The sequence below is a fragment of the Mesorhizobium sp. CNPSo 4670 genome (assembly GCF_057784235.1).
On sequence record NZ_JBWJFQ010000003.1, the window covers coordinates 1 to 107,573 of the forward strand.

The following is a 107,573-nucleotide window of genomic DNA, read 5'->3' on the forward strand; positions in this document are numbered from 1 at the left end:
GAGGGGGGTGGGCGGGAATGAGACGTTGGCTAAGGCTCCGCGTCGAACACCGGCGTGAAAGCGCGGATGGTGCAGGGTGTCGGGTTGACGTGGCGGATCCTCATCCTTCCCTGCCCTTCCCAGCTGTCGTCGATCGGCACCTCGACATTGCCGGTGAACAGCGTTGCCCCGCCATCCGGCGCGACGATCGAGGGCATGCGCACCGGCTCCCAGCGGCCGCGCATGAGGGACTGCACTTCGAGCCCCGTGGTGTCGGTCTCGAGCAGCGACAGGATCACTTTCGCCACCTTCTTGCGGCGGCCGATGATCGAGCCGTCGCGGCCCCCGACATCGAGCTCCAGCGTGTCGGCGCCCGCCGCATAGGCGAGGCCGAGCTGCCATTTGGCGGATGCGGCCGACCCCGGCGGCAAGGTCACGGTGCCACCGCTGCTGACGGTCAGGCCGCGATAGACCTTTGCGCCGGCCAGCACGTCGACGGACTGGCCCGCCAGGTGCAGCGCGCCGCCCACCGTGGTCACTGCCGCCCCGGAGTAGGTGAGGCCGCAATCGACCTCGAAGGCGTCTGCTGTCGCGCCATATTCGAAGGGCGCGGTCTTGATCTCGATGAAGCGCCTGGTGGCGCCGCCAATGGTGCGCTTGACGACCAGCCAGAGATCGTCGTTGCCGTTCTGGCCGGGCGTCACCACAGCACTTTCGACAACCGCCCGGCCCAATCCGCCGAAATCGCCGCCCAGGCGATGCCTGTGCATGCCCCTGACATCCTGCGATGGCTGATGGGTGTAACCGCCAAGCTCGCCATTGCCGAGCGGGAACCACAGCAGGGGATCGGGGTCGGTCTGGAAGGCCAGTTCGACCACGCCAAGCTTCGGGATATGCTCGGAGATCTGGCCGACATCATCGGAGGTGAAACGGCTCTGCGCGGTCTGCGTCAGCTCGGCGATCGATTTGCGCGAGCGAGTGACATAAAGGAACGACTGGCCGGCATCGACCGGGCGGATGCGGGCGCAGCCGAAGGTGCGCGAACGCCGGTTCTTGAACGAGGTCGGCGTCAGCGCCTCGTCGATGCCCGAGCCCGACAGGGCACGCACGCCGCCCGACGTACCGATCAGCAGCGCGCCGTCGGACTCGGCGATCCAGACGATGTCGTTGGCCTGGCCGCCGCCGGCCTGCACGAACTCCAGCGCGTCGTCGTCCTTCTCGCCGAGCGCGAAATTGTCGAAATCGCCGGTGGCCGAGGCATAGACCGAGAATTTCCGGCTGAAGGCCAGGCGCTCCTCGTAGAGCGAGCCCGACTGGACGTATTTGCCGGGAACGAAGGTGCCGAGCCGCCAGCGGGTGATCGGGCCGAGGTCCGGCAGAGCAAACCCATAGAGCTGGATAGTGACCACTGTGGGGCTGGTGCGGGCGATGATCTTGGCCCAGCGCCAGCGCCCGTCCGAGCCGAACAGGCGGACAGCGCGGCCGACATCGCTGGTCTGGAACCCGGCGCCGCCATTGATGCCGACGGCCGAGGAAGCCGTCAGGTTGAACGGCGTCTGGCTGGCGGCGGCGCGATTGAAGGTCAGTTCGGCGAAGTCGACATCGGTGGCGCCGTCGATCGCCTTCCAGGTGAAGCGATGGTATTCAAATCCGGTCTTGTTGACGAACTCGTAGAAGCGGGTTTCACCGGCGTTCCAGGCAATCTCGCTGGTCCGGGTGTCGAGCGCCACCCATGTCGTGCCGTTGTTCGACCCTTCGAGCACCCAGTTCGTCGGCGTCCTGTCCTGGGTGCCGCCCGAGCGCGCGGTCAGCGTGTAGTTTTCGACGATGACCTGCGCGCCGCCGGCCGTGCGGTAGGTGACGGAACCGGTATCGCCGACAGTGCCGACGTGGCTGACGCTGTCCTTGTCGAACACTTTCCACGCGTCCACGGACCCGCCGAAGCCGGACACCGTGCCGCTTGGCGCGGTGTTGGATGTCATCGGCGGCGTCAGCGAACCGTAGTCGGACGGGACCAGCGTCGTCGCCGTGGCATTGATCGGGTCATAGGGACCGTCGAGAAACTGGTAGTCGCTCAGGGCCCATGCGGTGTGCGCGGTGCGCGTCAGCACCTTGGTCGGGTAGGTCTCATGGGTGATCCACATCTGGTCCGCGGATTGCACGAACTGGAGGTTGAACAGGTCGGCCTCGAGATACGGCGTCACCACCTCGACCGTGCCGACGCGGGCGCCGTAGGCATAGACGCGGATGTAGAGGTCGCCGAATTCGAGCGCGTAGGCCTGGTTGGCCGAGAAGATGAAGGGGATCAGCCGCGTCTTCTTCGTCGAAATCTTCACCTCGCCGGCAAAGTAGGTGCCGCCGCGCTTGCGGATGCCGCCATGCGGCAGCGTGACGAAGTTCTCGCATTTGGCCAATGCCGCCCGATAGAAATCGAGCGAGGCGCGTGCGTGAAGGCGCGGCGAAATCTCGCCACGGGTGAAGACGTCCTGGACCGGATAGAGCGCCGTCATCAGCGCGAGATCCTGCTGTCGCCGGGCGCAACCCTGTTGTCGCCGCGTTGGTTTGCCCACGACGCTGTGTATGACCGGCCGCCGCGCTGGATGGCGCTGGCGTTGAGTGCGGCGTCAAGCGCCCGGTCGTAGGCCAAGCGGGCAATGTCGATCATGCCCGACTTGTGGGTCAGCGGATGCGCGACCTTGATGGCGAGTGCGGCCACCAGCACTTCGGTGAACAGCGCGTCCCAGTCGTTCGGATCGGTGAGGTTGGCGACATAGCGGATCAGCAGCGGCCCCGGCTGGTCGCTGTAGATCAGGTCGGCCTCCTGCCGCCACGACACCGGCGTGCCATCCGGTTCGCCATTGCGGGTCGGCGGCAGCGGCCGCAGGCAGTCGGCCGGCAACTCGTAGGCGAAGTTCAAGCTGAACGCGTCGCCGCCGATGTCCGAGCCCGCGATCGCGGCGCGCAGGATCGCGAACACCCAGGCATATTTGGTCAGCTCCGCCTCCCGCGTCAGGTCGAAATGCAGGTTGATGAGGCGTGCCGCCTTGACGTCCTGGTCGAGACTGTCGATCGGCGCCTCGTCGAGCACGGCAAGCGCCATGTTGGCGATGTCGAGCGGGTTGATGGCCATGGGTCAGGCCTCCGTGAGCGGGTTGATGGGGATATCTTCGAGCACGAAAAAAGCCGCTGTGAAGCGGCTTGGGGATTGGATGAGAGATCGCGCTCTACGGCGCCCCCCTCTGGCCTGCCGGCCATCTCCCCCACGGATGGGAGATCGGATGTCACGCCGGCCTTCGCCAATCTCAAACGTTGAAGAAGAGGCCCGGAAACTGCCAATCTCCCCACTTGAGGGGGAGATGGCCGGCAGGCCAGAGGGGGGCGCGACGGGAACGCAGCTTTGGAAAGGAGCGGGCGCAACGCCCCCGCCCCTCGCCCGATCAGGCCTCTGTGGTCTTCAGCGCGATAAACGTCATCGCCTTGACGCTCGACGCGGTGCGGTCCCAGTTGGCCGCCAGCGCGAGTTCCGCATCGGTGGCGAATTCGCCGGCCGAGGAGGCGTCGAGGAAGCGGGTGCCGGGAACATGCGGCACGAAATGCCTTCGGCCGACCATTTCGGTGACGCCGCCGCCATGGCCCTGGCGCGGCTTGCGGTCGAACTCCAGCGGCCCGCCTTCGGTGTTCACCGGCAGCTCGTTCCACAGGATCGCCTTGTCCTTGAACATGAACGCGGTGTAGACGCCCGCCGTCACCGGAATGTCATCGTCGACGACGGCGCGCAGCCCCATGTAATAGGGGATCAGCGGCCCGCCCTGCTGCGACGACGGCACATAGTCGATGAGGTCGGCGAGCTTCAGCGCCTTCATCTGCTTGGAGTGCATCCAGATCGTCTTGAACTTGTCGGCGCGGTCGCCCATCAGATAGGCGGCCTCGATGATGTCGGTGTCGACAATGGAGGCGCCGGTGGTGCGCACCAGATCGCTGCCGTCATTGGCGATGTTGTCGGCGACGACGCCTTTCAGGATGCCGAGCAAGGTCAGCTTGTTGGCGCGCTGCCAGTACTCGGTCTGCCGCTTGACGATCAGCTTCTGCGGATCGTCACCGGCCAGGATCGAGGTCAGGTCCGGAACGCCCCACGCCTGGGCACGGATATTGCGGGCGGCGACCTCGCGACGCGAGCCGATCTTCTTCATCTCGATCGAATCGGCCGGATCGTCGTTGACCGGCTCGGACGGGTCGTTGCCGAGATCTTTCCAGCCGGGCATGTCGACCGAGCGGCCACCCATCGACAGTTTCGAGGCGATGGCCGGGTCGGAAAACAGGATTCCGGCCTGGTAGATTTCGAGCGACTGGACATGTTCCTCGAACGCATATTGCGCATAGACGGACGGCACAATCGCGTCCGCGATACGGGTGTAGGCATCTGCCATTTTTCTCTTCCTTTTTCGTTGGTTAGCGGTGATCTCTCAAAGTCAGCGAGGATTATTCGGCATCCACCGATCCGGGTCCTCACCGGCTTCGCGGGCCAGCCTCCGGGCACGGGCGGGGTCGCTTTTGACGAGGGCTGAAATCGCCGAGATGTTGCGTTCGCCGGCGGCGTTGCGCTTGAACGGATTGCCTCCGCTGAAAGCAGCACCGCCGTCGATCGTGTCTTCCGTGAACATCGCCTCGCCGATGGCGTGGAACGCCTTGGCGATCTGCGGATCGGTCAAGGCCCCGTCAGGCAGAAGGATGCCCTTCGCCTTGTAGGCGTCGACCAGGCCGAGCTTCTTCATCGCACGGTTGGCGACCTCGATCTTCCGGCGAAAGCCGTCGCTGTCGGTCGGCCCCCAATCCCTGACAAGGTCGTCATGAGTGGCCTCGACCGAGCGGGCGAGCGCGATCTCCTGTGCTTTTGCCTGCTCGGCCATGTAGCCGACGAACTTGTCGTGATAGGCCTGCGCGGTGTTCGGCGAGGCCTCGGCTTCGACCGCCCAGGCCTTGGAGGCCTGGGCGAGTTCGTCCGAATAGGCGAAGTTTTCCGGCAACCCTTCCGGGCGCCGGTACTCGACCTTTTCGGACGAGGTGACCGGACGCATCGCCTCGGGCAGCCGGGCATGGAACTTCTCCCAGTCTTCCCGTGGTGCGTCCGGGGCGGGAACGCGCAGGCTCTCACCCTGCTGCCGTTCCAGCTCCGCATAGGATGTGAAAACCCGATCGAGGCTTTCAAGCTTGGTCCAGCCCTTGGTTTCAGCGAGCTTGCGGTTGCCTTCGGAAAGACCGTCAAACCAACTTTGGGCGACAGGCGCGGCGGACCCGTTGTCCGCACCAGCCGGTGACTGTGCCGGGTTGCCCGCCGGCTGCGCACGCGCCGCCACGGACCCGGCGTCTGCCAGATCTGTCATCTGAGATTTCCTTCTTTTCTCCTTCTCCCCCTGTGGGAGAAGATGGATCGGCGCGCAGCGCCGGGACGGTTGAGGGTGCTGGACGGAGTGGTGGACGTCGGCTGCCTGACGCCGCGCATCTGGTTTGGACGAAGGCGTTGCCAAGCTGGAACACCCCTCATCCGACCGAGCTTCGCTCGGCCACCTTCTCCCACAGGGGGAGAAGGGAAGACCTAGACGTTGTCGCCCCAGTTCTCCCACAGCACCGTAATCGTGCCGGTCACCGCGATCGTCCCGTCGGCGTCGATATCGGTGCCCGTGGCGAAGGCCAGGTTGAGATAGAGATCGACTGGCGTGACGGTGCCATCCAGCGTCGCTGCGGCGGCAATGTCGGCGGTCGAGGCGGTGGAGGGTGCCGCACCGGCGCCGTCGAGCGTGCGGGCGGTGGAGGCGAGCACATTGACCATGGTCGAGGCCAGCGTCGCGCTCGATGCCGGCGCCGAGCCGAGCGACCAGGTGAGGGCCGCATTGTCGTTGATGGTCGCCGCGCGGGCCGTCAGCACGGCGAACTGCAATCTTGCCGTGCCGCCCTTGATGCGCACCTTGCCGTCGGTGAAATCAAAAATCTTCTGGCTGGCATAGGCTAGCGCGTCGGTGACCGGCACCGGCATGGCACTGAACGAAAAGACGGTGCGGAAGGCGCCGCCCTGCCCTGTGGTGACGGCCTTCAGGCCGGCTTTCGGCGGGGCAAGGCCGGCCTCGCGGGCGGCGGCGCGAACAAGTGTGCGGGGAAGACCTCGGGTCATTGGTATGTCTCCATTGTTTGAGTGAGGAGTGGTGCGCGCAGCGCATGGAAGCCAATTGCTTGGCTTTCCAAACGACGAACGGTGAAAGTCCGGTCTGCCTTCGGGCGGATTGAAAGGTCCCGTGGACCTTTCAAAGGACTTGAACGCCCGAAGGGCTGGGAGCGATAGCGAAGGGCTCGGCGCAGCCAGGCCGAACCGGCAAAGGCTGAATCATTCTGACAAGGATCGGCGCTACCGCCTTGTTCGCATGAGGTGTTTTTCGGGCCCCGGTCCATCAACGCCCGAGAAACCCTGTCTTATATCGTGAGGCCTGGTGCCCCCGTTCCGCCGCAATGCGGCGGCACGTGGCGAGCCATAGGGATTTCAGGCATTCAAGGGAGACTTCTTATGAACTTTCACAAAGCCATTGCCGCCGTGCTGATGACCGCAGCACTTGCCGGCTGCGCACAGACCGAAGGCCAGCAGAGAGCCGGAACCGGCGCGCTGATCGGCGGCGCCGGCGGCGCCCTCGTCGGCCAGGCCATTGGCGGCAACACCAAGAGCACGGTCATCGGCGCGGCCAGCGGCGCCCTGCTCGGCGCGGTCGTCGGCTCAGCCACCACCCCGCAGCCGCAGCGCCGCGGCGAACAGATGTGCCGCTACCAGGACCGCGACGGCCGCATCTACACCGCGCCCTGCGACGACCGGTATTATAACGGCGACTATTGAGGCACCGGCGCGCTGGTCTTCCCTTCTCCCCTTGAGGGAGAAGGTGGCCGCGCAGCGGTCGAATGAGGGGTGTACCAGAAAACACCAACGTTTCACTCCGTCCAGCACCCCTCATCCGTCTCGGCGCTGCGCGCCGATCCACTTTCTCCCACAAGGAGAGAAGGGAATTACCTCTCCTCCGCCCGCGCCGCTTTCTCCAGCGCCAGCAGCTGCGCCTCGTCCAGCGTCAGAAATCCCATGATGTGCTGCACCACCTCGGCCCGTGCATTGCTGAGCGCGCTGTGCAGTTCGAAGCCGTTGGGCGTGCGGGTCCGCGCCATCCACTCGCCATAGGAAGGGCGCCTGTAGTAGCCGACCGTCGCCGCGAGGTCGGCCAGCACCATCTCGCCGTCCGCGCCGGAAAACACCCTGAGATACGCCCTGGTCAGCGCCTCGCGTGCCTTGGTTGGGCCGCCGACCTGCGCGGAATGGGCGAAGCGTTTGTGTCTCATGCGCCGCCACCCGCCGCGTCCGGACCAGTCGCCGCTCCCGATGTTCCCTGCACACCTTTGCCAGCCGGCCCGGCCTGACCCTGCAGCATGCCTTGCAACCCGTCGAGCAAACCGCTGTCGCGTGCCTGGACGGCCGCCGGCACGGCATCCTTGGCCGCCTTGCCGGCGGCGGCGATCGCCGCCATGCCGGCCTGGGCCTGGCTTGCCTTGGCGCGGGCGTCGCGCAGGCTGTCGACCTCTTGCCTGCGGCGGAAAATACGCTGCGGGCTGCGGCCGGCGCCCTGCACGATCTTGATCGCCTCGTCGCTGTCGATGTTGTCCATCACGCCGGGATCGAACTGTGCCATCTGCATGGCCGTCGTCACCACCTGGATGGTGTCGCGCGCCTCGGCCGAGCGGCGCAGCACGTCGAGCGGGCCGGTGAAGGTCGGCCGCACCGCCTTGCCGGCGAGGCTCGCCGGCGGCAGGAAGCGGCTGTCCTCGTCATAGAGCCCCTTGTCCTCCAAAATGCCGAGCTCGCGGTCGAGATTGGTGGCAAAGCCGGCCTGGATGATCGAGCCGGAGGGGCCGAGCAGCGCGCCTTTTTCTTCCTGGCGGATCAGCGCTTCGGTGGCGGTCATCTGCGGGTTCTGCACCAGCGTCTGGAACAGATTGACGAACATCATGTCGCGGATCTCGTCGGCGCGGCTCTGCGCGTAGTTGAAGGCATAGGTCGGGTTCTGCCCGGTCGAGATCGGCGCGATCAGCGGCCTGCCATTGTCGTCGATCAGGCCGGGATAATTCTCGCCGGGATTGAGCACCGGCACATAGTCGAGCCTGGCTTTCGAGGCGGTGGCCGGATCGGTGATCTGCTGCAGCGCGCGCAAGCCCGACCGGCGCACGGCGTTTTCCTCGCGCACGGTCGTCAGCGCCTCGATGGTCGGCGAGACGCCGTACGGGTCGCCCTCATAGCGGCGCCAGTTGAAGGTCGACACCGGAAAGGTGCGGAAGCCGCTTTCCCTGACGATCTCCTCCTCGTCCTCGATGACATGGTAGGAGGCAAAGGCGGTGTCGAGATACTGGGTGTGGCCGCCCAGCCGATACATCTTGCGCTCGTCGCGCGGCTGGATGCACTGGACCAGCGAAATCTTCGTCTCGCATTTGGCAGGATCGTCGACCAGCACCTTGATGCGCGCCGGCAGCTTTTCATAGCCGAGCAGTTGTGCGGCCTGCCGCGCCGTGCGCTCGTAGCGGCGGTGAAAGATGTCGACCTGGCCCCAGCGGTTGCGGCTGAGATACCCCTCGACCACCGGAATCGAGGCATAGCGGATCAGCGTCGAGCCGAACCCTTCCTCGGCATAGAGATAGGCCGGGCCATAGCGCACGACATTGCGCAGGCAGGCCTGTGTCGCCGGCACGAAGTTCGAATTGGCGGAGTAGCGCAGCGAAAACAGGAAATCGCGCAGGGATTCCGCCCACTCCTTTTCCTCGTCGGTCTCCTCGTCGTTCATTTCGGCGGTCGACAGGCCGTGCCATTTTTCCGACTGCGGAATGATCAGGCTTTCCAGCCCGGCAGCGAGCCGGTTGGCGGCCGAGTTGATGGTGTTGGCGTAGACCCGCGCGCCCCGCCGCTCCTGCCGCTCGGCCTGCGAGTCCGCCCCACCCCTACGGCCGCCGCCCCATATGTCGGGCGCGTCGGGATCGCAGAACTCCGCCACCTGCTCCCACACCGCCTCATACTGGCTGCGCTCGCTCTCGAGCTCGGACTGGCGGGACAGGATATCGCGGGCACGGGAATCGGTCATGGGATGTCTCACTTGTTTGGCGCTGCGGGGCTGCCGATTGATTGGAAATGCAGAGGGGGTGTGAAGGATCGCCAGCCTCTCAATCGCCCCTGTCATCTTTTGCCCACCTGGCGGTGCTACGAGCTTGTCGCGGCGGGTTTTGGAGGAGGTCGATGTGACGACGACAAGCCTTGCCGGCACCCTGAAGAACCGCGGCAAACAGGTGGCGAAACGGCTGCTTGGTTATGATTCCCGCAACTGGCTGCGCATCCGCCAGATCGAAGCGTTCACCGTCTTCCTCGAAGCCGGAAACCGCAAAGCCGCCGACGTGATCGAGATCTCGCCCGGCTGGAACCGCACCTGGCGGGCGATGTGCCCCAACTACCGCTGCGTCGATTTCCCCGCCTTCGACATCTGCAAGGATCGCACCGACGAGCAATATTCGATCGTCATCGCCGACCAGGTGCTGGAACATGTGCAGCGGCCGCAGGCGGCGGTGCAGAACATCCACGCCATGACGCGGTCCGGCGGCTGGGCGATGGTGGCGACACCCTTCCTGTTCCGGGTCCATGCCAGGCCGCACGACTACAACCGTTGGACCCCCGCCGGCCTGAAGCAATTGATGGTCGAGGGCGGCTTTTCCGAAGCCAACGTCAAGGTCCACGGCTGGGGCAACAAGGCCTGCGCCAGGGCCCACATCGGCGGCCCCGTCCGCGCCTACGGCCTGTGGCGCGATCTCAGCAACGACGAGGAATACCCGCTGATGGTGTGGGCCTTCGCGAAGAAGGGGTGAGAGGTGCGCGCCTTCCCTTCTCCCCTTGTGGGAGAAGGTGGATCGGCGCGACAGCGCCGAGACGGATGAGGGGTGCTGGAAGAAATGAGGTGTGAAAAATAAAATGATTTGAACCGCTTACTTCTTCAAGGAAGCGATCCTTCCAACACCCCTCATCCGACCGAGCTTCGCTCGGCCACCTTCTCCCACAAGGGGAGAAGGGAAGGACCCTTACCGCCGCTTCACCAGCCGTGCATGCCTTCGCCAATACCACCACGCCAGCACGCGCTTGCGAAAACTGCGCTTCATCGCGGTCATGGTCTAAAGCCCCAGCAACACGCGGCGCTGGCCGGTGAGGCTTGCCGGCGCGAGGTCGGTCTTGATGGTGCTCAGCGTTCCCTGGCGCTGCTCGAGCTCAGCCCGAAGCGCCGCCTCGCGCGCCTGCACGTCCTTGTCCTCGGCCGTCGGTGTCGGCAGCGGCTTCAGTTCCGGTGGTTTTTGAAACAGGCACATGGTTCCAGCCTTCCCTTGTCCAGTCATAGAGGAAAAAATCTTCGCCGTTCCTGCCGTAACCCGGCAGCAGGCAGCGTTGCGTGGCGCCGAGCCGGCCAAGCCAGCGCAGCGCCAGTTCATTGGCAGCCAGCGCCCGCGCCTCGACCCGCCAGGCGCCCCGCGCAGCCACCTGAGGCCCGAGCACGCTGTGAAAGAACACGGTGATCCCAGGCACGCAGCGCCTCATGCGGCGCGTGCCCCAGCTCCAGGCGATCCACAGCCCGCCGCGCTGTTCGGCAGCACCAAAGCCGGCCTCCGGATTGCCGTCGAGCTCGGCGACATAGGCAAACCCCTGCAGCGCCGTTAGCGCCAATAACGCCGGCGACCACTGGTCGAGCTGGCAGTCGATCTCGGCGCGGTCTTCGGGCCGCAGGTTGGCGGCGATGTAGGAGAGATCGCGCAGCGTGGCGGGGATGATGCGGAGGGTCATGAACTGGCCAGAACGATGGGGTGCGCATCCCGCTTTCGGGCGGAGTCTCGAAGGCCCGCGCACTTGACCGGCCCCGTCGCCAGTGACCTACTTCGGACATCGAACACGCAGGCTACCGACGACTGGAGGAGACGGGCGAATGGACATTCGAGCGACACTGACGGAGTTATGCGAGGCCTTCAACGCGCACGATCTCGATCGCATCATGGCGTTCTTTGCTGACGATTGCGTCCTGGAGATGCCGAGGGGGAGCAAGCCCTGGGGAACGCGTTGCGAGGGCAAACGCAACGTACGAGACGCGCTGGCGACACGCTTCGAAGGCTTGCCCGATGTCCACTACGGCAACGGCCAACATTTTGCCGATGCGGCCGCCGATACCGGCATCTCGAAATGGACCCTCACCGGCACCACCCGCGAGGGTATGAGAAAGGAAGTCCAGGGTTGCGACTTCTACACGTTTCGCGACGGCAAGGTGACCCGCAAGGATTCTTACTGGAAGATCGTGGAGTAACCCACGGGATCAATTCGAGACATCGCAGCTTTTCGAAGCGGCGGGAATGATACGGACGGCATAGCGGCCGAAGCCTCACCACTTCGTCATCCCAGGGCGAAGCAGGAGCGAAGCGACGTCGCGGAGACCCTGGGATCCATGCCGTGACCTCGGCCAACGCATGCAGCGGCGCAGAATTTCTGTGCCGTCGCGACGCTTGGAAGTCGCGGCATGGATCCTCGGGTCAAGCCCGAGGATGACGAAGCACGTGGCACTTCGCCCTCACCGAAAAGCCCCCAGCGGATCACTCTGCCCCGCCGGTCGTCTCGCCGCCCTGAATTCCGCCGGATCGACCACAGCCTCCCGCAGCATCATCACGCCATAACGGGTCGCCGCCATCAGATCGTCGCGCAGTTTTACAACCTGGCCGTCCCTGCGATGATAAAGCCGAAATTCCTCGAACCACGGCGCAAGCGTCGAAAACACCTTGAAGCGGCCGGATTGCATGCGGTCGAGCATCTCCATCAGCCCGGCCTCGACCGAGACGGAACCGTCGGGGAATTGCGCGTGGCGGGTCAGCATGTTCAGCCCGTGTGCTGAATACTGCCGGGCAAGCGCCACGCCCGCCCCTTCCAGCGTCTCGCGGCGGCCGTCGCGCGGCCATGCCCAGGGCAGCCATTCGCCCCATGGTTTCAGGGTCAGCGTCTGCATCGCCGGCGTCTGCTGCGAAGCGCGGCACGCCTTGGCGACATAGACGACGTCGGCCTCCGTATCCCAGGCAAGCTCGACCGCGGCCGACGGATGGTCCCAGCCGAAATCGAGCGCCCCGATGCGCGGCCAGTAGCGCGGCAACCGGAACGGCGCGCAGGCGATCAGTTCCTCGGCCACCGGAAAGATGCGGCCGGAGCCCAGCACCGGAATGCCCCGCGCGCGGGCCTCGCGCTCATGCGCCGGATAGGCGGCAACGATCGCAGCGCGCTCCTGGGGGGTGTAGTGCTCGGCATCGTCGATGGTCATGAAGGTGACGTGGCGGGTCATGGGTTTGCCTTTGAATCACCCTGCGAGGGGCCGACTGTATCGTGTTGTTAAGGCGTCGTTTTTCGGACTAGGCGCAACGATTCTTACCTTCTCCCCTTGTGGGAGAAGGTGGATCGACGCGCAGCGCCGAGACGGTTGAGGGGTGCTGGACGGAGCACCGTCATTACCAAGCTGGACACCCCCCATCCGACCGAGTTTCGCTCGGCCACCTTCTCCCACAGGGGGAGAAGGGAAGGCCAGGCATCACCCCTTCCCCATCCCCTCCACCTCTTCCGCCGACAAGAACAACAGCACCACATCCGACATGCCGAGCAGCGGCGTGAAGGTGACGATGGTGATGCCGCCGGTGGCGTTGGTGCGGGTCAGGCCTTCGGAATAGATGTCGAGCGGCGGTTCCTCGTCGAACCAGACGCCGTGCAGCGTCTCGCCCTGCCATTTCTCGCGGCCCTTCTCGAAGCTCTTGAACGACAGCACCGATTCATCGGCCTGCACGTCGCCGCCGCCGCCCCAGCGCACCACGACGCTGTCGAGCGCGCCCGGCGCGCCGCGCCCCATGATGGTCTGTACAAGTGCGTCGGCCGGGATCATGCCGGTGCCCCAGGCCGCCTGCTGCTGCGGCGGGCCGACCAGCACGCGCTGCGGGTTGTCGCGCGTGCCCTCGCCGGTCACGCCAGCCGCCCACAGCCGGACCGCGCCGTCAAAGACCTTGCCTTGCCACCACGAGGGGTAGCGGCCGGTCAGGTGCATCGCCCATTCGGCACCGCCGGCCCTGGTCTTGCCGAGCTGGTTGCCGGCCATGAACAGCCGTTCGCGGTTCTGCGCACCCGCGGCATGGAACTCCGCTTGCCGGGTATAGGGCCGGTAGGCGGCAAGCTGGTTAGTGCGGCGTCTGCGGTCCAGTTCCGACAGCAGCGCCAGATATTCCGTCTTCGCCGCCGAGCTCCTCGAGGAACGGCTTGAGGGCGGCTTCGAGGCCGCGGATACGGCTGCGGATCTCGTCATCGCTTAAGCCGTCCAGTTGGTTGATCGAAACATGTAAATCCTTGGGCAGCACCGAAAGCACGATCTTCAGATACTGGTCGGGCTTGTCGGCACGCACCTCGGCGATGACGCCGGCGCCATGGGTGCGGAAATCGGCGCGCACCGCGGCCAGGAAATCATCGCCCAGCGTCTTTTTCGCGCGCTTCGGCCGGCGTTTTGCGGCGGGCTTGGTGGCGGGCGTCGCGGTCCGGCTTTTCCGCGATGGGCGAGCCGGCCTAGCCGGCGGCTTGTCAGCCATGCTCGCCCCCTGCGGTCTCTGCAGTGGTCGTCCTGGATTTCGCCACCTTGGATTTTGATCGGGCGGATTTTTTCGTCGTGGATTTCGCCACTTTGGATTTCGACCGCGAGATGCGCTTGTGCGGCCTGCTGGCCGCGCGCACCGGTTTTGCCGGGCAGGCCTCCGCCTCTGTTGCGCTGGGCGGTATTGCCGCTTCCGAGCCCGCCGCGCCGGAACCCGCCGCGCCGGATCGGGCGGCAAGGCGCAGCCGCTTCCTCAGCCGTGCCGTCGCTGTCGCCCGGTCGCTGCTACCCAACGATCCCAAGCCAAACCCGAAGCCGCCGGCCGCATCGACCGGACCGCCGCGCACCATGCCGATCAGCACGCCGGGCGCGACCTGCTCGATACGGCCGAGACGGGCTTGCGGCGCCGGCCCCTCGAACTCCCCGATGGCGCTGACGACCTCGCGGCCGTCATCGTCGGTGATGATGGTGGCATAGCGGACCATGGGAGTTCTCGTGGGTTGCGGATGGGACGTCAGGGCAAAGGATGGCGTCCCCTTCACGCCCCCCTTTGTCCTGCCAACACGTCTGATCGAGCGCTTAAACAAAAAACCCGCCTCGGCGGCGGGTCGTTGGCGCAAATCAGCACCATGGACAAATATGTAGCATAGCTGCCCTCACCTCGTCAACGATTTTCTGAGAAAAAATTCCTATTCCGTTTTGCGACGCCACGCCGAGCAAGGTCCCGCGCAACGCCGAAGGGCCAGCCGGAAAACAAAAAACCCGCCTGCGCGGCGGGTCTGGAGGTCGTCGGCGCAAATCAGCACCATACCCAAATCAATAGCACGAATGCCTCACCGGACAAGCCGATCGGCATGCGAGTGGGCGGCAAGGGCCGGACTTTCGTGCCGGCTTTTCATAAGCCGACATCTGTGAGACCGTTAGCTAAAGCTCATGGAATGATTCGCGTCGTACGGCCTTGTGGGAGAGGGCGATGGACAGACCAACCATGGCATCCGTCTTCAGGGTGCGGCATGCGCCGGCCACGGTCTCGGGTGTGCGAAGCACCGGTCAGGGACAGGCGGATCCGATCATCCGCGTGCGCTCGCTCGGCGAGGCGATCCGCTTCGTCGCCCACGCCTACCCCCAATACGACATCAGCGCCGTCGCCATCGCCGCGGCAGATCCCTCGATCCCCCGCCTCGGGGGTCTGGAAGTGAAAGCGCTGTGGCGCGAATATGGCGAGCGCCTGACGCAGGAATAGGCATTTCCAGGCAGCCAGCTCTGTGATCTTTTGCGACCTCGACTACGCCCTGCCCTCACCGCCGGAGCGGAAACGCCGCTGGCGCGTTTTCGATCATAGCCACGGGAGCAATCGCCATGAACGTCGCCAATCTGCAACTCGAAGGCCTGCTGATGGCCGTCGCGTCGATCAACCACCTTCTGGTTCAAAAGGGGGTGCTGACGGCGGAGGAAATAGACCTGGCCTTGCGCAAGGCCGAGGCCGGCGAAATCAGCCAGGAGCGGTCCGAAGGCATGTCCGCGTCAAGCCGCGACGCCGTCAGCTTTCCGATACGGCTGCTGGAACTCGCCAACCAGTGCCAGCCGGAGGCGGACATGCCCTCCTTTTCGAAGCTCGCCCGCATGGTCGGCCAGATCAAGGAGCCCTACAACGACCAGATGTGACCCCTCCCGGTTGGCGAGGAGATTGGCGCGTCGCATGACGTAGATCATGTTAAGCGGCCCCCGATCCCGAGCGAGGTCGAACTTCCGGGCAAGCCAAACCTTTGGCCCAATATTATCCGTCGGCGCGATTGATCTAACGTCTTGCCGATGTCACTGAGTTTTGCTTGGTTGCAGCCTGTAAAATTTGGGGGGACATATGAGATTTGAATCGCGCCTTGGCGCCTCGCTTCTTGGCGCCGTCATGCTGGCCGGCTGCACAACACTCAGCGAGGGCGAGTTCAACAACGCCCAGGCCGTCCTCGGCGGCAGCCCGGCGATCAAGGCCAAAGTCATCAGGGAGTGCATTTCGGACCAGGCTAAACTGCCGCTGGCCGAGAGAAAGACCGTCGCCGAAGTCGTCAACGTCAGCCTGGAGCGCCAGCCGGCAACGACCTGCAATCGCCTTTGGAATGCCGTCGCCAGAGGACGCATAACCTATGCTGACTACCGCAATCTCTCGTCGCCATCGGCCGACAGCAGCAAGGTGATCAAGATCCTGCAAGGCCGCTAGCCGGCCTTCGCCGGCCAGGCTGCACCAATGGATGTCGCGCGCTTTAGCAACCTGGCTCGGGCCGCGCGATGCCTTGCCTACGCTCGGCCCGGCCATCCCGAATTGCGCTCAGCGGAGTTCTTGGGCGAGTCCGATGAGAAGCCCTTCAGGCCCGCGGATGTAGCAGAGCCGATACACGTCTTGATACTCGACCACTTCGCCTACGAGCTGCGCGCCGCGATTGCGGAGCCTTTCAAGCGTCTCGTCGATGTCGTCCACGGTGAACATGACGCGGAGGTAGCCCAGAGCGTTGACCGGGGCGTTGCGGTGATCCGCGACGACTGGCGGCGCGAGGAAGCGGGATAGCTCGAGCCGGCCATGGCCGTCCGGTGTGCGCATCATGGCAATCTCGACGCGCTGATCGCCCAGTCCAGTGACCCGTCCGGCCCATTCTCCTTCGATCGTGGCCCGCCCTTCGAGCTCGAGGCCGAGCTCGCGAAAGAAATCAATCGTCTGACCGAGGTCATCGACGACGATTCCTACGTTGTCCATCCGTTTGAGCGCCATGTGTTCCATCTCCAAGGTTTCGTCCAGGCCGTAAACTCAAAAGACTGCAGGGCTAGCGACTGGCGCCTACGCCCGGCCCGGCCATCCCGGATTCAGCGAGAGCACCCTGCCCGGGCCATGCACCGCCGCGAACAGCAGTCCCGCCATGAACGAAAAGTGGTCGATGAAGAAGCCGAACTCGGCCTGGTTGCCGGCCCAGTGGCTGGGTCCGTGGAAGGAAAAGCCGAGGAACAGCACATAGGCGGCGGCGACCAGGGCCGCCGGCGTGAAGAAGGCGCCGGTTAGGAAGCACACCACCAGCGCGGCTTCCAGCAGCGCCGCGCACCAGGCCAGGAACAGCGGAAACGGAAAGCCGGCGGCGGCGATGTAGCCGGCCGTGTCGCCTATGCCCATGAACTTGAAGGTCACGGCCATCAGGAAGACGCCGGCGAAGATCAGGCGGGCGATGAGAAGTGCCGCGGTCTGCCACGGTGCCTGAATGGTTTGCGACTGGGTGGATTGCGACTGAGTGGTTCGCGACTGAATGATTTGCGACGACATTGTCTTTTCTCCAGGATTGCAATGGGCTCCGGCCCAAGGACGCGCGACCGGCGCCAAATCCGACACGTCACGCAGATTTTTCTCGGGAATCCCTGATACAGGCGCCCTGCCCCGGGGCCAAGACGCCTCTAACCCGTTGAATCGACTGGTGCAGCGAAACCGATTTCACTTTACCGGCTGATGCTATAATGGCGCCCCACTCAAACGGGGAACAGGACATGGCCATGGCATTGACCATCGCTGCGCCGCAGCACCCCGGTGACGAGCGCCGCCTATGAGCAGGAATGCAGGGAGATGCTTGTCCCGCATCTCGAGGCGCTGCTCGACAAGATCGAGGCCGCAGGCTGGGACCGCCGACAGGCCGCGTCGGCGCTCATGTATCTCGCCGCCAAGCGCCTGACGCCCGCCTGATGCCACGGTAGCCAGGCCGGGGGGCACGGCGATATTGTCGTAGCCGTGGAACTCGCGACGGCCGATCCGTGTTATGTCCTGTTGATCGTGGAATCGGGCGCCGACGGCTGCGCGTTTCCACGGCAACAGAAAGCGAGGCCTGAAATGGCTGACGACAAGTCGAAGACAAAGCAGGACCGCAAGCTGGTTTCGAGCGAGGAGCCTTACGAGGTCGCTGCCTTTGCCCGGAAATACGGCATTCCGCCAAGCGAGGCGCAAACCATCATCAAGCGCTATGGGCCGTCGCGCAAGAAGCTCGATGCCCACATGGCGGCTCGCGGCTAGGTCCGATGGGATCGGGATGGGGCTTTGTCCTGGACGAACATTCCGGGACGAGCTTCTGTCCCGCCCGGCCCGCAGCAGACTGACAAGATGGAGGGTCGCATCATGTCCGACACCATACGCAGGACCGGCAGCTGCCTGTGCGGCGGCGTGCAGTTCGAGGTCCACGGCGCGCCGCAGAGAATCGGTCTGTGCCACTGCAAGGACTGCCGCAAGGCCAGCGGCTCGGTCTATTCGGCCTATGCCATCTGGCCGCGCGAGGCCTTCGAGACGACAGGCATCGTCAGCACCTATGGCACGCGCAGCTTTTGCCCGACCTGCGGCGGTCGTGTCGCCTGGGTCGGCGACGACGAGGTTGAGGTGATGATCGGCAGCCTCGATGTCGCGCCGACCGATGATCTCGTACCCGAATACGAATTGTGGACCACCAGGCGCGAGACCTGGCTGCATGCCTTGCCCGACACCGAGCAGTTCGAGCATGACCGGCCAACGGCGAACGCCGCCGAATTGCCGGCGCCGAGGCCCTTGTCGGACGCCGTCGCAGGCGACTGAAATTTGATCTCGAAGGCAGGGAACCCTGCCCTGTTGCCGACGTTATCCGGCGCCTCGTTTTGTGCATGTCGTCCCGAATCCGCCGCGCACTTTCGGGCGGCATGCACCAGTCAAGGAGACGACCGTTGAACGACAAGTTGTTTCCCCATCCGATCAGACTGAAATTTACGCCCGGGCGCGAGCGCGTGGTGCGCAGCGCTTGGGAAAGCCTGGAATGTCTCGGCGACTGGCCGGCGGGCCAGGGCCGGCGCTATCGGGCGGCGTGGCGCAGCTGCCGCGATGCACTGGATGGCTGGACGCCGCCGGAAAAAGCGATGCGGGCGATGATCGACGCCGCACGCGAAGCAAAACTCCTCCATTAGCGGGAAAACAGGATATGGCCGAGCCGATGCTGTCGACACCGATGCGGATCAGGCCGCATGGCTCGGACACGATCCGCGACATCACCACGCTGAAGGATGCCAGCGAAATCCTGATCGACTGGCCGCAGACCGAGCGCGGCCCGTTCTATCAGGCCGCGCGCGAGCAGGTCGAGGCGGCGCTGGAAAACAAGGCGGGTGCCGCCCAGGCGCAGGAAGCTTTCGTTGCCCTGTGCAACCATGCCGGCGTGCTGGTTCGCTGATCCTTTCGGCTGCCGTGCCTACTGCGCCGGCGGCTGAGCCGGCACTTCGCCCGGCTTGATGATCGGTGTCTTGCCTTCATCAGGGGCCGGCGTGGCCATCCCCTGATCGCCGGTGGCAGGCGGTTTCAGCACCCCGCCGCAGTCGTTGAGCGTGTCCGTCAGATTGTCGCTGCCGGGCTGCTGTTTTGCGCCTTGTTCGGTCCGGACCCGGCATTTGTCGGTCTGCGACCCAGGTTCCTGCTGCTGGCCCGTTTGCGCCGCTGCCGACAGCGCCAGCATCAGGCTGAATGGCACGATGGCGAGGATTCTCATCTCGGCCTCCTTCTTCCCGGCCGCTCGCGGCGACCCTTCCCTTCACGGGGACAACGCCTGTCGATGGAAAAGGTTGGCCCCGGCGAAACCGGCTGAGTTCAAGCCGATGCAGCCCAAAGGTTAGGTGAACCGACCGGGCCGGACCCTCACAGGTCGAAGGACGACTCCGCGGCAGCCATTTCGGCGCCGAGTTGCGGAACGACGATCGATTCCACCGGCGCCGTCAGCGACCAGCTGACACGGCCCGGGTTGCGCTCCAGGACGGCCGAGCCGTTCAGCGATTGCGGCGCGACCCGCTGCAGGACGACCGTGCCAAAGCCCTTGCGCGTGGCTTCGTCCCGCCGGTCGCCTTCAGGCACCGGCATCGTCTCGTCCCAGACGAGATGGATTTCCCGCTTGCCCGAAACACCGGCGGCGATCTGCCAGGTGATCTCGAGCCTCCCGGCATCGACCGCCAGCGCGCCATATTTGGAAGAGTTGGTGCCAAGCTCGTGAAACGCCATGCCGAGATTTTGCACGGCGTTCGGCTGCAAGGTCAGCAGCGGTCCTGACAGCGATACCTGTGCCTCGTGGCCGAACGGCTTGAGCTGCTCCTGGATGAGGTCGAAGAGGCTGGCGCCCGCCCATTCGGAGTTGACCAGCAGGTCGTGCGACCGCGACAGCGCCATGATGCGGGAGCGGATGAGCTCTTCGAACTCGCGAGGATCGGTCGAGCGCTTGCTTGTCTCCCTGACCATCGAGAGGATCACCGCGAACTGGTTCTTGACGCGATGGTTCACCTCCCGCAACAACAGCCTGATCCGGCGCTCGCTCTCCTTGGTCGCGGTGATGTCGCGGGCGATCTTCGAGGCGCCGATGATCTCGCCCGTTGCGTTTCTGATCGGCGAGACGGTCAGCGATACGGCAATGAACCCGCCATCCTTGCGTCGCCGGATCGTCTCGTAGCTGGCCACGAGTTGGCCATTGCGAACCCGGCTGATGATGTCGACCTCTTCATCCCTGAGGTGATCGGGGATGAGCATCAGCACCGATTGGCCGACAGCCTCCTCAACGGTGTAACCGAACATGCGCTGCGCCGCCCCGTTCCAGCTGGTGATGATGCTGTTCAGATCCTTGCTGATGATGGCGTCGAAGGATGAATCGACGATCGCCGCCAGCCGCGCGTCGGCGGGAGGGTCGATCGGACCATCGATGCTTGCCAATTCTGTCATTGCCCACCTTCCCCCGTCACGTCGCCTCACGGCGTGACAGCATTCCACCCCATGCCCAGCAATGCTTGGTGGCGCGTTTGGTTGCAATCGACGGACGACATTCATTGGCCGGCGGCGACAGCCACCGAAGGGCCCGCAGCCAAGCTTCGCAATCAGTTCTGTTCGGGGGCGACGTCGTCCGGGGCGTCAAGCGGGGGATCGGCCGCAGCATCCCGTTGCGGACAATCCTCATAGCGGTGGTCGCGGCCGCCGCAGAAGGAACAACACATGGCTTCGCGATCCTCGTCTCCGGGTGGCCATTGCGGGGTCTCGTAGGGCTTCCTGCCGTCCATCCCCAGCAATGCGCGACGCGGCATTTGGTTGCGCCGCAAAAAACGGCCAACTGGCTGTTGCGGAACCGCTGGAAGGGATGCGAGTTTCGGGTGACACGTTTGCTTGGTACGTGAAACGCTGAGGTACGCCATGCTCATCCGCCGAATTGCTTTGACGACAGCAGCGATCCTGCTTGCCGCAACCAGCCTCGCCGAGGCCCGGCCCGACACCCGCACGATGGGTTGCCAGGAGCTTCAGCAGCTGATCCAGAGCCACCACGCCGTAGTGCTGACCACCGGCCCCAACACCTATGACCGCTATGTCAGGCAATTCGGCATTGAATGCGACTGGCCGGAGGTGCCGACGTCGGCCTATGTCCCGACCCGTGACGGCAGCTGCCCGGTTCACCGCTGCGACCAGGCGATCGGCGATCTCCCGGATTGACGGCGACGGCTTGCCGCCAATTGCCGATCGCCAGTTACGCGATTACAAGAGGATCGCGCTGTCGTGGAACCGCTGGCCGGGATGCGAGTTTCGCGTAACAGGTTTGCTTGGTACGTGAACCGCTGAGGTAACCGCCATGCCCATCCACCGAACTGCCTTGACGACAGCAGCGATGCTGCTTGCCGCGACCGGCCTCACCGAGGCCCGGCCCGACACCCGCACGATGAGCTGCCAACAGCTCCAACAACTGATCCAGAGCCGCCGCGCCGTGGTGCTGACCACCGGCCCCAACACCTATGACCGCTATGTCCGGCAATTCGGCAACGAATGCGACTGGCCCGACGTGCCGATGTCGGCCTATGTCCCGACCCGTGACGGCCGCTGCCCGGTCAATAAGTGCGACGAGCCGGTTGGCCGTGTCCCTTGACGGTGACAGCTTGCCGACAATTGCCGATCGCCAGTTACCCGATCACAAGAGGATCGCGTTGATCCCGGCGCGCGAACCGGCTAGGGGTGTCGGCGCAGGTTGCATTTTCCCGCTTCGTCTAATGGTAGGACAGCGCCCTTTGAAGGCGTGAATCGTGGTTCGAGCCCATGAGCGGGAACCAAGAACCCCGGATGCGTCATATATCCGTCGAATAGAGCTGCACGACAAGGCCGCCGCTTCGCGCGTCCTGACGCCCCTCGCTGGCCTCCCATACGCTGAAATCGTCAAGCGCTACTCCCTTCGGGGAGCCGGCTTGAATTTGCGCTTAACTGGCGCGATGCTGCCGTTGGGGAATACTTAGGGGCGAGCAATGACTGGCCAAAAACGCGAATATTGATCGTGGCTGTGACAGGCTCTGTTGCGGCATCAGCCCGTGCAGAGTCCCAGCAGGAATGCGAGGAAAGTGTCGGGGGAAATCATGCAGGACGCGACCGAACCAGTCGAGCCTCGGACCATAAGAGGGTCACGCGCCAAGAGCCTTTTCTATCTCCTCGGAGGCATGGCCTTCGTTTGGATGGGAGCTCATATGGTCCGCGACTTCGCCGCTCAATCTGGCCTGGTCGCGGTGAAGTACGAAGTTGTGGGATGGGTTGCCATAGTCTTCTTCGGACTGGCTGCGCTGGGCGGCGCATTATCGTTCATCCGCCCGCGTGCTTTGATCCTGGACGGGAGTGGCTTTGCGATCGGCGGCGGCTTTGTTCGATCTCCGTTGAAAATCGCATGGCGCGACATTCAAGGCTTTCACGTCCGGAAGCAGAATCGCTACAAGTCGATCGGCTTTCGCTTCGAACTTGGCGCCAAGACGCCGTTGAACCGGAGGCCTGGGATGGAGCTTGGCTTGTCCGGTTCGGGATGGCCGCTATCGACTGAGAAGATGGTCGAAGTCCTTAACACCTATCGGCAGCAGGCACTGAGTAACGAGGCCGAGCCGGTGAGCGCGGCGGCCGGGGCTCACTCTGCCATCTTTTCAACGGCCGGAAATTTGCCTTCAGATCGGCCAGCGGAAATGCCTCTCGGGAGGGCCCCCGGACACGTCATTATTTCCTTCAAGCAAGCGATCATCCTGGGGGCGCTTGTCGCATTTGCTGTAGGGTGTCTGCAGTATGCGCTTGCCCCGTGGCCGAACCCGATCGGCACGCTCGCCCTCGACGCACAAATAGGGGCCATAGTGTCGGCAATCGGGTACCGGCTTGCGTTCGGTTGGCGAGTACGCTAGCGCCGCGATTGCGGCTAGGTGACCAGGGCACCCACCAGCGCGTGCCCTCCGTCCGTTCGCCTACGCCGGGCGAAGGAAAATGCACAAGACGCTGAAGATGACGCCAGCAATGGCCGCTGGCGTTTCCGCTACGCTCTGGTCAATGGACGATCTTTGCGAGAAGATGAATGCAGTTGCGCCGAAGCCGGGGCTGCGCGGCCCCTACAAACGAAAGCCGTCGCCTGATGCCGATAAAAGATAGCACCGGGAAGGCCGCGTGAAACGCGCGTTTCTATTTGGGCTCGCGGCCCAGCTAATCTTCATTAGCGCGATCTTTCTACTTTTTGGTGATCTAATGCTGCCAATGACGCGGTCTCCGGTCATTGGCATTGTCGCATTGGGTTTGGGCGTCGCGAGCGCATTTTTCGCTTGGAGGGCGACCCTTCATTCGTCCTGGCTGGTCAAAATCGGGATGTGGATTGCCGGCTTCCTTGCTATCTACGTGGTAATCCCCCTCATCGAAGTCGTCGGCGTGCTGATCATTCCGCTCATTTCAGACTGAGACACTCCTTCCATTAGCGGTAGCTTGTATTTCGCCTGAACTGGAGTCATCATGCAGGGTGGTTTCAAGGGGTGAAATGTCATGGAATTCGCCAGTTGCTATGACCAGAGCGGGATCGTTCTTGCGTTCCTAAACATCACTGCGGTGTTCACAATTCTGGCCGCCTTTGCCGGTGCACGGTTGATTGCAATGTCAGGCGGGACGCCTCCCGAACAGATTCAGACCGCGTAAAAATCGCAAGCTCTCAAGGTCCACCATCATCAGGCGCCAATCGACTGACCGTTGGCGAAAGCACCTCACGAAGTGACGGCATGAAGCGCTGGCAGTGGGCTGGCGAAAGGCGAGGCGATGAAGCGCGTTTGCCTGGCAGCGCTATTGGTAACGGCCGCTCTGTCTGCACACGCCGATACCGAGCGCTGGAGCATGATACCGACGTGCGATTCGGCCGTCAGGATGATGTCGGCACTCAGGACCGCTTCGGCAGTCAGGACAGTCAGGTCTGTTCGCCTATTTGACGGCTATCGGCTCCTGCATGCCGAAGAAGATTTCGCCGCCCGCGAAGCAAGGATTGAGTACGCGACGCGGGACGACCACGGCACATTTGTCCATCATTCGGCCGAGTGCCTTTTTTGGCATCGCCGCATGAGTGGGATGAGCATCGACGGAGATGTCGAGGGACACATCATCGTGGACTGAGCCGTTCACGGCGGGTTGGATTTGTCGGGGTGGCTCGCGTCCAGGTTTCCTTGCAGGCTCCATCTTGCAGGCTCCAAGGAGGCACCGAGCCAGGCAGGCGCCATCAAAAACAACGAGAGGCAGGCGCGACGGCGGTCTGTATCATTTTAATACAATCCCCAATTTGTAGACTCGCGCGCCGCACAGGCAGTTAGTTAGTGCTGCCGCGGGCCAAGGGGAAAACCGCCCGCGGCACGGGAGGAAGCAATGTCTGTGCAAAAGGACGACTATCGAACGAACAGAGCCGACTATGCGATTGCCGCGAAGCATGGCCCGGAAGGCGATCGCGATGAGCTGCTGGCAAGAAAAAAGACAACCTTGTGGCTGAGAGACCGGCGATCCGCCAGATTGGCCGCAAACCCATCCGAAAGCACGCCAGGGCCGAAGGCCAGACCGCGCGGCTAATGCATGTCGCCTAAAAGTGGCCCCGGTTTTGGGAGAACGGCATGTATAAAACAAGGACCTGAAGCGCTTCGCCCGAATCCGTTCAAACGCGACGCGCCTTTGGTGGCGATCTCGGCATCGATCTACGCTCGCGCCGCCGCTGACTGGTTATGTCAGGCATTTGACGCTGCATTTACCATCTCAGGTCCACGGACCATGGTCCAGCTTGCGACTGCGCGACAACAGGCGCACTCTTCGAAATGAACCCGACGACAAGGGCCTGTGATCGCAACTCTTTCGCGGCCAGGCCCTTTGTCTTATTAAGACCAATGCATTGCCTGACAACGATGTCGTGGGAGCACCGATTTGTTCGTTGATTACTATGAACTTCTGGAAATCAGTCCGAACGCCAACTCGGAAACGATAGAACGGATATTTCGTTATTTTGCCATGCGCTACCATCCCGACAACCGGGATACCGGCGACGAATCCCGCTTCAGTGAAATCATAGATGCCCACAATACGCTCAAAGATCCGGTCAAGCGCGCGCAGTATGACGTCGAGTATAAAGAGCATTTGAACATTCGCCACGGGTTGAGCGAGGAAGCCAGCAACACCAAAGGCATAGAACGGGATGCCGTCATTCAGGCCAAAGTGCTTTCGTTGCTCTATGTCAAGCGCCGACAAGACGTCAACAATCCCGGCATTGGCGATACAGAACTCGAACGCATGGCCGACTGCCCGCGTGAACATCTGGAGTTTCATCTTTGGTACCTAAAAGCCAAAGGCTGGATAGGAAGGATAGAGAACGGGACGTTCGCGATCACCGTGGAAGGCATCGACCGCACCCATACCGAACATCGTCGTGATCCCACCACCAGACTGCTGGATCATACAAGCTGAAGCGGCAGTTCGCCGTACCACGCCGCCGAAGCGCCTCGCATGCCTGGCACTTCTCCGCTCGCGAGTGTGCGCAACGCAAGTCGGTTTTTTAGCGACAGCGAAACCAAGGTCGCACTTCCGCGTTGAAGCTCATCCAATATGGGAGCTCGGCGAATGGATCCGGCAACCGCGGCAGTGATGCTTTTGCTTTCGTGCAGCCCGGGGGGAGAAGCTTCCGTGTGCAAACCCATCGATACGGCGCCGACGATGTACGCATCGCTCGATCAGTGCCGGGCTTCACTGGTGCAGCGGCTGGCAAGCGCTCCCAACGGCGAAATCGTCGGAAGGTGCAAGTCGATCGACCCTAACGTCACCGCATCGCTACCGGCGCAATACACGACCGTCGTGGTCAAGCGAGGAATTGGGCAAGGCACGGTGACGAGCTATCTCGTGCCACGCGAGACGAAATGAAAGCGGCAGGGCCGGAAGCCCGTGGCCAGCGGCCGCGCTTAAGGCAATCTTTCAAAGGCAAAACTTGGCAAGCGGCATCATCGATGACGAGGCAACTCGCCGGGGCAGCCCCAACGCCCTCCCCAGCGAGCCAGTTGCTCCGCGTAGAACGAGAAATGGAGCAACTGCTGCCTTATACGAATCCAGGCGCCATGAAGTTTCACCTCCAGCCATCCTGAAACCATTTTGTAGAGCCTGCGTTGACGACCGGGGCGCCCGTCAGACACAGGAGATATCCCATGACCGTCAACTGCCGCATCTCGATCGACAACCGGCCGGAAGCCACCGATGCGGTTTTCCAGGCGGTTCCCCGGATCGGCGAAAGCGTGTCGCTGTCGATCAACGGAAATGCGCAGGACCTGCGGGTATCGCGTGTGGTGCATGTGACGAATGGCACGCTGAAAGGTGCGGCGATCGTCGTCGAAGTGACAACCAACATCCTGTAGGGTTGCGAGCAGTCTAGCCGGCCGCCCGTTGCAGGTTTAGACGGCTGATCAACGCGGTTATGACCTACTCCTTGCCGCCCTCGGCGATCCCGTTACCGTCGGCTGGCAGGATTCCGTAGTCTTGCGACTTCACCCCCTGCTCCGCAGTCAGGAACCCGTCCGAGGCCAGACCGCGCCGCAGCAGTTCCCTGACCGCGGCCGAGCGGCTCGGCATACGCTTGTCATATCGCCAGTTTTCCAGCGCGGCCAGTTCATCGGTCGTCAGCATGATCTGCAGTCGTTCGGGGCGTTCCAGTTCAGCCATGGCGCTTCCTCGCTCAGGACCAAGAATACGTCGAGTTAGTATTTACCTCACTCGGCTTATAATTAGGATAGCCAGCATAATGCGTCAAGACCCTGCGATGGGTGAACGGCGCATCCCACACATGATGAGCATCGAACGCTGGCCGCGCATTTGTGTAACTATGCTAACTAGCTGATTTAATTGAATATTTTGTAGATTTCACTTGCCATGAGTTTACGTCCGGCGCATAGTGCAACCTGAATAGAAAACCGGTCCCTTTGGGAGGTTTCGATGCGGTATGATTACTCGGCGCGCCTGCGCGATGACGTCAATTCAGCGGTCCAGACGGCTGTCAAAAGAGCTGGCATTGTCAACATCACGGCGCTCTCTGAACAGATCAGGGTCAGGAATCTGGCGGAAAACGTCGCCCTCGAGGATATTCAACATCTCGTCTTGCAGGCGGCACAGCTCATTGGCGCGGCTATCGAATTCGATGGATTGAGCAATGGCTTGGCTCTGCTTGGAGCAGGCGAAGATGAAGAACACACGATCGTCCCACTCGGCCTGCCTCACTCGACTGCGCTCCAATAGGCAGCCAAAACGGCGGGCTGCCTGTAAGCGCTGCGCCATTCGACCAGACGCAGGACGCTGCCGCCCTGCTCCATGCCTTGCGGCGCTGTGCACCTGAGGCGGCTTTCAGTCGAAACGGCTGCGACGTTAACCACGTTGCCATCAGCATGGACCCAAAGCAGGTGTTGAACGTTTCCCATTATGGAAAATCACCAACACCGATTTTACTGTCACATCGAGACAGACGGAACCTGGGCGGTTTGGGATCGCGCTACCAATGCGCCGGCGAGCTTGGGAGGGCGGGACCTGATTGGTTGCACATCCCAGCGGGCCAATGCCGCGGAAGGCGTGCTGACGCGGATCTATGACAACGGACTGGATGCGGTTGCCGCTCGCATATCAGGCATAACGCATTCTCGTCTGGGATAGCGCGTCTCGACCCGACCAGCCCCAGCCACCACTGGCCGCACGGCCAGGGATCCTGGTTCAATAAATCTGCACGCCGAGCCGCTCGTTGCGTCTCCATCGCACCACGGCGCGATAGCTGGCGTCATCCGCAGGCACGTGAAGGATGAAACGGTCGGGGATTGTTAGGCCTGGGTCCACCCGCAACTCCGCGCCGTGAACGTGCTGATTTCTGACCGAGCAACTGATCTTGGCATCGTCCGTGATGATGATCGCATCCTTCAGAACAATCCCCCGTGCATGAGAGCGTCGTTCTACTGGCGGATCCGTGGGGCTCATCGTTCATTCCTCCTGGAACCCTGCAAGGCGGCGTGCCGCAGATCTTCGTTGTCAAGCAATGGGGGATTCATGCCGGCCCAATTGTTCGGGCCGCTTCTTCTTCGAGTTTCACAAGCTTTGCACGGATCTCTTCCGGTTCGGCATGCTCCAACCCGACAACGTCGTTTCGGGTTTCGTCAAGGGCAATGATGATCTCATTGAGTTTGGCGTGGATGGCGGCGGTGTCGCGATAGCCCTGTATGAGGACGACACCGGTGATTACGATGGCCGCGACCGAGAGGGCATAGGTAACTGCATTTGTCAGGCCGAAAGGCACAAGCGCAGTGCAAAGCACCATTGCTATGAGCATCACATAGAAGCCCGGGGGCCGTGAAAGAAAGTCGGCCGCGACGAAAAGCAAGCGATTCATGCTAACCATCGCCTTTCCCGAGTTCCCAAACCTCGAGATCGCGGCGGCTGCCTGCCATATTGTCCATCATAGCCTGGCCAAGGCGAAGACAGCGATCAGCGCGGTCACCGCCACGCAGACAGGCACTGCCAGGAGCATGCCCGCCTCCAGAAACCGGGTCTCTTTGTCTGTGAACATTAGTGATTCCTCATATGACTGCAACGGAGAAATGCACGGAGCCCGCTTCCCGAAATAGATCGCGAAGCGGGCTCGCCGGCTGCGGCAGATCTACTCGATGATCTGCACGACCTTGCGTGTATCAGGATCCACGAGAACGGCGTGGTCGCCGACGACCGTGTACTTGTATTTGACGTCGGGCACCTCGATGGCGTGAAGCTCCACCGTGTCGGGAAGGGCCGTGCCGACGTTGAGTTCGACACCCAGCAGGCTGACGGATGCGAGCTTCTGCTTGTGAATGTATTCGCGGACCACCGTCTGCTGTTCCGGCTTGAGGATTACGACGCTTTCCGCGAAGGCAGCACCAATTCCAGCGACGAGCGCGAGGCCTGCGACTGCACTGACAAGATATTTCTTCATGACAAAATCTTTCCTTCTTGCGCCAATTTGGCAGCCAGGTTTGACTGCCAATCACGAGTCAGCAACGAGCCCCACAGCATTGCGTTCCGCCGCTCAGGCTAAGGTCCGGGGGTGGTACGACTGAAGTCTTAGCGGGCAACCTATGCCTGGCCGATACGTTAGAACCGCGCGAGAACTGGGGCCCCGAGCACGAGCCCTTTTCCTCGGCATCAACCGAGAGTCCACCATTCCCCCACACAGCGGGGTACCACCTCTAGCGTCCCCGCAGCGGCGGCGTGGCGTTTCCCATAGCGAGGCGAACAGTGACCTGTATCCAGAGACCGAGCATACATGATGACGACACCCGACCCGCAAATGACAACCATGCTCGTGTCCCGGAGGTGCTTTCCGTGCTTGATCTCGTCCACTCTCCCGACGACCACGAGATTGCTGATATTGTCAGGCGCACAGAACGCCTTGCGATGGCGTTGGTCATCGGAATGGCGATTTGCTTGATCTCCGCACCGGCAGTCTATCTTACCCTGGCCTACTACTCTCACTGACACGCAAGGGCTGAGACTTGAGGGTTTGCTCGCCGCACAGGTGCGGCGAGCAAACCCTATCAGCGCAGGAAGGGACGTGGCTGCGCCGATCGGAAAAGTTCGAGGTCGATCCTTGGAGGTCGGTCAGCCGAAGGTAATTCCAATCACCATAAAAGTGATGGCAACCGCGAAGATCGGTGCGAGCAACCAGCGTGCCTGGCCAACACTCCTATCCATAGCTTCCTCCAGCAAATCTGCAGCGGACAACGACCGTGAGAGCTGACTGTTCCCGGCGGCGCCACCGGCAAGACCATTGCGGTTTGTGATCGGACTTAGGTCGCATGCGCCGCTCGACCCAAGCCCAGCCCGGGAACATCCGCGGGTGGAACAAGTCGCGCCATCGGAAATTATCCCGTCGCCCAACAGGAGGAGGACGTTGTGAAAGGTCTGCGCAGTCTCCTTGCCGAACTGTCTTTGAGCTGGCTCAGGCGCCGCAAGGCGCAAGCGCCGCAAACCGCCGACCATAAGACCGCGACCCCCAAGACCTTGAACACGGTCAAAGCCGCGCCCCGCAAAGCTGAACACAAGACAAGGCAGCGTCCGGCCCACAAGCCCAAGCCACTGTCTTCCCGCGACGTAGCCTCGAACATGTGAAGACAGCGCGGCCGAAAGGCTGTGGGAAATGAGCGAGCGGCCGCTATAGTCTGGTGATCCCCCGACCGGAGAACGCCAGTCATGACCCTGAAAACCCACAAGCTCGGCAGCCAAGGGCTGCAGGTCTCGGCCATCGGCCTTGGCTGCATGGGCATGAGCCAGTCCTACGGTCCGGCCGACGAGGCCGAATCCATCGCCACCCTGCACCGCGCCATCGAACTCGGCTGCACCTTCCTCGACACCGCCGAGGTCTATGGCCCTCATACCAACGAGGCCCTGCTCGGCCGGGCGCTGAAGGGCAAGCGCGACCAGGTGACCATCGCCACCAAATTCGGCTTCCGCATCGAAAACGGCAAGCAGCTCGACGGAACCGACAGCCGGCCCGAGCATATCCGCGCGGCTGTGGAAGGCTCGCTCGGCCGGCTCGCCACCGACCATATCGACCTGCTCTACCAGCACCGCGTCGACCCGGCGGTGCCGATCGAGGATGTCGCCGGCGCGGTCGGCGAATTGGTCGCCCAAGGCAAGGTGCGGTTCTTCGGCCTGTCCGAGGCGGGTGCGGCCAACATCCGCCGCGCGCATGCCGTCTATCCGGTGTCGGCGGTGCAGAGCGAGTATTCGCTGTGGGAGCGCAATCTGGAGCCGCAGATCATCCCGCTGCTCGGCGAACTCGGCATCGGCCTGGTGCCGTTCTCGCCGCTCGGCCGCGGTTTCCTCACCGGCGAGGTTAGCCGTGCGGAAAACTATCCCGAGGGCGATTACCGCCGCAACGACCCGCGCTACCAGGGCGAGAACTACGACGCCAATGTCGAGGCAGCGGCCAAGGTGCGCGACATCGCGGCGGCCAAAGGCGTCAAGCCCGGCCAGGTCGCGCTGGCCTGGCTGCTGCACAAGGGCACCGGTTTTGGCATCGACATCGTGCCGATCCCCGGCACCAAGCGGAGGAAATACCTGGAGGAGAATATCGCCGCCGTCGCAATCAACCTCGATGCCGCCGAGATGGCCGCCCTCGACGAAGCGCTGGCGCCGGGCAAAATCTCCGGCCCGCGCTACGGCCAGCGCGGGTTGGCGATGGTCGATCGTTAGAGCCGATCGGGAGCATGATCCGGAAAGGTCAGGCTCAAAACAAAGGGATAGCCCGTCCCGATTCCATCGGGATGGGACAGTGAAGCTCTTATCAGAGCCGTTGGGTCAGCGGGCCGGGTCTCGAGGCCGCCCCGTCTCACCTCATTCGGCGGCGAGTAGCAGGATCTCCGGCGACGGCAGTGCCGTCGCCTCCCCGGCCTGTCGCGTCGCCTCCGTCGCGGCCGGCGCCTTGATGCGGAACCAGGCGACGTAGAGCGCCGGCAGGAACAGCAGCGTGATCAGCGTGCCGGCGATGATGCCGCCCATCATCGAGTAGGCCATCGGCCCCCAGAACACCTCGCGGGCGATGGGAACCAGGCCGAGGCTCGCGGCGGCTGCCGTCAGCATGATCGGCGACCCCGCTATCATTTTTTCGCGGCCTTGCGTTGCTCCGACTGCGATGAACCAAGCGCGCGTAGCACCGCCTCAACAGTCTGGCCTGTCAATTCGGGCCGGGCGCCTCGTTCAAGTATGCCGCGCGTCACCTGCAGCCATATGCCGATCACGATGTCGACTGCCAACTCTGCGTCCCGAACGCTGAGGTGGCCCTGAACAATCGCCTCGGCAATATCCGCCTTGAGGTTATTCCGGATCCCTCGCGCAAATTCCGTCGGTGAGTGAGAACTCTGAACGACCAGCCGGGCCCAGTTGGCGTCCGAGATCGCTTTTTCCAAGAATTGCGTGAAGGCGAAGGACAGGCGTTCTATCGGATCCTGTAGTTCCAGGCGCACAGGCGTCAGCATGGCGTCAAAGCTCTCCCCGAGTTTCTCCCCCACGGCTGAGGCCAATTCATCGATGCTTTGGAAGTGATAGTAGAACGTGCCCTTCGCGACACCTGCTGCCTCTACCACGGCATCCACCGTGAGGGCCTCGCGAAGCCGCTCCGCCAGCAGCATCGCCCCTGCTTCCACGATCAGCGTGCGTGTCCTTTCCCGCTTCTCGCGTCCGATCTCCGCCCTGCGCGCCAAATCAACCTTTGCCATCCGTCATGCCTTTTTGCAAAATCTCATATTGACCATATAGTCGATTTGACCTAAAGATGCAAATCGAAATTGAGCCGGCGATTTTCGACCGGCCCCACTCGGGTTCTCTGCAGCCCTATCGCTTTCAGATGAGAAGGAACAGCATCCCCATGAATGTACTGTCCCGAAAAAACTTTAGAACAACAAAACGGCCTCTCCCGTTCGAATGCGTTGCGCTGGTGTTGCAGGGTGGCGGCGCGCTCGGAGCCTATCAAGCCGGAGTCTATGAGGCTCTCGCCGAGGCCGATATCCATCCAGACTGGGTCGCCGGGGTCTCAATCGGCGCCATCAACTCGGCCATAATAGCCGGGAATGAACCCGCCGAACGGGTTTCGAAGCTGCAGGCCTTCTGGCGCGAGATCACGGCGAACCCACTTCTCGACTGGGCTGCCGCCGCGCCCACACTCGCTCCGATAGGGAACCTGCCCCGCTCGCTCTTCAATCAGTTCAGTGCGGCCTGCGCACTAGTCGCCGGTGCCCCTGGCTTTTTCAGCCTGCGGCAGCCCTTTCCCTGGTTGCAAGCGGACGGCTCCCTCGAAGGAACGAGCTTCTACGAAACCAAGCATCTGAAGAGCACGCTTGAGCGGCTCGTCGACTTCGACCGGATCAATGCCGGCCGCATGCGCTTCAGCGTCGGCGCCGTAAACGTGCGCTCCGGAAATTTCGTCTATTTCGACAATGATCAGCATACAATCCGCCCCGAACACGTGATGGCCAGCGGATCGCTTCCGCCTGGCTTCCCCGCCGTCGAGATCGACGGCGAATTCTACTGGGACGGCGGCCTGATCTCGAACACGCCGCTGCAATGGGTGGTCGAACATGGGGCACGGCAGGACACCCTCGCCTTCCAGGTGGATCTCTGGAGCGCGCGCGGCGAGTTTCCTCGCAATCTGTCCGAGGTCGCGACGCGGCAGAAGGAAATACAGTATTCGAGCCGGACACGCGCGCATACCGATCAGTTCAAGCAATATCAGCGTGCCCGACACACCCTCGCGAGCCTTCTTTCAAAACTGCCGCCCGAGTTGCTCGACAGCGAGGAAGCAACCGCGCTGAGCTCGATCGCGGACCACAAGGTCTACAAACTCGTTCACCTGATATATCGCTCAAAACAGCATGAGGGGCACTCGAAGGATTATGAGTTTTCGAGGCTGTCCATGGAGGAGCATTGGCGCACCGGCTACTTCGACGCCGTGCGCACGTTACGCCATCCCGAGGCATTGCAACGGCCCGACAATCTGGAAGGGGTGAGCACCTACGATCTTGCCGAGGACGGGCGGGAATAGGCGCCTGCAATGGGAGATGCCTGACGTGCTCAGTCCAATCGCAAGCCTGTGCGACTCCTCCGCAACGCAAGCTGTCCACTTCAACAATTAAAGGAATTCTTCAGCCATGCATCAAGACACCGTCCGGGCAACGGCCTTCGCCATGCCCCTGACCAGCCCGGCGTATCCGGTCGGTCCGTATCGCTTCCGAAACCGCGAATATCTGATCATCACGTATCGGACCGATCCGAAAAAGCTGCGCGGTCTTGTTCCGGAGCCACTCGAACTATCCGAACCCCTCGTGAAATTCGAGTTCATTCGCATGCCGGACTCGACGGGCTTCGGCGACTACACGGAAAGCGGACAGGTCATACCTGTCACGTTCCGCGGCCGCAAAGGCAGCTACACTCACTGCATGTTTCTTAACGATCACCCACCGATTGCCGGTGGGCGCGAGCTGTGGGGATTTCCCAAGAAGCTTGCGAGTCCGACACTGCGCACTGAGACTGACACCTTGGTGGGTACGCTTGATTACGGCCCGGTCCGCGTTGCTACGGCCACCATGGGTTACAAACACGGAGGTGCCGACCTCTCGGCAGTGAAGAGTTCCCTCGCGGAGCCGAACTTCCTCCTCAAGATCATTCCCCATGTCGACGGCACGCCGCGCATCTGCGAACTCGTGGAGTATCACCTGGAGGACGTCGATCTGAGAGGCGCCTGGACCGGCCCGGCATCCCTGAACCTCTGGTCGCATGCGCTGGCTCCGGTCGCCGATCTGCCGGTGCTGGAGGTGGTTTCGTCGATGCACATCGTCGCCGATCTCACACTGGCACTCGGCAAAGTCGTTCATGACTACCTCGCGAAATCCGAGCCTCGCAATCTGAAAGGAAGAATCCATGCGTTCGCAGAATGAAGGTCTATCTAACAATTGGGCAGGGGACGCCGGCGGTCGGCTCATGGACAAGGTCGTGGCAATCACCGGAGCTGCGAGCGGCATTGGCAAGGAGATTGCCCTTACCTTCGCCCGGGAGGGGGCAAAGGTGGTCATCGCGGATCTTGACCTGAAGGCGGCCCAGGAGACGGCCCTTGAGATCGATCCGGCCGCCCAGCGGGCGCTCGGGGTTGGCATGGACGTTAGCAACGAGGAGCAGGTCGAGAGCGGAATGGCGCGGGCTATCGAAACCTTTGGTCGCCTCGACGTCCTTGTCAGCAACGCCGGCGTCCAGATCGTCGCGCCGCTCGTCGAGTTCGATTTCGAGAAATGGAGGAAATTGCTTTCCATCCACCTGGATGGAGCCTTCCTAACCACCCGTGCCGCCTTGCGGCAGATGTACCGCCAGAACAGCGGCAGCATCATCTACATGGGATCCGTCCACTCCAAGGAGGCGTCTCCTTTCAAGGCTCCATATGTCACCGCCAAGCACGGCCTGATCGGCCTGGCCAAGGAAGGGGCCGCCCATGGCGTCCGCGCCAACGTGATCTGCCCTGGATTCGTCCGCACGCCGCTGGTGGAAAAACAGATCCCGGAGCAGGCGCGCGAGCTCGGAATCTCCGCAGCGGACGTGGTCAAGACCGTGATGCTGAGGGAAACGGTCGATGGTGAGTTCACGACCGTGCAGGACGTGGCGGAAGCAGCGCTGTTCCTGGCGGCGTTCCCGTCGAACGCACTGACCGGCCAGTCGATCGTGGTGAGTCACGGGTGGTTCATGCAGTAGGCGCATTGGAGAGGCGTGTCCCCTCTCCCTGCCTACAGATCGATCTTTGCAATCCCCCTATCTTTTTTGCATTGCACAATTGCGCAAATCTCATATTGACTATATCGTCGATTTGACTTATAAGTCTAAAATCAAATTGAGCAATGGCGAACTCGCCGCGCTCGCAAAACCGCCGATCCCTTCAACCCACCGTTCCAACGGAGGCTCTCATGCGCCTGCCATCAGGTCTGTTCCTTTCTGCCTGTATCGCGTGCCTTTGTCTTTCCGGCTGTTCTGAAGAAGAAACTGCCGCACCATCTGCGCCACGGCCGACACGAGTCGCCGTGGTGACGCCTCACAAGCTCGCCCTGGTGGCGCAGGGCGCCGGCCGCATCAGATCGCGTTATGTGAGCGCGGTCGGCTTCGAGGTCGGCGGTCGAATGCTCTCGCGCGAGGTCGACATGGGCGCTGTGGTCAAGAAAGGCCAGAAGCTCGCGGAGATCAGTGCCGTCGACTACCAGAACAAGGTGGCTGCGGCCGAGGCCGACGTCGATGCAGCAAAGGCAGCGCTCGCCCAGGCATCCGCCCAGGAGGAACGCTTCAGAATCCTGCTCGGCAAGGGCTTCGCCACACATTCCCAGTACGATGACGCGCTCAAGTCGCTGCAGAGCGCACGAGCGGAGGTCCAGGCGACCGAAGCCAATCTGCGTATCGCGCGGAACCAACTAAGCTACACCCAGCTCCTTGCGCCCGATGACGGCGTGGTGACGGCGACCGGAGCCGACCCGGGTCAGGTCGTGGCTGCGGGCCAGATGGTCGTCGAGATTTCCGGCAATGACGCACGCGAGGCGGTGTTCGCGGTGGCCACCGATGATGTCACGCGGGCAAAGCTCGGCATGGCAGTGAACGTATCGCTGCAGGGCCGTCTCGACATCGCCGTCACCGGCACGATCCGCGAGATTTCGCCAGAGGCCGACAGTGCGACAGGCACCTATCAGGTGAAGGTGGCGCTGGCTTCGCCGCCGGCGGAGATGCGCCTCGGGGCCGTCGTTGTCGGTCGCGTCGAAAGCGAAGGAGGTCAGGAGGTTACGACATTGCCGCCGAGCGCGCTGTTGCAGTCCGGAGGCCAGCCGCAAGTCTGGGTGGTCGGCCAAGACGACAAGGTGCAGCGCCGCGAGGTCAAGCTTGTCGAATTCGATGCTGACTCGATCGTGGTGAGCCACGGACTGTCCGCTGGGGAGAAGGTGGTGACCGCCGGCGTCAATTCGCTCGCCGACGGTGACCTTGTGAAGCCAGAGACGGAGGTCAAGTGATGACACGCTTCAATCTCTCCGAATGGGCCGTCCACAACCGCGCCCTCGTCGTCTTCCTTATGCTCATCTGCGTCATTGGCGGAGTGAGCGCCTATGAGCGGCTCGGCCGCCAGGAAGATCCGGATTTCACCGTTCAGACCATGGTGGTCCAGGCAAACTGGCCGGGGGCCACCACTGCTGACACGCTCAAGCAAGTGACGGACAGGATCGAAAAGAAGCTCGAGGAGACCCCGAACCTCGATTACATCAAGAGTTACACAAAGCCCGGTCAAGCGACGATCTTCGTCTACCTCAAGGAATCGACGCCCAAACGCGACCTTAGCGACATCTGGTACCAGGTCCGCAAGAAGGTCAGCGACATAAGGGCGACGCTGCCGCAAGGCGTGGTCGGGCCCTTCTTCAACGACGAATTCGGCGACGTCTTCGGCACCATTTACGGCATCACCTATGACGGCTTCACCGCACGCGAAGCGCGCGACTTCGCTGAGACCGCGCGGGGCGAGTTCCTGCGTGCGCCCGACGTCGGCAAGGTCGACATCTATGGCGACCAGGATGAGAAGGTCTATCTGAACTTCTCGCCGCAAAAGCTCGCGAACCTCAAGCTCAGTCTGGACGACGTGCTGGCGGCGATCGCCCGGCAGAATGCTGTGGCGCCTTCGGGCATCATCAACACGCCTCAGGAGAACATGCTCGTCGACGTCACAGGTTCCCTGCTGTCGCCGGATGGCATTGCCAACCTCAACCTCTGGATAGACGGGCGCTTCTACAAACTGACCGACATCGCCCAGGTCCAGCGCGGCTACAGCGACCCGCCCAGCAAGATGTTCCGCGTCAACGGCAAGCCGGCGATCGGCATCGGCGTCAACATGCGGGAGGGCGGCAACAATCTCGACTTCGGCAAGGGCCTGCACGAGGCGGCCGAACGCTTGAAACAGCGCTTTCCCGTCGGCATTGAGCTCAACCTAGTGTCGGACCAGCCCGAGGTCGTGCACGAAGCGATCGGCGGATTCACCGAAGCACTTTTAGAGGCGATCGTCATCGTGCTGGTCGTCAGCTTCCTCAGTCTCGGCTTCAGGGCCGGGCTTGTGGTCGCTCTCTCCATCCCCCTGGTGCTTGCCATCGTTTTTGTGGCCATGAATGCGCTGGGCATCAGCCTGCAGCGCATCTCCCTCGGCGCCCTGATCATCGCGCTCGGGCTTCTCGTCGATGATGCCATGATCACCATCGAGATGATGATCTCAAAGATCGAAGAAGGTATGGAGAAGATCAAGGCGGCAACCTTCGCTTACACCTCCACCGCCTTCCCGATGCTGACTGGAACGTTGATCACGATCCTCGGCTTCCTGCCGATAGGCTTCGCCGACAGCAACACAGGACAATACTGCTTCTCGCTGTTTGTCGTGATCGCGGTGGCGCTTGTTGCCTCATGGTTCGTGGCAGTCGTCTTCGCGCCGGTGATCGGTCTCTCTCTTCTGCCGTCGCACACGAAGAAGGTGCACGGGACCGCCGAGCCGGGCCGCTTCATGCGCGCTTTCGAACGCCTGCTTGGCTTCGCCATGCGGCACCGCTGGCCTACCATCTCCGCGGCGCTCATCCTCTTCGGCGTCTCCCTTTATGGCATGGGCTTCGTGCAGCAGCAGTTCTTCCCGACGTCCAACCGGCCCGAGCTCCTCGTGACGATGACCCTGCCGAAGAATGCCTCGATCGCTGCGACCGAAGCGCAGACGGAGAGACTGGAGAAGGCGCTTGCCGGCGACCCCGACATCGCCCGCTTCTCCTCCTATGTCGGAGGCGGCGCCATCCGCTTCTACCTGCCTCTCGACGTGCAGCTCGACAACGACTTCATGGCCGAGAGCGTGGTTGTCACCAAGGACCTCGAGGCGCGTGACCGGGTCCAGGCCAGGCTGGCGACCCTGTTCGCTAGCAGCTTTCCGGACGTGACTGTTCGTATCTCGCGCCTTGAGCTTGGACCGCCCGTCGGTTGGCCTGTGCAATATCGTGTGAGCGCCCCGACCACTGAGGAGGCGAGGCAGTATGCCGAGCAGGTCGCGCAAACTCTGCGAGCATCGGGCCTCGTGCGTAATGTCAACTACGACTGGGCAGAGAAGAACAAGGCGCTGCGCATCGTTGTCGACCAGGACCGGGTTCGGCAGGCAGGCCTGAGCTCCGAGCAGCTTGCCCAGGCGCTCAACCGTGTGATCAGCGGTTCGGCCGTTACACAGATCCGCGACTCGATATACCTCGTCGACGTCGTGGCGCGGGCCGAGAGCGACGAGCGGTCGAGCGTCGAAGCCTTGCGCAATCTACAGATCACGACGCCCACTGGTGCCTCAGTTCCGCTGCGCGAGCTGGCACAGTTCCAGTTTGATCTCGATGACGGCTATGTCTGGCGCCGCGGCCGCTTGCCCACCATCACCGTGCAGGCGGAGCCGCTGCCGGGGCTGCAACCAGCATCCGTTCACGGGCGGATCGCTGGTGCAATCGAGGGGCTGCGCAAGTCGATGCCGGCTGGCACGTTGCTTGAGACGGGCGGCACGGTCGAAAAGAGTGCGCAGAGCAACGCCGCTCTGCTGGCCCAGTTTCCGCTCATGATCACCCTGATGCTCACCGTGCTTATGGTTCAGCTCGGAAGCTTCCGCCAGCTGGCGATGGTGATCAGCGTGGCCCCGCTCGGCCTCATCGGCGTCGCCGCCGCGTTGCTCACCACAAATACACCAATGGGATTCATCGCGACTCTCGGCATCATTGCGCTAGCCGGTATGATCATCCGCAACTCGGTGATCCTGGTCCACCAAATCGAGCACGAGCGGGCACAGGGTATCGAACCCTGGAAGGCGGTGATCGACGCGACCACCCACAGGTTCCGGCCGATCATGCTGACGGCGGCCGCAGCGATCCTCGGCATGATCCCGATCATGCACGACGTGTTCTGGGGACCGATGGCTTTCGCCATCGTCGGAGGGCTCGCCGTCGCGACCGTGCTGACGCTGGTCTTCCTCCCGGCGCTCTATGTCGCTGTAAACGGCATACGGGAAAAGGACGAAACGACAGCAGTGCCTGACGTTCCGGCAATCCCCATTCTCGCGCTCCAGCACTAAGAAGGCGATAGCCATGCCGGAGACATTATCTCTCGTTGACCGCTTTCTTCGATCTTGTGCCGCGATGTTCGCCGGACCAGGGGACATCTCCCACGACTATGTCGGCAAAGTGCTGCTCACGGCGTTGCAGGAGGCGCAATCCGCGGCGCGCTCATACGACACCATCACAGTGGTTCGGGCCGGAAGCGTGACATCGTCAGCGATACGCCTGAACATTTCAAGATCGGAGGGAGTTTCGGATTGGCGAGGATCCACTTCATCAAGCCGGCGTCGACCGGAAACTTCAAGAGCAACTCCATGACTTTGGATCCCGCGACCATCTCGGCCCTATCGGCATTGGCCGGCTCGGCCATCGGTGCCTTGTCATCCGTCGCCACGACCTGGCTCACCCAGTATCAAAAGGATCATATGCAGCGGCTCGAACAGAAAGGCTCGCATCGCGAGCGGCTGTTCGGCGAGTTGATCGACCAGGCATCCAAAACCTATGCAGATGGCATCGTCCAGGAGCGCCTGGATGACCCAGCCAAGCTTGTTCCCATGTATGCCACCATCAACAAGCTACGCCTCTTTGCCGCGCCCAACACGATCGGTGCCGCCGAGGCGGTACTCGAACGCATCATAGAGACGTACGAGTCGCCTTCGACTGCTCCGGAGGCGCGGAACACGCATGTCGCCGCCCATGACATCCTGCGCTCATTCGCGGAGTCCTGCCGGGTAGAGTTGGCTCACCTAAGATGACATCCAAAGGAACTTTCCATGCCAGTTACCTATGAGGGTCCGCACATGCGGCACGTTGGATTGGCAGCCATCCCATGCATTCTGTTGCGGGTGAGCGAGGTAATGCGCAACCTCAGGCCACTGGAAGCTCTCCTTAGATTCACCCTCCTTGGCCTGTGCGCAACCCAGCTCGCAGGCTGCATTGCAGCCTATCCACGCGATGGCGTGCCGACAAAACACATGGCCACAGCCGAAGTGAATGGCTTCCCCGGCGACATACGTGCCTGGGGCGATTCCTATGCAAGTGTCCCGGCCGATCGTCTCGTCCTATTTCGCAACGAGCGGCTAGAGGCAGCAAAGACCGACACATCCATAAATCCGCGAGAGCTCAATGTGCTGACGCTTTCCGGCGGGGGCAGCAGCGGCGCCTTCGGAGCAGGAATTCTCACCGGATGGACCAAGGCCGGGACCAGGCCCAAGTTCGACATTGTCACCGGCATTAGTACTGGATCTTTGATCGCGCCATTTGCGTTCCTTGGGCCTGCATACGACGATCAACTCAAGCAAAGCTTCGCCACAGTCAAGGATGCCAACATCTATACCAAGCATAGCATCCTCGGCGTGCTGTCGAGCGCCTCCTTCACAAGCAATGCCCCGCTTGCCAAGATGCTCGACGAATACATAACCCAGGATATGCTCGATCAGATCGCCCAGGAATCAGCGAAGGGACGGCGACTCTTCATCGGAACAACCAACCTCGATGCGGACCGAGCGGTAATCTGGGACATGGGTGCTATTGCTGCGAGCAATCGGCCGGACCGGTTGAAGCTCTTCAAGCAAGTCATCCTGGCTTCCACATCCATTCCCGGCATTTTTCCACCGGTCGAACTGGAAGTGACCGCGGCCGGCAAGACCTATCACGAAATGCATGTCGACGGTGGCACCAGCAACGAGGTCTTTCTCATGCCCGCTGGGCTGAGCCTGCGCGAGCTCGACCAGACGTTCCACGCCCGGGTCAAGGCGCGGCTTTATATCATCCGCAACGGCCGGACGACGCCGGAACCCAGCATCGTCAAGGCCACACTGCCCGACATTGCCGAAAAAGCGGTCTCTTCCCTCATCAAGACGCAAGGGATTGGCGATCTCTACCGGCTCTACGCTGTCGCCAAGCGAGACGGCATCAACTACAACTACATAGATATCCCGACCGACTTCACGGTCGAAGCAAAAAGCCCGTTCGACAGCAAGTTCATGCGTGCACTGTACGGAAAAGGCTACGAAATGGCCCGCGACGGCGTACCGTGGAAAACGGTGCCACCCGGATTCTCGAAATGAGCAGGTTCGGGCCGGTAGACGATGTCGAATTTGGCCGGCCTGACCCAACCGAGGGCCGGAAATAGCCGAAGCCGAGGCGCGCCTGTCCGCGCTCTATGTGCAGCCTGTCCTGCACAACCCGCTCGGCATCACCATGCCCGCCGCCCGGCGCGAAGAACTGGCCCGGCCGAGCGCTGATTCCTTTTCGACCTCATCATTTCAAAACGAATGCACGACCCAACGACGCAGGCTATATTGCCCCTCGGGCCGACGTCATCGAAGGGAGGGCATGACATGCAGGCAATGCCGATAGCGCATCAAGCCGCGCAACCCGTGGTCGGGCCCATATCCTCCTTGACCGGCTATCCGACCGCCGTCCTGTGCTGGCTGCTTTCGGCTGGGGTCTATATCGCGGCCAAATGGGTGGCGCCCGAAATGCCGCCCTGGGGCCTCTGCTTCTGGCGGCTGACGCTCGCTTGCGCAATCCTGCTACCGATTGTGCACCATCATCACGACGCGATGATCGGGCTTTTGCGAACTCGCGCCGTGGAGGTCGTCGCCGTGGGGGCGATCGGCCTCACGCTTTGCCAGGGTATGATCTACCATGGCCTCAACGACACCGACGCCACCACGGCCGGCATCATCATGGCGCTGTCACCTGTCATGACGATGGTGCTCGCCCGTTTCGTGCTTGGCGAGCCGCTCGGCCTGTGGAAGTCGCTTGGCGCGCTGGTTGCGCTCGCCGGGATGATTTTCATCGTTGCCCACGGGAACCTGACGGCGCTGCTGCAACTCAAGTTCAACGCCGGCGAACTGTGGATCGTCGGCAGCGCGTTCTGCTGGGGCCTGTACACCGTGCTTTTGCGCCGTGCCAAATTTGGCATCGAACTCCTGCCGATGGTCGTGCTGCTGCTCGGCGCCGGCGCGCTGGTCGCATTGCCTTTCCATTTGTGGGAATTGTTCAACGACGAACGCTCCGCCTTGGACGTCCACAGCATCCTCGCGCTCGCCTATCTGGCAGGTCCCGGCGGCGCCTTGATGTACTATCTCTACAACAAAAGCGTGGAAACGCTCGGCGCGAGCCGGGCGAGCATGTTGCTCTATCTGCAGACGGTGTTCGTCGCCATACTCGCCTATCTGCTACTCGGCGAGGACTTGCACGATTACGATCTGGTCGGTGCGGCCCTCATCGTCGCCGGCATCGTACTCGCCACCGTGGTCAAACCCAGGCCGGCTCAACCACGCGTGGCGTAGAAATCTTGCGAGTGACGGCGAGGAAGCGCGGCAATCAGGTGCTCCCTCGAACCCGTGCGGTAGGTTTCTTCCCGGCTTAAGGCTGCAATAGCTCCTTCATAGTAACCGGCGGAAGTCTGAGCCATTCCAATCATCCAGAAATACCAACCGGGAGCGCGAAGATCTAAGCGCCGCGCCTCTGCGCACGCTTTCGATCGGCTTTAGCCCGGTGCGGCGCAGCCACAGGGTGGACATTTCAGCCCACATGGAAAATGATCATGTTGCCATGCACAACACTGCAGTGCTCTGATCTCGACGAAAAGCCTGAGCGTAGAAGCGGATCAACCGACCTCCGGGTCCAGCGAGCGAGGACGCAAATGGACACCCCTGAGGATCGCGACGCGGGCGGGCGAACCCGTCGACCGGCCGGCTGGCTTGCCCGCGCCGCCGTGTCGGCGGCATTCCTGCTCGGCATGGCTTTCAGCAGCACCGCGTTTGCGCAGGACCAGCAGCTACCCGTGGTGACGGCGGCCAAGCCGGTGGTCCGTGAAATCGTCGAAGACGACGAGTTCGTCGGGCGCTTCGAAGCCGTCGACGAGGTCGCCATCCGTTCGCGCGTCAGCGGCTATCTGGACAAGGTCAGCTTCCAGGACGGCGCACTGGTCAACAAGGGCGACCTGCTCTTCACCATCGACCAGCGTCCGTACCAGGCGGCCTATGATGCCGCCAAATCACAAGTGGACGTCGCCAAGAGTCTGCTCGAATTCTCCAAGATGCAGCTGGATCGCGCCGACGAACTCGCCAAGACCGGCAATATCTCAACCGCGACGGTCGACGACCGCCGGCGGGAATACCTTTCGGCGCAGGCGCAGATGCAGGGCGCGACGGCGGCGCTGACGACGGCAAGCCTGAACATGGAATTCACCGAGATCAAGGCGCCCTTGTCCGGCCGCATCGACCGCCGGCTGGTGTCGGTCGGCAACCTCGTGCAGCCGGATTCCACCTTGCTGACGACCATCGTCACGCGCGATCCGATCGACTTCTATTTCGACGTCGATGAGCGCCTGTATTTCAGCTACGCCCGCGACGCGAAGGAGCGCGGCGGCAGCATGCAGGAAGGCGCCGGCGGGCTCGAGGTGGTGGTTCGCGTCGCCGACCGCGCGGAGGCGGTTTTCAAAGGCAAGCTCGATTTTGCCGAGAACCGGATCGACAACGCGACCGGCACCATGCGGGTGCGTGCAACGTTTCCCAACGCCGACGGCATTCTCCAGCCAGGCATGTTCGGGCGCATCAACGTGCCGGGGTCGCTGCCGCATAGCGGCGTGCTGGTGCCCGACGAGGCGATCGGCGCCGACCAGGATCGCCGCATCGTGTTCCTGGTGGATGAGGCCGGGATGGTGACGGCGAAGCCCGTGCGCACCGGCCCGCTTCTCGACGGCTACCGGGTGATCCGCCAGGGCCTGACCGGCGACGAGACGATCATCGTCAACGGGCTGATGCACGCCAGGCCCGGCACCAAGGTGAAGGTCGAGATGGTGACCTTGCCGCCCAAGGCCGAGACCGCCGGGTTGCAGCAATGAGGTTCGCACATTTCTTCGTCGACCGTCCGATCTTCGCATCGGTCGTTTCGATCGTCCTGCTGATCCTTGGCGGGATTGCTTATACCCAGCTGCCGGTCGCCCAATATCCCGAGATCGCGCCGCCGACCATCGTCGTTCGCGCCCAGTATCCGGGCGCCGACGCCGAGACGGTCGCAGCGACGGTAGCAACGCCGATCGAGCAGGAGATCAACGGCGTCGAGGGCATGCTCTACATGTCGTCCTATTCGTCGGGCGACGGGGCAATGGGGCTGACCATCACCTTCAAGCTGGGCACCGATCTCGACCAGGCGCAGGTGCTGGTGCAGAACCGCGTGTCGGTCGCCGAGCCGCGCCTGCCCGAAGAAGTCCGCCGCCTCGGCATCACCACCACCAAGAGCTCGCCCGACCTGATGATGGTCGTGCACATGCTGTCGCCCGACAATACCTACGACCAGCTCTACGTCTCGAACTACGCCCGCTCGCAGGTGCGCGACATACTGCTCAGACTCGACGGCGTCGGCGACCTCACCATCTTCGGCGAACGCGAATATTCGCTGCGCATCTGGCTCGATCCGGAAAAACTGTCCGCCCTGGGGATGACCTCGGGCGATGTGGTGCAGGCGCTGCGCGACCAGAACGTCCAGGTGTCGGGCGGCTCGATCGGCGCGCCGCCGACCAACACCGGCACGGCGTTCCAGTACACGGTCACCACGCAAGGCCGCTTCAACGACGCACGCGACTTCCGATACGTGATCGTCAAGTCGGCCGACGACGGCCGCCTGATCTCGCTGCAGGACGTGGCGCGCATCGAGCTCGGCGCCAAGGACTACGTCACCAACTCCTATCTCAACGGCAAACCGGCGGTGGCGCTCGCCATCTTCCAGCGGCCGGGCACCAATGCGCTCGCCGCAGCCGCGGAGATCCAGGACAAGATGAAGGAGCTTTCCCGCGACTTCCCGAAGGGGTTGAGCTACGACATCGTCTACAATCCGACCGAGTTCGTCGCCGAGTCGATCCGGGAGGTCTACAAGACGATCCTCGAAGCCATGCTGCTGGTCATCATCGTCATCATCGTCTTCCTGCAATCGTGGCGCATGGCGATCGTGCCGATCGTGGCGATCCCCGTGTCGCTGATCGGCACGCTGGCGGTGCTTTACGCCGCCGGCTTCTCGCTCAACATGCTGACGCTGTTCGGCCTCGTTCTGGCGATCGGCATCGTCGTCGACGATGCGATCGTCGTGGTCGAGAACGTCGAGCGCAATATCGCCAGAGGGCTGGCGCCCAATCCGGCGTCGCACCTGACCATGGACGAAGTCGGAACGGCGGTCATCGCGATCTCGCTGGTGCTGATAGCCGTGTTCGTGCCGACAGCCTTCATACCCGGCATTTCTGGGCAGTTCTACCTGCAGTTTGCGATCACCATCGCGGTGTCGACGGCGATCTCGGCATTCAATTCGCTGACGCTTTCGCCAGCGCTGGCCGCACTGCTGTTCAAGCCGCACCAGGCTGCGGCGGCGCCGCCGCGCTTTTTCCTGGCGCGGTTCGCACGGGCGCTCGCCGACGGCTTCAATCGCGGCTTCGACAGGGTCGCCCATTGGTATTCGAGCATCATCCGCGTGCTGGTCGGCTCGTGGATAACGATCGCCGCCATGCTGGCCGTTTTCGCGGCCCTCATCTGCGCCACGGTCTACATGGTGCAGGCGGTGCCGCGCGGTTTCATTCCGTCGCTCGACCAGGGCTATGCGATCGTCGTCGTCCAGTTGCCGGACGGCGCCTCGCTGTCGAGGACCGATGCGGTCATCCAGCAGGCGTCGCAGATCATCCAGAAAACGCCAGGCGTCGACTACGCAGTCGCCTTCGCCGGCTTCTCCGGCGCGACCTTCACCAACGCCAGCAACGCGGGCGTGATCTTCGCCAGGTTCAAGCCGTTTGACGAGCGACTGAAAGCCGGCCAGTCGGCGACCAAGGTCATCGGCAATCTGTTCGGCAGCCTGCAAAGCATCAAGGAAGCCTTCATTATCGCACTGCCGCCGCCGCCGATCCGCGGTGTCGGCAATGCCGGCGGCTTCAAGCTGCTGATCCAGGAGCGCAACAGCGCCGACATGCGGCAGGTCCTGGCGCTCGCCAACGACATCGCCGGCAAGGCCAACAAGACGCCGGGGCTGACGGGCGTGTTCACGACGTTCTCCGCGTCGAGCCCGCAATTCTTCCTGGCGATCGATCGCGACAAGGCGCGCATCCTGAACGTGCCGATCCCCAACATCTTCGAGACGCTGTCGATCAATTTGGGCACCGCCTACGTCAACGACTTCAACGCTTTCGGGCGCGTGTACCAGGTGCGGGCGCAGGCCGACCAGGCGTTCCGCCTCGATCGCGCCGACATCTTGAAACTGAAGGTGCGCTCGGCGACCGGCGCGCTGGTTCCGCTCGGCACGTTGATCGAGATCCGCGACGTCACCGGCCCCGCGCTGGTCCAGCGCTACAACATGTACGTCTCGGTGCCGCTGCAGGGCAACGCCGCGCCCGGCGTTTCCACGGGCGACGCGCTGGCATTGATGGAAGGGATCACGGCAAAGACGCTGCCGGCCGGTACCTCCTACGAATGGACCGAGCTTGCCTATCAGGAGCGCAACACCGGCAATGCCGCTGTCTATATCTTCGGACTGTCGGTGCTGTTCGTGTTCCTGGCGCTGGCGGCGCAATATGAAAGCTGGGTGCTGCCGTTCGCCATTGTGCTGGTGGTGCCGCTCGGCGTGCTCGCGGCGTTGCTCGGCGTGTCTTTCCGAGGGCTGGACAACAACATCCTCGTGCAGATCGGCCTCATCGTGCTGATCGGGCTTGCCGCCAAGAACGCGATCCTGATCGTCGAATTCGCGCGGCAGGCGCAGGAACGCGGCTTGTCGGCCGCCGAGGCTGCCGTCGAAGCCTGCCGGCTCAGGCTGCGGCCGATCCTGATGACCGCCTTCTCGTTCATCCTCGGCGTCGTGCCGCTGATGATCGCAACGGGCCCGGGCGCGGAAATGCGCCAGTCGCTCGGCACCGCGGTGTTCTCCGGCATGCTCGGCGTCACCTTCGTCGGCCTGTTCCTGACGCCGGTGTTCTACGTCACGCTCAGGTCGCTGTTTTCACGGCGCAAGCCCCGTGCCGAGGCCGCGCCTTCGGGGCCGGCAGAGGCGCCATCGGAGACGGCCGCCAAGTAGGTTACGAATTCGCCGCGCCTGGCGCGGCTTTATCGGCGCGGCGCGGCAACGATCCCGGTAGCGACGCGCAGTATTGACCTTAACCTGGGAGGAGTAGGGAGATCTTCACGCGCGGCGCGAAAAAACAACGCAAATACAACTGATTGGTTACGACGTAGGTATTCTCGCAGATATGGTACTGGTCGTCCGGGGATTCCTGAACGCGGTCCCGTGGGATGATGAAGTTATGCGGCAAGTAAATGTATCCGCCGTCGACCCTCATCCGCACCGAAGAACGAGGTATGGCGCGGCAATCAGAACCACCGCAACACTTGAATTTCGTCTGCGGATCGAACTTGTTTTCGTACCAATCATGGGCGCTGGCGACTGTTGCGGCGGCGATACACACCGCCGTGACGATGAACCTTCGCATGGCCTTCCTCAACTATCTGGCAGGCGCTGCTCCTTCGAGCGTCCATGTATATTAGCGTTCCATTAGAAATGCCATTGACCCTCGGCTGACTGGCGCAAGCCGGTCCCATTGCCGACTTTCCCGCTGTGAAGGATGATCTTGGTTTTGAGGGCAACTACCGCCCACAATCCAAAGGCTTCAACGGTTTTTACGCGGCCAATTGGCTTCTGCCGGCCGCATACGGTCGGCCGTCACTCCGGCAACCCCGCGAACCGCATCTGCTTGATCCAGCGGTCGAGGCTTCCGGGTGCGGTCCATATCTTCTCCCACTCCCTGCGTTGTTTGCTGATGGATTCACTGGGAGTGTTCTGGAGGAAAATCGCAAGCGCTTCCTTTGCCTCTCGCTTGTTTCCTAGACAAGCGTGGATCCCCGCAAGCATGCGCTGTGCGCCGCTCGGGATTCTGGACATTTTCCGCATCGCCGCCAGCGCTGCCCCACAATCATTCTTTTCCCAGAGCGCCCAGCCCATCTGCCAGTGGAACCAGTCAGGGTGGAAGGGATCGATGCCCTTGGCCTGCTCGATCCGATCGATCGCTTCGTCGGCGCGGCCAACATACAGCAGCACGTTCGTACTCATGACGAGGATATGCGAGTCGCTGGGGTTCAAGGCGATCGCCTGATCGTACTGGGCAAGGGCCTGCTCGACCTCTCCGGCTTCGGTTTGAATGCTGGCGAGGACCTCATGCGCTCCAGCGTCATCGGGAGCGAGCAGGATGGCCTTGTCGGCGTATTCGGAGGCGCGCCTCAACGCCTCGTCCCGGTTGTGTTCCTGCGCGTGCCACCCGAATACCGCGTCATTGCGATAGGACCAGGCCAGCCCGATATAGCCGAACTGGGAGTTCGGATCCGCTCCGATCGCCTTGAGGCTGAACTGCCTTAACAGTTCGTTCCCCTCGGCTGAGATATCCTCTCCGATCTTGGCCCTCCCCATCAGGTAATAGCGGAGCGCGCTGACCTGCGCGGCGCCGCTCCTTGGCAGCGGGCGCTCGATGCTCTGCCCGACCCGATCCGCAAGGGTTCGGATGATCTCCTCCTGGACGACGAAAAGATCGCCAATCTCCCGGTTGTAGGTGTTGGCCCAGACATGCGATCCATCATGTGCATTCAGCAACTGCGCGGTCACTTTCAGCCGGTCTCCAATCTTCTGCTGGCTGCCTTCGAGCAGGTAGTCGACGCCGAGTTCATCTCCGATCTGTCTAATGTCAACCGGCTTGCCGCGGTACTTGAAGCTCGAGTACCGGGCGATGACGGCATAGGTCTTGCTCCGCGCAAGCTCGGTGATGATCCCCTCGGCGACGGCATCACTGAGATATCCCTTGTCCCCGCCGGCACTGAAGTCGTCGAAGGCAAGGATTGCAATCCTCGGCATGTCGCTCGAACGAACGGGAGCGGCTCGCCATGTTTCCGCACCGTAGTATGCGCCGATCGCTGCCGCGACGAGCACGATCGCAGCAAGAATGAGCCCGCGTTGCGAAAACCGTGTCTTGGCTCGTTCCACGCCGGCCGCGGCGTTTGGGTCCGCCGCGTCGGATGGATCGGCATTCAGCCGGTAGCCTCTCTTTGGTAAGGTTTCTACGATCGCATGCGCGTCGTCCCCCAATGCGCGGCGAATATCGGCAATGCATTGGGTCAGGCTGTCGTCGGTCACGAAGGTACCGGGCCAGACCGCCTGCATCAGCGCGTCCTTGGACACAATCTCGCCCGGTCGCGCCGCGAGCACGCAGAGCACCTCGGTGGACTGGCTGCGAAGATCGACCGCTTTACCTTCGACGGTTCGGAGTTGTTTGCTTTTCGTCAGCGAGAAAAGACCGCCGAATGTGATCGTTTCAGCAGGTTTCGGGTCAATTTCAGGAGCCTTTCGGGACATTTCACCCTCTTGGCGCGCTTCCTAGCTTATCCCTTTCGGCCTTCGCTTCCAAGTGATCCCACCAGTGCCGGATTGGACGGGAGGATGACATGAAACGCGCCAAGCTCATCATCGCTCTCGCTCTTCTCGTGACAGCGCAAACGGCTGCGAAAGCGGATACCCGCATCGCGAAACTCTGCGGCTCTGACCATGTCAACGAGGCGGTCTCGGCCGACGTCCGTCCCAACCCCGGCGGTTATTATGTCGCCAGCCTTAAGTCGATGGATGACTGCATGTTCACCGCCATCGCTGTCACAATCCTTCTGACCAACCAGGGGGAGCTAATCAGGGTCCCCCAAGTGAAACCCATGACCTCCATGGCCGAGTGCAGAGCTTGGACCCATCAACAGGAGTTCATGCGCGTACTCCCCGGCTATCTCGCCAGCTTCCATTACTGCGACTACGCATCGGAGGCATCAGAACCATGACCTTGCAGGTCTAGGCTATTCACGCTTGGACCGAAGGATGGCACCGGCGCGACCAAGGTGGTCGAGATCGGAGCCCGTCCCGCCGGTCAGGGCGAGCAAGTATTTGCTGCGCGTAAATCGGGTCGGTGCGCCCGGTGCCAAGACGCCCCTAGCTCGCCGCCGCGGCCTGGACCTTCTTGGGCGCGGCCCGCTGCCGGCGCATGCGGCGTTTGGCGATGAGCTTGAGGGCAACCGGCGGCTCGGTTGACAGCGCGCCGACCACGGCGTCGACCATGCCATGGGCGACGAAATCCGCGTTCATGTCCTGGGCCAGCCTGGCGGTCGCCTCCTTATCGTCATTGCCGGTCTCCGACCAGAACACGATACCCACCCGCAGCGCCGCCTTCGCACGCTTCAGCCGGCGAACCAGGAAACGCGCGTGCTTGACGGAATCCCGGTTCAGGAAGCTGATCATGACGGTGTCGATGGCATCGAGCTCGAGGCGGCGGATGCTCGCCGGTTCCATCTCGGCGAAGCCCGCTTTCGATGCTGTCGCACCCTGCACTTCCAGCACCTGTGCCAGCATCGCGGCCGCGGCATCGTCGAGCTCGCCACGCCCACCGGCACAAAGCACCGACATGTCAGTGCCATCGGGCAGGTCGGCCTCGTCCACGCCGGCGCCATCGCCATTATCGCCGAGCTCCCCGGCCTCGGCCGGGTCATCCTCCTCGGCCGCTTCCTGTTGCGCCTCATCGTCGAGGTTGGCCACCAGCGTCAGGGCACTGTCCGCCACCTGCCGTCTTTGCAGGTCGCCCATGACGCCGCGCACACGGTCGCGCTCGCCCAGCAGAAGTGCCGGAATGGCCACCTTGTCGTAGAATTCGAACAGATATTTCTCTTCCAGCATCTCCTCCGCGTGGTCGGTGGCTTCCTCCGGATCGCCAGCCAGCAGCCGCTGGTAGAGGCGCGCATGGGGCTCGAGCACGGGCTCGTTGCCGAACAGCACGTCGAGGAACTCGAACTGCGGCACGTGTCTGCCCAGCACCACCAGGCAGACGGTGAGCGGCGTCGACAGGACCAGTCCGAGCGGCCCCCAGAGCCAGGTCCAGAAGATGGCCGCGACGATGATCGCCAGCGACGACAGCCCCGTTCGCGAGCCGTAAAGCCAGGGTTCGACGACGTTGCCGGTGACGAGTTCCATCACCACGAACAGGGCGGCCGTCCACAGGACGAGCGACCAGCCGGGTGCCACGGCCAGCGCCAGGAACAGCGGCAGCAGCATGCCGATGGCCGGACCGATATAGGGAACGAAACGCAGCGCCAGCGCCAGCAGCCCCCACAGCAGTGCATTGGGAATGCCGAGGATCCACAGTCCGAGCGCAATCGGTATGGCGTAGACGATGTTGACGACCAACTGCATGAGCAGATAGCGGCCCACCCGTTTGGCTGCATCCTGCAGCGCCTCGGTGGTGCGGTGAAGGTCGCCATAGCCGACAAGCCGGATGAAGCGGTCGCGCAGATCCTCCCGTTCGAGCAGCATGAAAATAACCACGACGATGATCAGTCCGGCCGATCCGAGTGGGCTGATCAGCGGGCCGACGATGCTCTGCAGGACTTCGAGCGGCTTTTGGCGCGCAACGATCTCGACCGGCACCGGCTCGCGCGCCGGCTTGTCGGGAGTGGCCGCCGGCGGCGAAGCGTCCTGCCTGTCTATCTCCTGTCCGACACGCTCGACCACGTCGCTCAACCTGGCAATGATGCCTCCCCCGACGCCGGTTTCCTTGAGGGAACGGATCTTGGTCAGGATGTTGATCTGGTAGGTCGGGATGTTCTGTGCCAGTTCGCTGACCTGCGAGGCGACAATGAAGCTGAACAGGGCGAGTGCCGCGAAAGCGCTGAGAACGCTGACTATGACAGCCGCGATCCTGGGGATGCCGACGCGTTTCAGCGCCGCGACCAGCGGCGCGAGCGCAAAGGTCAGCAGCAGTGCTATGGCGATCGGCAGGAAAACCTCGCGCCCGAAATACAGCGCCGCCACCGTCGTGACGGTGGTTGCCACATTGGGCAATGACGTTCGCGGGTGGGGCGCCGCGGCCGAAAGAATGTCCTCCAACCCATGCGCCGGAGACGCCATGCCGTTTCGACGATTGGTCGCCACTTGGTCTCTCCCCTGCCAACGCTCATGATCGGGCATATTGAGCCGGCGTGCAACTTTCGCCGGTGACGAACTGCTCGTCACCGGCTGCAGGTCGATGATCGGGATGGCGCGAGATGGCCGCGCGACGAAGCAATGGCGCCGGAAATCTCCGGCCCGAGCTATCCCGGCCGGCGCCATGGCGATGGTCGACCGGTAGAACGAGCACGTTGCGCTGGAAACAGACAGTCATGTCTCTCGGTAAATCAACGGCGCCGAGAACTGTATTCCCCAAGTCTCATCGCAGCGTCCCCTTGTCGCTAGGAGGCTTCTGTGTACTTCTCGAAAAAAATCCTGGAGAGCATCCTGTATGAGACTTGCAGTGTTAGTCGCGTTGGCCACGGCAGCAACTGGATGTGTGAGCTCTCCTGTCGAATATGGAGCGTCGCTTTCGACGCAAGACCCGAAATGGGTATCGTCGGAATGTCAACAGGCCCGTGTCGACGCTTCGAACTATGATGCTCGCGAAAAAGAGCATCCCGGTTGGGGGACTGGTGTGTTCCTTGGCCCCTACGGACTAGGGCTGGCAGCAGCCATCAAAGAGCACGAGCAAAAGGAGCGAAAGATCTTCGCCCGCGAAATCCATTTGCGGTGCTCAAGTTTGCCGCTGCCGAAGGAACTGGAGGGCGAGCCGAGCCCTCCGGCCACGACAAAGTATCCATAAGCCAAGTTGCGCGACGATCCTCACGCTACAGTGATTGGCGGCGATGCAACCTCGCGCCGCCAGAAGCGTTTACGACTGCAACGCAGTCGAGGTTCCAATGCAAACCGCATGGTTCTCCAAACCCGTGGTGGTTTCGGTCGGCGTAACCGGGTCCACCCGCAACCTGTCCAACACCGAGCAGGCCATCGAATTGCTCACGACACATTGGCGCGATGCCGGCAGCCTGAAACATCAGTCCGCGCTGCGCGCCTGCCGCCGGGCAACGAGCGGCGAGGTGTCCCCCGATATCGCCAGGGAGGCGTTTGTCGAGGCCGCGCGCGAGGCGCATATCCTGGTCGAGTAAGCCGGGTCGGGTAAGCTGGTTGCATTCACGGACAATGGCGCCCGTTCACAATTTCGTGATCTCAGGAACCGTTTGAAACGGAAGGCGTTTTTTTTCAGACGTCTTTTTGTCAGGCAACCTTAGGAGGCGTTTATGCGTAACATGAACCTCGTCACCCTCGCCCTGATCATCCTTGGCGGTCTCAACTTCCTGTCCATGGGTGTAACGGGCTATGACGTAATCGGCACTGTCCTCGGCGGCGCCATGCTGGCCCGCCTGGCCTATCTGATCATCGGGCTTGCAGCCATATGGCAGCTTATGCCGGGCTTCCAGAGCTTTACGGTTGGCGAAGTCGATGCCGAAAGGCATCTCCATCATCATCCATGACCGGTAAGATATGGGGCGGCGGAAATCCGCCGCCCCATATCCCGTAAAGGCCGATCAGGCGGCCGCCATCAGCGTTCTCTGGCGAGGCTTAGACTGTTCGCGTGCCATGCCTGGCCAGCGCGTGCTTGATCAGCACGTCGATGGTGTGGCTGTAGCCTATGCCTGATGCCGCCAGCGCCTTGGCATACATCGAGATGTCGGTGAAGCCGGGAATAGTGTTGACCTCGTTGACCAGCAGCGAACCGTCGGCGCGCAGGAAGAAATCGACGCGCGCCATGGCTTCGCAGCCGAGCGCCTGGAAGGCCTGCCGTGCCATGTCGCGCGCCCTGTCGGCAACCGTGGCCGGGACATCGGCGGGCACCTTGACCACCGCACCGTCGGCATCGAGATATTTAGCCTCATAGGTATAGAAGCCGTGCTTGCCGGCCGGAATGATCTCGCCGGGCAGCGACACCGTCAGCGTGCCGTCGGCTCGTTCCAGCACCGAGCACTCGATCTCGCGTCCCTCGACAAATTCTTCCACCAAAACCTTGTTATCATGTTGGAAAGCCGCCTCGACGGCTGCGGCGAAGCTGGTGCCGTCGGCTGCCTTGCTCACCCCGAAGGACGAGCCCTGGCGCGCCGGCTTGACAAAGACCGGCAGACCCAGCCTTGCCTTGGCGTCGTCGAAGGAGACAGGCTCGCCGCGCCGGACCGTGACGGAGCGGGCGACGGCAAGGCCGGCCTCGCCCATCAGCCGCTTGGCGACATCCTTGTCCATAGCGGCGGCAGAGGCGAGGATGCCACAGCCGACATAGGCGACATCGGCGACTTCCGCATAGCCCTGCACCGAGCCGTCCTCACCGAACGGCCCGTGCAGCACGGGAAAGACGACATCGACGGGGCCGGGCTGCGTTCCATCCCGCGACACGGCGACCAGCCTGCCCTTGCCGCCGGGCAATAGCGCGACCTCCACGCCGTCCTCGGATACTGGAGCCCCTGCCGCATCGCCGACGGACGAAGCTTGCAGCAGCCATCTGCCGTCCCTGGAAATGGCGATCGGCACGATCTCGTAGCGCGTCCGGTCGATTGCCTTCAGCACATTGGCGGCCGAAAGGCGCGACACGTCATGTTCGGCCGAACGCCCGCCATAGAGGATGGCCACCCTCGTCTTGTCCGTCATTGAAATCCCTCAACTGATAGAAATCAAATAGGCAACCGCAATGCCGCGATTGGCGAAGAAGCGGTCGAAATCGACCGGCGCCAACACTGCGTTCTCCTGTGTGGCGCTGGTATGGCCGGACGGATTGTGAAAGCGGAAACCCTTGTCCGACGCCGCGGTGACCAGCACCAGATGGCCTCCCTTCGCCGGCGGCTCGCGCTCGGGCCAGCGGATCCAGCTGCTGACCGAAGCGATGAAAAACCGCGACCGCGCCAGGATCGCCGGAATGTCCGATGTCGCGACATTGGTCATCACTTCGGCCCCCAGGCCGAAGGTCTCCCGCACGAAGCTGACGAAGGGTGCATAGATCAGCCCCTTGATCGAGCCCTCGTTGACGACATAGCCGCCATATCTAGTGCAGCGCCTGGCGAGCTCGACAGTCGGCACGATCTCGCCGCGCGTCGCCAGGATCATCTTCAGGCACGCCATGCCGCAGATATTGGCGGCCCAGACCGCGTATTCGTCCGGTGTCTCAGCCCCCGAATTCTGCCACAACGGATCGCGCCGCAGCGCGACTTCAGCACCTTCGGCGAGCACCTCCATGGTCATGTCCGGCGTTTCCCACTGGCTGAAAAACGGCACGGTTTCAGGCAGTGGACTCATGCGCTTCCTCGATCAGATTCGGATTCTCATAAACGAGGATACACGGCGATTGGAAAGCCACTCAGAGACCGTTTCGAAATTCTGTCTGGCGGTTGAGGCTTCGAGAACCGGAGCGCCGCGGACATTTGGGTCTGTGAGCACCGGAAGCGCAAAAAACGCCGTTAGATGGCCGCCGGAGTAGAATTTCCCAATAGTCTCTCAGAACGTGATTGTCACGGACGCGGCGCTGCGCTTTGCCGGGCCGTGATGCACCGCCTCGATGTTGTTGCCGTCCGGATCGAGCAGGAAGGCGGCGTAGTAGCCGGGATGATAGGGCCGCTCGCCCGGCGCGCCATTGTCCGTGCCGCCGGCTGCGAGCCCGGCCTTGTAGAACGCATCGACCATGGCGTGGTCCCTTGCCTGGAAAGCGAGATGATGACGGCCGGTGAGCTTTCCCTGCGCCGCCCGGCTGTCGGCGCTGGAAACGAACAGTTCGTCGGCCCAGAAATAGTCGTCGCCGACACCGCCGATCGGTACATCGAGTACCTGCAGGACCGCCTCGTAGAAACGCCGGCTGGCGGCGAGGTCCCTCACCACGAGCTGGATATGATCGATAAGCCGGCCGCGATGCAGCTCCATGAAAATTCCTCCTTGTGAGCTTGCGAACTTAGGTCAGCACAGGGCGGCGTCAACACAGGTGCTTGCCGACCGCCAGGTCCCACCACACGTCCGGCCATGGAGCCCTCGGTCGATCCTTCAAACAGAAAAGCCCGCCGGGAGGGGGATCCGACGGGCCTTTGGAAAGCTGGTACCGAGCTTTCAGATGTCTGACGGGGGGTCAGACACGGTGAGAACTTTTATGTGCCGCAGAGGTTCCATTCGAACAAAAAAATTGCCAACGGGTCGTCGAATTCACGCAAATTCAAGCGGTGGAGGCGATTTCTTTTCGCAAAAACCCCTCTCCGCTGGAACTTTCCCTGCCAAGGCAAGTTTTGAGGCGCGGCTGGGAGGAATCAAATTGGACAGTTTTCAGAGGCTTGAGGCGCTGGTCGACAGCGCCGGTGTCGACGACGTCGAAGAAGCAAACGCCTTGCTGCATCGCTTCAAGGGCAGATCGCAGAAGATCACGGCGGCCATCGACGAGTTCATGCTCGATTTCATGACACTGGTTTTCGTCGTCGAAACCGGCGAGGAAGAGTTCGAAAAACCAATCCGCAAGCTGGCTCGCAGCCGGCTTTCCAAGCTCAACCACATGGTGATCGTGGCGGCGTAGGGTGTGCCCGGCGTGGGCTCACCCCTTCAGGATGGCCGCCAGCCGCGGTATGCCCTCGCTCACCGCGCGCCGGTCGGCGAGCGTGAAGGAGAGCCGCAGCGTGTTGCGTCCGGTTGCGTCGGCGAAAAACGCGCTGCCGGGCACGAAGGCGACGCGCGCCTCCTTCACCGCCCGCGCCAGAAGTGCCGTGGCGTCGGCCCCCTCTGGCAGCGTCACCCAGACGAACATGCCGCCTTCCGGACGGCTCCAGCTCACGCCTTCAGCCATGTTGGCTTCAAGTGCCGCGAGCAGGCCGTCGCGGCGCTCGCGGTAGGCGCCGATGAGCTTTTCCACCTGGCCGTCGAACACGGCTTCGGCGACGCGGTGCATCACCACCTGGTTGATCGATGGGCTGTGCAGGTCGGAGGCCTGCTTCATCAGCACCAGCTTCTCGACGATATGGCGCGGCGCGCAGACCCAGCCGACACGCATGCCTGGCGAGAGGATCTTCGAGAACGAGCCGCAATAGAGCGTGCGCGCCTTGTCGATGCCGCCGGAGCGAGCACAGTCGAGCGCCAGGATCGGCGGCACGCCCTCGCCGTCATAGCGCAGCGCGCGATAGGCGGCATCCTCGATGACGGCGATGTCGAGTTCGCCGGCAAGGTCGAGCACCGCCTCGCGCTGCTGGCGGTTCAAGGTTTGGCCAGTCGGGTTGGCGAAATCCGGCACCAGATAGGCGAACTTGACCTTGCCACCATTGGCTGCTGCGGCCGTGCGATAGGCCGCCGGCGTCATGTTGCCGCCTTCCACCGTCAGCCGCTCGTAGCGCGGCTCATAGGCGTTGAACGCCTGCAGCGCGCCGAGATAGGTCGGCCATGTCACCAGCGCGGTATCGCCCGGCGACAGGAACAGTTTGCCGAGATAGTCGAGCGCCTGCTGCGAGCCGGAGGTGATGAAGATATTGGCCTCGTCGCAGGCGACGCCGAGCTTGCCCATCTGCCCGGCCAGCCAGCGCCGCAACGGCAGATAGCCTTCCGAGACCTGGTACTGCAGCGCCGCAGCCGCCTCGCCGCCGCCGAGCACCGAGGCATAGGCGTCGCGGATCGCTTCGGCCGGAAACAGCGCCGGATCGGGAATGCCGCCGGCAAACGAGATGATGTCGGGCTGGTCGAGCAGCTTCAGCAATTCGCGGATTTCGGACGCCTTCATGCGCGACGCGCGCGAAGCCAGCAGATTCATCAAGGTCAAGGCGCGCCTCCCGCGACAATTTTGATATAGGTCAACCTGGCTGACCTATATCACCCCTCCCCGGCAATTTGAATAGAGCCTGACAGCCTTCCGCTATACGCCAGTTGGCGCCGGCCCGGAACCGTGCCTAGCATCACAAGGCCTTCTTGTAGCCGAGATGGCTGCCGGTGAAGCCAAGATCCTCGTAGAAGCGGTGCGCGTCCGCGCGCGACCTGTCGGTGGTGAGCTGGACCAGGCTGCAGCCGCGCGCCCGGCATTCTCCGATCGCCCATTCGAACATCTGCCTGCCGATGCCGCCTGAACGCCGGTGGCTGGCGATGCGGACCGCCTCGATCTGCCCGCGCCAGGCGCCCCTGCGCGAGAGGCCGGCAAGAAAGGTGATCTGCAACGTGCCGATCACCTCGCCGCCGTCCACGGCCACCGCCAGCAGCTGATTGGGATCGGCGTCGATGGCATTGAAGGCATCGACATAACCGCGCGCCAGCGGCAGCGTGGCGTCCTCACGGCCGGCGCCCAGCGGATCGTCGGCCAGCATGGCGACGATCGCGGGGACGTCTGACGCTTGCGCTCGGCGGAATTCGATCATGGTTGCATGACTTACGGCGCAGTGCTGGTGGCGGCAAGCGGGCTCTCCTTCTCCCCTAGGGGAGAAGGCATAGCGCGCCCCGAAGCACGTCCGAAAAACGAAAGAGTGCGTCGGTAGCACCCTCCCTTCGTCATCCTAGGGCGGAGCAGGAGCGAAGCGACGTCGCGAAGACCCTAGGATCCATGCCGTGACGCCTGCGACGGACCAAAGCGGTCCAAGATCGAGCGCCCTACCATCCCGTGCCACGAAACAGCTCGAACCACTCCGGATTGGCCTTTTCGATCAGTTCGATCTTCCATTGACTAGACCAGCGCTTCAGCGATTTCTCGCGCTGGATGGCATCGGTGATATCGAAATATTCTTCGTACCAGACCAGCCGCTGCACGCCGTAGCGGCTGGTGAAACGCGAACCCTCGCCGGATTTGTGTTCTGGCATGCGGCGGCCGAGATCGTTGGTAACACCGATATAGATGGTGCCGCCCTTCTGGCTTGCAGTCATGTAAACATAGCCGGTCATAGGCCAAGGCTACCGGGCAATTCTTCAGCTGAACATCCTGATCCGTTGCATTCTTCGGCCAGCGTCACGGCATGGATCCTAGGGTCTCCGCGACGTCGCTTCGCTCCTGCTCCGCCCTAGGATGACAAAGGTTTGGGGTCTGAAGGCCAATCGCAGATGTCGGAGCCAATGCGCCTCCAGCCCCACTATCAATCCGCATCCCCAGGCTTAGCCTTGCCGCACTGCGCCAGCACCTTGCCTATTGCCGCGCTCGAGCCCTTCAGCGGGAAACTGGTCTGGCCGTATTTGGCGGCACCGACCAGCACATCGCCTTTCCCGCGCAGCAAGTCGAGCAGCGGATCGGCTTTGGCCAGGTTCACCACGAAGTAGTTGTACATGGCTTCGAGCTGCAGCGTCTTGGTTACCGTCTTGCCGTCGGCCTTGAAGTCGAACGCGCCGCTAATGCCGGGCTCCAGCTGCTGGCCGGTGGCGCCGAGGTCGTAGCTCAGCACCGGCGTGTCGAAACAGGCCAGCATCAGATGCGCATCGCCTTTCGGCCCGCCGCAGACCGAGGCGGTCAGCACGCTGCCGCCCTCGTCCTCCTCCATCTCAGCGCTCCAGCCGCCGCAGGACGCGGCCAACGCCGGCTGTACGGCCTGCAAGGCCGCCACCATACCCGCGACGATCAGATATCTCATGACTTCCCCCTCAGGCATTTGCGGCCGCACCCATCGGCATTCTATAGGAAAAGCGGTTCCGTGGCATCGCCCGTCGCGGCGTCCAGTCCTGATTGTGCGGAGAGCGGTGTTGAGAGCCTGTGTTCGTCTGTGTCTGTCGCTGGCCGCCCTGCTGGCCTTGCCGCTCGCCGCCCATGCCGACTGGAAGCCGGTCGAGAAGGTCGAGACCTACGCCATATCAGGCCAGTCCGGGCCGGAGCTCTATCGCGCAATCGGCGACAACGGACCGAAGGTCGGCATTGCCCGCGCCATCGCCCATACCAATTTCAAGCTGACCTGGACCAGGGACTATCAGGCGCGGGCCGGAGCCTGCGTGCTGGTCTCGGCGCGGCCGAAGCTCATCATCACCTACACCTTGCCCAGCCCCTCCTCGCCGCTGCCGCCAGCAATCCAGAAGAACTGGGAGGTTTTCATCGCCGGCGTCAGCGCCCACGAAAAAGTGCATGGCGCCACCATCGTCGACATGGTGCGCAAGATCGAGGCGGCGACCGTCGGCCTCAGCGTCGCCGATGATCCCAAATGCAGCAAGATCCGCACCGAGATGACGAAGCGCCTGTCCGAACTGTCTCAGGCACAGCGGCAGGCCAGCCGCGATTTCGACCGCATCGAACTCGGCCAGGGCGGCAATCTGCAAAAACTCATCCTTGCTCTGGTGAATGGCGGCTGACGCTAGCCTCGAGCCTCCGAAACCAGACCGTCGAGAAGCGCAAAACCTTCCGGCCAGTCGCCCAGGCCACTCTGCGCATTGATGTGGCCGAACGCGCCAATGACGGCCATGCCGCTGCCCCACTGCTTCGCCCTCGCCTCGGCATAGTCCGGCGCACCATAGGGATCGTTGGTGCTGGTCACCACCAGCGAGGCAAAGCGCAGCCGGCCCTCGGGAATTTTGGCAAAGGCCATGCCGTAGGCCGGGAAGACGGCCGCCGTCGGATCGGGAACACCGACCAGCAAGGCCGCCTTGACCGGGCGCCGCGAGATCTTCTGCCAATGCGCGATCAGCAGACAGGACAGGCTGTGCGCGACCAGCACCGGCGGCTCGGGCGCCTCGATCACGGCAGCCTCCAGCGCCGCCAGCCAGTCGGTGAAATCCGGCAGGTCCCAGCTCGACGGCTGGAACCGCCGCATCGCTGGATTGGCGCTTTCCCAACGGGATTGCCAGTGCGCCGGGCCCGAACCGCCGCTGCCTGGCAGGATGATGAAATGCGTCATGTCACCTTGCTCCTATCTCTTAATAGGAGCATGGTGGCGTCTTGCCACAATCCCGGGAATGAGAAATCATCGGAAAAGTCGCGGCATTTCCGATGGATTCAAGGTGGCTATGAAAAACAACGATGAACGCGCGCCGCTCGACCCGACCGATATCGCCATTGTCGAAGCCATGCAGGAAAACGGCCGCATCGGCATGTCCGAGCTCGGCCGCCGGGTCGGCCTGTCGCAGCCGGCGACCTCCGAGCGGGTGAAACGGTTGGAGGAGCGCGGCATCATAGCCGGTTACACCGCGGTGATCGACCCGGCCGCACTTGGCCTCGGCATGATGGCGATCATCCGGGTGCGCACCACGCATGAGCACATCCGGCCCTGCCTGAAGCAGTTCGCCGAGATGCCGCAGATCACCGAGGTGCACCGGCTGACCGGCGAGGACTGCTTCGTCCTGAAAGTGGTCGTCCCCTCGCCGGCGCAGCTTGAAACCATCGTCGACGCGGTGGCCCGCCACGGCGCTGTCACCACGGCGCTGGTGCTGCGCAGCGAGCCGCCAAAGCCGATCGGCCGCGACCTGATCCGGAGATCAGGCGGCTAGAGCAATGAGATCGAGCCGTACCGAGGTCCTGAGCTGCCCTAGCGGCTGAGATCGAGAGCCGCGCTCAAATCGCCGATCGGCGGCTGGTCGTTGTTGCGCAGCGCCTTGTCGCGGGCGACGATGCCGGGCAGAACCGGCAAATCGTAGCGCGCAGTGATGAAGCGCAGGATCGACGTCGTGTCGTATTGGGTGTGGTCGACCGTGCCCATCTTCGCATACGGCGAGATGATGAAGGCCGGGATGCGGTTGCCCGGCCCCCAGCGGTCGGCCTTCGGTGGCGCGACATGGTCCCAGAACCCGCCATTCTCGTCATAGGTGACGACCACCAGCATATGGCTCCATTGCGGGCTTTTCTCCAGGTGCGAGACGACGTCGGCGAGATGCTGGTCGCCGCTCGCCACATCGGCGTAGCCGCCATGCTCGTTGAGATTGCCTTGCGGCTTGTAGAAACTCACCGCCGGCAGCTTGCCGTCGTCGATCGCCTTGATGAATTCGGCCCCGTCGAGGCCGCCATCCCTAAGATGTTCGGCCCGCGCGGCCGTGCCGGGCGCGTAAGCCGCGAAATAGTTGAATGGCTGGTGATGGAACTGGAAGTTCGGCACCGGCGTCGCGTTCTTGCCGTCGAGCGCTGCCTGCCAGGCGCCGGAGTACCAGGCCCAGCTGACGCCCTTCAGCGACAATAGATCGCCAATAGTGATGTCGTGCTGCGGCGGCAACGTGGTCGGCTGCGCCGGATCGGCAAGTGCCTTGTCGCCGCCTTCGGCCGGCTTGTTGGCGCTCGGCTGATAAGGCGGCTGCATGGTATTGACGGCGTAAAAGTCTGGGGTGATGGCGCCGTCATTGACGAATTTCGGCGCGCCGCCGAGTGCCGAGGCCGGCGAGTTGTCGGCGACCTTCAGCGTCGTGCCATCGGCATCGACCACGGCGATCTGTCCCTTCACCGGGCTGGTGTCGGCGTGGGGATAGACCGGCACGCAGGCGCAGGCGAGCATGATGTGGTTGAGGAAGGAGCCGCCGAAGGCGCCCTGGAAGAAATTGTCGGCCAAAACGTATTTCTTCGCCACCACCCACATCGGCAGCACCGAGCCGTCATAATGGCCCATCACCAGGCCGCCGGAATCGGCCCAGGCGACGAACATGTCGTTCTTCCCGCCATCGATCTGCATCTGCTCCTGATAGAAACGGTGCCAGAGGTCGCGCGTGATGACGGAGGTCTTCTCGTTGAAGCCGCTGGCGTCGTCGATGGCGAAGCTGGCGTTGCTGAGATGCGCCGACTGCGCCTCGGTCACCGGCGGCGTCACCCCCTTGGCGGTCAGGCCGCCCCAGGCCGGCGGCAGTTCGGCCAGCGGCTTGCCGTCGCGGTCGAGCTGGCGCACCTGGCCGGCCGAAAGGTTGGCCAGGCCGTTGGCGCCGGGGAAGCCGCCATAGAGATTATCGAAGCTGCGGTTTTCGGCATAGATGACGACGACCGTGTCGATCTTGTCATAGCCGGGAGGGGCGGCGATGGCTGTAGCCGGAATCGAGGCCAGCGCCGTGCCGGTCAGGCAAAGCGAGGTGAAAAGCGTGAACCGCGTCATGGGAGGTCCTCATGGCTAGGGTGATGGCTAGAGGGCAGTGCATGGCTCGGGGCGACGAGCCATGGCTGCAAACGCTAGGTCGATGCCTTGTCACCTTTGTGACATTTATCGCCCATCCGAACACGGTTGCGTGAGCGGGTGGACCGGTCATCAATCCGTTGCAGTGCGGACCTAATTCCGGAACAAACCGGGCTGAACCTTATGACGGCAAGACGATGGAAAGGCCTGATGTCCGCGACCGCCGCGGCATCGATGTTTGGCCTCGCCACGATCCTGCCCGGCAACGCCGTCAGCGCCGGAAGCGGCAGCGTCCATCCCGGACCGATGTCGCGCGCGGATGCCTTCGCGCGGGTGCAAGCGCTGACAGCGCTTGGCCGCAAGATGTTCTTCGACCCGTCGCTGTCGGCTTCAGGCAAACAATCCTGCTCGTCCTGCCATGATCCGCACCATGCCTTCGGCCCGATCTCGGCCGCACCGGTCGAGATGGGCGGGCCGAAGCTGAACCAGCCCGGACTGCGCGCCGTACCGTCGCTGCGTTACCTCCAGGCGGTGCCCGCCTTCACCGAGCATTTCTACGATTCCGAGGATGAAGGCGACGAAAGCGTCGACAACGGCCCGACCGGCGGCCTGACCTGGGACGGCCGCGCCGACGGCGGCCGCGACCAGGCCAAGATCCCCCTGCTGTCGCCATTCGAGATGGCCAACAAGGATGCCGCCGCCGTCACCGCCGGATTGCGCAGGTCGGCCTATGCCGATGAATTCAAGGCAGCCTTCGGCGACACCGTGTTCGATCATCCAGACGACGCCTTCGACGCCGCCGCCGAGGCGCTCGGCACCTTTGAACAGAGCGCCGCCGACTTCTATCCCTACTCCAGCCGCTACGACGCCTTCCTCGCCGGCAAGGCGACGCTGTCGGCGCAGGAATTGCGCGGCCGCGCGCTGTTCGAAGGCGAGGCCAAGGGCAATTGCGCCAGCTGCCACCTGAGCGAACCCGCCAATGACGGCGAGCCGCCGCAGTTCACCGATTTCGGCCTGATCGCCGTCGCCGTACCGCGCAACCTGGCCATCCCGGCCAATGCCGACCCCGCCTATTTCGATCTCGGCCTCTGCGGGCCGCTGCGCACCGACTTCCATGGCCGGGCTGATTATTGCGGCCTGTTTCGCACGCCGACGCTGCGCAATGTCGCGCTGCGCAAAAGCTTCTTCCACAATGGCTATTTCCACACGCTGCGCGACGCGGTCGCCTTCTATGCCAGCCGCGACAGTGATCCAGGCCACTGGTATCCCAAGAATGCCGACGGCACGATCAGGAAAAATGACGATTTTCCAAAGGCTTATTGGGCCAACCTCAACCAGGACCCGCCCTTTGGCAAGAAGCCGGGCGACAAGCCGGCGCTGACCGACCCCGAAATCGACGACATCGTCGCCTTCCTGCAAACGCTGACCGATGCGGATCAGCAGGGCGAGGCGGTGCCGGCGAAATGATCCCCCCTAGCCTTGCGCAGGCCAGTCTCGAACCCGCAAAACAGGTTTCTGGGTCTTGTCGGCGGCGCTGGGGCAGCAAGGACCGACATTTGCAATAGCACTTCCTCATTAGCGCTTCCTAAACTGCTCTGGGGTATCCCTTACCAATTGATGGTGGGACGCCGATGAACGCATTCTGGCGAGCAGTCGGATTTGTTGTGATCCTTGTGACCGGCGCAGCGATGCTGGCGGCCTTGCATATCGACGCCCAGCGGAACTTCGCGCTTGCCAAGGAACGCTACATCGAGAACTCCCAGGCGGCAGCCAGGACAACGGCCAAGACGGTCGAAGACGCCTTGCGGGCCGTCTACGAGAATGTGCGAACGCTGAGCTACCTGCCAAGCGTCCGAAACCTCGACCGGCATGGCACCAACCTCGGCGACGAGGGCCGCGCGACAATCCAGCAGATCTACAACAACCTCGCCAACAACGTCTCCATTTCCGAGGTCTACTTCCTGCCGCTGGATTTCGACCCCGACCGCTTCGATGCCGTGACCGGAAAGCTCGAGGAGCCGATCCTCCAGTTCGACCAGCTGATCGTGAATGCCAGGGCGCGGTCCGACGCAGCAGGCGCAAAGTCCGCAAAGCTTGACGAGAACGCGCTGACCCGGCCCGCCGAAGAGGTCGAGACCTATGAGTACCAGGAACTGGCCAAACAGCTCGCCTGGCTGAAGGCGAACTATCCGAATTCGAGCGCCATTGACGGGCTGAATGTGCCGATCATCGGCACGAAGGAGCTCATCACTTGCGACAACACCGATTTCATCCACACCGGCAATGACGCGGATCGCTCCGGTTTCATCCTTTCGGTCCCGGTCTTCGGCCAGGATGGCAGCCTGCGCGGCTCCGTCTCGGCAATCATGCTCACCTCGGCGCTGAGGAAACTGTTGCCGAGCAGCGATTATGTCATCGTCAACTCAGGCTACGGATTTGAATCCGACCAGCACAAGATGTCGACGGCCCTCGCGGCGGATTCTCGTGCCTTCACGGCGGCCGATCCCAATCTGATCTATTCCGAAGTCATCCCGCTCTCGCTCAACGATCCCAGAAGCGCCTGGCGTCTCTGGGCCGGTTTTCCCAACAGCAGATACGACAGCAACATGGACGCCCTGTCCGTGCGGCAATTCGAACTGGCCGGTTATGCGGCGGTCGCGGTGGTCACGCTTCTGGCGCTGGCCTGCTGGTATGCGATCGGGCGCACGATGATGATGCAGACCGATGCCGCCGAGACTTTGGAGAGGCGGGTCGAGGAACGCACCGCCGAGATCCAGCACCTTGCCACGCATGACATTCTCACCGGCCTGCCCAACCGGGGCCTCCTGGCCGACACGATGGACGAGGCGCTGAGAAGCCTCAGGGATGGAGAGAAGCTGGCCGTCCATTGCGTCGATCTCGACCGTTTCAAACCGGTCAATGACACACTCGGCCATCCGGTCGGCGATGAGGTTCTCGGTGCGGTGGCGAGGCGCCTGAAGCAGCAGGCGGGTGAAACCGCCATGGTCGCGAGAACCGGAGGCGACGAGTTCGTCATCCTCCAGCTCCTGATCGATGGCGACGAAGAGGCGGGTGTGCTGGCGAGCCGGGTCATTCACGCTTTGGCCGGCGAGTTTTTGATCCAGGGCCACAAGATCAACATCGGCAGCAGCATCGGCATCGCTGTCTTCCCGGACGACGGACAAAGTTCGGAAATCCTCATCCGCAATGCCGACCTTGCCTTGTACAAAGCCAAGATGGAAGGCCGCGGGACCTGCAGGTCGTTCGAGCCGGGAATGGACGCAAGACTGCAGGAGCGCCGCCAACTCGAATCCGAACTGGCTCTCGGCGTCACAAACGAGCAGTTCGTCGTGTATTATCAACCGCTGCACGACGCAAAGACCTCGAAACTCACCGGCTTCGAAGCCCTGGTGCGATGGAACCATCCGCGCCTCGGCCTGCTGCCGCCGTCAGAATTTATCCCGATGGCCGAGGAGACGGGCGTCATCGACACGCTTGGCGAGTGGATCATGCAGCGTGCTTGCGCCGACGCCGCCAAATGGCCCCTGCCCGTCAAGGTCGCGGTCAATCTCTCGCCCGCCCAGTTCAAACAGCAGGGGCTGCCGCTTCAGGTTGCCGCGGCGCTCGCGGCTTCGAATCTGCTGCCGTCACGGCTCGAACTGGAGATCACCGAGTCGGTGCTGCTGGCGCACAATGAAAACACGATAACGACGCTGCACAGCCTGCGCGACCTCGGCGTCAGCATAGCCATGGACGATTTCGGCACCGGCTATTCCTCGCTGAGCTATCTCAGGTCGTTCCCGTTTAACCGCATCAAGATCGACCGCAGCTTCGTCAGCCTAATGTGCGAGAGCAGCGAAAGCCGGGCAATCGTGAAGGCCGTCGCCGAACTCGGCAGCACGCTCGGCATGACCACAACCGCAGAAGGCGTCGAGACCGAGGACCAGTTCAGGCTGGTCAGGGAGAATGGCTGCACGGATGTCCAGGGCTGGTTCTTTGGCCGTCCAATGCCGGCATCCGAGCTTCATACGCTTTTCGAACAGCCCGAACAGCGAGGCGCCTTGACCGCGTAGGGAGCACCAACGGGGCCGTGAAGCGCCAACCGGTTCTAGGAGTGTGTTGAGATTCAGGTCAGGCTGAGCCGGAGTCGAAGACGGGCGCGAAGCGACCAAACAAGGTGGTTTCCGAGAACCGGAGCGGAGCGTACTTAAAGTACGTGAGCCACCGGAAGCGCAGGGAACCGTCGTTTGCAGGTCGGCATCACCTGAATATCAACACATCCTATTGCGTGTCGGCATTCGCCTTCAGCTCCGCCCGCTTCTCGTCCGACACCACCGCGAGGTCGAGCACCTTTTGCAGGCCAGCGGCGTGGCGGAAGCTGGGTTCGCTCTGTACGCCGCTGGTGACGGCGTCGACGAAACGCTGGTAGTTGGTTGGCACCGAGCCGGCGTCGAGCTCTTCCCATTTGGCGTTCTCGACATTCTCGCCCACGCAGGCCTTGAGCAGCGAGCCGTCGAGATTGTGCACCACCTCGATGGCACCCTTGTCGCCATAGATGCGCAGGCGCAGTTCGTTGAGATGGCCGGTCGCCCAGCGGCTGGCGTGCACGACACCGAAGGCGCCGTTGGAGAAATCCAGCGTCATGGCGAAGCTGTCATTGGCGTCGAGTTCGTAGTCGCCGATGCGGTTGCCGGGCGCCTTGTCGAAGGCGCGCAGCCGGCAGAAGACATGGTCGATGTCGAGAGCCGCACCATAGCTGGCGAAATCGAGGATGTGGATGCCGACATCGCCGAGCACGCCATTCGAGCCGTGGCCGCGCGACAGGCGCCAGAGCCATTTCGGATCGTTCTGCCAGTCGCCCCAGAATTTCGACACCAGCCAGCTCTGCAGATAGGACGCCTCGACATGCCTGACCGTGCCGATTTCGCCCGCCTGCACCATCTGGCGGGCCTTCTGCAGCGCCGCGACATTGCGATAGGTGAGGTTCACCATGTTGACGATGCCGGCAGCCTCGGCGGCATCGGCCATCTCGGTGGCCTTGCCGAAGTTCTCGGCCAACGGCTTCTCGCACAGCACCGGCTTGCCGGCGGCGATCAGCGCCATGGTGGTCGGGTGATGGATACGGTCCGGCGTGACATTGGCCACCGCGTCGAAGCCGCCCCATTGCAGCGCCTCCTCCAGCGAGGTGAAGCGGCTGGGGATGTTGAAGCCGTCGGCGAATTCACCGACACGCGCCGCATCGACATCGACGGCACCGACGATGTCGACGCCCTCGATGGCACCGAACCGCCTTGCATGTTCCTGCGCCATCCAGCCGGTGCCGAGTATCAAAAGCCGCATTTCTTGCTCCTTGGAATATTCAGAATCCGTCGTCTCAGAGGCGCTGCCAGATCGCCTTCAGCGGCCAACCCATGGCTTGCTCGATCGCCCGCAATTGCTCACCGGCCAAGGAGGTCACTCCCGGATTGACGACCGTCAACGCGCAGACACCGAACGCCGCCGACCGGACGTAGCGCAGGTCGTTCAGCGACGCGGGCTTATGGCAGCACGGCGTGGTGACAGACAGATCCTCGAAGCGTGACGCCGCGGCCTGGTCCATGGCACCGCCCCACCATTCCTCGATGTCGCCGCCGCAGAACGGGCAATGGACGCTTTCCGTATTTGCTCCGGCGTCGAAAAACGTCACCCCCTCTTCGGATTCGACGGCGACATGCTCGGCCTGCGGGAACAGTCCGTGCGCAACATTCACGGCCGCAGCGGCAGCCGGCTCATCAGGGTGCCAGTGCGGATCATGAGGCACCAGGCGCAGATAAGTGTCGGACATGCCTCCTCCTCCCGGTGGGCGCCTCAGATAGCGCGGATGATGCCGCCGTCGACGCGGATGTTCTGGCCGGTGATGTAACCGGCGCCTTCGGATGCCAGGAAGGCGATGGTCGCGGCGATCTCTTCCGAGGTGCCGTAGCGCTGCATCGGAACGCTGTCGCGGCGCTCCTCGGTAGGGGCAATGCTGTCGATCCAGCCGGGAAGCACGTTGTTCATGCGCACATTGTCTGATGCATAGGTGTTGGCGAAGATCTTGGTGTAGGCGGCAAGCCCGGCGCGGAACACCGCCGAGGTCGGGAACATCGGGCTTGGCTCGACCACCCAGGCGGTCGAGATGTTGATGATGGCGCCGCCCTTCTGCTTGACCATCTGCGGTGCCACGATGCGCACCGGCCGGATGACGTTCAGCAGATAGACGTCCATGCCGGTGTGCCACTGCTCGTCCGTGATCTCGAGGATCGGCGCGCGCGGCCCGTGGCCGCCGCTGTTGACCAGCACGTCGATGCGGCCATAGCGCTCCAGCGTCAGGTCGACGAGGCGCTGCAGATCGTCATTCGACTGGTTGGAGCCGGTGACGCCGAGCCCGCCAAGCTCTTTCGCCAGCGCCTCGCCCTTGCCGGACGAGGACAGGATGGCGACCTTGAAGCCATCCGCCGCCAGGCGCTTCGCCGCCGCCGCACCCATGCCGCTTCCGCCAGCCACGACGACAGCTGTTTTTTCTGAACTCATCTGATTTTCCTTCTTGGGTTGGCGGGCGAGCCTTGGCAGTTGGCGGTGTATAGCCGGTTTCGTCAGCCAGTTCGAACCAGAAAGCCTGAACCAGCATGCAGAAAAACTCTCCTATGTCGCTGCGAATTCAGACGGGCAATAGGGCGTCGGGCTTCACATTGGCGATTGAGGCATAAGTGTGTGTTTCCCGGACGCCGGGCAGCGGCAGAATGACCCGCTGCAGGAAATCCTGGAACACCGCCATGTCGGCGATGCGCGCCTTGACCAGATAGTCGAAACCGCCGACCACCATGTGGCATTCGATGATCTCCGGCGCCCGCAACACCGCCTCGGCGAAGCGGTCGAAGACTTGCGGCGCCGTATGGTCGAGCCGCACCTCGATGAAGACGAGCTGTGCCTGCCCGATCCTGGCCGGGTCGAGAATGGCGCGCACCGCGCGGATGAACCCTTCGGCGAACAGCCGCTTGAGGCGCTGCGCCGCCCCTGTCGGCGACAACCCAACCCGCCGCGCCAGATCGAGCGTCGTGCGGCGGCCATCCTCCTGCAACAAGCGCAGCAGCGAGCGGTCGATACGGTCGAGATCATCCATTTCAGGATTCACACTTCTGAGCCAGAGTAAGCGTGATAGTCACGCCGAAATCGCAAAAACAGCATATTTCATCACGCCGTCAGATCGCAATACCGTTGCCGTGCACTCCAGCCGACAACGAAAGCGGATCCCATGACAACAGCCCTATCGATCTCCCGCAGCGCCCAGGTCAAGGGCGATACACCAGTGCTCTTCTTGAGCGAAGCCGAGGTGAAAACCTGCATCGACCTTCGCCAGCTTCTCGACGCGCTGGCCGGCGGCTTCAAGGCGCTGTCCGATGGCAAGGTCATCAATCCGGCGCGGCCGCAGCTCGATATCCCTGATGCAGGCTATTCCCTGGCGATGCCGGCCTGGATGGCGGGCATGCATCTGACGGTGAAGATCGTCAACGTGTTCGAGGGCAACATCGCCAAAGGCATCCCCAGCCACCTCGCCACCATCCATCTGTTCGACCCGCAGACCGGCATGCCGGTATGCGTCATGGACGGCACCTACATCACCGCCGTGCGCACCTCCGGCTCGGCGGTGCTGTCGGTGCGCGAACTTGCCCGGCGCGACGCCAAGGTAGCGACGGTGGTGGGCGCCGGCGTGCAGGCCGGCCAGCACTTGCACCTTCTGCCGCTGGTGCGGGATTTCGCCGAGATCCGCGTCGTCTCGAAGGAATTCGCGGATGCGCAGGCGCTTGCCGCGCAGCATCCCGGCGTCGTCGCTGTCAGCGATATCGAAACCGCGGTGCGCTCGTCGGATGTCGTCTGCCTTGCGACGCATTCCTACGAGCCGGTGATTTCGCCCCACTGGGTGCGGCCCGGCACCCATGTCTCGTCGGTGGGCGTCGCACCGCCCGGTGGCGAACTGCCGGTCGACCTCATCAAGCGGGCCAGCCTGTTCGTCGAGACCAGCGAAGCCTTCGCCCCGACCCCGGTCGGCTCCTGCGAACTCGCCGGTCTCGATCCGCAGACCGGAACCGAACTCGGCGAAATGCTGCTGGGGCTGCGGCCGGGACGCTTCAGCGCCGAGCAGGTCACCGTCTACAAGGCCATGGGCGTTGCCATGGAAGACATGGTGGCGGCCGACCTCGCCTATCGCGAAGCGGTTCGGCGGGGATTGGGGCGGGCTGTTGCGTTGTAGCGGCTGGGCGGGCTCATCGTTTAGGTCGGGCGCTGCCCCTCATAGCCCGTACGATGGACAGGTGGTTGGATATCAACGCGCCTTGGGCAAGCCGGGTAGCATCTGGCTTAGCACGCGATCGCGAAGGAAAACGTGATGGAAGATGGCCGCGGCGGCGTGCAGGCCGGCGAGCCATAGGATGATATCGCCAAGCGTGCCATGGATGTCCGCCAGCGATGCGCCAGCGCCCCACGGGTCGAAAAACGGACCGATGGCACCGACACCGTAGACCGTCACCGGGTGGCCGCCGAACCATGCGCCGAGCATGGCGGTCGCCGGAACCGCGAACAGAAGCGCATAGAGCGCCCAGTGCGTCACCTTGGAGGTGACGGCCATCCATGCGGGCATCGGCGGTGCATCGGGAACGCGGTCGAATAGGCGCCAGATCAGACGAGCGACCAGCAGCCAGAAGACGGTGAACCCGAGCGACTCGTGAAGCAACAGGGTCGAGGCGCGGGCCTCGGAATAGACGCGCGCCGGCGGGCCACCTTCGGAGACCAGGAAGGCGATCAGCACAAGCAGTGCCGTCAGCCAGTGAAATGCCTGGGCAAGGCTTCCGTAGCGTGTTGTCGTACCGGACAGCGACATGCAAAAGCTCCGTTGGACACAATTGTCGTCAAGTGAACATCCGAGTTTGCCGATCATGTGGCGGCGACCCCGCGACGGCAAAGATGCCGCGCTGGCGACGGCAAAGGGCCGCACGGGCGGCGGCCGCGCGGAGGTGGAACGCTCCACCGGGATATGAGACGCTGACCGCCAAGCCTGGCCAGGAGATGCAACGATGAAACCCACACTGCCGCTGTTGTTGAGCCTCAATGGCGGCTATGTCGATACGGCCGGCTTCCTGGCACTGCAGGGCCTGTTCACCGCGCATGTGACGGGAAATTTCGTCACCCTAGGCGCCTCGCTGGTGCTCGGCATCTCGGGCGTGCTGGCAAAGCTTTTGGCATTGCCGGTGTTCTGCATCGTCGTCATCCTGACCCGGCTGGCCGGCGAGCGCTTGCGCAGGCGGGGCCGGCAGGCGCTCGGGCCGCTTCTGGCGGCCAAGCTGGCGCTGTTGATCGCCGGTGCCGCGCTGGCAATCCGCTTTGGCCCCTTCGCCAGTGGCGACGGCGCGGCGGCGATCGTCACCGGCATGGTGCTGGTCGCCGCGATGGCGATCCAGAACGCAGTGCACCGCGTCCATCTCGCGGCCGCACCCCCTTCAACGCTGATGACCGGCACCACCACCCAGATCATGATCGACGTCAGCGATCTTCTGGGCGGCGTGAAGCCAGAGGCCCGCCCTGCCCTCATTGCGCGCCTGCGGCGCATGTCGGTGGCGGTCGCCGTGTTCGCGGCCGGCTGCGCCGCCGCCGCACTCGGGTTTGCCTTCGCCAATGTCTGGTGCTTCGTCGTGCCGCCGGTGATTGCGTTCTTCGCCCTGCTGCTGCGGCTTGGCGCGCAGGACGGGGAAACCAGCTAGCCCTCTTCGTCCGTCCAGATCAGGCGCAGCAGACGCAGCAGCGTTGCCCGCTCCTTTTTTGTCAGCCGCTGCAGGAACCGGTCCTCATGCCGGCGAACCTGCCGCCGCCATCCGGGCATGGCCTCCCTCGCGGCCGGGGTCAGGGCGAGCATCTGCACGCGCTTGTCGCCGGCATGGTCGTCGCGTTCGACCAGCCCGCGCTCTTCCAGTTCGGCAAGCAGCGGCGCCATGTTGGCGCTCTTCATGCCGAGCAGGCGGCAGAGTTCGGCGGCGCGGATGCCGGGCTTCTCGTCGATCAGCGCCAGCATGCCATAGGTCAGCGGGCGCAACGCCGCCTCGGCCAGCTCGACCGCGAAATCGTTGAGCGCAACGGCCGAGGCGCGTTTGAGATTGTAACCGATCTGCGCGTCGAGCGCGTCTTCAGGTGTCGCGCCTGGCGCCCTGCTACTGATATGAGCCTCGTCCATGGTGCAACCGATCGCCGCGATCAAGGCCCTTGTCAAGCGAAAAAGACTATGCGACATAGCAAATATGATCGCTATGCTGCATAGCAATTTCACCAATGCAGCAGCGAAACGGGAGGACCTGACCATGACCGAAGAGACCGTTGCCTTCGACGTCGAGAACGGCATCGCCTGGGTGCGCTTCAACCGTCCGGACAAACGCAATTGCATGAACCCGGCGCTCAACCGGCGAATGATGGAGGTTCTCGACGAGTTGGAATTCCGCGACGACGTCGGCGTGCTGGTGCTGTCGGGCGAAGGCAGCGCCTGGTCGGCGGGCATGGACCTCAAGGAGTATTTTCGCGAGACCGAAGCCAAGGGCCTGGGCGCCATCCGCAAGGCGCAGTCCGAAGCCTATGGCTGGTGGCGGCGGCTGCGCTGGTACGGCAAGCCGACCATCGCCATGGTCAATGGCTGGTGCTTCGGCGGCGGCTATGGCCCGCTCTTCGCCTGCGACCTCGCCTTCGCTGCCGACGAGGCGCAGTTCGCCCTGTCCGAGATCAACTGGGGCATCCTGCCTGGCGGCGGCGCCACCAAGGTGGTGGTCGACCTCCTGTCGATGCGCGACGCCATGTACCACGCGCTGACAGGCGAGCTCATCGACGGCAGGAAGGCCGCCGCCTGGAAGCTGGTCAATGAAAGCCTGCCACTGGCGGATCTGAAGGCGCGTGTCACCGAGGTCGCCACCCTCTTGCTGAAGAAGAACCCGATTGCCCTGAAGGCGACCAAGGACGCCATCCGCCGCGTCGCCGAGATGACCTACGACAATGCCGAGGACTATCTCGTGCGGGCGCAGGAGGCGGCCAATTCCCACGACAATGAGGGCCGCAAGGAAGGCATCCGCCAGTTCATCGACGAAAAGAGCTACAAGCCGGGTCTCGGCGCCTACGACAAGGCAAGGTGATCCCGCAAAGCACAGGCAATCCTGGGGAGGAGATGCAGATGCCGGCCTGGACGACATCAGACCCCGTGGCCCTGCACGCCAGGGCACAGCCGAATCGTCTCGCTTGTGTCGACCTGGCGACCGGCCGGCGCTGGACCTATTTCGCGCTGGACGAAGCCATCCAGCGTGCCGTCGGCGTTCTCGAAGCCGGCCATGGCATCGCGGCCGGGCAACGGATCGCGACGATAGCCCGCAACAGCGCCGATCTCTTGATCCTGCAGCAGGCCGCGATGCGGCTCGGCGCCATCTTCGTGCCGCTCAACTGGCGGCTTGCCAGCGCCGAGCAGAAGGCGATCCTTGAGGATTGCGATCCGCTACTTCTGTTGCATGACTCGGCCCTCGATATGGCGCTCCCCAAAGGCTGCAGGCCGGTCGAAGTCGCGGCCTTCGCGGCGGCGGTCGAGGCGCATGCGCCGGCAGCGCGCCGCCCGTTGCCGGCGGACGCCACGCCGTCGATCATCCTCTACACATCCGGCACGTCGGGCCGGCCGAAAGGGGTTATCGTCACCGAGCGCAATGCCCTGGCCACCGCGGTCAATTTCGGCGTGCTGGGGCGGGTCGGCAACGCCAGCATCTTCCTCTGCGACGCGCCCATGTTCCATGTCATCGGCCTCATCACCAACCTGCGGCCACCTCTGCTTCAGGGTGGCACGGTGCTGATCTCGCCCGGCTTCGACGCCGGCCTCACCAACCGTCGCCTCGCCGATCCCGCACTTGGCGTCACCCACTATTTCTGTGTGCCGCAGATGGCCAGAATGCTGCGCGACCATCCGGATTTTGCGCCGGCGAACTGGACTTCGCTCACCGCCATCTTCACCGGCGGCGCGCCAAACCCCGCCGCCGATATCAACTGGTGGCTGGCGCAAGGTGTGTGCATGGTAGACGGCTTCGGCATGACGGAAGCCGGCACCGTACTCGGCATGCCGGTCGAGACCACCCAGATCGCCCGCAAGGCGGGCTCGGCCGGTCTTGCGGCGCCGGCAATCGGCCTGCGCATCGTCGACGACGATGGCCGCGACGTCGCCGCCGGCGAACCAGGCGAGATCTGGCTGTCCGGCCCCGGCATCACATCAGGCTACTGGAACCGGCCGGAAGAGACGGCGCGCGCCTTCACCGCCGATGGCTGGTTTCGCACCGGCGACATCGCGCGGCAGGACGACGAAGGCTTCGTCACCCTCGTCGACCGCCGCAAGGACATGTTCATTTCCGGCGGCGAGAACGTCTTTCCGGTCGAAGTCGAGATGGCGCTGCTCGATCATCCCGATATTGCCGAAGCGGCAGTGATCGGCGTCGCCGACCAGCGCTGGGGCGAAGTCGGGCGCGCCTTCGTGGTGGTCAAACCCGGTCGCGTTGTCGACCCGGCCGATCTGGCAAGCCACTGCGGCGCCCGCATCGCCCGCTACAAGGTGCCGAAGGAGTTCTTGCTCACCGATACGCTGCCGCGCACCGCGTCCGGCAAGATCCAGAAACACATTTTACGCGGCTGGATAGGAGCTGCCCGCGGGCAAGCCTGAGGCATACCGCCTTTCAGCCCGCAGGCGCGGACCGAAAAATCGCCACGGCCGCCGCAACGATGTCCGCATTGTCCCTCGCAACGCTGCCATCGGCGAGCGTCTTGCCGTCCTCCAGGCCGACCCGCGTCGACCAGCGCTTGCGATGCGCAAGCGCGACGAATGGCCATACCGTGGCGTCGACGCCGTGCAGCAGGATCGGCCGCCGCACCCCGGCGCGCTCGAGCACGGCGGCGATACCATTCGCCTCGTCCAGCGCTGCCGGCAGGTCCTGGATGTCGATCTCGATCAGGATGCGCAGCACGCGACTGTGGTCGGCAAGACCGACGAAGCGCTCGGCGTCAGCTGTTGTGGCAAGCCCCGCCTCGACGCCGACGCCACGATTGCGCAGCAGCTCCATTACGGCGGGCGCATCGACCTCCGACAAATTGACCGATGCATAGTCGGGCAGTTCCTTCCACGCGCCGATCGCGGCGCGGGTCCGCTCGACATCGTTCTCGATCCAGGCGCCGGTCGACACGCCAATGAGCGTGCCCGGGCAGGCCCGCCGCACCGCCAGCACGGTGGCGTCGACCGCCGCCAGGCTTTCGCGTTCGTCAATGCGCGGATGGATGTGCAGTTCGGCCGCACCGGCGGCGACACAAGCCGCGGCGTCGTTGGCCATCGCCTGTGCATCGAGCGGCAGCCTGGGGCGGAAATCGCGTGGACGCGCGCCGTTGATGCAGGCCTGGACGATCATCGATCTCACCTCGGACTAGGAGGTCGCAGTCTAGTCGCGCAGCAAGACGCGGCAAAGAGCTGGAGACTCGCTCCTGACAACGCGCGCGACATTCGACGGCATTTGAATAAAAGCCGCCTGTGGATATTTACCCCGAATTCCGCCAGGCCCGGCAAAATACATTAGGGCGGGATCATGGAGAGACCATTGACCAGTGATTTTTCAGCGGCCCGCATCCACCTCGAACGCGCCTATCACTATCTGCAAGGCAGTGACGAGACGAGCCGCATGGCATGTGACGCCCTCGATCTGTTGATCGAAACGGTGGCAGAGGCACAGCACAGGCCATCCGAGGCTGGAGTGCTGGAATTTCCGCAATCGACGGCGCGGCGAACCGCCTAAGATGTTTTGAGACTCAGGCCGGCTGGCCCGGCCTGAATCTCAACACACCTGAATCTCAACATACCTGGATCACGATGCCTTTCGGGCTGGCACCACTTCGGTCGCGCGCGAAACAATCGCCTCCAGCGGTTCCGGCCGGTGCAGCAAGAAGCCCTGGCCGAAGGCGACGCCCATGTCGCTCAGCATCGTCATCGTGTCCTGCCGTTCGATCTTCTCGCCCACCACAGCGCAGCCCAGGCTGCGGGCAATGCTGGTGATAGCCAGCACGATCTCGCGGTCGAAGCGGCTTTGCGTGATGTGTTCGATGAAGGAACCGTCGATCTTGATCGTGTCGACGGGGAACCGCCTGAGATATTCGAACGAACTCATGCCGGCGCCGAAATCGTCGAGGCTGACCCGGCAGTGCCGCTCGCGCGCCTTGCGCACGAATTGTTCCGCGGCGTCGAAATTCGTGACCGCGGCGGTCTCGGTAATCTCGAAGCCGATGCCCGAATGCGGCGCCCCGGTCTCCTCGATGACGCTGTCGACGAACGCCCACAATTGCGGATCGCTCAACGTCTGCGCCGACAGGTTGAAGCCGAGCGTCAGCGCGCCCGAGCGCAAGGCCGCGCCGTGCCGCGACAGCGCGGTGCGGATGATCCAGCGGTCGAGCCTGGAAGCGATGCCGAACCGCTCGGCCACCGGAATGAACTCGCCGGGTGGCACCAGGCGGCCATTGCGCGCGGCAAGCCTCGCCAACACTTCGACATGGCGGCTCTCTTGCCACGGCCTGCCCAGCAGATGGATTTCCTGGCCAAACAGTTTCAGCCGTCCGTCTTCCATGGCATCGACGGTGTCGGCGGCGATCCGCGCCGCATTCAGCCCGCCCGACCCCGATGCCGTCTTAACGGAGAACACCGCGAAACGGTTTCGCCCGGCAGCCTTGGCCGCGTAGCAGGCATCGTCGGCGCACGCCAGCGCGTCGGCCACCGTGGTACCGGCGTCATCGACGAAGGCGATACCGATCGAGGCCGCCAGCTTGCGCGTCGATGCGGCCGGGCCGAGATCGGCTTCGCGCACCGCGCCAAGCACCGCAGTGGCGATCCGCTCGGCCTGCGCGGCATTGCAATGCGGCACCACCAGCGCGAATTCGTCGCCACCCAGCCGCGCCGCTTGCGCCGATGGCGGCAGACAAGCGCGGATGCCGGCGGCGACGCTCTTCAATGCCAGGTCGCCGGCGGCATGGCCGGCAAAATCGTTGAGCGCCTTGAAGTAGTCGAGATCGACATAGAACACGGCGAGCGGCGCACCCGCCGCGATATGGTCGGCGAGCAGCCGGTCGAAGGCGGAGCGGTTCCACAGGCCGGTCAGCGCATCATGCCGGGCCGCGTAGGCGAGCTCCTGCTCGCGCAGCTTTTCCTCGGTGATGTCGCGCACCGTGCCGAGGATCTGGCCGGCGGCACCCGCGGCAGCGACGAAGCGGACCAGCGATTCGATGTGGCGGATCTCGCCGTCGCGCCTGATGATGCGGTATTGATTGGCGATGACGGCGTCCGTTCCCATGGGTGCCCGGTGCGCACGCTCGGTGGCTTCCTTGTCTTCGGGATGCAGATAGCTGTGCCAAAGGTCGGCCGTCACCTCGTCGGTGTCGGCGACGAGGCCGAACATGTCCCTGGTGCGGGTGTCCCAATAGCTCTTGTTGGTGGCGATGTCGTAGTGCCAGATGCCGGTGCCGCTGGCGGCGAGCGCCAGGCGGAAGCGCACATTGACCTTTTCGAGCTCGGCTTCGGCCGCCTTCTGCTTGGTGATGTCGGTCTGCACGCCCATCAGCCGCAGCGGCTTTCCGGACGCGTCGCGCTCGACGATGCCGCCGCGATCGAGCACCCACACCCAGTGGCCCTGCTTGTGCTTCAGCCTGAGTTCGGTCTCGATGGCATCGGTCTGGCCGGCAATGTGGCGGTCGCCGCTGGCCAGCGCCCGCTCGCGATCGTCGGGATGGGTCAGTTGCAGCCACAGGTCGCTGGTGTTGGCAAGTTCGCTTTCATCATAGCCCAGCATCCGCGCCCAGGTCGCGGAATAGAAGCAGTCACCGGTCGCAAGATCCCAGTCCCAGACGCCAAGATGGGCGCGTTCCAGGGCCTTGGCCCAGAACGTTCCATTGCGAGTTTTCTTGTCCTGACGCGCCATCGTCTGTTTCGCTCATCCCCACCCGCGGGGCAATCTGCAGCAAAACCAGAGAAGAAACAGTTACCGAAGGAAGACTGCCCAGAGCGGCAATCCTGCGTTGCTAGCTGGCATGAGCGTTGCCGGCACCTCCCCGCCATTCGATTGGCCGGCAAGAACCGGAGTTTTGCGCCCGCCGGATCGTCCTAGTGTTTGCCCCAGGTCACCAGTGAAAACGGTGATCTCCAAGGAAAAGGCAAAGAGGACCTCCCAATGACCAAACAGGAAGACAACAAGGCCGTCGTCGTCAGATGGTTCACCGACTTCTGGGGTGAAACCTGCGATCTATCTGTCGTCGACGACATCGCCGCACCCGACATGCTGCTGAAATACTCGCTGCATGAGCCGCGCCGCGGCCGCGACGACATCAAGGCCTTCATGACCGATTTCCGCGCCGCCTTCCCCGACCTCAACTTCTGGGGCACCGCCGAGCTCATCGCCGAAGGCGACTATGTCGTCGGCCAGTGGGAGGGCGGCGGCACGCATACCGGCCCGGCTTTCAGCGATTTCCTCGTCGGTTCCCTGCCTGCCGCCACCGGCCGCAGCATGCGCTTCACGGGCACCACCGTGCTGAGAGTGGTCGACGGCAGGATCGTCGAGGAGATCGGCCTCGACGACGGTGTCGCCGCCCTCACCCAGCTCGGCCTGGTCAAGGCCGCCTGAAGCACTCACGCAACCGCGTCCAAAAATGGCCAGGCGGCATTGGCGCCGCCTGGCCTTGCCGGCTACTGGCTCGGCGGCATCGCGTGTTCGCATGACACTTTCGGGTTCATGTCGGCGAAGGTGCCTGTCGGGTTGCCCTTCCACGCCCAGACATGCAGTTCGTAGAACGCGCCCAGGCCGTAGCGGTTGGGCGCGCTGTTGAAGTTGAACAGCTGTCCGTCCAGCGACGCCGGCCCCTTCGAGGTGATGTATTCGACGGCCACCAGCTTCAGCGTGCCGTCGGCCATCGGCTCGTACATCACGGCTTCGGGACGGGCGATGTCGATCTTGTCGTCCTTCAGATACTGGCCGTTGACGTAGTGGATGCCCATTGCGCCGCCGGTGATGCCGCTGGCGCAGGGGATGGGCGCATAGCCCTCGGCCGTCGCGGCCTTGACGTCGACAAACCGACTGTTGACAGCCCGTACCTTGTCGGCCAGCGGATTGGGTCCGGACGCAGACGCTTCCTGATGGGCCTGCGCGAACGCAGTGCAGACGGCCAGCATGGCCCCCGCCATGAGAACCCTGTTGCGGAAGTTCGATATCATGTTCATTCCAATCTTCTTGAAAAAGCACAGCTGGCCGGCCGCCGAAAATACGGAGGCCCGACACGCAAGCGCTGTGGTTGTTGTTGCTTGGAGATCCCGAAATCGATGTGACGACTGCCGGGAAGGGTCATCCTTTCGGCAGATACGGGATCGTTCCGGCCAGATCGGTGTTGTCGATCATCTGGAAGCGGCTGTCGCTGCCATCCTGACGGGCCGAGACGAAGGGCGCATAGGCCGGGTCGTTGGTGAAGGCGCGCGCCGCCGCTTCCGATGGGAACGCCATCAGGGCGATCAGCGTGGTGTCGAGCGGCTTGCCTTCAAGCGTCTTCACATTGCCGCTGCGCGACAGGTATCTGCCGCCATGCTTGTGGACGAGGTCGTGCACCGAGGCGGCATAGGACGGCATCCACTGCGGGTCCTTCACCTTGATGTCTGCGATAATATAGGCGGTCATGGGTAGTCTCCTGGTTGCGGCGCAAGGGGCTATCCCGTGCACCGGCCAAGAGCTCGCATGGCAGGGCGCCCGCCAACCAGTCCGCGATCTGTACTGGGGTGGTACAGTTTCCGTACTGGCCGCTTCATTCATGAGGGCCTAATATTCAGCCCAGGTTCGAGGGAGAGGCACCAGTCATGACCCAGCACGGATACAAGCAGTTCTGCCCGCTATCGATGGCAGCCGAGGTGTTGTGCACCCGCTGGACCATGGTTCTGCTGCGCGAACTTGTGGCAGGCTCGACCCGCTTCAACGACCTGCGCCGCGGCGTGCCGAAAATGTCGCCGACCCTTCTGTCGCAACGGCTCAAGGAGCTCGAACTGGCGGGGATCATCAAGCGCAAGGAAGTGCCGGGCGAGAAAGGCATCTTCGAATATCGGCTGACGGAAGCCGGCAGGGATTTGCGCCCGGTCGTCGAGGCGATGGGCTTCTGGGGACAGAAATGGGTCGAGTCCCGGCTGTCGCTGAAAAACCTCGATCCGTCGTTGCTGATGTGGGACATGCGGCGCAATTTGAACCCCTCGCCGCTGCCCGAGGGGCGCACGGTGATACAATTTCTGTATCAGGAGCTACCGGCGTCCAAACGGTCGTGGTGGCTGATCGTCGAAAAGCACGGCGAGGTCGATTTGTGCTGGTACGATCCGGGCTTTGACGTCGATCTCTACGTCTCGACCGACCTGCACACGATGACGGCGATCTGGATGGGGTTGATCACGGTCGAGAAGGCCGGGGCAAAGGTCGCGTTGACCGGCGACCAGCACATCGCGAGGAAAATGCAGACCTGGTTGGGTCTCAGCCCGTTTGCGATCGAACCCAAGCGAGCGGCATAGGAACAAGGGCTCGGGCGACGGCGATCGGCGGCGCTTGGCAGGAAACGGGTGGCGAGGCCGGCTTTTGGCGGTTTCAATGCCGGCCATGTTCATCACCCTGGCCAAGAATCTGAAATCCACGCCGCTGCCGGTTGCCGACGATCCGCGCTGGGCGCGCATCGTTTCGCGCGACAAATCGGCTGACGGAGAATTCTGGTATTCGGTGGCGACCACCGGCGTCTATTGCCGGCCCTCCTGCCCGTCACGGCGCGCCAACCCGAAGAACGTGCAATTGCACGACACGCTGGATCAGGCGAAGGCGACCGGCTTTCGTCCGTGCCGGCGCTGCAATCCGGACGGCCCGTCGCTGGAGGCCGGCAACGCCGCGATGGTCGCCGATGCCTGCCGCAGGATCGATCGGAGCGTGGAAGAACCGTCGCTCGCCGCACTGGCGGCTGCCGCCGGGCGCAGCCCCGGCCATTTCCACCGCGTCTTCAAGGCCGTCACCGGGCTGACGCCGAAGGACTATGCCGCCGCGCAGCGCGCCGCCCGCATCCGCCAGGGCCTTGAGGACGGCGCCAGCGTAACATCGGCGATCTACGATGCCGGCTTCAATTCCAGTGGACGTTTCTACGAGAAATCGACCGGCATGCTCGGCATGACACCAACGCGTTATCGCGCCGGCGGCACGCATGAAGAAATCCGCTTTGCCGTCGGCGAATCCTCGCTCGGCGTCATCCTGGTCGCATCGAGCAAAAAGGGCGTCGCTTCGATCCTGCTCGGCGACGATCCCGATGCGCTGGTGCGCAACCTGCAGGACCGTTTCCCCAGGGCTCGACTGATCGGCGGCGACCGCGACTACGAGGCGCTTGTCGCCCGCGTCGTCGGCTTCGTCGAAGTGCCAGCGCTCGGCCTCGACCTGCCGCTCGACGTGCGTGGCACCGCGTTCCAGCAGCGCGTCTGGCAGGCCTTGCAGGATATCCCGGTCGGCAGCACGGTTTCCTATGCCGAGATCGCGGAGCGCATCGGTGCGCCAAAGGCGACCCGCGCCATCGCCGCCGCCTGCGCCGCCAACACGCTCGCCGTTGCCATTCCCTGCCACCGCGTGATCCGCAAGGACGGTGTCTTGTCGGGCTACGCCTGGGGAGCGGAGCGCAAACGCGCGCTGCTCGACCGCGAGGCGTCGTCCGGCGGATCGGGCTGTGTGAAGGCACCCGACATCGCCGCATACCGGTCTTCAAGGGCCTGACGGCGGGAGGACCCGGCGGCAATGCGCGCGATGGCAAGGTCTCCCACCACCGATGCGAAGACCCGCAACAGCGCTGCCGCCAACCCACGCACCCAGGACGCGAAATCACTGGTGATGACCGTCATTGGCCAGATGGTCGATAATGGCAAAGCCGAGTGGAACCTGACCGCGACCGGCGAGATCGAGCTGCGGCTCCTGACCGGCGAAGTGTTCCTGCTCGGTGAAATCTCCGTCACCCGCCTCGCGTGACGAAAGTGTGAACGGCCCGGATTCTGCGATTTGAATTTGAAAGCAAGCACCGGAGTGAGGACCGGACGCCGTCTCTGTAGGGTTCAGTCACAGACAAAGGAGTGCAGGCAATGAACCTCATGCAAACTCGAATGAACGCACCGACGGCGGGCGTCCACAACGCCCTCGACACCATCGCCTATGCCATCGGCGAATCCGCGATCGGCAACATCCTGGCGGCGCGCAGCGCCTTCGGCGTCTGCGCCATCCTGATCGGCCCGGATGCCGATGCGCTGGAGCAGGACCTTGGCAATCGCTTCCCCGGCAAGATGCTGGTCGAAGACGAAAACGCCTTGCGCGACGATCTCGCGGCGATAGCGCGCTTCATCGAAGCGCCCAGCGCCGGTCTCGACCTGCCGCTCGACATGCGCCACGGCACGCCATTCCAGCAGAGGGTGTGGGACGTGCTGCGCTCTATCCCGTGCGGCGCCACCATCACTTACACCAGCCTTGCCCGGCGCCTCGGCCAGCCGAACGGTGCCCGCGCCGTGGCGACGGCCTGTGCCGCCAACCCCATCGCGCTCGGCATTCCCTGCCACCGCGTTGTCCGCGCCGACGGCACGCTGGCCGGCTACCGCTGGGGCGTCGAGCGCAAGCGCGTCCTGCTCGACAAGGAGGTCGCGCTATGAACGCCCACGCCAAGGTTGCCACATCCGTGGTCGAAGCCACTGAGGTGCGCATCGCCGCTTACGACTGGCCAGCCCTTGCCGCCGAGCTTAACGGCTTCGGCTGCGCTGTGATCGAAAAGCTGCTCTCACCCGACGAGTGCCGGCAGATCGCCGGCCTCTATCCCCATGAACAGCATTTCCGCAGCCACATCCATATGGCCAGGCACGGCTTCGGCAAGGGCGAGTACCGCTATTTCCGCTATCCCTTGCCCGACCTGTTGGGCGGCTTGCGCAGCGCGCTCTATCCCCGGCTGGCCGACGTCGCCAACCAGTGGAACGAGCGCATGGGGCAAGCCATGCGCTATCCCGCGACGCATGCCGAGTTTCTGGAGCAGTGCCACCAGGCGGGCCAGACGCGGCCGACGCCGCTGCTGCTGCAATATGTGCCCGGCGACTTCAACTGCCTGCACCAGGACCTCTATGGCGATCTCGCCTTCCCGCTGCAGGTGGCGATCCTGCTTTCCGAGCCAGGCAAGGATTTCACCGGCGGTGAGTTCGCGCTGACCGAACAGCGGCCGCGCATGCAGAGCCGGGTCGAAGTGGTGCCCTTGCGCCAGGGCGACGCGGTCGCCTTCGCCGTCCACAACCGGCCGGTGCAGGGAACCAAGGGCAACTACCGCGTCAATTTGCGCCACGGCGTCAGCCGCCTGCGCTCAGGCATGCGCCACACGGTCGGCATTATTTTTCACGACGCCAAGTGAGGCCGACTTCCCTTCTCCCCTTGTTGTGGGAGAAGGGAAGGCACTTCATCCGGCGTCGGCGGATGCCATATCCATGATCCAGGGACACGCATAGTAGTCGCTGATACGGTCGATCACACCGCCGTCGGCATGGATCCGCACCAGATACGCCGGCCGCCAGGCCTGGCCATGCAGCCTGTCGACGACCAGAACGTTCTCCCCTTCGAACGCGCCTGGCCGTATGCGCCAGGGCAGCTCGCTGCGCTCAAATTCGGCGAAATAGGGCGAACTGGAGAGCAAGCCGTTGTAGCAATCCGAAACGCGCAAACGGGCATCGGCGCTGGCCAGCGCCCGCACCCCGTCCCAGTCTCGCTTGTTGAACAATTCGACATACCGGTCGAGCAGCCGCGCCAGCTCGGCATCGTGTGCCGGTACCGCCACCGGTTGCACCGGCAAGACGGCGAGCTTGGCCCGGCCGCGGTTGAGCGCCGACTTGACGCCGCCTGACGTCGAGCCGACCAGATCGGCGATCTCCTCAAGCGAATGGTCGAAGACATCCTTGAGCAGCACGCAGGCGCGTTCCTTCGGTGGCAGATGCACGACCAACCGCTCGATGGCACGGCCGGCGCCGGGACCGGCCGGCTCGACAGGCAGCACGATCTCGTCGCCGGCATAGCCGGCCTCGGCTCGCTGCCGGGCGCGGCGGCTCCTGATGAAGTCGATGCAGCGGTTGTGGGCGATGCGGAACAGCCAGGGCCGCAGCGCCTGCGCATCGTCGAGCAACTCGATCTTGCGATAGGCCTCGAACAGCGCCTCCTGCATGATGTCCTCGCCATCGAGGACCGAGCCGGTCATGCGCGCGCAGTACCGGTGCAGCTTGACGCGCAGATGCGAAACCGTCTCCAGGAACGCTGCATAGCGCAGGTCGAACAGGCCTTCGGCATCAAGCCGCGGCCGTATCCCTTGCGCCGTGTCACGAGATTTTCGGATATGCTGGTTCATCGCGGCACATAGGTCAGGGTCACCACGCCATTGTCAAAACGATGCGTGCTGACGAGGTCGAGCTTGATGGAACCGACATCGTCGAAGGCGCGCTTGCCGTGTCCGACCCGCGTCGGCACGATCGACAGATGATACTCGTCGACCAGCCCGGCGGAAAGCAGCGTGCGGTCGAGCTGCGACACCCCATATTTCAGGATATCGCCGCCCGGCTGCCGCTTGATCGCGGCAAGCGCTTCAGCGGCGTCGCCTTCGAGCACGCTGGCATTCCATCCTGCCGTCTTCAGTGTCGTCGAGGCGACCAGCTTCTTCATGCCGTTGATACGGTCCATATAGGGACCCTTGATGTCAGACCAGCGCGCCGAAAACATCTCGTAGGTGACGCGGCCGACCAGGAATAAGTCGACGCCGGACAACGCCTGCAAGGCGTGCGCCTGGTTCCGCTCGTCGAAGAAGGGCGATGCCCACGCCATCGGTGCTTCGATGACACCATCCAGCGACACGAAGCTCGACACGATCAACCGGCGCACAATCAGGCAGCCTTGTCGCTGTTGCTGATGTCCGGCAGCCCAAGTCTCGGCCGCACCCAGGCGGCGAGCCGGCCGATCGCGTCGTCGGCTTCCGGCGCCTTGCCGGCCATCATCTGGAAGGAATGCAGCATGCCGTCAAAGACGTCGAGCCGCGTCTCGACGCCGGCGAGCCTGGCGCGGTCGGCGAACATGCGGCTTTCGTCGACCAGCGTCTCATCCCCGCCGGCCTGCAGGAAGACAGGCGGAAATCCGCTGAGGTCGGCATAGAGCGCACTGACCTCCGGATCGAGCCGGTCGCCATCGCCGATGAAGTTCGTCGCCAGCCAGTCGACGGCAGCCTTGGCGAAAGCCGGGTCCTTGTCGCGGTTGGTCTCATAGCTGGCACCGGTCAGCGCCATGTCGAACCAGCCGGAGATAATCAGCGTCGCGGCAGGCAATGGCCGGCCCTCCTCACGAAGGCGCTGCAGGACGCCATAGGTCAGCACCGCGCCGCAGGAATCGCCGGCAAGCGCGATGTGCCTGGTGTCGAAGCCTTGCCCGGTGCGGTCGGTGAGCCAGTTCCAGGCGCTCATCGCCGCATTGAGCTGGACCGGATGCTTCGCCTGATGCGCCAGCGGATAGCCGTAGAGCAACGCCCGGCAGCCGACGGCCTTGGCCAGATGCCCGACCAGCTTACGGTGCGTGTAGATCGAGCCGCCGATGAAGCCGCCGCCATGCGCGTAGAACAGCACCCGCTGCTCGTCGGCGCCCTTCGGCACGATCCACATCGCCGGCACGCCGCCGGCATCGACCTCGATATAGTCGACGCCGCCGGGTTCGCCGGTCAGCGCCGTCCAATGCGTGTCGTTGTAGTCGATGATCGCTTGCGGGCTCGTCAGTTTGTCTGCATTGGCAGCCAGCGCCGCGTAGTGGTTCCTGTTTGCCTCGCTCTGTATGCTCGCCATGATGGTCTCCCGGGGTTGCGGATCGCGGGCCGCGCGACCTTCGAAGCCTAGGACGAACGAGCGGTCGGAAAGGATACGTGGCCGCGGATGTTTTTTGCGCGAGCGCGGCTAGTGCTCGCCGCCAAACATTGCGGCATGACGTCGGGCGAATTCGACGAACGGCGTTGCCCGCACGCCGAACATCTCATGCGTCGCCAGATACACCCGCGATTTCGGCCGCCGTAGCCGCTCGGCCAGTTGCTCGTCCAGCGCATCCGCAAAACCGCCTGGAATGCCGCCGGCCAGCAGATTGCGCCGCCGCACCTCAAGGCTCACATTGACATAGCGAACCGGCTTGCCGATCGCTTGCGAGATCCGCGCCGCGACATCGCGCATCGTCAGCGCCTCGGGCCCGGTCATGTCGAGGCTCTCGCCCGCATGGCCGCCGTCGCGCAGCAGCCGGAAGGCGACCTTGGCGATGTCCTCGACATCGACCGGCGACAGTTCGGTGTCGCCGAGTGCGAGACGGAAGACGCCCTCGGCGGCAATGGTTGGCGCGTCGCGCAGATAGACCTGCATGAACTGGCTGGGGCGCAGATGCGTCCACGCCATGCCTGCCCCCTCCAGATAGCGCTCGATCTCCTCATGCATGCGCGTGAAGCGGAATTTCGTCGCGTCATAACCGACGTTGGATTCCGCGCCGGAAAACTTCACCACATGGGCAACACCGGCCTGCTTGCAGGCGTCGATGAAGCGGCACTGCGTTTCCGTCATGTCCTCGGCGGCGGTCGAAATCATCAGCAAGCGGTCGATGCCGTCGAGTGCAGCGCCCAGCGTTTCAGGCCGGCGCATGTCGCCCTCGACCAGTTGTATCCCGGCAAGCCCGTCGAGCCCCGCCGCCGAGGCACGGGCCGGGTCCCGCACCAGCGCCCTCATCTGATGCTTCTGCCGAGCGAACTCGCGCACGATGGCCTTGCCGTTAAGGCCCGTGGCGCCTGTCACCAGGATCATGGTCTTGTCTCTCCGTTCAGGATTGATGCGCCCGCCCTCTAGCGACCGCACGTTGAAGACGAAGAGACGCGGGCAAAGGATTCCGCCCAAACATCTTTTTATCGGCGAGATGCCTCCACCATGCCTCGGATCATGCCACCGGCGCGTAGCGGTTGACCACCATCCCGCAGGCATAGGCTTTCGAGCCGAGCAGCCGCAGGGTCTCGAACCCGCCCTGGTCGAAGATCCGCGGTCCCGCGCCCAGCACCGCCGGGTTGACGAACAGCTGGAACTCGTCGACCAGCCCGGCCGCGATCAGGGCGGAAGCGAAACCGGCGCCTCCGAAGACGGCCATGTTGCCGCCCTCGCCCGCCTTCAGCGCCTTGACCTCGCGCGGCAGGTCGCCACTGGCAGCAGTCGTGCGCTCCCATCGCGAGGCTTTGAGCTTGTCGCTCAGCACCACCTTTCGTGCTTCGACGATGCGCTGCGCAAAGGCGTAGAACGGATCGCGTGGAAACTTCTTCGCCGCATTGCCCCAATGGGTCAGGTACCCCTCCTCGGCCATCTTGCGGCTGAGCAGGATGGTGTCGACGCCGGCGAAAGCGGCGTTGAAGTCCCGCTTCAGCTCGTCGTCCCAGGCGCTGTCGTCGCCCCATTCCCAGAGCTGCCAGTGATGATCCTCGTTGGCGCCGACAAAGCCGTCGACCGACATCTGCATCTGCAGGATCAGTCTTTTCATGGTCATTCTCCTCGGTTTGTCCGACGCTGACGAATGCTTTACTTCTGGAACCATTTGACGCACGGCGGAGAACGATGTCAATAGTAAATTGATTTAAAAATGGAACCATAGAGATGTCGACCAAGGGAAAGTCCGGCTGTCCGATCAACCTGTCGCTCGAACTGCTCGGCGACCGCTGGACGCTGCTCATCATCCGCGACCTGATCTTCGCTGGAAAAAAGCATTTTCGGGAATTCCTGCAGTCAGACGAAGGCATCTCCTCGCGCACGCTGGCCGAGCGGCTGCAGACTCTGCAGGACGAAGGCATCCTCATCCGCAGCGACGACCCGACACACGGGCTGAAAACGGTCTACAGGCTGACCGAGGCAGGCATCGACCTGCTGCCCGTGCTGGCGACGCTCGGCGCCTGGGGCAGCAAGCACCGCAGGGCCGACGACAAGCTCGCCCGGATCGCCGAGGCTCTGGCGGCCGGCGGTGAAGCTGCGCTGGACCAGATGAAGGCGGCGTTGCGCGCGGAGCATCTGGCGAACATATGATCGCCGAAGCTCTGCCAAGGCAGGCGTTCCCTCGCGCCGATAAAAGGACAATCAGCGACCATCATACTCATCGTGAAGACGGACCCAATCGCCCAGCGTATGTGAGGGCCCATTTTCATTGCGGCCGACGGGAGTCAGGTCGAGATAGCTATATGTCCCGATCAGGTTCTCGCCACCACGGCCCCGCACCTGGAACGTACAATAAATCTTCCCATCGTCATCTTTGTAGAAAACGGTCGTACCACCACGATCTCTGCCTGACATCGCGACCTCCTCGAAATTGAATAACACCTTGCCCGAGTTGATCTGGTCCTCGGTGAACGATACTTGGAAGTCGAAATTGAAATCGCCTCCGAAAGACGACACCCAGTCAAACTGCCAATTCATCCGCGCCTTGAAGTCCAGTAGCTCGGCGAGAGGAGCGCGCGAGCAGACGGCCAGGGAGACGTCGCGATGCATCAGATGCTGGTTGGCGGCGTCGATGTGGTCGCAAAGGAATGAACAGCCGGTGCACCGATAGTCCGCATTGGGCGGAAACATGAAGTGATAAATGATCAACTGGCTGCGGCCCTTGAAGAGATCGGCCAACGATTTCCTTCCCTGGGTCGTATCGAAATCGTAGGGCTTGTCGATCCGAAGCCACGGCAGTGCCCGCCGGTCCGCCGCGAGTTGTTGACGCTGGCGCGTAAACGCCTTCTCTTTCCCGAGATGCGCTTTGTGCGCTTCAAACCAATCCGTGTAAGGCGCGATAATGTGGTTGGTCATGTCGTCCTCCTTCCGCACTCTGGCGTATGCTGACAGTCTCGTTGCCTGTCTTTAAGACGTTGTCGAAAACCGCGATCCGACGTCACCTGTGCAATTTGTGCTGAAGAACGCGGATGATAGCACCGGACGCCGACATTCTGCTTGACAGTCGTGCGTGCTTTGTTCTCTATATGTTCCTGTCTATCAGCAACTGCGGATGTGCGGTCGGGATGGAAACGACAGCCACCATCCTGCATGCCGATCTCGACGCCTTCTATGCCTCGGTCGAGCAGTTGCTCGATCCGTCGCTGCGCGGCAAACCTGTTGCGGTGGGCGGCGGTGTCGTGCTTGCCGCCTCCTACGAGGCGCGCGCCTTCGGGGTGCGCGGCGGCATGCCGGGGCGCAAGGCGCGCGAGCTCTGCCCGCAGCTGATCTTCGTCTGTGGCAATTTCAGCGACTACCAGCGTCTGGGCGACGCCGCGATCAAAGTGCTCGACGACTTCACGCCAGTGGTCGAGCGCATCTCCATCGACGAGGCCTTTGCCGATGTCGCCGGCTGCACACACCTGTTCGGATCCCCGCAAGAGATCGCCACGACCATCCGCCGCCGCGTCCGTGCAGAGCTCGGCCTGCCGATCTCGATCGGCGTGGCGCGCACCAAGCATCTGGCCAAGATCGCCTCGCAGGTCGCCAAGCCCGACGGACTGGTGGTGGTCGACCCCGGCACCGAGATCGCCTTCCTGCACCACCTGCCGGTCGGCCTGATGTGGGGCGTCGGCCCGGCGACAAAGGCGCGGCTGGCCGAAATCGGCATCGAGACCATCGGCCAGTTGGCCAGGACGCATAGCGGCGCGCTGACGCGGCTGCTCGGTCCCGCCGCTGGCGAAAAGCTGTCGGCGCTGTCATGGAACCGCGACCCGCGCAAACTGGAGACCAGGCGTCGGGCGCACTCGGCCGGCGCGCAATCGGCGCTCGGCCAGAAGCCCGCTATTGCGCGGGTCATCGTGCCCACTTTGCTGCATCTGGCCGACCGCGTCGCCAGTCGGCTGCGCGCCAAGGCTAGGCCCGGCCGCACGGTGACGGTGCGCGTGCGCTTTGCCGATCTCAGCGCGGTGACGCGCTCAATCACGCTCGACCAGCCGATCTCGGCGACCACGATGCTGGCCGAAATCGCCGGCGACCTGGTGCGCGGCGCGCTTGCCGACCACCCGTACGAGAAGACGATCTCGCTGCTGGCGATCTCGGTCTCGCATCTCGAGGAAAGTGCCGAGTTGCAACTCGAACTGCCGCTCGGCCTCGCCGACGAGAAGCACAGGCCGGGCACGCTGAAAGGCCTGGCACGCTTCGGTGCCGACCGCGCCATCGACAAGATCCGCGAGCGCTTCGGCAAGCAGTCGGTCGGCTACGGCACTGTGGCGCTGGAGGCCGCACGCTCGGTGCCCGACGAATTCAGGGAATTGGCGCAGAAGGAGCTCTGAGGGCAGCCGAAGCCATTCGTGCCCTGCATATGACCGCGCAAGTTGTAACTGGTAGCGGCAAAGAGTGACTTGATTTCAGGCCCTGGCTATTCGAGTAAGGTGTAGCGGCCACAAGCCATGGAATGCGATGTTCACAGCCTTCATCGTTTGCGCGTCAGTCACAGCTCTCAGCGCGGTCGTCAGTCTCGGTTTCTCCTTGGCTGCCGCCATGAACGAAACCGGCAACGCCCGCACGATAGCATTGTACGGTTGTGCACGCAGCGTGGCTTTGGTGGTCGCGAGCGCCGTGCCATTTTTCACAGGTTCGACGGAATGGCTTGAAGCCATCGCCTGGATAATGATCCTTGTGCAGGCCGGGGATGCGGTCATAGGTGCCACGATCGATGATCGGATGAAAACGTTCGGCCCGGCCAGTGCATCGCTCGCCAACCTTCTTGCCCTACTATGGCTCATCCAGTCTGTTCAATGAGACGACGACACACAGCCTAAGCGCACGTGTGTTCCTCTGCCATTCAACGCCATCCTTGTGGCTGCCTGTTTCAGCCCCTGATCGCCTTGCCGGCCTGCTGCAACAGCTCAAACGCCGCGAAACGCTTGGCGTGCCAGCCAGCCAGCGATGCGTCGGGATGATAGACCTCGCCGAGTTCCGACATACCCGCCATGGCCGTTACCAGCTCCTTGTAGGCGCCAGCGGCGACGGCGCCCAGCATCGCCGAGCCGAGAAGCACCGGCTCCGGCGAGGTCGACGCCACCACCACCATCCCAGTGGTATCGGCAAGCAGCTGGCGCACCAGTGGGCTTTGGCCGGCGCCGCCGCTGACGACGATAGTGTCGACGGGGATGCCCTTGTCATGCTCGGCCCGCACGATCTGGCGCGCTCCGTAGCCCAGCCCGCAGACGCCGGCGACATAGAGCCCGACCAGGCTGTCGAGGCTGGTGTCGAGATCGAGCCCGGCAATCAGCGCGCGCGCATCCGGGTCGGCGAAAGGCGCGCGGTTGCCGAGGAATTCCGGCACGACATGGATATCGCCGGCCAGCGCCGGCGTCGCTGCGGCGCCCCCACGGCTTTGTGCCTGCAGCGACAGCCAGGCGCTGAGGCCGAGCCCCTCGGCCTGCGCTGTGGCCGCCGCTTCGCCGGCCGCCGGGTGCATGCACACCAGATGGTCGATGGCCGCGCCTGCCGCCGATTGACCGCCCTCGTTCAGCCACAGCCCCGGCACCATGGCCGAGAAATACGGACCCCAGACGCCGTCGACGAAGGCCGGTTCGGCGGTCGACGACAGGGTGCAGGCCGAGGTACCGAAGACATAGGCCATGCGCGACAGGACACTGCCGAAATCGCCGCGCGCCCCGACCGTGCCGACACCGCCGGCATGCGCATCGATCAGCCCGGCCGCCACCGCGGTGCCGGGGGCAAGGCCAAGGTCGGCCGCCGCCTGCGCGGTCAGTCCGCTGCCGAGCGATGCTCCCGCCGGTACGATCTCGGTGCCGATGCGCGCAAACGCCTCGTCGGCCAGCGCGCCGAGGCCGATGTTGCGGAAATAAGTCTCATCCCAGCGGCTCTCATGCGCCAGATAAGTCCATTTGCAGGTCACCGTGCAGACCGAGCGGGCAAGGCTGCCGGTCGCCCGCCAGGTCAGGAAATCGGCGAGGTCCAGGAACTGCCAGGCTGCGTTGAAGGTGGCGGGCATGTTTTCCGCCAGCCACAAGAGTTTTGGCGTCTCCATCTCCGGCGAGATGACACCGCCGACATACCTCAGCACCGCCGCGCCGCTGCGGTTGATGCGGCGCGTCTGCTCGATCGCGCGGTGATCCATCCAGACGATGATGTTGCGTTCGGGATTGTTGGATGGGCCGACCGGCAAAGGCGCGCCGCCCTCGCCCAGCACCACCAGCGAACAGGTGGCATCAAAGCCGATGCCGGCGATCGCTTCCGGCGCTATGCCGGCCTGGGCGACGGCGGCGCGGGTGGCAATGCACACCGCCCGCCAGATGTCGTCGCTCGACTGCTCGACGATGTCGCCGGGCTCGCGCCAGACCTCGATGTCCTGCTTGGCCGAGACGAGCAGGTTTCCCGCCTGGTCGAACACCCCGGCCCGCGCGCTGCCGGTGCCGACGTCGATGCCGAGATAGTGAGGCATGGGGGAACCTTTGGTTTAGCGAATAGCGAATAGCGAATAGCGAATAGCGAATAGCGAGGTAAGTCGTTGATTCTCGGATGGAAACCAACTTCCTATCCTATCAATACTCCTCTTCCCTCTTCGCTACTCCCTACTCCCTATTCCCTACTCGCTACAAATCATTGCTTTGCGGCAGGATCACCAGATCCCGGATCGTCACGTTGCGCGGCCGGGTCAGCATGAACATCACCGCCTCGGCGACCTCGCGCGGCTGCATCAGGCCGCCGGCGGCGAGCTCTTCCTCAAGCTTGGCCTTCGGCCAGTCGTCGACCAGCGCGGTCACCACCGGGCCCGGCGCCACCGCACCGACGCGCAGGCCGTGCTTGGCCACCTGCCTGCGCACCGTGTGGACGAAGGCCTGCACGGCGTGCTTGGACGCGGTGTAGATCGGCTCCCAGACCACCGGAACCAGTCCGGCGATCGAACTGGTGACGATGATGTCGCCGGTCTTGCGCTCGACCATATGCGGCAGCACCGCGTGGATCGAGCGGAACACGGCGTTGATGTTGAGGTTCAGCATGCGGTCCCAGGTGTCGGGATCGCCGGTCAGCACCTCGCCGCCGACATAGGCGCCGGCATTGGCATGGAAGATGTCGAGCTGCCCGGCCTTTTCCAGGATCTGCGGCATCATGGTGGCGACGCTTGATGGCTGCATCAGGTCGATCACCAGCGGGATCGCCTTGGGGCCGAGTTCGGCGCACAGGCTGTTCAGCGTCGCCTCGGCGCGGTCGACCAGCACGACGCTGGCGTCCGCCGCCAGCATGTATCTTGCGCATTCGAGGCCGATCCCCGACGCCGCCCCGGTGACGGCCGCAACTTTTCCGGACAGTTGAGTCATATCTCTCTTCCTGTTGATGGGTTCAGGCCCGGCCATGGGAAACACGCGAACGGCGGGCCAGCGAGTCGACGATGACTGCGATGGCAAGCACGGCGCCTGTGATCATGTACCGAAGCGACGAGGACAGATCGAGCAGCGTCAAGCCGCTGGCGATCGACTGGATGACGATGATGCCGAGCAGTGCAGAATAGGCGCTGCCGCGGCCGCCGAACAGGCTGGTGCCGCCGATGACGGCCGCCGCGATGGCGTTGAGATTGACGTCGCCGGTGCCGGCCTGTTGGCTGGCCGAGGCAAGCCGCGCCGCCGACAGCACGCCGCCGAACGCGGCCAGCATCGAGCACAGCACGAAAGCGCTGGAATAGATCAGCCGTACATTGATGCCGGCGCGCCTTGCCGCCTCGCGGTTGCCGCCGACCGCCGACATCGAGCGGCCCCATTTCGTCCGCGTCAGCGCGTAGTGCATGGCAATGACCAGGCCGACGAACAGGCCGAACATCCACGGGATGCCGCGCGCCTGGTTGAGATAGAAGACGATGAGTTCGAGCACGATCGTGATCGCCACCGCCCGCGTGACGATGCCGCCGGTAGAAGGTGCCGACAAGTTGGCGGCGCGGCGGCGCGCAACGGTGCGCAGGCCGGTGACCAACATGACGATGCCGGGCACCGCCGCCAGCCCGAACGACATGAATTTCGGCATCACCAGCAGCTGGCCGAAATCCACCAGGTTCGAGCCGTAAGGCAGGTTGATCGAGCCGGTGGAGCCGAGGATGTAGAGCTGCAGGCCAAGCACCGCCAGAAGGCCGGCCAGCGTCGAGACGAAGCTCGGCATGCCGAGCCTATTGAACAGCAGCGCGTAGAGCGCGCCGATGAAGCCGCCCACGGCGACCGCGGCCAGGATGGCGAGCGCCACCGGCCAGCCCTGGTTGACCCACAACGTGCCGACCAGGGCGGAGGCAAAGCCGCTGATCGAGCCGACCGACAGGTCGATCTCGCCGACCATCAAAACGCAGACGATGCCGAGCGCGATGACGCCGACGGTGGAGGAATCGAACAGCAGGTTGACCAGGTTGCTGCTCGACAGGAAGATCGGATTGATGCTGGCGAACACCGTCCAGATGATAACCAGCCCGACGATGACCGGCAGCGAGCCGAGGTCGCCCGAGCGCACGCGGTCGACGAAGGCGCGGATACTGCCGCTCAAGCCCGCCTCGTGCTTGACGCGCACGTCTGCGCGGTCGAGCTGCGGCGGAGCTGCCTGTTCCACTTGACGGCTCATAGGCGTGGCTCCTGGATTTGATCCTGTCGCGCCTGCCGGCGCTCGGCGCGCCGCGACACCGAATTGTTCGACGCGCCGGTGATGGCGCTGACCAGCTCCTGGTTCGAGGCGTCTGGGGTGAAGATACCGTTGTTGCGGCCAAGCCGCAGCACGACGATGCGGTCGGCGACGGCGCGCACATCCTCCATGTTGTGGCTGATGATGACGACGCCGAGGCCGCGGTCGCGCACCCGCTCGATCAGGTTGAGCACTTCCGCCGTCTGCGCGACGCCAAGCGCCGCCGTCGGCTCGTCGAGCAGGATGAGCTTGGGTTCGAGCAGCAGCGAGCGGGCGATCGCCACGGTCTGGCGCTGGCCGCCCGACAGCGACGCGACCACTTCGCGCACACTGGGGATGCGCGCTGACAGCTCGTTGAGCAGCGTCCAGGCGCGCACTTCCATCGCCACCTCGTCCAGCCGCAGCGGGTTGAGTTCGCGGCCGAGGAAGATGTTGGCGACGATGTCGAGGTTCTCGCACAGCGCCAGGTCCTGGAACACGGTGGCGATGCCGAGCGTCAGCGCCGCACTCGGGTCGGCCAGCGTCACCTGCTTGCCGCGATAGCTGACGGTGCCGGAGCTCGGCTGATGCACGCCGGCCAGGATCTTGACCAGCGTCGACTTGCCGGCGCCGTTGTCGCCGACCAACGCCACCACCTCGCCGGCATGGACATCGAGATCGATGTCGGTGAGCGCCGAGACGGCGCCGAAATTCTTCGAAATGCCGCGCAGGCTGAGCACCAGCTCGCCTGTCGGAACCGGTTCGTCCGGGGTATCGATCATGCCTGGAATACCTTTCAAGAAAGGACCGGTCAAAAAAGCGGGTGGGCGCTGCCTGGCCGCCGCCGGAGCCTGTTCCACCCCGATGCATTCGGGGTGGGGCTCAGCCTATTGTTCGGCCAGGCAGCGGGACGGGGCAAGGGTCGCGGTCAGTTCCCGATGCCCAGCTTCTTGCAGCCTTCCGCGTAGCGATCGACGCAGAGTTCGGCCGCGGAGTTGATCTTCTTGTCGATGATCTCGGCCTTCAGGTTTTCCTGCGTCACCACCACCGGCGTGAACAGCTGCGAGGGCGTATCGTACAGCGTCATCTCGGCCTTCGGCGTCTCGCCCGAAAGCAGCTTGATGGCGACGTTGGCAGCGGCCGCCGCCACGATCTCGCTCGGCTTGGAGATGGTATTGTACTGGTCGCCGGCGATGATCAGCTGCAAGGCGGCGATCGTCGCGTCATTGCCGGTCACCGGCGGCACCGGATCGACGCCGGCTGCCTTGAAGGCCGCGATCGCGCCACCACCGGTGCCGTCATTGGCGGCGACGACGCCGAGGATCTTGGGCCCGAAGCGGGTGATCTGGCCGCCGGCCCATTGCTGCGCCTTCGGCGGCGCCCATTCCGGCGTGTCGTATTCCGCCAGGATCTGGTAGCCGCTGTTGTCGAGGCCTTCATGGATGCCCTTCTTGATCAGGCCTGCCGCCGCGTCGGTCGGTGAGCCGTTGATCTGCAAAACGCCACCCGTGGCCGGATCGACCTTGAGCGCCTTCAGATGCGCGACCAGCGAGTCGGCGATAGCCTTGCCGATGCCCTCATTGTTAAACGAGACATAGAAGTCGGCCGGTGCGGTGGGGATCGGCCGGTCATAGGCGATGACCTTGATGCCCTGGCTCTGCGCCAGCTTGACCAGGGAGGCGGCGGCGGTCGAGTCCACGGGATCGAGCACGATCGCCTTGGCGCCCTGCGAGATCACCGAGTTGAACTGCTGCTGCTGGCGCGAGGCGTCGGCATCGGCGTTCTGGTAGAGCACCTTGCAGCCCGGGCACAGCTTCTTCATCTCGGCGGCAAAGCCGGGATAGTCATGCTGTTCGTAGCGGGTCGAGGCCTGGTCGGGCATCAGGAAGGCGACGGTCGCGTCGGTAACCTCGGCGGCCCTTGCGATCGCGGCGGTGCCGGCCAACAGCGACAGCGCAATTGCTGCCATGCCGGCGGACTTCAATGAAGATGAAAATCGGGTCATTCGGTCTTCTCCGTTTCTGGATATGGTTGTAAGAAGGTCGTTGACTGCTTTGTTGCGAAGACACGCCTCCGCCCTCGCCCCAACTGCAATTGGGAACCAGGGCCCGGCGCTGGCCTCGTGGCCGCGCCGACATCCTCCTCTGACGAAGGATTTCAAGGACAAGCGCTCTCCATCGCGGACCGCGCTATGCGGGCCACGTTGTCAGGCGAAAAATTGTGGTTCCTCCCTTGGTTCCTCCCTGGCTCCTCCGTTAAGCGGCTTTTCCCGCGTTGATGTTGTCGGCCAGCAGGCGCCTGAAACGAGAGGGCGGCATGCCCTTCTCCGCCAGGAACTGCCGGTTGAAATTGGACAGATTGTTGAAGCCGACCTCGTAGCAGATGTCGGTGATCGAGGCCTGCTCGTCGCTCATCAGGATCTGGCAGGCGAGGTTGATGCGCAGCCGCTTGACATATTGCACCAGCGACATGCCGGTGTGGCGGCGAAACGATCGTGAGAAGGCGCCGGTCGACTGGCCGGCGATGGCTGCCAGATCCGTCTCGTCGAACAACTGCGTCAGGTTTTCACGGATATAAGCCAACGCCTTGTTCATGCCGGCGGTCATATAGCCCGAGGGATCGGGCCGGTAGCTGGCGCTGGCCAGCAGCTGGAATTCTTGGGCCCGGCTGAGCAGGCCTGATATCATCATGAACAGCTCAATGCGACGCACGCCTTGCGCCTGCATCATCTCTTCCATCAGCGGCGCCAGCTCCTTGCTGGTGCGGCTGGAAAACAGCACGCCGCGCCGCGACGCCTCGAGCAGTGGCCCGAGCCCCGCCAGTTCCGGCAGCACATGCATGGCGTCGCCGATGAAGCTTTCCGAAAACTGGATAATGCGGCCGCGCAGCGGGATCGAGCTGTCCCTCGGGATATCGCTGACCCAATTGTGCGGCAGGTTGGGCCCGGTCAGCACCAGATTGCCCGGCTCGAATTCGCCGATGAAGTCGCCGACGAAATAGCGGCCGTTGGTGAAGATCACCTGATGCAGTTCATATTCGGGATGGAAATGCCAACGCACCGTGTGGAAGGGGTAGCCATGCGACCACGCCTTGAAGGACTCACCGCGTCGTATCTGGACAACTTCCAGGTCCGGTTCCATGTCCGTTTCCTCCGGGCCGGCACGGATCGTTGCCGCGTTCGGCCCACATTCCCTAAACCGGCCGAGTTGGTTTCGGCTCTGCATTTCGAGACCACGCTACCGGCTCATGACAGCAGGCGCCACCACGATTCAGGGCAACGGATGATACTTTTTTAACCGGGATAGGGACACGGAAAGGCAATATTCGGGCAGGATGGGATCAGCACGGCTGACGGCAACGCGCATGGTTCAAGCCGAGGCAACTGCCCCTGTTGACCTGCCCTCCCAGCCCATCCGCCTCAGATCAAGCCACGCAAGCTGGGTCAAAGTCGCCCTCGTGCGCGACCGCCGTAAGCGGAAACCTCCTCAGTCCGTCGCCGACATGACGACGAAGTCCTGGCCGGAGCGGCTGTCGGGGTGAAGCGGCGCGTCGGTGAGCACCATCACCATGCCCGGATGCATCCTCGCCTGCATGGCGTCGAGGAAGCTCTGTTGCGTGCTGAGCCGCTTAAGCATGTCCTGCTCGCTGTTGAAGAACGAGCCGGAACTGGCGCTGCGGCTGATGTCGACCCATTGCCAGTCGTTGGCGGCTCCCGCCACCTGCAAAGTCAGCACATGGCTGCCAAGTCCGCCGGAGCCGGTGATGGTCAATGGCGCCTGCGCGACGACCACGCCGTTCTCGATCAGCATGATCTGCTTGTCGCCCGACGAGGCGATGATTGATGTGACCGGGAAATCCTCCGGCTCGACCCAGTCGGCGGCGCGCTTGTGGCCGTCCTTGGAAGCGACGACGTTCTGGAACTGCCCGGCCGCGTAGCCGCCCAGCACCATTCCGGGATTGGTCAGTTCGGCCGGATCGCCGCGCGCGCCCGAAATGATGACCGGCGTGCCGATGTGGATGATGCCGAACAGATTGCTTGAAAAGGCGAGCGGCAGCCGCACGCAGCCATGCTAGGCCGGATAGCCCGGCAGTTTGCCGGCATGCAGCGCGATGCCCGACCATGTCAGCCGGTTCATGTTCGGCATCGGCGCATCATTGTAGGTGCTCGACTTGTGGTCCTTGTCCTTTTGGAGAATGACGAAGATGCCGGTCGGCGTCTCATGCCCGGGCTTGCCGGACGAACAGGTCGAGACGGCTATGCGCACGCCGTTGCGATAGACGTGCACGCGCTGCTGCGGCAAGGAGACGATGATGGCGACCGGCCCCTTCTTCTGGCGTTCCGGATGCCAGGTGAACTCGCCGGGCTTGAGATCCTTGATGTCCTGAAGCGTCTCGCTGGCGAAGCTTCGTGCCACCGGCAACAACGCCAGCACGCCGGCGCCAACGACCAGATGCCGTCTGTCGAACCTCATGCCGCCCCCCTCGTCATGACCAGCCATCAGTCTAGAGTCTTTCCGGCCCGGATAGAAGCGGTCATGTTTGCCTCTCAGGAGACAGCCAGGCGAACCGGCCGAGCACGGCGCGCCGGCTGGCCGGTGAGCCACGGTTTCGCATAACACTTTGGGGTTATGGTCGCCGCGCGCCGGCTAAGTCATCCTTCCTTCATCTTCAAGAAATGCGAACGGAAGCCTGCGCGGACAGTTCGATCTCAAGCCCGCATCGGTCTCCGGAAAAGCATCGGACACATCTTCCCCGGAGGCGGAACAATGAAAGACACTGTCAAACTCGACCGCGCGCTCGGACTCTGGTCCGTCGTGCTTTTCGGCCTGGCCTACATGACGCCGATGATCGTCTTCGGCACCTTCGGCGCGCTGGCGGCGACAAGCCAGGGTACCACCGCGATGGCCTATCTCGTCGCGGCCGCGGCCATCCTTCTCACCGCCATCAGCTACGGCGTCATGGCACGCGTCTATCCCGTCGCCGGCTCGGCCTATACCTATGCCCGCCGCTCGATCAACCCCAGCGTCGGCTTCCTCGTCGGCTGGGCGGTCCTGCTGGATTATTTCTTCCTGCCGATGGTGATCTGGCTGATCGGTGCTGCCTATCTCACCTCCGCCTTTCCCGCGGTTCCGGCCTGGCTGTGGATCGTCGGCTTCATCGCGCTGACCACGCTGGTCAATGTCGTCGGCATCGCCTTCGCCAACCGCGTCAACTTCATCCTGATGTTGGTGCAGCTTGGCGTGCTTCTCGCCTTCCTGGTGCTGGCCGCCCGCTATGTGGTGGCGCTGAACGGCCCCGGCGGCCTCGTCTCCGTCACGCCTTTCTTCAAGACCGGCGTGCCCTTCTCGGCCTCGGTCGCGGGTGCGGCAATAGCCGCCTACTCCTTCCTCGGCTTCGACGCCGTGTCGACGCTGACCGAGGAGACCAGGGATGCGCGCCGTACCATGCCGAAGGCGATCCTGATCATCGCGCTCTCCGGTGGCCTGATCTTCATAGCATCGGCCTATGTCACCCAACTCGCCCATCCGGGCGCGGATTTCGCCTCGGTCGACGCCGCCGCGACCGAAATCGCCAGAGCCATCGGCGGCGACCTGTTCGTCACCATCTTCCTGGCAACGCTGGTCGTGGCGCAATTCACCTCCGGCCTTGCCGCACAGGCCAGCGTCGGCCGGCTGCTCTACGCCATGGGGCGCGACACCGTGCTGCCGACCTCGTTCTTCGGCAACCTGCATCCGAAATGGCACACGCCGATCCTCAACCTGATGCTGGTCGGCGCCGTCGGCCTTGCCGCGCTGACCATGGACGTCACCACCTCGACCTCATTCATCAATTTCGGCGCCTTCCTCGCCTTCACCGCCGTCAACGTCTCGGTGATCGCGCTCTATCTGAAGCGCGACCAGCAGGTCCATCCGCTCGGCGTGCTGATCGGGCTGGTCATCCCGGCGCTGGCGGCGGTCTGCGACCTCTTCCTGCTGTGGAACCTCGACGAGAACGCAAAGGTCCTCGGCCTCGTCTGGCTGGCGGTCGGCGTTGTCTACCTCGCCTACCTCACCAGCTTCTTCCAGGTCGCGCCGCCGGAAATGGACTTCGCCGAGTGATCTAGGCGAGGAAAAGCCGGAACAGTTCCGCCTGGCTCGAAATGGCCAGCTTGGAATAGATCTGCCGGCGATGCACCTTGACCGTGTTGGGCGACAACGAAAGGACCGCGGCGAGCGAGAGGTTGGAATGTCCCTTGAGCACCAAAGTGACGATTTCAAGCTCGCGCCGGGTCAGCAACGGATGCTCGATCCTCGCCGCGGTGCCAGCGTTCTTGAGGTCGAGCGAGCGGCCGGGTACATGAAACCAGTTTCGCGCCGCAAGCGCACAGACAATTGGCGCGGCGGATCTGAGCCATTCCAGCTCGTCCGCGACAAAAACGGGCGCCGCACCGGTTCGCGACAGCGACAGGACACCGGCAAAGTCGCTTTCCAGCTTCAGTACGAAACCGATCTCATCGACGATCTCGGTCGTTGCGTAGTGCTGCCGATGATATTCGCTTTGCAGAAAATCGTCCGGCGCAAGCTCCCGCATCACGATCATCCGCTCGGTGCCGTCGCTGCGAACCGCATCGTAGAACGGGTCGAGCACAAAGGCCCCGGCAAGGTAGCGGTCGACGATGATCGAGCGCGCGGCCACGATTTTCTCATTGTAGAGGTCGAAGGCGCGACCGCCCGGCGAATAGAGAAAGCCGTTCATCATCTGGAAGGGCGCAAGCCGGCGCAGCGCCGCCGCCAGCGCATCGGGAAATCCGCGCGTGCCGATCGCGTTGGCCGCCGCGCCGAGGCCGGCATTCCAGGCATCGAAGGACGCATGCGAGCCGGCTTGTCTGGCTGCGGACTTCATCGAAACGGTAGACCTCATGCTTGCGGCGTTGGCGAGATTGCGCAGGTGCGCCCGCGCAGCACAAGCACCTATTGCATGTCACAGGTCCTTGCCGGAGGCGAAAGCCGCGCGGCATCAAAGTACTTCCGGAGACCCGAGCCATGACCCATCCGCTGGACCTGTCCGCCAAGGCGATCGCTGACGGCATCCGCTCGGGTGCCTTCAGTGCCGAGACGGTCGTGGGCGAGTCCATCCGGCGCGCCAAGGCGATCAGCCAGACGCGCAATCCCTTCGCCGTCATCCGCGAGGAACAGGCGCTGGAAGCGGCGCGCCAGGCGGACCGGGCCGTGGCGCGCCGCGAGATGACCGGACCGCTGCATGGCGTGCCATTCGCGGCCAAGGACCTGACGCCGACCGCCGGCGACCTGACGACGCTCGGTTCATGGACGCGTGCAGACTGGGTGCCGACTGAGACGGCGCTCTGCATCCGACGCCTGGAAGCCGCCGGCGCTATTCTGATGGGCAAGACGACGACGCCTGAGTTTGCCTTTTCCAGCTTCACTAACAGCCCGCGTTGGGGCGTGACCCGCAACCCGTGGAATCCGGAGCGCACCAGCGGCGGCTCTTCCGGGGGAGCGGGGGTGGCCGTGGCAACGGGCGTCGTGCCGTTCGCGGAAGGCACCGACATGGGCGGCTCGGTGCGCATTCCGGCTGCCTTCTGCGGTGTCGTCGGCTTGAAGCCCAGCCTCGGTCGCATCCCGATGACCATCCTGCCCAGCGTGTTCGACAACATCTCGCATTTCGGGCCGCTGGCGCGCAGCGTTGGCGACGCCATCGCCTTCATGGAGACGGCGGCGGGCGGCAGCGACGAGGACATCGCCTCGCTGCCGCTTGAATTCGACGGTTCGGCGGCGCGGCGAGAAGGGCTCGAAGGCAAGCGCTTCGCGCTGTCGATCGACCTCGGCTACTACGCCATCCAGCCGCAGGTCGAAACGGTCATCCGGCAGGTGGTCGCCGAAATGCGCAGGGCGGGCGCCGTCGTCGACGAAGTGCCGATGGGTTGGACGCGCGCGGTCAACGACGAATGGTTCGATCTCTGGTGCGTCTTCATGTCGGCCTTCTTTGGCGGCGAGCTCACTGAGCATCGACACCATATGGACCCATCGGTCGTGTCTATGATCGAGCGCGGGCTGGCGATGAACGCCACCGCCTACAAGCGGGTCGAGCTGTTGCGCACCTCGATGTGGCGGGACATGGCGTGCCTCTTCGAACGTTACGATGCTCTGCTGTGCCCGACCTGCGCCATCACAGCGCCGGCTGTGACTGAGACCGATGACGATTATGCCGCGACGCTGCCCGATGGCCGCTTCAAGGGGCTCGACCTGACCTGCCCCTTCAACATGCTGCCGCAATTGCCGGCGCTGTCGCTGCCCGCCGGATTTGCCGCTGACGGGCTGCCGGTCGGCCTGCAGATTGTGGGGCGGCGCTTTGCCGATGAGCAGGTGCTGTCCATGGCGGCGGCGGTGGAAGCACGGCTGGCCGCCGCCGGCCTCAATGCGCCACCGATGGAGCCAGCGGGCCGGTCGCTGGACCGTTGAAGGAGCGATGGGGCGTCATCGTCTCATCCTCGCCCAAATCGCGCCGGCGTCCACGCTCCATCAGCCGCATTCGACTCCACCGCCGCCGCGACGAACTTCACGCCGCGCGCGCCGTCGACGACATCGGGCACTTGCGCCGCGCGGGCCGGATCGACCGCCGCGCCCGAGCGATGCGCGCGGATGATGTCGGCGGTGTCGCGATAGAAATTGGCGAAGGCCTCGATGTAACCTTCAGGATGCGCCGCTGGCATGCGCGACACCCGCCGGCTCTCTTGCGTCGAGCCATGGCCGCCGCGCACGAGCGTACGGCTTTCCTCGCCGTAGATGGAGAAGCGCAGTTCCTCCGGCCGCGCGCCCGACCATTCCAGCCCGGCTCTATCGCCATAGATGCGCACGGACAAATCATTGTAGTGGCCGGGCGATGTCTGGCTGGCCAGGATCGTGCCGCGCGCCCCGCCCGTCCAACGCACCAGCACATGCGCATTGTCGTCGAGCCGGCGCCCCGGCACGGCGGTGAACAGGTCGGCCGACACCGCCTCGGCCTCGCAGCCAGATATGTAGCTCGCCAAATTGAAGGCATGCACGCCGATATCGGCCAGCACCGCCGACTGCCCGGCGCGCGCCGGATCGGTGCGCCATTCCGCCTGCTTCTGGCCTTCGGCGTCGATCGGCCTGGTCAGCCAGTCCTGGATGTAGGCGCCATGCACGGACACGATGCGCCCGAGTTCCCCCGCCGCCACCATCTCGCGCGCCTGGCGGACCATGGCGTAGCCGGTGTTGTTGAGGGTGACGACGAAGCGGCGCTTTTTCGCCCGCGCCAGCGCCACCAGCGCTTCGGCGTCGGCCAGTGTGGTCGACAGCGGCTTGTCGCAGATCACGTCGATGCCGGCCTCGAGGAAGGCTGTAGCGATCGGCGCGTGCAGATGGTTGGGGGTGACGATGACGACGGCTTCGATGCCGTCCGGCCGCGTGGCTTCGGCCTGCGCCATCACGCGATAGTCGGCATAGCTGCGCTCCGACACGATGCCGATCTCGGCGGCCGATACGGCGGCGTTCTCCGGGTTGGATGACAGCGCGCCGGCGACCAGCACGATCTGGTCGTCAAGCCGCATGGCCAGCCGGTGCACGGCGCCGATGAAGGCATTGCGGCCGCCACCAACCATGCCGACCCGCAAGCGTTGGCGTGTCGAGCCGTCAGATGTTGCATAGACCATGATTCTTCAAACTCCTCCGGACAGGCAACTTCAGACGGCTTGCAAGCCGATGACGCCACCAGCGCTTTCGAACACGATTTCCAATTTCCATATTGTAAAACGATCGTGCCGCGCTAGCCTGAAATCATGAGTGGGGCAGGCAAAACATCGGGACGGTCCGTTGCCGACGAAGCGGCGACCCGCAAACGCGGACGCTCACTGGCGGCGCTCGGGTACATCCAGCCGCAGACCTATGAGGAACTGCGCGCGGTGCTGTCGTCCGGCACCGTGCATTTTCCCAAGCGGCTGCGCCAGGTCGCGATCTTCCTGTGGCAGCATCCAAGCGATGTTGCGCTCGGCACGATCGCGCAGGTGGCGGCACAGGCCGGCGTGCAGCCCTCGACCCTGGTGCGCTTCGCCCAGATCTTCGGCTATGCCGGCTTTTCAGATTTCCAGAACCTGTTCAAGGACCACGTCAAGGGGTCGTGGCCGGAGGGACGCGGCGAGCAGCGGACCGAACCCAACGCCGATCTGCATTTCTTGCACGGCATGGTCGCCGCCTCGCAGGCCTCGCTTGGCCGCGTCGAAAGCGGTTTCGACATCGAGAGTTTCGAGAAGATGGTGACGCTGCTGGCGGCCGCCGACCTGATCTATGTCATCGGCTCCAAGCGCGCCTTCCCCGTCACCACCTATCTGTCGCTGACGCTCTCGCAGCAGGGCGTGCGCAACGTGCTGGTCGACAATGTCGGCTCCACCGCGCTCGACCAGGTCGGCTGCATCGGCAGGCAGGACGCCGTGCTGGCGGTGTCCTTCAGCCCTTACAATTCGATCACCCCGGACCTCGTCGCGGTGGCACATGAGCGCGAGGCCGGCATCGTCACCATCACCGACAGCACCTTCAGCCCGCTGATCCGGCTGTCGGACACTTGGCTGGAGGTGGTCGAATCCGACTTTGCCGGCTTCCGCTCGCTGGCGGCGTCGCTGGCCGTCGGCATGGCGCTGGTCCACGCAGTCGTCGCGCGCCGCGGCCAATGAGGCGCTGCTGGCACAATTGACTGCCGGGAATTGACGTTCCATATTTCGAAAAATAGAAACTTTGTTCCGGGAGGAGGAATGGAGCTTCAGCTCAAAGGCAAGGTGGTGCTGGTCACCGGCGCGACGCAAGGCATTGGCCGAGCGATTGCCGAAACGCTTGCGCGTTCGGGCGCCGGTGGCCTGCTGGTCACCGGTCGCGAGAAGGCGCGCGGCGATGCCGTGGCAGCCGAGCTTTCGCGGCTCGGCACGCCCACGGTTTTCGTCGCCGCCGACCTTTCCGACCCCGAAGCCCCTGCCCTGCTGGCGCAAGCCTGCATCGATCGCTTCGACCGCATCGATGGCCTTGTCAACGCCGCTGGCCTGACCGACCGCGCGTCCTTCCTCGATGCCGACCTCGATGACTGGGCAGCGCTGTTCGCCGTCAATGCGCGCGCACCATTTTTCCTCATGCAGGCTGCGATCGCCGACATGAAGAAGCGCGGCCAGGGCGGCGCCATCGTCAACATCCTGTCGATCAATGCCCATTGCGGCTCGCCGGAGCTCGCCGTCTACTCCGCGACCAAGGGCGCGCTGGCCACACTGACCAAGAATGCCGCCAACGCCCATCGCTTCGACCGCATCCGAGTCAA

119 protein-coding genes, 1 tRNA gene and 2 pseudogenes (1 of these 122 running past the window's edge) are annotated in these 107,573 nt (G+C 63.6%); 61 read left to right on the forward strand and 61 right to left on the reverse strand.

What is annotated here, in order from left to right:
- Window positions 1-29: 29 nt before the first annotated feature.
- The 5 genes from AC0ZT5_RS06230 to AC0ZT5_RS06250 form a co-directional block, all read right to left on the reverse strand.
- On the reverse strand, window positions 30-2,489 hold the full coding sequence (locus tag AC0ZT5_RS06230) for a phage tail protein (RefSeq protein ID WP_488495705.1): 2,460 nt from the start codon (window positions 2,487-2,489) through the stop codon (window positions 30-32).
- Window positions 2,489-3,109: a phage connector family protein gene (locus AC0ZT5_RS06235; protein ID WP_488495706.1), complete on the reverse strand. Its 621-nt coding sequence runs from the start codon at window positions 3,107-3,109 to the stop codon at window positions 2,489-2,491. The genes AC0ZT5_RS06230 and AC0ZT5_RS06235 overlap by 1 nt, the downstream gene beginning before the upstream one ends.
- A 307-nt stretch (window positions 3,110-3,416) precedes the next feature.
- Complete coding sequence (locus AC0ZT5_RS06240; RefSeq protein WP_488495707.1) at window positions 3,417-4,406, reverse strand: Coat protein; 990 nt, start codon at window positions 4,404-4,406, stop codon at window positions 3,417-3,419.
- A 42-nt stretch (window positions 4,407-4,448) separates the two neighbouring features.
- Window positions 4,449-5,360 carry a hypothetical protein gene (locus AC0ZT5_RS06245; protein WP_488495708.1) on the reverse strand — a complete coding sequence of 304 codons (912 nt, stop codon included), beginning with the start codon at window positions 5,358-5,360 and terminating at the stop codon, window positions 4,449-4,451.
- Between the two features lie 212 nt (window positions 5,361-5,572).
- The gene (locus AC0ZT5_RS06250) at window positions 5,573-6,145 is read right to left on the reverse strand and encodes a hypothetical protein (RefSeq protein ID WP_488495709.1); all 573 of its coding nucleotides are present in this window, start codon (window positions 6,143-6,145) and stop codon (window positions 5,573-5,575) included.
- Between the two features lie 387 nt (window positions 6,146-6,532).
- Between AC0ZT5_RS06250 and AC0ZT5_RS06255 the strand changes: the two genes are divergently transcribed.
- Window positions 6,533-6,853, forward strand: a complete 321-nt coding sequence (locus tag AC0ZT5_RS06255; RefSeq protein WP_095091384.1) for a YMGG-like glycine zipper-containing protein — start codon at window positions 6,533-6,535, stop codon at window positions 6,851-6,853.
- A gap of 167 nt (window positions 6,854-7,020) precedes the next feature.
- Here the strand turns inward: AC0ZT5_RS06255 and AC0ZT5_RS06260 are convergent, their stop codons facing one another.
- Window positions 7,021-7,344: a Bbp19 family protein gene (locus AC0ZT5_RS06260; RefSeq protein ID WP_488495710.1), complete on the reverse strand. Its 324-nt coding sequence runs from the start codon at window positions 7,342-7,344 to the stop codon at window positions 7,021-7,023.
- The gene (locus tag AC0ZT5_RS06265; RefSeq protein WP_488495711.1) at window positions 7,341-9,128 is read right to left on the reverse strand and encodes a portal protein; all 1,788 of its coding nucleotides are present in this window, start codon (window positions 9,126-9,128) and stop codon (window positions 7,341-7,343) included. The genes AC0ZT5_RS06260 and AC0ZT5_RS06265 overlap by 4 nt, the downstream gene beginning before the upstream one ends.
- A 154-nt stretch (window positions 9,129-9,282) precedes the next feature.
- Between AC0ZT5_RS06265 and AC0ZT5_RS06270 the strand changes: the two genes are divergently transcribed.
- Window positions 9,283-9,900, forward strand: a complete 618-nt coding sequence (locus tag AC0ZT5_RS06270; RefSeq protein WP_477286554.1) for a class I SAM-dependent methyltransferase — start codon at window positions 9,283-9,285, stop codon at window positions 9,898-9,900.
- A 300-nt stretch (window positions 9,901-10,200) separates the two neighbouring features.
- Here the strand turns inward: AC0ZT5_RS06270 and AC0ZT5_RS06275 are convergent, their stop codons facing one another.
- Window positions 10,201-10,326 (reverse strand): hypothetical protein, encoded by a 126-nt coding sequence (locus AC0ZT5_RS06275; protein WP_379103800.1) that lies wholly within the window; start codon window positions 10,324-10,326, stop codon window positions 10,201-10,203.
- Window positions 10,295-10,861 (reverse strand): hypothetical protein, encoded by a 567-nt coding sequence (locus AC0ZT5_RS06280; protein WP_488495712.1) that lies wholly within the window; start codon window positions 10,859-10,861, stop codon window positions 10,295-10,297. The genes AC0ZT5_RS06275 and AC0ZT5_RS06280 overlap by 32 nt, the downstream gene beginning before the upstream one ends.
- Window positions 10,862-11,000: 139 nt before the next feature.
- Between AC0ZT5_RS06280 and AC0ZT5_RS06285 the strand changes: the two genes are divergently transcribed.
- Window positions 11,001-11,372 carry a nuclear transport factor 2 family protein gene (locus AC0ZT5_RS06285; RefSeq protein WP_477286550.1) on the forward strand — a complete coding sequence of 124 codons (372 nt, stop codon included), beginning with the start codon at window positions 11,001-11,003 and terminating at the stop codon, window positions 11,370-11,372.
- 261 nt (window positions 11,373-11,633) lie between these two features.
- On the opposite strand, the gene AC0ZT5_RS06290 is transcribed toward AC0ZT5_RS06285, so the two are convergent.
- The 4 genes and pseudogenes from AC0ZT5_RS06290 to AC0ZT5_RS06305 all read right to left on the reverse strand — a co-directional run bounded on the left by AC0ZT5_RS06290 (window position 11,634) and on the right by AC0ZT5_RS06305 (window position 14,155).
- The gene (locus AC0ZT5_RS06290; protein WP_488495713.1) at window positions 11,634-12,389 is read right to left on the reverse strand and encodes a phage terminase large subunit family protein; all 756 of its coding nucleotides are present in this window, start codon (window positions 12,387-12,389) and stop codon (window positions 11,634-11,636) included.
- A 273-nt stretch (window positions 12,390-12,662) separates the two neighbouring features.
- Window positions 12,663-13,307: pseudogene (locus AC0ZT5_RS06295) on the reverse strand (terminase large subunit domain-containing protein); the annotation flags it as partial.
- A complete protein-coding gene (locus AC0ZT5_RS06300) occupies window positions 13,267-13,668 on the reverse strand; it encodes a hypothetical protein (RefSeq protein WP_488495714.1) in 402 nt (133 codons plus the stop codon). The gene AC0ZT5_RS06300 and the pseudogene AC0ZT5_RS06295, both read right to left, overlap by 41 nt.
- Window positions 13,661-14,155, reverse strand: coding sequence for a hypothetical protein (locus AC0ZT5_RS06305; RefSeq protein ID WP_488495715.1), 495 nt, complete (start codon window positions 14,153-14,155; stop codon window positions 13,661-13,663). Before AC0ZT5_RS06305 ends, AC0ZT5_RS06300 begins: the two co-directional genes overlap by 8 nt.
- A gap of 488 nt (window positions 14,156-14,643) precedes the next feature.
- Here AC0ZT5_RS06305 and AC0ZT5_RS06310 point away from each other — a divergent pair, with 488 nt between their 5' ends.
- The 3 genes from AC0ZT5_RS06310 (at window position 14,644) to AC0ZT5_RS06320 (ending at window position 15,885) form a co-directional block, all read left to right on the forward strand.
- Window positions 14,644-14,913: a hypothetical protein gene (locus AC0ZT5_RS06310; RefSeq protein ID WP_477301768.1), complete on the forward strand. Its 270-nt coding sequence runs from the start codon at window positions 14,644-14,646 to the stop codon at window positions 14,911-14,913.
- 116 nt (window positions 14,914-15,029) lie between these two features.
- Window positions 15,030-15,335 carry a hypothetical protein gene (locus tag AC0ZT5_RS06315; protein ID WP_095091377.1) on the forward strand — a complete coding sequence of 102 codons (306 nt, stop codon included), beginning with the start codon at window positions 15,030-15,032 and terminating at the stop codon, window positions 15,333-15,335.
- A 196-nt stretch (window positions 15,336-15,531) separates the two neighbouring features.
- A complete protein-coding gene (locus AC0ZT5_RS06320) occupies window positions 15,532-15,885 on the forward strand; it encodes a hypothetical protein (RefSeq protein ID WP_488495716.1) in 354 nt (117 codons plus the stop codon).
- Between the two features lie 108 nt (window positions 15,886-15,993).
- Here AC0ZT5_RS06320 and AC0ZT5_RS06325 read toward each other — a convergent pair whose 3' ends face one another.
- Together AC0ZT5_RS06325 and AC0ZT5_RS06330 are read right to left on the reverse strand one after the other, a co-directional pair.
- Window positions 15,994-16,431 carry a VOC family protein gene (locus AC0ZT5_RS06325; RefSeq protein ID WP_488495717.1) on the reverse strand — a complete coding sequence of 146 codons (438 nt, stop codon included), beginning with the start codon at window positions 16,429-16,431 and terminating at the stop codon, window positions 15,994-15,996.
- A gap of 66 nt (window positions 16,432-16,497) precedes the next feature.
- Complete coding sequence (locus AC0ZT5_RS06330; protein WP_488495718.1) at window positions 16,498-16,971, reverse strand: DoxX family protein; 474 nt, start codon at window positions 16,969-16,971, stop codon at window positions 16,498-16,500.
- 555 nt (window positions 16,972-17,526) lie between these two features.
- Between AC0ZT5_RS06330 and AC0ZT5_RS06335 the strand changes: the two genes are divergently transcribed.
- The 4 genes from AC0ZT5_RS06335 (at window position 17,527) to AC0ZT5_RS06350 (ending at window position 18,877) form a co-directional block, all read left to right on the forward strand.
- Window positions 17,527-17,706, forward strand: a complete 180-nt coding sequence (locus tag AC0ZT5_RS06335; protein ID WP_024501602.1) for a DUF3606 domain-containing protein — start codon at window positions 17,527-17,529, stop codon at window positions 17,704-17,706.
- Between the two features lie 102 nt (window positions 17,707-17,808).
- The gene (locus AC0ZT5_RS06340) at window positions 17,809-18,255 is read left to right on the forward strand and encodes a GFA family protein (protein ID WP_488495719.1); all 447 of its coding nucleotides are present in this window, start codon (window positions 17,809-17,811) and stop codon (window positions 18,253-18,255) included.
- 125 nt (window positions 18,256-18,380) lie between these two features.
- Complete coding sequence (locus AC0ZT5_RS06345) at window positions 18,381-18,617, forward strand: DUF982 domain-containing protein (RefSeq protein ID WP_488495720.1); 237 nt, start codon at window positions 18,381-18,383, stop codon at window positions 18,615-18,617.
- Window positions 18,618-18,631: 14 nt separating this feature from the next.
- Window positions 18,632-18,877, forward strand: a complete 246-nt coding sequence (locus AC0ZT5_RS06350; RefSeq protein ID WP_477286518.1) for a DUF982 domain-containing protein — start codon at window positions 18,632-18,634, stop codon at window positions 18,875-18,877.
- Between the two features lie 18 nt (window positions 18,878-18,895).
- Here the strand turns inward: AC0ZT5_RS06350 and AC0ZT5_RS06355 are convergent, their stop codons facing one another.
- On the reverse strand, window positions 18,896-19,189 hold the full coding sequence (locus tag AC0ZT5_RS06355; RefSeq protein WP_488495721.1) for a hypothetical protein: 294 nt from the start codon (window positions 19,187-19,189) through the stop codon (window positions 18,896-18,898).
- Window positions 19,190-19,335: 146 nt separating this feature from the next.
- Window positions 19,336-20,400 (reverse strand): sensor histidine kinase, encoded by a 1,065-nt coding sequence (locus tag AC0ZT5_RS06360; protein WP_488495722.1) that lies wholly within the window; start codon window positions 20,398-20,400, stop codon window positions 19,336-19,338.
- Window positions 20,401-20,862: 462 nt separating this feature from the next.
- On the opposite strand from AC0ZT5_RS06360, the gene AC0ZT5_RS06365 reads away from it, so the two are divergent.
- From AC0ZT5_RS06365 to AC0ZT5_RS06415, 11 genes are all read left to right on the forward strand, one after another.
- Window positions 20,863-21,156 (forward strand): hypothetical protein, encoded by a 294-nt coding sequence (locus AC0ZT5_RS06365; protein ID WP_488495723.1) that lies wholly within the window; start codon window positions 20,863-20,865, stop codon window positions 21,154-21,156.
- Between the two features lie 136 nt (window positions 21,157-21,292).
- Entirely contained in the window at window positions 21,293-21,583 is a 291-nt protein-coding gene (locus AC0ZT5_RS06370; RefSeq protein ID WP_488495724.1) for a hypothetical protein, read from the forward strand.
- A gap of 107 nt (window positions 21,584-21,690) precedes the next feature.
- Window positions 21,691-21,764: transfer RNA gene (locus AC0ZT5_RS06375), tRNA-Gln, on the forward strand.
- A gap of 297 nt (window positions 21,765-22,061) precedes the next feature.
- A complete protein-coding gene (locus tag AC0ZT5_RS06380) occupies window positions 22,062-22,859 on the forward strand; it encodes an STM3941 family protein (RefSeq protein ID WP_488495725.1) in 798 nt (265 codons plus the stop codon).
- 79 nt (window positions 22,860-22,938) lie between these two features.
- Window positions 22,939-23,100 (forward strand): hypothetical protein, encoded by a 162-nt coding sequence (locus AC0ZT5_RS06385; protein ID WP_488495726.1) that lies wholly within the window; start codon window positions 22,939-22,941, stop codon window positions 23,098-23,100.
- 15 nt (window positions 23,101-23,115) lie between these two features.
- Entirely contained in the window at window positions 23,116-23,400 is a 285-nt protein-coding gene (locus tag AC0ZT5_RS06390; protein WP_488495727.1) for a hypothetical protein, read from the forward strand.
- An 81-nt stretch (window positions 23,401-23,481) separates the two neighbouring features.
- Window positions 23,482-23,631, forward strand: a complete 150-nt coding sequence (locus tag AC0ZT5_RS06395) for a hypothetical protein (RefSeq protein WP_477226860.1) — start codon at window positions 23,482-23,484, stop codon at window positions 23,629-23,631.
- 117 nt (window positions 23,632-23,748) lie between these two features.
- Window positions 23,749-24,096, forward strand: coding sequence for a hypothetical protein (locus tag AC0ZT5_RS06400; RefSeq protein ID WP_488495728.1), 348 nt, complete (start codon window positions 23,749-23,751; stop codon window positions 24,094-24,096).
- A 789-nt stretch (window positions 24,097-24,885) separates the two neighbouring features.
- Window positions 24,886-25,422, forward strand: coding sequence for a DnaJ domain-containing protein (locus tag AC0ZT5_RS06405; protein WP_488495729.1), 537 nt, complete (start codon window positions 24,886-24,888; stop codon window positions 25,420-25,422).
- A gap of 216 nt (window positions 25,423-25,638) precedes the next feature.
- The gene (locus AC0ZT5_RS06410) at window positions 25,639-25,872 is read left to right on the forward strand and encodes a hypothetical protein (RefSeq protein WP_488495730.1); all 234 of its coding nucleotides are present in this window, start codon (window positions 25,639-25,641) and stop codon (window positions 25,870-25,872) included.
- A 278-nt stretch (window positions 25,873-26,150) separates the two neighbouring features.
- On the forward strand, window positions 26,151-26,357 hold the full coding sequence (locus AC0ZT5_RS06415; RefSeq protein ID WP_488495731.1) for a hypothetical protein: 207 nt from the start codon (window positions 26,151-26,153) through the stop codon (window positions 26,355-26,357).
- A 64-nt stretch (window positions 26,358-26,421) separates the two neighbouring features.
- Here AC0ZT5_RS06415 and AC0ZT5_RS06420 read toward each other — a convergent pair whose 3' ends face one another.
- Window positions 26,422-26,661, reverse strand: a complete 240-nt coding sequence (locus AC0ZT5_RS06420; RefSeq protein ID WP_477290237.1) for a hypothetical protein — start codon at window positions 26,659-26,661, stop codon at window positions 26,422-26,424.
- A gap of 270 nt (window positions 26,662-26,931) precedes the next feature.
- On the opposite strand from AC0ZT5_RS06420, the gene AC0ZT5_RS06425 reads away from it, so the two are divergent.
- Entirely contained in the window at window positions 26,932-27,231 is a 300-nt protein-coding gene (locus AC0ZT5_RS06425) for a hypothetical protein (RefSeq protein WP_488495732.1), read from the forward strand.
- Between the two features lie 465 nt (window positions 27,232-27,696).
- On the opposite strand, the gene AC0ZT5_RS06430 is transcribed toward AC0ZT5_RS06425, so the two are convergent.
- From AC0ZT5_RS06430 to AC0ZT5_RS06440, 3 genes are all read right to left on the reverse strand, one after another.
- On the reverse strand, window positions 27,697-27,954 hold the full coding sequence (locus tag AC0ZT5_RS06430) for a PilZ domain-containing protein (RefSeq protein WP_488495733.1): 258 nt from the start codon (window positions 27,952-27,954) through the stop codon (window positions 27,697-27,699).
- Window positions 27,955-28,021: 67 nt separating this feature from the next.
- Window positions 28,022-28,363, reverse strand: coding sequence for a low affinity iron permease family protein (locus AC0ZT5_RS06435; RefSeq protein ID WP_488495734.1), 342 nt, complete (start codon window positions 28,361-28,363; stop codon window positions 28,022-28,024).
- Window positions 28,364-28,630: 267 nt separating this feature from the next.
- Window positions 28,631-28,939, reverse strand: coding sequence for a DUF1236 domain-containing protein (locus AC0ZT5_RS06440; RefSeq protein ID WP_488495735.1), 309 nt, complete (start codon window positions 28,937-28,939; stop codon window positions 28,631-28,633).
- A gap of 389 nt (window positions 28,940-29,328) precedes the next feature.
- Here AC0ZT5_RS06440 and AC0ZT5_RS06445 point away from each other — a divergent pair, with 389 nt between their 5' ends.
- Window positions 29,329-29,481: a hypothetical protein gene (locus AC0ZT5_RS06445; protein WP_488495736.1), complete on the forward strand. Its 153-nt coding sequence runs from the start codon at window positions 29,329-29,331 to the stop codon at window positions 29,479-29,481.
- Between the two features lie 714 nt (window positions 29,482-30,195).
- On the forward strand, window positions 30,196-31,200 hold the full coding sequence (locus tag AC0ZT5_RS06450; protein ID WP_488495737.1) for an aldo/keto reductase: 1,005 nt from the start codon (window positions 30,196-30,198) through the stop codon (window positions 31,198-31,200).
- A 141-nt stretch (window positions 31,201-31,341) separates the two neighbouring features.
- On the opposite strand, the pseudogene AC0ZT5_RS06455 reads toward AC0ZT5_RS06450, so the two are convergent.
- Window positions 31,342-31,647 (reverse strand): annotated as a pseudogene (locus AC0ZT5_RS06455) (hypothetical protein); the annotation flags it as partial.
- The gene (locus AC0ZT5_RS06460; RefSeq protein WP_488495738.1) at window positions 31,605-32,222 is read right to left on the reverse strand and encodes a TetR/AcrR family transcriptional regulator; all 618 of its coding nucleotides are present in this window, start codon (window positions 32,220-32,222) and stop codon (window positions 31,605-31,607) included. The pseudogene AC0ZT5_RS06455 and the gene AC0ZT5_RS06460, both read right to left, overlap by 43 nt.
- A 149-nt stretch (window positions 32,223-32,371) precedes the next feature.
- On the opposite strand from AC0ZT5_RS06460, the gene AC0ZT5_RS06465 reads away from it, so the two are divergent.
- From AC0ZT5_RS06465 to AC0ZT5_RS06510, 10 genes are all read left to right on the forward strand, one after another.
- Entirely contained in the window at window positions 32,372-33,544 is a 1,173-nt protein-coding gene (locus tag AC0ZT5_RS06465) for a patatin-like phospholipase family protein (RefSeq protein ID WP_488495739.1), read from the forward strand.
- Between the two features lie 106 nt (window positions 33,545-33,650).
- Window positions 33,651-34,436, forward strand: a complete 786-nt coding sequence (locus AC0ZT5_RS06470) for an acetoacetate decarboxylase (RefSeq protein WP_488495740.1) — start codon at window positions 33,651-33,653, stop codon at window positions 34,434-34,436.
- Between the two features lie 43 nt (window positions 34,437-34,479).
- On the forward strand, window positions 34,480-35,238 hold the full coding sequence (locus tag AC0ZT5_RS06475) for a 3-hydroxybutyrate dehydrogenase (RefSeq protein ID WP_488495741.1): 759 nt from the start codon (window positions 34,480-34,482) through the stop codon (window positions 35,236-35,238).
- Between the two features lie 326 nt (window positions 35,239-35,564).
- Window positions 35,565-36,530, forward strand: coding sequence for an efflux RND transporter periplasmic adaptor subunit (locus AC0ZT5_RS06480; RefSeq protein WP_477290258.1), 966 nt, complete (start codon window positions 35,565-35,567; stop codon window positions 36,528-36,530).
- Window positions 36,530-39,628 carry an efflux RND transporter permease subunit gene (locus tag AC0ZT5_RS06485; protein WP_488495742.1) on the forward strand — a complete coding sequence of 1,033 codons (3,099 nt, stop codon included), beginning with the start codon at window positions 36,530-36,532 and terminating at the stop codon, window positions 39,626-39,628. Before AC0ZT5_RS06480 ends, AC0ZT5_RS06485 begins: the two co-directional genes overlap by 1 nt.
- 240 nt (window positions 39,629-39,868) lie before the next feature.
- A complete protein-coding gene (locus AC0ZT5_RS06490) occupies window positions 39,869-40,366 on the forward strand; it encodes a hypothetical protein (protein ID WP_488495743.1) in 498 nt (165 codons plus the stop codon).
- 18 nt (window positions 40,367-40,384) lie between these two features.
- The gene (locus AC0ZT5_RS06495; RefSeq protein WP_488495744.1) at window positions 40,385-41,680 is read left to right on the forward strand and encodes a patatin-like phospholipase family protein; all 1,296 of its coding nucleotides are present in this window, start codon (window positions 40,385-40,387) and stop codon (window positions 41,678-41,680) included.
- A gap of 273 nt (window positions 41,681-41,953) precedes the next feature.
- Entirely contained in the window at window positions 41,954-42,913 is a 960-nt protein-coding gene (locus tag AC0ZT5_RS06500) for a DMT family transporter (RefSeq protein WP_488495745.1), read from the forward strand.
- Between the two features lie 452 nt (window positions 42,914-43,365).
- Window positions 43,366-44,472 (forward strand): efflux RND transporter periplasmic adaptor subunit, encoded by a 1,107-nt coding sequence (locus tag AC0ZT5_RS06505; protein ID WP_488496095.1) that lies wholly within the window; start codon window positions 43,366-43,368, stop codon window positions 44,470-44,472.
- Window positions 44,469-47,672 carry an efflux RND transporter permease subunit gene (locus AC0ZT5_RS06510; protein ID WP_488495746.1) on the forward strand — a complete coding sequence of 1,068 codons (3,204 nt, stop codon included), beginning with the start codon at window positions 44,469-44,471 and terminating at the stop codon, window positions 47,670-47,672. Before AC0ZT5_RS06505 ends, AC0ZT5_RS06510 begins: the two co-directional genes overlap by 4 nt.
- Window positions 47,673-47,751: 79 nt before the next feature.
- On the opposite strand, the gene AC0ZT5_RS06515 is transcribed toward AC0ZT5_RS06510, so the two are convergent.
- Both AC0ZT5_RS06515 and AC0ZT5_RS06520 read right to left on the reverse strand, forming a co-directional pair.
- Entirely contained in the window at window positions 47,752-48,084 is a 333-nt protein-coding gene (locus tag AC0ZT5_RS06515) for a hypothetical protein (protein ID WP_143748947.1), read from the reverse strand.
- 230 nt (window positions 48,085-48,314) lie between these two features.
- Window positions 48,315-49,991 (reverse strand): winged helix-turn-helix domain-containing tetratricopeptide repeat protein, encoded by a 1,677-nt coding sequence (locus AC0ZT5_RS06520; RefSeq protein WP_488495747.1) that lies wholly within the window; start codon window positions 49,989-49,991, stop codon window positions 48,315-48,317.
- A gap of 89 nt (window positions 49,992-50,080) precedes the next feature.
- Here AC0ZT5_RS06520 and AC0ZT5_RS06525 point away from each other — a divergent pair, with 89 nt between their 5' ends.
- Entirely contained in the window at window positions 50,081-50,458 is a 378-nt protein-coding gene (locus AC0ZT5_RS06525) for a hypothetical protein (protein ID WP_488495748.1), read from the forward strand.
- Between the two features lie 148 nt (window positions 50,459-50,606).
- Here AC0ZT5_RS06525 and AC0ZT5_RS06530 read toward each other — a convergent pair whose 3' ends face one another.
- Complete coding sequence (locus AC0ZT5_RS06530; RefSeq protein ID WP_488495749.1) at window positions 50,607-52,595, reverse strand: AI-2E family transporter; 1,989 nt, start codon at window positions 52,593-52,595, stop codon at window positions 50,607-50,609.
- Window positions 52,596-52,941: 346 nt separating this feature from the next.
- On the opposite strand from AC0ZT5_RS06530, the gene AC0ZT5_RS06535 reads away from it, so the two are divergent.
- The 3 genes from AC0ZT5_RS06535 to AC0ZT5_RS06545 all read left to right on the forward strand — a co-directional run bounded on the left by AC0ZT5_RS06535 (window position 52,942) and on the right by AC0ZT5_RS06545 (window position 54,004).
- Complete coding sequence (locus AC0ZT5_RS06535) at window positions 52,942-53,295, forward strand: hypothetical protein (protein ID WP_488495750.1); 354 nt, start codon at window positions 52,942-52,944, stop codon at window positions 53,293-53,295.
- Between the two features lie 97 nt (window positions 53,296-53,392).
- Window positions 53,393-53,638, forward strand: coding sequence for a DUF982 domain-containing protein (locus tag AC0ZT5_RS06540; RefSeq protein ID WP_095091344.1), 246 nt, complete (start codon window positions 53,393-53,395; stop codon window positions 53,636-53,638).
- 132 nt (window positions 53,639-53,770) lie between these two features.
- Window positions 53,771-54,004, forward strand: a complete 234-nt coding sequence (locus AC0ZT5_RS06545) for a DUF378 domain-containing protein (protein ID WP_095091343.1) — start codon at window positions 53,771-53,773, stop codon at window positions 54,002-54,004.
- A gap of 88 nt (window positions 54,005-54,092) precedes the next feature.
- Here the strand turns inward: AC0ZT5_RS06545 and AC0ZT5_RS06550 are convergent, their stop codons facing one another.
- From AC0ZT5_RS06550 to AC0ZT5_RS06560, 3 genes are all read right to left on the reverse strand, one after another.
- Window positions 54,093-55,166 (reverse strand): D-alanine--D-alanine ligase family protein, encoded by a 1,074-nt coding sequence (locus AC0ZT5_RS06550; RefSeq protein ID WP_488495751.1) that lies wholly within the window; start codon window positions 55,164-55,166, stop codon window positions 54,093-54,095.
- A gap of 9 nt (window positions 55,167-55,175) precedes the next feature.
- Window positions 55,176-55,808: a cysteine peptidase family C39 domain-containing protein gene (locus tag AC0ZT5_RS06555; RefSeq protein ID WP_488495752.1), complete on the reverse strand. Its 633-nt coding sequence runs from the start codon at window positions 55,806-55,808 to the stop codon at window positions 55,176-55,178.
- A gap of 198 nt (window positions 55,809-56,006) precedes the next feature.
- Window positions 56,007-56,426: a VOC family protein gene (locus AC0ZT5_RS06560; protein WP_477290281.1), complete on the reverse strand. Its 420-nt coding sequence runs from the start codon at window positions 56,424-56,426 to the stop codon at window positions 56,007-56,009.
- 379 nt (window positions 56,427-56,805) lie between these two features.
- On the opposite strand from AC0ZT5_RS06560, the gene AC0ZT5_RS06565 reads away from it, so the two are divergent.
- Window positions 56,806-57,060, forward strand: a complete 255-nt coding sequence (locus AC0ZT5_RS06565) for a hypothetical protein (protein WP_477290283.1) — start codon at window positions 56,806-56,808, stop codon at window positions 57,058-57,060.
- An 18-nt stretch (window positions 57,061-57,078) separates the two neighbouring features.
- Here the strand turns inward: AC0ZT5_RS06565 and AC0ZT5_RS06570 are convergent, their stop codons facing one another.
- From AC0ZT5_RS06570 to AC0ZT5_RS06585, 4 genes are all read right to left on the reverse strand, one after another.
- Window positions 57,079-58,278, reverse strand: a complete 1,200-nt coding sequence (locus AC0ZT5_RS06570; RefSeq protein ID WP_488496096.1) for an aminotransferase-like domain-containing protein — start codon at window positions 58,276-58,278, stop codon at window positions 57,079-57,081.
- 142 nt (window positions 58,279-58,420) lie between these two features.
- Window positions 58,421-58,873 carry a GNAT family N-acetyltransferase gene (locus AC0ZT5_RS06575; protein ID WP_488495753.1) on the reverse strand — a complete coding sequence of 151 codons (453 nt, stop codon included), beginning with the start codon at window positions 58,871-58,873 and terminating at the stop codon, window positions 58,421-58,423.
- Between the two features lie 229 nt (window positions 58,874-59,102).
- On the reverse strand, window positions 59,103-59,390 hold the full coding sequence (locus tag AC0ZT5_RS06580) for a GIY-YIG nuclease family protein (RefSeq protein WP_488495754.1): 288 nt from the start codon (window positions 59,388-59,390) through the stop codon (window positions 59,103-59,105).
- Between the two features lie 188 nt (window positions 59,391-59,578).
- Window positions 59,579-60,067, reverse strand: coding sequence for a hypothetical protein (locus AC0ZT5_RS06585; protein ID WP_488495755.1), 489 nt, complete (start codon window positions 60,065-60,067; stop codon window positions 59,579-59,581).
- 109 nt (window positions 60,068-60,176) lie between these two features.
- Between AC0ZT5_RS06585 and AC0ZT5_RS06590 the strand changes: the two genes are divergently transcribed.
- Window positions 60,177-60,773, forward strand: coding sequence for a DUF922 domain-containing Zn-dependent protease (locus AC0ZT5_RS06590; RefSeq protein ID WP_477290289.1), 597 nt, complete (start codon window positions 60,177-60,179; stop codon window positions 60,771-60,773).
- A 2-nt stretch (window positions 60,774-60,775) separates the two neighbouring features.
- Here the strand turns inward: AC0ZT5_RS06590 and AC0ZT5_RS06595 are convergent, their stop codons facing one another.
- Window positions 60,776-61,315: an RBBP9/YdeN family alpha/beta hydrolase gene (locus tag AC0ZT5_RS06595; protein WP_488495756.1), complete on the reverse strand. Its 540-nt coding sequence runs from the start codon at window positions 61,313-61,315 to the stop codon at window positions 60,776-60,778.
- Between the two features lie 109 nt (window positions 61,316-61,424).
- Here AC0ZT5_RS06595 and AC0ZT5_RS06600 point away from each other — a divergent pair, with 109 nt between their 5' ends.
- On the forward strand, window positions 61,425-61,904 hold the full coding sequence (locus AC0ZT5_RS06600) for an Lrp/AsnC family transcriptional regulator (RefSeq protein WP_488495757.1): 480 nt from the start codon (window positions 61,425-61,427) through the stop codon (window positions 61,902-61,904).
- 38 nt (window positions 61,905-61,942) lie between these two features.
- On the opposite strand, the gene AC0ZT5_RS06605 is transcribed toward AC0ZT5_RS06600, so the two are convergent.
- Window positions 61,943-63,481 (reverse strand): acid phosphatase, encoded by a 1,539-nt coding sequence (locus AC0ZT5_RS06605; RefSeq protein WP_488495758.1) that lies wholly within the window; start codon window positions 63,479-63,481, stop codon window positions 61,943-61,945.
- A gap of 252 nt (window positions 63,482-63,733) precedes the next feature.
- Here AC0ZT5_RS06605 and AC0ZT5_RS06610 point away from each other — a divergent pair, with 252 nt between their 5' ends.
- Window positions 63,734-64,966, forward strand: a complete 1,233-nt coding sequence (locus tag AC0ZT5_RS06610; RefSeq protein ID WP_488496097.1) for a cytochrome-c peroxidase — start codon at window positions 63,734-63,736, stop codon at window positions 64,964-64,966.
- Between the two features lie 164 nt (window positions 64,967-65,130).
- On the forward strand, window positions 65,131-67,572 hold the full coding sequence (locus tag AC0ZT5_RS06615) for a putative bifunctional diguanylate cyclase/phosphodiesterase (protein WP_488495759.1): 2,442 nt from the start codon (window positions 65,131-65,133) through the stop codon (window positions 67,570-67,572).
- A 208-nt stretch (window positions 67,573-67,780) separates the two neighbouring features.
- Here AC0ZT5_RS06615 and AC0ZT5_RS06620 read toward each other — a convergent pair whose 3' ends face one another.
- The 4 genes from AC0ZT5_RS06620 to AC0ZT5_RS06635 form a co-directional block, all read right to left on the reverse strand.
- The gene (locus AC0ZT5_RS06620; RefSeq protein WP_488495760.1) at window positions 67,781-68,839 is read right to left on the reverse strand and encodes a Gfo/Idh/MocA family protein; all 1,059 of its coding nucleotides are present in this window, start codon (window positions 68,837-68,839) and stop codon (window positions 67,781-67,783) included.
- Window positions 68,840-68,873: 34 nt separating this feature from the next.
- Entirely contained in the window at window positions 68,874-69,323 is a 450-nt protein-coding gene (locus tag AC0ZT5_RS06625; RefSeq protein WP_488495761.1) for a hypothetical protein, read from the reverse strand.
- A 23-nt stretch (window positions 69,324-69,346) separates the two neighbouring features.
- Complete coding sequence (locus AC0ZT5_RS06630) at window positions 69,347-70,051, reverse strand: SDR family oxidoreductase (RefSeq protein WP_488495762.1); 705 nt, start codon at window positions 70,049-70,051, stop codon at window positions 69,347-69,349.
- A 127-nt stretch (window positions 70,052-70,178) separates the two neighbouring features.
- Window positions 70,179-70,640 (reverse strand): Lrp/AsnC ligand binding domain-containing protein, encoded by a 462-nt coding sequence (locus tag AC0ZT5_RS06635; RefSeq protein ID WP_488495763.1) that lies wholly within the window; start codon window positions 70,638-70,640, stop codon window positions 70,179-70,181.
- Window positions 70,641-70,772: 132 nt separating this feature from the next.
- On the opposite strand from AC0ZT5_RS06635, the gene AC0ZT5_RS06640 reads away from it, so the two are divergent.
- Window positions 70,773-71,768, forward strand: a complete 996-nt coding sequence (locus AC0ZT5_RS06640) for an ornithine cyclodeaminase family protein (protein WP_488495764.1) — start codon at window positions 70,773-70,775, stop codon at window positions 71,766-71,768.
- A gap of 72 nt (window positions 71,769-71,840) precedes the next feature.
- On the opposite strand, the gene AC0ZT5_RS06645 is transcribed toward AC0ZT5_RS06640, so the two are convergent.
- Window positions 71,841-72,395, reverse strand: a complete 555-nt coding sequence (locus AC0ZT5_RS06645; RefSeq protein WP_488495765.1) for a cytochrome b — start codon at window positions 72,393-72,395, stop codon at window positions 71,841-71,843.
- Between the two features lie 193 nt (window positions 72,396-72,588).
- Here AC0ZT5_RS06645 and AC0ZT5_RS06650 point away from each other — a divergent pair, with 193 nt between their 5' ends.
- Window positions 72,589-73,272, forward strand: coding sequence for a YoaK family protein (locus tag AC0ZT5_RS06650; protein ID WP_488495766.1), 684 nt, complete (start codon window positions 72,589-72,591; stop codon window positions 73,270-73,272).
- Here the strand turns inward: AC0ZT5_RS06650 and AC0ZT5_RS06655 are convergent.
- Window positions 73,269-73,739: a MarR family winged helix-turn-helix transcriptional regulator gene (locus AC0ZT5_RS06655; RefSeq protein WP_488495767.1), complete on the reverse strand. Its 471-nt coding sequence runs from the start codon at window positions 73,737-73,739 to the stop codon at window positions 73,269-73,271. The genes AC0ZT5_RS06650 and AC0ZT5_RS06655 overlap by 4 nt on opposite strands.
- Before the next feature lie 124 nt (window positions 73,740-73,863).
- On the opposite strand from AC0ZT5_RS06655, the gene AC0ZT5_RS06660 reads away from it, so the two are divergent.
- Together AC0ZT5_RS06660 and AC0ZT5_RS06665 are read left to right on the forward strand one after the other, a co-directional pair.
- Window positions 73,864-74,679: a p-hydroxycinnamoyl CoA hydratase/lyase gene (locus AC0ZT5_RS06660; protein ID WP_457150680.1), complete on the forward strand. Its 816-nt coding sequence runs from the start codon at window positions 73,864-73,866 to the stop codon at window positions 74,677-74,679.
- A 32-nt stretch (window positions 74,680-74,711) separates the two neighbouring features.
- Window positions 74,712-76,232, forward strand: a complete 1,521-nt coding sequence (locus tag AC0ZT5_RS06665) for an AMP-binding protein (protein ID WP_488495768.1) — start codon at window positions 74,712-74,714, stop codon at window positions 76,230-76,232.
- Between the two features lie 13 nt (window positions 76,233-76,245).
- Here the strand turns inward: AC0ZT5_RS06665 and AC0ZT5_RS06670 are convergent, their stop codons facing one another.
- Window positions 76,246-76,968, reverse strand: coding sequence for a 3-keto-5-aminohexanoate cleavage protein (locus AC0ZT5_RS06670; RefSeq protein WP_488495769.1), 723 nt, complete (start codon window positions 76,966-76,968; stop codon window positions 76,246-76,248).
- A 186-nt stretch (window positions 76,969-77,154) separates the two neighbouring features.
- Here AC0ZT5_RS06670 and AC0ZT5_RS06675 point away from each other — a divergent pair, with 186 nt between their 5' ends.
- Window positions 77,155-77,349, forward strand: coding sequence for a hypothetical protein (locus tag AC0ZT5_RS06675; protein WP_246461984.1), 195 nt, complete (start codon window positions 77,155-77,157; stop codon window positions 77,347-77,349).
- 69 nt (window positions 77,350-77,418) lie between these two features.
- Here the strand turns inward: AC0ZT5_RS06675 and AC0ZT5_RS06680 are convergent, their stop codons facing one another.
- Complete coding sequence (locus AC0ZT5_RS06680; protein ID WP_488495770.1) at window positions 77,419-79,515, reverse strand: EAL domain-containing protein; 2,097 nt, start codon at window positions 79,513-79,515, stop codon at window positions 77,419-77,421.
- A 249-nt stretch (window positions 79,516-79,764) separates the two neighbouring features.
- Between AC0ZT5_RS06680 and AC0ZT5_RS06685 the strand changes: the two genes are divergently transcribed.
- Window positions 79,765-80,214, forward strand: coding sequence for an ester cyclase (locus AC0ZT5_RS06685; RefSeq protein WP_488495771.1), 450 nt, complete (start codon window positions 79,765-79,767; stop codon window positions 80,212-80,214).
- A 62-nt stretch (window positions 80,215-80,276) separates the two neighbouring features.
- On the opposite strand, the gene AC0ZT5_RS06690 is transcribed toward AC0ZT5_RS06685, so the two are convergent.
- Window positions 80,277-80,807 (reverse strand): hypothetical protein, encoded by a 531-nt coding sequence (locus AC0ZT5_RS06690; protein WP_488495772.1) that lies wholly within the window; start codon window positions 80,805-80,807, stop codon window positions 80,277-80,279.
- 121 nt (window positions 80,808-80,928) lie between these two features.
- The gene (locus AC0ZT5_RS06695) at window positions 80,929-81,255 is read right to left on the reverse strand and encodes a DUF1330 domain-containing protein (RefSeq protein WP_095091320.1); all 327 of its coding nucleotides are present in this window, start codon (window positions 81,253-81,255) and stop codon (window positions 80,929-80,931) included.
- Window positions 81,256-81,431: 176 nt separating this feature from the next.
- On the opposite strand from AC0ZT5_RS06695, the gene AC0ZT5_RS06700 reads away from it, so the two are divergent.
- The 5 genes from AC0ZT5_RS06700 to AC0ZT5_RS06720 all read left to right on the forward strand — a co-directional run bounded on the left by AC0ZT5_RS06700 (window position 81,432) and on the right by AC0ZT5_RS06720 (window position 85,009).
- Window positions 81,432-82,124, forward strand: coding sequence for a winged helix-turn-helix transcriptional regulator (locus AC0ZT5_RS06700; RefSeq protein ID WP_488495773.1), 693 nt, complete (start codon window positions 81,432-81,434; stop codon window positions 82,122-82,124).
- A gap of 85 nt (window positions 82,125-82,209) precedes the next feature.
- Window positions 82,210-83,352, forward strand: a complete 1,143-nt coding sequence (gene ada / locus AC0ZT5_RS06705; RefSeq protein WP_488496098.1) for a bifunctional DNA-binding transcriptional regulator/O6-methylguanine-DNA methyltransferase Ada — start codon at window positions 82,210-82,212, stop codon at window positions 83,350-83,352.
- A gap of 21 nt (window positions 83,353-83,373) precedes the next feature.
- A complete protein-coding gene (locus AC0ZT5_RS06710; protein WP_477290325.1) occupies window positions 83,374-83,601 on the forward strand; it encodes a hypothetical protein in 228 nt (75 codons plus the stop codon).
- Window positions 83,602-83,711: 110 nt separating this feature from the next.
- The gene (locus AC0ZT5_RS06715; RefSeq protein WP_488495774.1) at window positions 83,712-84,269 is read left to right on the forward strand and encodes a methylated-DNA--[protein]-cysteine S-methyltransferase; all 558 of its coding nucleotides are present in this window, start codon (window positions 83,712-83,714) and stop codon (window positions 84,267-84,269) included.
- Complete coding sequence (locus AC0ZT5_RS06720; protein WP_488495775.1) at window positions 84,266-85,009, forward strand: 2OG-Fe(II) oxygenase; 744 nt, start codon at window positions 84,266-84,268, stop codon at window positions 85,007-85,009. Before AC0ZT5_RS06715 ends, AC0ZT5_RS06720 begins: the two co-directional genes overlap by 4 nt.
- Before the next feature lie 45 nt (window positions 85,010-85,054).
- On the opposite strand, the gene AC0ZT5_RS06725 is transcribed toward AC0ZT5_RS06720, so the two are convergent.
- The 5 genes from AC0ZT5_RS06725 to AC0ZT5_RS06745 all read right to left on the reverse strand — a co-directional run bounded on the left by AC0ZT5_RS06725 (window position 85,055) and on the right by AC0ZT5_RS06745 (window position 89,169).
- Window positions 85,055-85,990, reverse strand: coding sequence for a sigma-70 family RNA polymerase sigma factor (locus tag AC0ZT5_RS06725; protein ID WP_488495776.1), 936 nt, complete (start codon window positions 85,988-85,990; stop codon window positions 85,055-85,057).
- On the reverse strand, window positions 85,987-86,517 hold the full coding sequence (locus tag AC0ZT5_RS06730) for a dihydrofolate reductase family protein (protein WP_488495777.1): 531 nt from the start codon (window positions 86,515-86,517) through the stop codon (window positions 85,987-85,989). Before AC0ZT5_RS06730 ends, AC0ZT5_RS06725 begins: the two co-directional genes overlap by 4 nt.
- Before the next feature lie 2 nt (window positions 86,518-86,519).
- Complete coding sequence (locus AC0ZT5_RS06735; RefSeq protein ID WP_488495778.1) at window positions 86,520-87,461, reverse strand: alpha/beta hydrolase; 942 nt, start codon at window positions 87,459-87,461, stop codon at window positions 86,520-86,522.
- A 108-nt stretch (window positions 87,462-87,569) separates the two neighbouring features.
- Window positions 87,570-88,451, reverse strand: a complete 882-nt coding sequence (locus AC0ZT5_RS06740) for an SDR family oxidoreductase (RefSeq protein WP_488495779.1) — start codon at window positions 88,449-88,451, stop codon at window positions 87,570-87,572.
- Window positions 88,452-88,581: 130 nt separating this feature from the next.
- The gene (locus AC0ZT5_RS06745; RefSeq protein ID WP_488495780.1) at window positions 88,582-89,169 is read right to left on the reverse strand and encodes a dihydrofolate reductase family protein; all 588 of its coding nucleotides are present in this window, start codon (window positions 89,167-89,169) and stop codon (window positions 88,582-88,584) included.
- Between the two features lie 113 nt (window positions 89,170-89,282).
- On the opposite strand from AC0ZT5_RS06745, the gene AC0ZT5_RS06750 reads away from it, so the two are divergent.
- Window positions 89,283-89,705 (forward strand): winged helix-turn-helix transcriptional regulator, encoded by a 423-nt coding sequence (locus tag AC0ZT5_RS06750; RefSeq protein ID WP_488495781.1) that lies wholly within the window; start codon window positions 89,283-89,285, stop codon window positions 89,703-89,705.
- A 51-nt stretch (window positions 89,706-89,756) separates the two neighbouring features.
- Here the strand turns inward: AC0ZT5_RS06750 and AC0ZT5_RS06755 are convergent, their stop codons facing one another.
- The gene (locus AC0ZT5_RS06755) at window positions 89,757-90,470 is read right to left on the reverse strand and encodes a DUF899 domain-containing protein (protein ID WP_488495782.1); all 714 of its coding nucleotides are present in this window, start codon (window positions 90,468-90,470) and stop codon (window positions 89,757-89,759) included.
- A 209-nt stretch (window positions 90,471-90,679) separates the two neighbouring features.
- On the opposite strand from AC0ZT5_RS06755, the gene dinB reads away from it, so the two are divergent.
- On the forward strand, window positions 90,680-91,927 hold the full coding sequence (dinB, locus tag AC0ZT5_RS06760) for a DNA polymerase IV (protein WP_488495783.1): 1,248 nt from the start codon (window positions 90,680-90,682) through the stop codon (window positions 91,925-91,927).
- Between the two features lie 127 nt (window positions 91,928-92,054).
- Window positions 92,055-92,396, forward strand: coding sequence for a hypothetical protein (locus AC0ZT5_RS06765; protein WP_210334021.1), 342 nt, complete (start codon window positions 92,055-92,057; stop codon window positions 92,394-92,396).
- A 70-nt stretch (window positions 92,397-92,466) separates the two neighbouring features.
- Here the strand turns inward: AC0ZT5_RS06765 and AC0ZT5_RS06770 are convergent, their stop codons facing one another.
- The 8 genes from AC0ZT5_RS06770 to AC0ZT5_RS06805 all read right to left on the reverse strand — a co-directional run bounded on the left by AC0ZT5_RS06770 (window position 92,467) and on the right by AC0ZT5_RS06805 (window position 100,729).
- On the reverse strand, window positions 92,467-94,068 hold the full coding sequence (locus AC0ZT5_RS06770; RefSeq protein ID WP_488495784.1) for an FGGY-family carbohydrate kinase: 1,602 nt from the start codon (window positions 94,066-94,068) through the stop codon (window positions 92,467-92,469).
- Window positions 94,069-94,219: 151 nt separating this feature from the next.
- A complete protein-coding gene (locus AC0ZT5_RS06775; RefSeq protein ID WP_488495785.1) occupies window positions 94,220-94,945 on the reverse strand; it encodes an SDR family oxidoreductase in 726 nt (241 codons plus the stop codon).
- 22 nt (window positions 94,946-94,967) lie between these two features.
- The gene (locus AC0ZT5_RS06780) at window positions 94,968-96,221 is read right to left on the reverse strand and encodes a sugar ABC transporter permease (protein ID WP_488495786.1); all 1,254 of its coding nucleotides are present in this window, start codon (window positions 96,219-96,221) and stop codon (window positions 94,968-94,970) included.
- Window positions 96,218-97,039, reverse strand: a complete 822-nt coding sequence (locus tag AC0ZT5_RS06785) for an ATP-binding cassette domain-containing protein (RefSeq protein WP_488495787.1) — start codon at window positions 97,037-97,039, stop codon at window positions 96,218-96,220. Before AC0ZT5_RS06785 ends, AC0ZT5_RS06780 begins: the two co-directional genes overlap by 4 nt.
- 146 nt (window positions 97,040-97,185) lie before the next feature.
- Window positions 97,186-98,262, reverse strand: coding sequence for an ABC transporter substrate-binding protein (locus AC0ZT5_RS06790; protein ID WP_488495788.1), 1,077 nt, complete (start codon window positions 98,260-98,262; stop codon window positions 97,186-97,188).
- A 250-nt stretch (window positions 98,263-98,512) separates the two neighbouring features.
- Window positions 98,513-99,397 (reverse strand): helix-turn-helix domain-containing protein, encoded by an 885-nt coding sequence (locus AC0ZT5_RS06795; protein WP_477226813.1) that lies wholly within the window; start codon window positions 99,395-99,397, stop codon window positions 98,513-98,515.
- Window positions 99,398-99,742: 345 nt separating this feature from the next.
- On the reverse strand, window positions 99,743-100,318 hold the full coding sequence (locus AC0ZT5_RS06800) for a hypothetical protein (protein ID WP_488495789.1): 576 nt from the start codon (window positions 100,316-100,318) through the stop codon (window positions 99,743-99,745).
- Between the two features lie 9 nt (window positions 100,319-100,327).
- Window positions 100,328-100,729 (reverse strand): L,D-transpeptidase family protein, encoded by a 402-nt coding sequence (locus AC0ZT5_RS06805; RefSeq protein ID WP_488495790.1) that lies wholly within the window; start codon window positions 100,727-100,729, stop codon window positions 100,328-100,330.
- A gap of 294 nt (window positions 100,730-101,023) precedes the next feature.
- Here AC0ZT5_RS06805 and AC0ZT5_RS06810 point away from each other — a divergent pair, with 294 nt between their 5' ends.
- Window positions 101,024-102,355, forward strand: coding sequence for an APC family permease (locus AC0ZT5_RS06810; protein WP_488495791.1), 1,332 nt, complete (start codon window positions 101,024-101,026; stop codon window positions 102,353-102,355).
- A gap of 1 nt (window position 102,356) precedes the next feature.
- On the opposite strand, the gene AC0ZT5_RS06815 is transcribed toward AC0ZT5_RS06810, so the two are convergent.
- The gene (locus tag AC0ZT5_RS06815; RefSeq protein WP_488495792.1) at window positions 102,357-103,139 is read right to left on the reverse strand and encodes a helix-turn-helix transcriptional regulator; all 783 of its coding nucleotides are present in this window, start codon (window positions 103,137-103,139) and stop codon (window positions 102,357-102,359) included.
- Between the two features lie 140 nt (window positions 103,140-103,279).
- On the opposite strand from AC0ZT5_RS06815, the gene AC0ZT5_RS06820 reads away from it, so the two are divergent.
- Window positions 103,280-104,716 (forward strand): amidase, encoded by a 1,437-nt coding sequence (locus AC0ZT5_RS06820; RefSeq protein ID WP_488495793.1) that lies wholly within the window; start codon window positions 103,280-103,282, stop codon window positions 104,714-104,716.
- Between the two features lie 23 nt (window positions 104,717-104,739).
- Here AC0ZT5_RS06820 and AC0ZT5_RS06825 read toward each other — a convergent pair whose 3' ends face one another.
- Window positions 104,740-105,930 (reverse strand): Gfo/Idh/MocA family protein, encoded by a 1,191-nt coding sequence (locus AC0ZT5_RS06825; protein WP_488495794.1) that lies wholly within the window; start codon window positions 105,928-105,930, stop codon window positions 104,740-104,742.
- A gap of 126 nt (window positions 105,931-106,056) precedes the next feature.
- On the opposite strand from AC0ZT5_RS06825, the gene AC0ZT5_RS06830 reads away from it, so the two are divergent.
- Together AC0ZT5_RS06830 and AC0ZT5_RS06835 are read left to right on the forward strand one after the other, a co-directional pair.
- The gene (locus tag AC0ZT5_RS06830; protein WP_488495795.1) at window positions 106,057-106,944 is read left to right on the forward strand and encodes a MurR/RpiR family transcriptional regulator; all 888 of its coding nucleotides are present in this window, start codon (window positions 106,057-106,059) and stop codon (window positions 106,942-106,944) included.
- A 78-nt stretch (window positions 106,945-107,022) separates the two neighbouring features.
- A protein-coding gene (locus AC0ZT5_RS06835; protein ID WP_095091302.1) for an SDR family oxidoreductase crosses the window boundary here: on the forward strand, window positions 107,023-107,573 show its 5' portion. The gene runs 232 nt beyond the window's last position; the window shows 551 of its 783 coding nt (coding positions 1-551); its start codon is at window positions 107,023-107,025; its stop codon lies beyond the right edge, outside the window.

Excerpts from the sequence above, each read along its gene's own strand:
- AC0ZT5_RS06755 (WP_488495782.1), bottom strand. The coding sequence starts at position 90,470 with ATGACCAACCACATTATCGCGCCTTACACGGATTGGTTTGAAGCGCAC.
- AC0ZT5_RS06245 (WP_488495708.1), bottom strand. The coding sequence starts at position 5,360 with ATGACAGATCTGGCAGACGCCGGGTCCGTGGCGGCGCGTGCGCAGCCG.
- AC0ZT5_RS06320 (WP_488495716.1), top strand. The coding sequence starts at position 15,532 with ATGAGATTTGAATCGCGCCTTGGCGCCTCGCTTCTTGGCGCCGTCATG.
- AC0ZT5_RS06570 (WP_488496096.1), bottom strand. The coding sequence starts at position 58,278 with ATGAATCTGCTGGCTTCGCGCGCGTCGCGCATGAAGGCGTCCGAAATC.
- AC0ZT5_RS06735 (WP_488495778.1), bottom strand. The coding sequence starts at position 87,461 with ATGGCGAGCATACAGAGCGAGGCAAACAGGAACCACTACGCGGCGCTG.
- AC0ZT5_RS06545 (WP_095091343.1), top strand. The coding sequence starts at position 53,771 with ATGCGTAACATGAACCTCGTCACCCTCGCCCTGATCATCCTTGGCGGT.
- AC0ZT5_RS06470 (WP_488495740.1), top strand. The coding sequence starts at position 33,651 with ATGCATCAAGACACCGTCCGGGCAACGGCCTTCGCCATGCCCCTGACC.
- AC0ZT5_RS06235 (WP_488495706.1), bottom strand. The coding sequence starts at position 3,109 with ATGGCCATCAACCCGCTCGACATCGCCAACATGGCGCTTGCCGTGCTC.
- AC0ZT5_RS06485 (WP_488495742.1), top strand. The coding sequence starts at position 36,530 with ATGACACGCTTCAATCTCTCCGAATGGGCCGTCCACAACCGCGCCCTC.
- AC0ZT5_RS06680 (WP_488495770.1), bottom strand. The coding sequence starts at position 79,515 with ATGGCGCGTCAGGACAAGAAAACTCGCAATGGAACGTTCTGGGCCAAG.
- AC0ZT5_RS06250 (WP_488495709.1), bottom strand. The coding sequence starts at position 6,145 with ATGACCCGAGGTCTTCCCCGCACACTTGTTCGCGCCGCCGCCCGCGAG.
- AC0ZT5_RS06600 (WP_488495757.1), top strand. The coding sequence starts at position 61,425 with ATGAAAAACAACGATGAACGCGCGCCGCTCGACCCGACCGATATCGCC.
- AC0ZT5_RS06370 (WP_488495724.1), top strand. The coding sequence starts at position 21,293 with ATGCCCATCCACCGAACTGCCTTGACGACAGCAGCGATGCTGCTTGCC.
- AC0ZT5_RS06785 (WP_488495787.1), bottom strand. The coding sequence starts at position 97,039 with ATGATCGATACCCCGGACGAACCGGTTCCGACAGGCGAGCTGGTGCTC.
- AC0ZT5_RS06550 (WP_488495751.1), bottom strand. The coding sequence starts at position 55,166 with ATGACGGACAAGACGAGGGTGGCCATCCTCTATGGCGGGCGTTCGGCC.
- AC0ZT5_RS06440 (WP_488495735.1), bottom strand. The coding sequence starts at position 28,939 with ATGAAGAAATATCTTGTCAGTGCAGTCGCAGGCCTCGCGCTCGTCGCT.
- AC0ZT5_RS06615 (WP_488495759.1), top strand. The coding sequence starts at position 65,131 with ATGAACGCATTCTGGCGAGCAGTCGGATTTGTTGTGATCCTTGTGACC.
- AC0ZT5_RS06585 (WP_488495755.1), bottom strand. The coding sequence starts at position 60,067 with ATGAGATATCTGATCGTCGCGGGTATGGTGGCGGCCTTGCAGGCCGTA.
- AC0ZT5_RS06670 (WP_488495769.1), bottom strand. The coding sequence starts at position 76,968 with ATGATCGTCCAGGCCTGCATCAACGGCGCGCGTCCACGCGATTTCCGC.
- AC0ZT5_RS06745 (WP_488495780.1), bottom strand. The coding sequence starts at position 89,169 with ATGAAAAGACTGATCCTGCAGATGCAGATGTCGGTCGACGGCTTTGTC.
- AC0ZT5_RS06520 (WP_488495747.1), bottom strand. The coding sequence starts at position 49,991 with ATGTCCCGAAAGGCTCCTGAAATTGACCCGAAACCTGCTGAAACGATC.
- AC0ZT5_RS06610 (WP_488496097.1), top strand. The coding sequence starts at position 63,734 with ATGTTTGGCCTCGCCACGATCCTGCCCGGCAACGCCGTCAGCGCCGGA.
- AC0ZT5_RS06305 (WP_488495715.1), bottom strand. The coding sequence starts at position 14,155 with ATGGTCCGCTATGCCACCATCATCACCGACGATGACGGCCGCGAGGTC.
- AC0ZT5_RS06380 (WP_488495725.1), top strand. The coding sequence starts at position 22,062 with ATGCAGGACGCGACCGAACCAGTCGAGCCTCGGACCATAAGAGGGTCA.
- AC0ZT5_RS06340 (WP_488495719.1), top strand. The coding sequence starts at position 17,809 with ATGTCCGACACCATACGCAGGACCGGCAGCTGCCTGTGCGGCGGCGTG.
- AC0ZT5_RS06330 (WP_488495718.1), bottom strand. The coding sequence starts at position 16,971 with ATGTCGTCGCAAATCATTCAGTCGCGAACCACTCAGTCGCAATCCACC.
- AC0ZT5_RS06290 (WP_488495713.1), bottom strand. The coding sequence starts at position 12,389 with ATGACCCGCCACGTCACCTTCATGACCATCGACGATGCCGAGCACTAC.
- ada (WP_488496098.1), top strand. The coding sequence starts at position 82,210 with ATGTTCATCACCCTGGCCAAGAATCTGAAATCCACGCCGCTGCCGGTT.
- AC0ZT5_RS06580 (WP_488495754.1), bottom strand. The coding sequence starts at position 59,390 with ATGACCGGCTATGTTTACATGACTGCAAGCCAGAAGGGCGGCACCATC.
- AC0ZT5_RS06240 (WP_488495707.1), bottom strand. The coding sequence starts at position 4,406 with ATGGCAGATGCCTACACCCGTATCGCGGACGCGATTGTGCCGTCCGTC.
- AC0ZT5_RS06315 (WP_095091377.1), top strand. The coding sequence starts at position 15,030 with ATGAACGTCGCCAATCTGCAACTCGAAGGCCTGCTGATGGCCGTCGCG.
- AC0ZT5_RS06415 (WP_488495731.1), top strand. The coding sequence starts at position 26,151 with ATGACCGTCAACTGCCGCATCTCGATCGACAACCGGCCGGAAGCCACC.
- AC0ZT5_RS06635 (WP_488495763.1), bottom strand. The coding sequence starts at position 70,640 with ATGGATGATCTCGACCGTATCGACCGCTCGCTGCTGCGCTTGTTGCAG.
- AC0ZT5_RS06690 (WP_488495772.1), bottom strand. The coding sequence starts at position 80,807 with ATGAACATGATATCGAACTTCCGCAACAGGGTTCTCATGGCGGGGGCC.
- AC0ZT5_RS06665 (WP_488495768.1), top strand. The coding sequence starts at position 74,712 with ATGCAGATGCCGGCCTGGACGACATCAGACCCCGTGGCCCTGCACGCC.
- AC0ZT5_RS06700 (WP_488495773.1), top strand. The coding sequence starts at position 81,432 with ATGACCCAGCACGGATACAAGCAGTTCTGCCCGCTATCGATGGCAGCC.
- AC0ZT5_RS06475 (WP_488495741.1), top strand. The coding sequence starts at position 34,480 with ATGGACAAGGTCGTGGCAATCACCGGAGCTGCGAGCGGCATTGGCAAG.
- AC0ZT5_RS06650 (WP_488495766.1), top strand. The coding sequence starts at position 72,589 with ATGAAACCCACACTGCCGCTGTTGTTGAGCCTCAATGGCGGCTATGTC.
- AC0ZT5_RS06810 (WP_488495791.1), top strand. The coding sequence starts at position 101,024 with ATGAAAGACACTGTCAAACTCGACCGCGCGCTCGGACTCTGGTCCGTC.
- AC0ZT5_RS06555 (WP_488495752.1), bottom strand. The coding sequence starts at position 55,808 with ATGAGTCCACTGCCTGAAACCGTGCCGTTTTTCAGCCAGTGGGAAACG.
- AC0ZT5_RS06780 (WP_488495786.1), bottom strand. The coding sequence starts at position 96,221 with ATGAGCCGTCAAGTGGAACAGGCAGCTCCGCCGCAGCTCGACCGCGCA.
- AC0ZT5_RS06605 (WP_488495758.1), bottom strand. The coding sequence starts at position 63,481 with ATGACGCGGTTCACGCTTTTCACCTCGCTTTGCCTGACCGGCACGGCG.
- AC0ZT5_RS06815 (WP_488495792.1), bottom strand. The coding sequence starts at position 103,139 with ATGAAGTCCGCAGCCAGACAAGCCGGCTCGCATGCGTCCTTCGATGCC.
- AC0ZT5_RS06725 (WP_488495776.1), bottom strand. The coding sequence starts at position 85,990 with ATGAACCAGCATATCCGAAAATCTCGTGACACGGCGCAAGGGATACGG.
- AC0ZT5_RS06420 (WP_477290237.1), bottom strand. The coding sequence starts at position 26,661 with ATGGCTGAACTGGAACGCCCCGAACGACTGCAGATCATGCTGACGACC.
- AC0ZT5_RS06255 (WP_095091384.1), top strand. The coding sequence starts at position 6,533 with ATGAACTTTCACAAAGCCATTGCCGCCGTGCTGATGACCGCAGCACTT.
- AC0ZT5_RS06310 (WP_477301768.1), top strand. The coding sequence starts at position 14,644 with ATGGACAGACCAACCATGGCATCCGTCTTCAGGGTGCGGCATGCGCCG.
- AC0ZT5_RS06355 (WP_488495721.1), bottom strand. The coding sequence starts at position 19,189 with ATGAGAATCCTCGCCATCGTGCCATTCAGCCTGATGCTGGCGCTGTCG.
- AC0ZT5_RS06425 (WP_488495732.1), top strand. The coding sequence starts at position 26,932 with ATGCGGTATGATTACTCGGCGCGCCTGCGCGATGACGTCAATTCAGCG.
- AC0ZT5_RS06720 (WP_488495775.1), top strand. The coding sequence starts at position 84,266 with ATGAACGCCCACGCCAAGGTTGCCACATCCGTGGTCGAAGCCACTGAG.
- AC0ZT5_RS06575 (WP_488495753.1), bottom strand. The coding sequence starts at position 58,873 with ATGATCGAATTCCGCCGAGCGCAAGCGTCAGACGTCCCCGCGATCGTC.
- AC0ZT5_RS06620 (WP_488495760.1), bottom strand. The coding sequence starts at position 68,839 with ATGCGGCTTTTGATACTCGGCACCGGCTGGATGGCGCAGGAACATGCA.
- AC0ZT5_RS06335 (WP_024501602.1), top strand. The coding sequence starts at position 17,527 with ATGGCTGACGACAAGTCGAAGACAAAGCAGGACCGCAAGCTGGTTTCG.
- AC0ZT5_RS06465 (WP_488495739.1), top strand. The coding sequence starts at position 32,372 with ATGAATGTACTGTCCCGAAAAAACTTTAGAACAACAAAACGGCCTCTC.
- AC0ZT5_RS06460 (WP_488495738.1), bottom strand. The coding sequence starts at position 32,222 with ATGGCAAAGGTTGATTTGGCGCGCAGGGCGGAGATCGGACGCGAGAAG.
- AC0ZT5_RS06450 (WP_488495737.1), top strand. The coding sequence starts at position 30,196 with ATGACCCTGAAAACCCACAAGCTCGGCAGCCAAGGGCTGCAGGTCTCG.
- AC0ZT5_RS06365 (WP_488495723.1), top strand. The coding sequence starts at position 20,863 with ATGCTCATCCGCCGAATTGCTTTGACGACAGCAGCGATCCTGCTTGCC.
- AC0ZT5_RS06435 (WP_488495734.1), bottom strand. The coding sequence starts at position 28,363 with ATGAATCGCTTGCTTTTCGTCGCGGCCGACTTTCTTTCACGGCCCCCG.
- AC0ZT5_RS06560 (WP_477290281.1), bottom strand. The coding sequence starts at position 56,426 with ATGGAGCTGCATCGCGGCCGGCTTATCGATCATATCCAGCTCGTGGTG.
- AC0ZT5_RS06820 (WP_488495793.1), top strand. The coding sequence starts at position 103,280 with ATGACCCATCCGCTGGACCTGTCCGCCAAGGCGATCGCTGACGGCATC.
- AC0ZT5_RS06630 (WP_488495762.1), bottom strand. The coding sequence starts at position 70,051 with ATGAGTTCAGAAAAAACAGCTGTCGTCGTGGCTGGCGGAAGCGGCATG.
- AC0ZT5_RS06715 (WP_488495774.1), top strand. The coding sequence starts at position 83,712 with ATGAACCTCATGCAAACTCGAATGAACGCACCGACGGCGGGCGTCCAC.
- AC0ZT5_RS06595 (WP_488495756.1), bottom strand. The coding sequence starts at position 61,315 with ATGACGCATTTCATCATCCTGCCAGGCAGCGGCGGTTCGGGCCCGGCG.
- AC0ZT5_RS06385 (WP_488495726.1), top strand. The coding sequence starts at position 22,939 with ATGCACAAGACGCTGAAGATGACGCCAGCAATGGCCGCTGGCGTTTCC.
- AC0ZT5_RS06500 (WP_488495745.1), top strand. The coding sequence starts at position 41,954 with ATGCAGGCAATGCCGATAGCGCATCAAGCCGCGCAACCCGTGGTCGGG.
- AC0ZT5_RS06350 (WP_477286518.1), top strand. The coding sequence starts at position 18,632 with ATGGCCGAGCCGATGCTGTCGACACCGATGCGGATCAGGCCGCATGGC.
- AC0ZT5_RS06625 (WP_488495761.1), bottom strand. The coding sequence starts at position 69,323 with ATGTCCGACACTTATCTGCGCCTGGTGCCTCATGATCCGCACTGGCAC.
- AC0ZT5_RS06775 (WP_488495785.1), bottom strand. The coding sequence starts at position 94,945 with ATGACTCAACTGTCCGGAAAAGTTGCGGCCGTCACCGGGGCGGCGTCG.
- AC0ZT5_RS06740 (WP_488495779.1), bottom strand. The coding sequence starts at position 88,451 with ATGATCCTGGTGACAGGCGCCACGGGCCTTAACGGCAAGGCCATCGTG.
- AC0ZT5_RS06280 (WP_488495712.1), bottom strand. The coding sequence starts at position 10,861 with ATGACCCTCCGCATCATCCCCGCCACGCTGCGCGATCTCTCCTACATC.
- AC0ZT5_RS06540 (WP_095091344.1), top strand. The coding sequence starts at position 53,393 with ATGCAAACCGCATGGTTCTCCAAACCCGTGGTGGTTTCGGTCGGCGTA.
- AC0ZT5_RS06805 (WP_488495790.1), bottom strand. The coding sequence starts at position 100,729 with ATGAGGTTCGACAGACGGCATCTGGTCGTTGGCGCCGGCGTGCTGGCG.
- AC0ZT5_RS06790 (WP_488495788.1), bottom strand. The coding sequence starts at position 98,262 with ATGACCCGATTTTCATCTTCATTGAAGTCCGCCGGCATGGCAGCAATT.
- AC0ZT5_RS06525 (WP_488495748.1), top strand. The coding sequence starts at position 50,081 with ATGAAACGCGCCAAGCTCATCATCGCTCTCGCTCTTCTCGTGACAGCG.
- AC0ZT5_RS06515 (WP_143748947.1), bottom strand. The coding sequence starts at position 48,084 with ATGCGAAGGTTCATCGTCACGGCGGTGTGTATCGCCGCCGCAACAGTC.
- AC0ZT5_RS06710 (WP_477290325.1), top strand. The coding sequence starts at position 83,374 with ATGCGCGCGATGGCAAGGTCTCCCACCACCGATGCGAAGACCCGCAAC.
- AC0ZT5_RS06640 (WP_488495764.1), top strand. The coding sequence starts at position 70,773 with ATGACAACAGCCCTATCGATCTCCCGCAGCGCCCAGGTCAAGGGCGAT.
- AC0ZT5_RS06765 (WP_210334021.1), top strand. The coding sequence starts at position 92,055 with ATGTTCACAGCCTTCATCGTTTGCGCGTCAGTCACAGCTCTCAGCGCG.
- AC0ZT5_RS06230 (WP_488495705.1), bottom strand. The coding sequence starts at position 2,489 with ATGACGGCGCTCTATCCGGTCCAGGACGTCTTCACCCGTGGCGAGATT.
- AC0ZT5_RS06505 (WP_488496095.1), top strand. The coding sequence starts at position 43,366 with ATGGCTTTCAGCAGCACCGCGTTTGCGCAGGACCAGCAGCTACCCGTG.
- AC0ZT5_RS06430 (WP_488495733.1), bottom strand. The coding sequence starts at position 27,954 with ATGAGCCCCACGGATCCGCCAGTAGAACGACGCTCTCATGCACGGGGG.
- AC0ZT5_RS06655 (WP_488495767.1), bottom strand. The coding sequence starts at position 73,739 with ATGGACGAGGCTCATATCAGTAGCAGGGCGCCAGGCGCGACACCTGAA.
- AC0ZT5_RS06830 (WP_488495795.1), top strand. The coding sequence starts at position 106,057 with ATGAGTGGGGCAGGCAAAACATCGGGACGGTCCGTTGCCGACGAAGCG.
- AC0ZT5_RS06695 (WP_095091320.1), bottom strand. The coding sequence starts at position 81,255 with ATGACCGCCTATATTATCGCAGACATCAAGGTGAAGGACCCGCAGTGG.
- AC0ZT5_RS06685 (WP_488495771.1), top strand. The coding sequence starts at position 79,765 with ATGACCAAACAGGAAGACAACAAGGCCGTCGTCGTCAGATGGTTCACC.
- AC0ZT5_RS06795 (WP_477226813.1), bottom strand. The coding sequence starts at position 99,397 with ATGGAACCGGACCTGGAAGTTGTCCAGATACGACGCGGTGAGTCCTTC.
- AC0ZT5_RS06645 (WP_488495765.1), bottom strand. The coding sequence starts at position 72,395 with ATGTCGCTGTCCGGTACGACAACACGCTACGGAAGCCTTGCCCAGGCA.
- AC0ZT5_RS06535 (WP_488495750.1), top strand. The coding sequence starts at position 52,942 with ATGAGACTTGCAGTGTTAGTCGCGTTGGCCACGGCAGCAACTGGATGT.
- AC0ZT5_RS06750 (WP_488495781.1), top strand. The coding sequence starts at position 89,283 with ATGTCGACCAAGGGAAAGTCCGGCTGTCCGATCAACCTGTCGCTCGAA.
- AC0ZT5_RS06510 (WP_488495746.1), top strand. The coding sequence starts at position 44,469 with ATGAGGTTCGCACATTTCTTCGTCGACCGTCCGATCTTCGCATCGGTC.
- AC0ZT5_RS06325 (WP_488495717.1), bottom strand. The coding sequence starts at position 16,431 with ATGGCGCTCAAACGGATGGACAACGTAGGAATCGTCGTCGATGACCTC.
- AC0ZT5_RS06400 (WP_488495728.1), top strand. The coding sequence starts at position 23,749 with ATGAAGCGCGTTTGCCTGGCAGCGCTATTGGTAACGGCCGCTCTGTCT.
- AC0ZT5_RS06395 (WP_477226860.1), top strand. The coding sequence starts at position 23,482 with ATGGAATTCGCCAGTTGCTATGACCAGAGCGGGATCGTTCTTGCGTTC.
- AC0ZT5_RS06260 (WP_488495710.1), bottom strand. The coding sequence starts at position 7,344 with ATGAGACACAAACGCTTCGCCCATTCCGCGCAGGTCGGCGGCCCAACC.
- dinB (WP_488495783.1), top strand. The coding sequence starts at position 90,680 with ATGGAAACGACAGCCACCATCCTGCATGCCGATCTCGACGCCTTCTAT.
- AC0ZT5_RS06300 (WP_488495714.1), bottom strand. The coding sequence starts at position 13,668 with ATGGCTGACAAGCCGCCGGCTAGGCCGGCTCGCCCATCGCGGAAAAGC.
- AC0ZT5_RS06825 (WP_488495794.1), bottom strand. The coding sequence starts at position 105,930 with ATGGTCTATGCAACATCTGACGGCTCGACACGCCAACGCTTGCGGGTC.
- AC0ZT5_RS06770 (WP_488495784.1), bottom strand. The coding sequence starts at position 94,068 with ATGCCTCACTATCTCGGCATCGACGTCGGCACCGGCAGCGCGCGGGCC.
- AC0ZT5_RS06495 (WP_488495744.1), top strand. The coding sequence starts at position 40,385 with ATGCCAGTTACCTATGAGGGTCCGCACATGCGGCACGTTGGATTGGCA.
- AC0ZT5_RS06265 (WP_488495711.1), bottom strand. The coding sequence starts at position 9,128 with ATGACCGATTCCCGTGCCCGCGATATCCTGTCCCGCCAGTCCGAGCTC.
- AC0ZT5_RS06660 (WP_457150680.1), top strand. The coding sequence starts at position 73,864 with ATGACCGAAGAGACCGTTGCCTTCGACGTCGAGAACGGCATCGCCTGG.
- AC0ZT5_RS06285 (WP_477286550.1), top strand. The coding sequence starts at position 11,001 with ATGGACATTCGAGCGACACTGACGGAGTTATGCGAGGCCTTCAACGCG.
- AC0ZT5_RS06360 (WP_488495722.1), bottom strand. The coding sequence starts at position 20,400 with ATGACAGAATTGGCAAGCATCGATGGTCCGATCGACCCTCCCGCCGAC.